Annotated in this window: 94 protein-coding genes, 1 tRNA gene and 2 pseudogenes; 45 read left to right on the top strand and 52 right to left on the bottom strand. The window is 61.9% G+C overall.

Annotation, left to right across the window (positions count from 1 at the left end):
* Positions 1–214 precede the first annotated feature (214 nt).
* Complete coding sequence (locus M0D67_RS19275; RefSeq protein ID WP_154562223.1) at positions 215–361, bottom strand: hypothetical protein; 147 nt, start codon at positions 359–361, stop codon at positions 215–217.
* Between the two features lie 389 nt (positions 362–750).
* Here M0D67_RS19275 and M0D67_RS19270 point away from each other — a divergent pair, with 389 nt between their 5' ends.
* From M0D67_RS19270 to M0D67_RS19260, 3 genes are all read left to right on the top strand, one after another.
* Positions 751–1,176, top strand: coding sequence for a CopG family transcriptional regulator (locus tag M0D67_RS19270; protein ID WP_154562221.1), 426 nt, complete (start codon positions 751–753; stop codon positions 1,174–1,176).
* Positions 1,177–1,282: 106 nt separating this feature from the next.
* A complete protein-coding gene (locus M0D67_RS19265) occupies positions 1,283–2,407 on the top strand; it encodes a PHB depolymerase family esterase (RefSeq protein WP_266239409.1) in 1,125 nt (374 codons plus the stop codon).
* A gap of 164 nt (positions 2,408–2,571) precedes the next feature.
* Positions 2,572–3,081: a phasin family protein gene (locus M0D67_RS19260; protein ID WP_266239408.1), complete on the top strand. Its 510-nt coding sequence runs from the start codon at positions 2,572–2,574 to the stop codon at positions 3,079–3,081.
* A gap of 151 nt (positions 3,082–3,232) precedes the next feature.
* Here M0D67_RS19260 and M0D67_RS19255 read toward each other — a convergent pair whose 3' ends face one another.
* Positions 3,233–4,942 (bottom strand): bifunctional diguanylate cyclase/phosphodiesterase, encoded by a 1,710-nt coding sequence (locus M0D67_RS19255; protein WP_266239407.1) that lies wholly within the window; start codon positions 4,940–4,942, stop codon positions 3,233–3,235.
* Between the two features lie 431 nt (positions 4,943–5,373).
* Between M0D67_RS19255 and M0D67_RS19250 the strand changes: the two genes are divergently transcribed.
* Positions 5,374–6,294 carry a LysR family transcriptional regulator gene (locus tag M0D67_RS19250; RefSeq protein ID WP_266239406.1) on the top strand — a complete coding sequence of 307 codons (921 nt, stop codon included), beginning with the start codon at positions 5,374–5,376 and terminating at the stop codon, positions 6,292–6,294.
* Positions 6,295–6,454: 160 nt separating this feature from the next.
* On the opposite strand, the gene M0D67_RS19245 is transcribed toward M0D67_RS19250, so the two are convergent.
* The 5 genes from M0D67_RS19245 to M0D67_RS19225 form a co-directional block, all read right to left on the bottom strand.
* On the bottom strand, positions 6,455–7,645 hold the full coding sequence (locus tag M0D67_RS19245) for an NAD(P)/FAD-dependent oxidoreductase (protein ID WP_266239405.1): 1,191 nt from the start codon (positions 7,643–7,645) through the stop codon (positions 6,455–6,457).
* Complete coding sequence (locus M0D67_RS19240; protein WP_093639504.1) at positions 7,642–7,809, bottom strand: rubredoxin; 168 nt, start codon at positions 7,807–7,809, stop codon at positions 7,642–7,644. Before M0D67_RS19240 ends, M0D67_RS19245 begins: the two co-directional genes overlap by 4 nt.
* A gap of 49 nt (positions 7,810–7,858) precedes the next feature.
* The gene (locus tag M0D67_RS19235) at positions 7,859–8,935 is read right to left on the bottom strand and encodes an aromatic ring-hydroxylating dioxygenase subunit alpha (protein ID WP_266239404.1); all 1,077 of its coding nucleotides are present in this window, start codon (positions 8,933–8,935) and stop codon (positions 7,859–7,861) included.
* Positions 8,936–9,107: 172 nt separating this feature from the next.
* Positions 9,108–9,608, bottom strand: coding sequence for a GAF domain-containing protein (locus M0D67_RS19230; protein ID WP_266239403.1), 501 nt, complete (start codon positions 9,606–9,608; stop codon positions 9,108–9,110).
* A gap of 177 nt (positions 9,609–9,785) precedes the next feature.
* Entirely contained in the window at positions 9,786–10,208 is a 423-nt protein-coding gene (locus M0D67_RS19225; RefSeq protein WP_266239402.1) for a molybdopterin-binding protein, read from the bottom strand.
* A 249-nt stretch (positions 10,209–10,457) separates the two neighbouring features.
* On the opposite strand from M0D67_RS19225, the gene M0D67_RS19220 reads away from it, so the two are divergent.
* The 3 genes from M0D67_RS19220 to M0D67_RS19210 all read left to right on the top strand — a co-directional run bounded on the left by M0D67_RS19220 (position 10,458) and on the right by M0D67_RS19210 (position 14,001).
* A complete protein-coding gene (locus tag M0D67_RS19220) occupies positions 10,458–12,110 on the top strand; it encodes an SH3 domain-containing C40 family peptidase (protein WP_266239401.1) in 1,653 nt (550 codons plus the stop codon).
* Positions 12,111–12,254: 144 nt separating this feature from the next.
* On the top strand, positions 12,255–12,731 hold the full coding sequence (locus tag M0D67_RS19215) for a VOC family protein (protein WP_266239400.1): 477 nt from the start codon (positions 12,255–12,257) through the stop codon (positions 12,729–12,731).
* 61 nt (positions 12,732–12,792) lie between these two features.
* The gene (locus tag M0D67_RS19210) at positions 12,793–14,001 is read left to right on the top strand and encodes an MFS transporter (protein WP_266239399.1); all 1,209 of its coding nucleotides are present in this window, start codon (positions 12,793–12,795) and stop codon (positions 13,999–14,001) included.
* Between the two features lie 86 nt (positions 14,002–14,087).
* Here M0D67_RS19210 and M0D67_RS19205 read toward each other — a convergent pair whose 3' ends face one another.
* The 5 genes from M0D67_RS19205 to M0D67_RS19185 form a co-directional block, all read right to left on the bottom strand.
* On the bottom strand, positions 14,088–14,891 hold the full coding sequence (locus M0D67_RS19205; protein WP_154562199.1) for a transglutaminase family protein: 804 nt from the start codon (positions 14,889–14,891) through the stop codon (positions 14,088–14,090).
* Between the two features lie 114 nt (positions 14,892–15,005).
* Positions 15,006–15,923, bottom strand: coding sequence for a transglutaminase family protein (locus M0D67_RS19200; protein WP_154562197.1), 918 nt, complete (start codon positions 15,921–15,923; stop codon positions 15,006–15,008).
* 368 nt (positions 15,924–16,291) lie between these two features.
* Positions 16,292–17,713, bottom strand: a complete 1,422-nt coding sequence (locus M0D67_RS19195) for an HdeD family acid-resistance protein (RefSeq protein WP_166618225.1) — start codon at positions 17,711–17,713, stop codon at positions 16,292–16,294.
* A 169-nt stretch (positions 17,714–17,882) separates the two neighbouring features.
* A complete protein-coding gene (locus M0D67_RS19190; protein ID WP_154562193.1) occupies positions 17,883–18,236 on the bottom strand; it encodes a hypothetical protein in 354 nt (117 codons plus the stop codon).
* Between the two features lie 238 nt (positions 18,237–18,474).
* Positions 18,475–19,398 (bottom strand): recombination-associated protein RdgC, encoded by a 924-nt coding sequence (locus M0D67_RS19185; protein WP_154562191.1) that lies wholly within the window; start codon positions 19,396–19,398, stop codon positions 18,475–18,477.
* 216 nt (positions 19,399–19,614) lie between these two features.
* On the opposite strand from M0D67_RS19185, the gene M0D67_RS19180 reads away from it, so the two are divergent.
* Together M0D67_RS19180 and M0D67_RS19175 are read left to right on the top strand one after the other, a co-directional pair.
* Positions 19,615–20,163: an ester cyclase gene (locus M0D67_RS19180; protein ID WP_154562189.1), complete on the top strand. Its 549-nt coding sequence runs from the start codon at positions 19,615–19,617 to the stop codon at positions 20,161–20,163.
* Between the two features lie 87 nt (positions 20,164–20,250).
* Positions 20,251–20,571: a hypothetical protein gene (locus tag M0D67_RS19175; RefSeq protein ID WP_154562187.1), complete on the top strand. Its 321-nt coding sequence runs from the start codon at positions 20,251–20,253 to the stop codon at positions 20,569–20,571.
* 14 nt (positions 20,572–20,585) lie between these two features.
* On the opposite strand, the gene M0D67_RS19170 is transcribed toward M0D67_RS19175, so the two are convergent.
* The 5 genes from M0D67_RS19170 to msbA form a co-directional block, all read right to left on the bottom strand.
* Complete coding sequence (locus tag M0D67_RS19170; protein ID WP_266239398.1) at positions 20,586–21,836, bottom strand: glycosyltransferase; 1,251 nt, start codon at positions 21,834–21,836, stop codon at positions 20,586–20,588.
* A gap of 5 nt (positions 21,837–21,841) precedes the next feature.
* Positions 21,842–23,188, bottom strand: coding sequence for an O-antigen ligase (locus M0D67_RS19165; RefSeq protein ID WP_154562183.1), 1,347 nt, complete (start codon positions 23,186–23,188; stop codon positions 21,842–21,844).
* Complete coding sequence (locus M0D67_RS19160) at positions 23,188–24,315, bottom strand: glycosyltransferase family 9 protein (RefSeq protein ID WP_266239397.1); 1,128 nt, start codon at positions 24,313–24,315, stop codon at positions 23,188–23,190. Before M0D67_RS19160 ends, M0D67_RS19165 begins: the two co-directional genes overlap by 1 nt.
* Before the next feature lie 349 nt (positions 24,316–24,664).
* The gene (locus M0D67_RS19155; protein WP_266239396.1) at positions 24,665–25,741 is read right to left on the bottom strand and encodes a glycosyltransferase family 4 protein; all 1,077 of its coding nucleotides are present in this window, start codon (positions 25,739–25,741) and stop codon (positions 24,665–24,667) included.
* Positions 25,742–25,859: 118 nt separating this feature from the next.
* On the bottom strand, positions 25,860–27,653 hold the full coding sequence (msbA, locus tag M0D67_RS19150; protein WP_154562177.1) for a lipid A export permease/ATP-binding protein MsbA: 1,794 nt from the start codon (positions 27,651–27,653) through the stop codon (positions 25,860–25,862).
* A 240-nt stretch (positions 27,654–27,893) separates the two neighbouring features.
* Here msbA and M0D67_RS19145 point away from each other — a divergent pair, with 240 nt between their 5' ends.
* The gene (locus M0D67_RS19145) at positions 27,894–28,655 is read left to right on the top strand and encodes a glycosyltransferase family 2 protein (RefSeq protein ID WP_154562175.1); all 762 of its coding nucleotides are present in this window, start codon (positions 27,894–27,896) and stop codon (positions 28,653–28,655) included.
* 59 nt (positions 28,656–28,714) lie between these two features.
* Here M0D67_RS19145 and dnaE read toward each other — a convergent pair whose 3' ends face one another.
* On the bottom strand, positions 28,715–32,296 hold the full coding sequence (dnaE, locus tag M0D67_RS19140) for a DNA polymerase III subunit alpha (protein WP_154562173.1): 3,582 nt from the start codon (positions 32,294–32,296) through the stop codon (positions 28,715–28,717).
* A gap of 272 nt (positions 32,297–32,568) precedes the next feature.
* On the opposite strand from dnaE, the gene M0D67_RS19135 reads away from it, so the two are divergent.
* The gene (locus tag M0D67_RS19135) at positions 32,569–33,432 is read left to right on the top strand and encodes a sulfurtransferase (protein ID WP_154562171.1); all 864 of its coding nucleotides are present in this window, start codon (positions 32,569–32,571) and stop codon (positions 33,430–33,432) included.
* A gap of 127 nt (positions 33,433–33,559) precedes the next feature.
* Positions 33,560–34,444: a tRNA glutamyl-Q(34) synthetase GluQRS gene (gene gluQRS, locus M0D67_RS19130; RefSeq protein ID WP_154562169.1), complete on the top strand. Its 885-nt coding sequence runs from the start codon at positions 33,560–33,562 to the stop codon at positions 34,442–34,444.
* 116 nt (positions 34,445–34,560) lie between these two features.
* Here gluQRS and M0D67_RS19125 read toward each other — a convergent pair whose 3' ends face one another.
* The 6 genes from M0D67_RS19125 to purT all read right to left on the bottom strand — a co-directional run bounded on the left by M0D67_RS19125 (position 34,561) and on the right by purT (position 42,034).
* Entirely contained in the window at positions 34,561–36,048 is a 1,488-nt protein-coding gene (locus M0D67_RS19125) for a DEAD/DEAH box helicase (RefSeq protein ID WP_097393560.1), read from the bottom strand.
* Between the two features lie 490 nt (positions 36,049–36,538).
* A complete protein-coding gene (locus M0D67_RS19120; protein ID WP_154562167.1) occupies positions 36,539–37,975 on the bottom strand; it encodes an aldehyde dehydrogenase family protein in 1,437 nt (478 codons plus the stop codon).
* Between the two features lie 84 nt (positions 37,976–38,059).
* Complete coding sequence (locus M0D67_RS19115; RefSeq protein ID WP_154562165.1) at positions 38,060–39,712, bottom strand: acetolactate synthase large subunit; 1,653 nt, start codon at positions 39,710–39,712, stop codon at positions 38,060–38,062.
* A 283-nt stretch (positions 39,713–39,995) separates the two neighbouring features.
* Positions 39,996–40,364 carry an MliC family protein gene (locus M0D67_RS19110; RefSeq protein WP_154562163.1) on the bottom strand — a complete coding sequence of 123 codons (369 nt, stop codon included), beginning with the start codon at positions 40,362–40,364 and terminating at the stop codon, positions 39,996–39,998.
* A gap of 111 nt (positions 40,365–40,475) precedes the next feature.
* Positions 40,476–40,688, bottom strand: coding sequence for a DUF6726 family protein (locus M0D67_RS19105; RefSeq protein ID WP_154562161.1), 213 nt, complete (start codon positions 40,686–40,688; stop codon positions 40,476–40,478).
* Positions 40,689–40,819: 131 nt separating this feature from the next.
* Positions 40,820–42,034 carry a formate-dependent phosphoribosylglycinamide formyltransferase gene (gene purT / locus M0D67_RS19100; RefSeq protein WP_154562159.1) on the bottom strand — a complete coding sequence of 405 codons (1,215 nt, stop codon included), beginning with the start codon at positions 42,032–42,034 and terminating at the stop codon, positions 40,820–40,822.
* A gap of 171 nt (positions 42,035–42,205) precedes the next feature.
* Here purT and M0D67_RS19095 point away from each other — a divergent pair, with 171 nt between their 5' ends.
* Positions 42,206–42,745: an META domain-containing protein gene (locus M0D67_RS19095; protein WP_266239395.1), complete on the top strand. Its 540-nt coding sequence runs from the start codon at positions 42,206–42,208 to the stop codon at positions 42,743–42,745.
* A gap of 122 nt (positions 42,746–42,867) precedes the next feature.
* Complete coding sequence (locus M0D67_RS19090; RefSeq protein ID WP_266239394.1) at positions 42,868–46,605, top strand: DNA translocase FtsK; 3,738 nt, start codon at positions 42,868–42,870, stop codon at positions 46,603–46,605.
* A gap of 106 nt (positions 46,606–46,711) precedes the next feature.
* On the opposite strand, the gene M0D67_RS19085 is transcribed toward M0D67_RS19090, so the two are convergent.
* Positions 46,712–48,007, bottom strand: coding sequence for a lactonase family protein (locus tag M0D67_RS19085; RefSeq protein WP_266239393.1), 1,296 nt, complete (start codon positions 48,005–48,007; stop codon positions 46,712–46,714).
* 271 nt (positions 48,008–48,278) lie between these two features.
* Between M0D67_RS19085 and M0D67_RS19080 the strand changes: the two genes are divergently transcribed.
* Positions 48,279–48,431 (top strand): DUF3096 domain-containing protein, encoded by a 153-nt coding sequence (locus tag M0D67_RS19080; RefSeq protein WP_154559008.1) that lies wholly within the window; start codon positions 48,279–48,281, stop codon positions 48,429–48,431.
* A 265-nt stretch (positions 48,432–48,696) separates the two neighbouring features.
* Here the strand turns inward: M0D67_RS19080 and M0D67_RS19075 are convergent, their stop codons facing one another.
* Positions 48,697–48,942, bottom strand: a complete 246-nt coding sequence (locus M0D67_RS19075; RefSeq protein WP_054035019.1) for a hypothetical protein — start codon at positions 48,940–48,942, stop codon at positions 48,697–48,699.
* A gap of 229 nt (positions 48,943–49,171) precedes the next feature.
* Here M0D67_RS19075 and M0D67_RS19070 point away from each other — a divergent pair, with 229 nt between their 5' ends.
* Both M0D67_RS19070 and M0D67_RS19065 read left to right on the top strand, forming a co-directional pair.
* Positions 49,172–51,052: a glycoside hydrolase family 15 protein gene (locus M0D67_RS19070; protein ID WP_154559007.1), complete on the top strand. Its 1,881-nt coding sequence runs from the start codon at positions 49,172–49,174 to the stop codon at positions 51,050–51,052.
* Between the two features lie 179 nt (positions 51,053–51,231).
* Positions 51,232–52,509, top strand: a complete 1,278-nt coding sequence (locus M0D67_RS19065) for a polyhydroxyalkanoate depolymerase (protein ID WP_154559006.1) — start codon at positions 51,232–51,234, stop codon at positions 52,507–52,509.
* A 119-nt stretch (positions 52,510–52,628) separates the two neighbouring features.
* On the opposite strand, the gene M0D67_RS19060 is transcribed toward M0D67_RS19065, so the two are convergent.
* Positions 52,629–53,261 carry a TetR/AcrR family transcriptional regulator gene (locus tag M0D67_RS19060; protein ID WP_154559005.1) on the bottom strand — a complete coding sequence of 211 codons (633 nt, stop codon included), beginning with the start codon at positions 53,259–53,261 and terminating at the stop codon, positions 52,629–52,631.
* A gap of 385 nt (positions 53,262–53,646) precedes the next feature.
* On the opposite strand from M0D67_RS19060, the gene rsxB reads away from it, so the two are divergent.
* The 3 genes from rsxB to M0D67_RS19045 all read left to right on the top strand — a co-directional run bounded on the left by rsxB (position 53,647) and on the right by M0D67_RS19045 (position 55,771).
* The gene (gene rsxB, locus M0D67_RS19055) at positions 53,647–54,471 is read left to right on the top strand and encodes an electron transport complex subunit RsxB (RefSeq protein ID WP_168435593.1); all 825 of its coding nucleotides are present in this window, start codon (positions 53,647–53,649) and stop codon (positions 54,469–54,471) included.
* A 20-nt stretch (positions 54,472–54,491) separates the two neighbouring features.
* A complete protein-coding gene (gene nth, locus M0D67_RS19050) occupies positions 54,492–55,136 on the top strand; it encodes an endonuclease III (protein WP_154559004.1) in 645 nt (214 codons plus the stop codon).
* Positions 55,137–55,336: 200 nt separating this feature from the next.
* Entirely contained in the window at positions 55,337–55,771 is a 435-nt protein-coding gene (locus M0D67_RS19045; protein WP_154559003.1) for a DUF1841 family protein, read from the top strand.
* Between the two features lie 136 nt (positions 55,772–55,907).
* On the opposite strand, the gene M0D67_RS19040 is transcribed toward M0D67_RS19045, so the two are convergent.
* Positions 55,908–56,291, bottom strand: coding sequence for a c-type cytochrome (locus M0D67_RS19040; protein ID WP_154559002.1), 384 nt, complete (start codon positions 56,289–56,291; stop codon positions 55,908–55,910).
* A gap of 59 nt (positions 56,292–56,350) precedes the next feature.
* A complete protein-coding gene (locus M0D67_RS19035) occupies positions 56,351–56,719 on the bottom strand; it encodes a c-type cytochrome (protein ID WP_154559001.1) in 369 nt (122 codons plus the stop codon).
* 423 nt (positions 56,720–57,142) lie between these two features.
* On the opposite strand from M0D67_RS19035, the gene M0D67_RS19030 reads away from it, so the two are divergent.
* The 5 genes from M0D67_RS19030 to M0D67_RS19010 all read left to right on the top strand — a co-directional run bounded on the left by M0D67_RS19030 (position 57,143) and on the right by M0D67_RS19010 (position 62,345).
* Positions 57,143–57,985 (top strand): MoxR family ATPase, encoded by an 843-nt coding sequence (locus tag M0D67_RS19030; RefSeq protein WP_054035023.1) that lies wholly within the window; start codon positions 57,143–57,145, stop codon positions 57,983–57,985.
* Between the two features lie 86 nt (positions 57,986–58,071).
* Positions 58,072–59,247 (top strand): VWA domain-containing protein, encoded by a 1,176-nt coding sequence (locus tag M0D67_RS19025; protein WP_266239392.1) that lies wholly within the window; start codon positions 58,072–58,074, stop codon positions 59,245–59,247.
* Positions 59,248–59,291: 44 nt separating this feature from the next.
* Complete coding sequence (locus M0D67_RS19020) at positions 59,292–60,512, top strand: benzoate/H(+) symporter BenE family transporter (RefSeq protein WP_266239391.1); 1,221 nt, start codon at positions 59,292–59,294, stop codon at positions 60,510–60,512.
* Positions 60,513–60,684: 172 nt separating this feature from the next.
* Positions 60,685–61,638: a transaldolase gene (tal, locus tag M0D67_RS19015; protein WP_154558998.1), complete on the top strand. Its 954-nt coding sequence runs from the start codon at positions 60,685–60,687 to the stop codon at positions 61,636–61,638.
* Positions 61,639–61,925: 287 nt separating this feature from the next.
* Positions 61,926–62,345, top strand: coding sequence for a VOC family protein (locus M0D67_RS19010; protein WP_266239390.1), 420 nt, complete (start codon positions 61,926–61,928; stop codon positions 62,343–62,345).
* A 139-nt stretch (positions 62,346–62,484) separates the two neighbouring features.
* On the opposite strand, the gene M0D67_RS19005 is transcribed toward M0D67_RS19010, so the two are convergent.
* From M0D67_RS19005 to M0D67_RS18980, 6 genes are all read right to left on the bottom strand, one after another.
* On the bottom strand, positions 62,485–63,609 hold the full coding sequence (locus M0D67_RS19005; RefSeq protein WP_266239389.1) for an FUSC family protein: 1,125 nt from the start codon (positions 63,607–63,609) through the stop codon (positions 62,485–62,487).
* Between the two features lie 124 nt (positions 63,610–63,733).
* Positions 63,734–65,284 carry a monocarboxylate uptake permease MctP gene (gene mctP, locus M0D67_RS19000; protein WP_154558996.1) on the bottom strand — a complete coding sequence of 517 codons (1,551 nt, stop codon included), beginning with the start codon at positions 65,282–65,284 and terminating at the stop codon, positions 63,734–63,736.
* Positions 65,281–65,523, bottom strand: coding sequence for a DUF3311 domain-containing protein (locus tag M0D67_RS18995; RefSeq protein ID WP_154558995.1), 243 nt, complete (start codon positions 65,521–65,523; stop codon positions 65,281–65,283). The genes mctP and M0D67_RS18995 overlap by 4 nt, the downstream gene beginning before the upstream one ends.
* 385 nt (positions 65,524–65,908) lie before the next feature.
* Positions 65,909–66,832: a spermidine synthase gene (locus tag M0D67_RS18990; RefSeq protein WP_266239388.1), complete on the bottom strand. Its 924-nt coding sequence runs from the start codon at positions 66,830–66,832 to the stop codon at positions 65,909–65,911.
* Positions 66,829–67,302: a DNA-deoxyinosine glycosylase gene (locus M0D67_RS18985; protein WP_266239387.1), complete on the bottom strand. Its 474-nt coding sequence runs from the start codon at positions 67,300–67,302 to the stop codon at positions 66,829–66,831. Before M0D67_RS18985 ends, M0D67_RS18990 begins: the two co-directional genes overlap by 4 nt.
* On the bottom strand, positions 67,302–68,060 hold the full coding sequence (locus M0D67_RS18980; protein ID WP_266239386.1) for a chorismate lyase: 759 nt from the start codon (positions 68,058–68,060) through the stop codon (positions 67,302–67,304). Before M0D67_RS18980 ends, M0D67_RS18985 begins: the two co-directional genes overlap by 1 nt.
* 242 nt (positions 68,061–68,302) lie before the next feature.
* On the opposite strand from M0D67_RS18980, the gene M0D67_RS18975 reads away from it, so the two are divergent.
* Positions 68,303–68,809 (top strand): OmpA family protein, encoded by a 507-nt coding sequence (locus M0D67_RS18975; RefSeq protein WP_266239385.1) that lies wholly within the window; start codon positions 68,303–68,305, stop codon positions 68,807–68,809.
* A 119-nt stretch (positions 68,810–68,928) separates the two neighbouring features.
* Here M0D67_RS18975 and M0D67_RS18970 read toward each other — a convergent pair whose 3' ends face one another.
* The 3 genes from M0D67_RS18970 to M0D67_RS18960 form a co-directional block, all read right to left on the bottom strand.
* Positions 68,929–70,737, bottom strand: coding sequence for a tetratricopeptide repeat protein (locus M0D67_RS18970; RefSeq protein ID WP_266239384.1), 1,809 nt, complete (start codon positions 70,735–70,737; stop codon positions 68,929–68,931).
* A 287-nt stretch (positions 70,738–71,024) separates the two neighbouring features.
* Positions 71,025–72,923, bottom strand: coding sequence for a molecular chaperone HtpG (htpG, locus tag M0D67_RS18965; protein ID WP_266239383.1), 1,899 nt, complete (start codon positions 72,921–72,923; stop codon positions 71,025–71,027).
* Positions 72,924–73,092: 169 nt separating this feature from the next.
* On the bottom strand, positions 73,093–74,547 hold the full coding sequence (locus tag M0D67_RS18960) for a PLP-dependent aminotransferase family protein (protein ID WP_154558988.1): 1,455 nt from the start codon (positions 74,545–74,547) through the stop codon (positions 73,093–73,095).
* 277 nt (positions 74,548–74,824) lie between these two features.
* On the opposite strand from M0D67_RS18960, the gene M0D67_RS18955 reads away from it, so the two are divergent.
* The 6 genes and pseudogenes from M0D67_RS18955 to M0D67_RS18930 all read left to right on the top strand — a co-directional run bounded on the left by M0D67_RS18955 (position 74,825) and on the right by M0D67_RS18930 (position 81,986).
* Entirely contained in the window at positions 74,825–75,514 is a 690-nt protein-coding gene (locus M0D67_RS18955; protein WP_154558987.1) for a VOC family protein, read from the top strand.
* Positions 75,515–75,589: 75 nt separating this feature from the next.
* Entirely contained in the window at positions 75,590–76,786 is a 1,197-nt protein-coding gene (locus tag M0D67_RS18950) for a PLP-dependent aminotransferase family protein (protein WP_154558986.1), read from the top strand.
* Positions 76,787–76,839: 53 nt separating this feature from the next.
* Positions 76,840–77,304: a RidA family protein gene (locus tag M0D67_RS18945; protein WP_154558985.1), complete on the top strand. Its 465-nt coding sequence runs from the start codon at positions 76,840–76,842 to the stop codon at positions 77,302–77,304.
* A gap of 262 nt (positions 77,305–77,566) precedes the next feature.
* Positions 77,567–77,713: pseudogene (locus M0D67_RS18940) on the top strand (PhzF family phenazine biosynthesis protein); the annotation flags it as partial.
* Positions 77,714–78,182: 469 nt separating this feature from the next.
* On the top strand, positions 78,183–80,555 hold the full coding sequence (locus M0D67_RS18935; protein ID WP_266239382.1) for an EAL domain-containing protein: 2,373 nt from the start codon (positions 78,183–78,185) through the stop codon (positions 80,553–80,555).
* A 222-nt stretch (positions 80,556–80,777) separates the two neighbouring features.
* Positions 80,778–81,986 (top strand): chromate transporter, encoded by a 1,209-nt coding sequence (locus M0D67_RS18930; protein ID WP_154558983.1) that lies wholly within the window; start codon positions 80,778–80,780, stop codon positions 81,984–81,986.
* Between the two features lie 9 nt (positions 81,987–81,995).
* Here the strand turns inward: M0D67_RS18930 and M0D67_RS18925 are convergent, their stop codons facing one another.
* From M0D67_RS18925 to M0D67_RS18905, 5 genes are all read right to left on the bottom strand, one after another.
* A complete protein-coding gene (locus M0D67_RS18925) occupies positions 81,996–82,454 on the bottom strand; it encodes a CopD family protein (protein WP_028196844.1) in 459 nt (152 codons plus the stop codon).
* A gap of 299 nt (positions 82,455–82,753) precedes the next feature.
* Positions 82,754–85,078, bottom strand: a complete 2,325-nt coding sequence (gene parC, locus M0D67_RS18920; RefSeq protein ID WP_154558982.1) for a DNA topoisomerase IV subunit A — start codon at positions 85,076–85,078, stop codon at positions 82,754–82,756.
* Positions 85,079–85,145: 67 nt separating this feature from the next.
* Positions 85,146–87,131 (bottom strand): DNA topoisomerase IV subunit B, encoded by a 1,986-nt coding sequence (locus M0D67_RS18915; protein ID WP_154558981.1) that lies wholly within the window; start codon positions 87,129–87,131, stop codon positions 85,146–85,148.
* 441 nt (positions 87,132–87,572) lie between these two features.
* The gene (locus M0D67_RS18910; RefSeq protein ID WP_154558979.1) at positions 87,573–89,501 is read right to left on the bottom strand and encodes an ATP-binding cassette domain-containing protein; all 1,929 of its coding nucleotides are present in this window, start codon (positions 89,499–89,501) and stop codon (positions 87,573–87,575) included.
* 238 nt (positions 89,502–89,739) lie between these two features.
* Positions 89,740–90,141: a DUF4399 domain-containing protein gene (locus tag M0D67_RS18905; protein WP_266239381.1), complete on the bottom strand. Its 402-nt coding sequence runs from the start codon at positions 90,139–90,141 to the stop codon at positions 89,740–89,742.
* 325 nt (positions 90,142–90,466) lie between these two features.
* Between M0D67_RS18905 and M0D67_RS18900 the strand changes: the two genes are divergently transcribed.
* Positions 90,467–90,658 carry a rubredoxin gene (locus M0D67_RS18900; protein ID WP_097391768.1) on the top strand — a complete coding sequence of 64 codons (192 nt, stop codon included), beginning with the start codon at positions 90,467–90,469 and terminating at the stop codon, positions 90,656–90,658.
* Positions 90,659–91,849: 1,191 nt separating this feature from the next.
* Here M0D67_RS18900 and M0D67_RS18895 read toward each other — a convergent pair.
* From M0D67_RS18895 to M0D67_RS18885, 3 genes are read right to left on the bottom strand one after another with little or no spacing between them, the layout of a single operon-like run.
* Positions 91,850–93,232 carry an MATE family efflux transporter gene (locus tag M0D67_RS18895; protein WP_266239380.1) on the bottom strand — a complete coding sequence of 461 codons (1,383 nt, stop codon included), beginning with the start codon at positions 93,230–93,232 and terminating at the stop codon, positions 91,850–91,852.
* A gap of 14 nt (positions 93,233–93,246) precedes the next feature.
* Positions 93,247–93,603, bottom strand: a complete 357-nt coding sequence (locus M0D67_RS18890; protein ID WP_266239379.1) for a YciI family protein — start codon at positions 93,601–93,603, stop codon at positions 93,247–93,249.
* Between the two features lie 25 nt (positions 93,604–93,628).
* The gene (locus tag M0D67_RS18885) at positions 93,629–94,534 is read right to left on the bottom strand and encodes an NAD(P)H-binding protein (protein ID WP_266239378.1); all 906 of its coding nucleotides are present in this window, start codon (positions 94,532–94,534) and stop codon (positions 93,629–93,631) included.
* Between M0D67_RS18885 and M0D67_RS18880 the strand changes: the two genes are divergently transcribed.
* On the top strand, positions 94,442–95,209 hold the full coding sequence (locus tag M0D67_RS18880) for a PadR family transcriptional regulator (RefSeq protein WP_266239377.1): 768 nt from the start codon (positions 94,442–94,444) through the stop codon (positions 95,207–95,209). The genes M0D67_RS18885 and M0D67_RS18880 overlap by 93 nt on opposite strands.
* 469 nt (positions 95,210–95,678) lie before the next feature.
* Here M0D67_RS18880 and M0D67_RS18875 read toward each other — a convergent pair whose 3' ends face one another.
* Together M0D67_RS18875 and M0D67_RS18870 are read right to left on the bottom strand one after the other, a co-directional pair.
* Entirely contained in the window at positions 95,679–95,924 is a 246-nt protein-coding gene (locus tag M0D67_RS18875; RefSeq protein WP_266239376.1) for a hypothetical protein, read from the bottom strand.
* A 20-nt stretch (positions 95,925–95,944) separates the two neighbouring features.
* Entirely contained in the window at positions 95,945–96,307 is a 363-nt protein-coding gene (locus tag M0D67_RS18870) for a hypothetical protein (RefSeq protein ID WP_266239375.1), read from the bottom strand.
* A gap of 355 nt (positions 96,308–96,662) precedes the next feature.
* On the opposite strand from M0D67_RS18870, the gene M0D67_RS18865 reads away from it, so the two are divergent.
* Positions 96,663–96,737 (top strand) — tRNA-Arg (locus tag M0D67_RS18865).
* Positions 96,738–97,030: 293 nt separating this feature from the next.
* On the opposite strand, the gene M0D67_RS18860 is transcribed toward M0D67_RS18865, so the two are convergent.
* Positions 97,031–97,900 carry a LysR family transcriptional regulator gene (locus tag M0D67_RS18860; protein WP_266239374.1) on the bottom strand — a complete coding sequence of 290 codons (870 nt, stop codon included), beginning with the start codon at positions 97,898–97,900 and terminating at the stop codon, positions 97,031–97,033.
* 93 nt (positions 97,901–97,993) lie between these two features.
* Here M0D67_RS18860 and M0D67_RS18855 point away from each other — a divergent pair, with 93 nt between their 5' ends.
* The 3 genes from M0D67_RS18855 to M0D67_RS18845 all read left to right on the top strand — a co-directional run bounded on the left by M0D67_RS18855 (position 97,994) and on the right by M0D67_RS18845 (position 99,819).
* On the top strand, positions 97,994–98,779 hold the full coding sequence (locus M0D67_RS18855) for an SDR family NAD(P)-dependent oxidoreductase (RefSeq protein ID WP_154558971.1): 786 nt from the start codon (positions 97,994–97,996) through the stop codon (positions 98,777–98,779).
* Between the two features lie 196 nt (positions 98,780–98,975).
* Positions 98,976–99,359, top strand: coding sequence for a VOC family protein (locus tag M0D67_RS18850; protein ID WP_266239373.1), 384 nt, complete (start codon positions 98,976–98,978; stop codon positions 99,357–99,359).
* A 250-nt stretch (positions 99,360–99,609) separates the two neighbouring features.
* Positions 99,610–99,819, top strand: a complete 210-nt coding sequence (locus M0D67_RS18845; RefSeq protein WP_154558969.1) for a hypothetical protein — start codon at positions 99,610–99,612, stop codon at positions 99,817–99,819.
* A 49-nt stretch (positions 99,820–99,868) separates the two neighbouring features.
* Here M0D67_RS18845 and M0D67_RS18840 read toward each other — a convergent pair whose 3' ends face one another.
* The 3 genes from M0D67_RS18840 to M0D67_RS18830 all read right to left on the bottom strand — a co-directional run bounded on the left by M0D67_RS18840 (position 99,869) and on the right by M0D67_RS18830 (position 101,447).
* A complete protein-coding gene (locus M0D67_RS18840; RefSeq protein ID WP_266239372.1) occupies positions 99,869–100,576 on the bottom strand; it encodes a glutathione binding-like protein in 708 nt (235 codons plus the stop codon).
* 230 nt (positions 100,577–100,806) lie between these two features.
* Positions 100,807–101,028: a hypothetical protein gene (locus M0D67_RS18835; protein WP_266239371.1), complete on the bottom strand. Its 222-nt coding sequence runs from the start codon at positions 101,026–101,028 to the stop codon at positions 100,807–100,809.
* 227 nt (positions 101,029–101,255) lie between these two features.
* Entirely contained in the window at positions 101,256–101,447 is a 192-nt protein-coding gene (locus tag M0D67_RS18830; protein ID WP_154558966.1) for a CsbD family protein, read from the bottom strand.
* A 177-nt stretch (positions 101,448–101,624) separates the two neighbouring features.
* On the opposite strand from M0D67_RS18830, the gene M0D67_RS18825 reads away from it, so the two are divergent.
* The 7 genes and pseudogenes from M0D67_RS18825 (at position 101,625) to M0D67_RS18795 (ending at position 115,221) form a co-directional block, all read left to right on the top strand.
* On the top strand, positions 101,625–101,948 hold the full coding sequence (locus M0D67_RS18825) for a hypothetical protein (RefSeq protein WP_266239370.1): 324 nt from the start codon (positions 101,625–101,627) through the stop codon (positions 101,946–101,948).
* A gap of 276 nt (positions 101,949–102,224) precedes the next feature.
* Entirely contained in the window at positions 102,225–103,403 is a 1,179-nt protein-coding gene (gene dcm, locus M0D67_RS18820; protein WP_302273498.1) for a DNA (cytosine-5-)-methyltransferase, read from the top strand.
* A gap of 283 nt (positions 103,404–103,686) precedes the next feature.
* Positions 103,687–104,953: pseudogene (dcm, locus tag M0D67_RS18815) on the top strand (DNA (cytosine-5-)-methyltransferase).
* A gap of 568 nt (positions 104,954–105,521) precedes the next feature.
* On the top strand, positions 105,522–106,382 hold the full coding sequence (locus M0D67_RS18810) for an HNH endonuclease (RefSeq protein WP_266239369.1): 861 nt from the start codon (positions 105,522–105,524) through the stop codon (positions 106,380–106,382).
* Between the two features lie 340 nt (positions 106,383–106,722).
* The gene (locus M0D67_RS18805; protein WP_266239368.1) at positions 106,723–109,587 is read left to right on the top strand and encodes a TrlF family AAA-like ATPase; all 2,865 of its coding nucleotides are present in this window, start codon (positions 106,723–106,725) and stop codon (positions 109,585–109,587) included.
* Positions 109,588–110,180: 593 nt separating this feature from the next.
* Entirely contained in the window at positions 110,181–111,683 is a 1,503-nt protein-coding gene (locus M0D67_RS18800; protein ID WP_266239367.1) for a lipopolysaccharide assembly protein LapB, read from the top strand.
* Positions 111,684–112,755: 1,072 nt separating this feature from the next.
* Entirely contained in the window at positions 112,756–115,221 is a 2,466-nt protein-coding gene (locus M0D67_RS18795; protein WP_266239366.1) for a hypothetical protein, read from the top strand.
* Positions 115,222–115,343: the final 122 nt, after the last annotated feature.

Here is a 115,343-nt window from a genome sequence, read left to right as displayed (position 1 = left end):
AATTCTCCTACATTGCAGGAACAGCCAACAGCGGTGACGGTCCGATTGTCACGAACAGCCGCGGCGGCCAGACATGACTCCGAGACTTCTGCCGTGACTTCTACCAACTATTGAATTCCCCGGTATCAATGCCGGTCACTCGCGTAAATGGCGAGTGCAACGTCAAGGCAAACGTTGCTGCAATGGCAGTGTCGAGCCATTCGACGAATCCGGTTCACCCCTGTCCGTCACCGTCCTTGAACGCGAATGACGCAGCAATCAGAATGAGCCCACTCCAAAGAAACACCTGGCCGAATATTCCGCTTGTTCCAAAACCGCCGCCGACCATCGCGGCGCTCACGTAGTAAAAGAGCGTGCTCATCTTGATTCCCTGGGGGAACCCCCGACACGTTTCGTTTCACCCACTATACCGCGCGGCGGCCAGATCAATGCCTCCAATCCGCCTCCAGGCGCTAGGCTCGTCGTCGTATAGCCCATCATGTGCGTCCATGACCGGCCTCGCGCCTCAGTGTCGAACCGGCTCAAGGCGCAGCTTCTTAGGCCAACGCAATCGATAGAACGCAGTTGCGCAAACGGTAATCGTCGCCGGGAGAGCCATAGGCATTGTCGTCAGCAATGTCATCGCTCCGCGAGCGTCTCCCGGCCCTCAATTTCCTCATTGACGCCGTTCGGACCAGGCGCGTATAACCATCCCATTGGATGTTATTTGGATGGCATATGGATGCCGAGCGAACGCCGAACGGAATAGAAATGGCCAACCTCAAACTCGTCGACACCTCCCGCCCCAAAGGCGGCGAGACCGAAAAGATCACCATCAATCTCGGCCCAATCGACCTGGGCCAGATCGACCTGCTCGTCGAAGAAGGCTTTTACTCGAACCGCACCGACCTGATCCGTACGGCGATTCGCAACCAGCTAGCCGTACACGCGCAGGTCGTCACGGAAACGGTGACCCGGCGCGCGCTGGTGCTCGGCCTGCAACACTTCTCGAAGCAGGACCTCGAAGCCGCTCAAGCCGCAAATGAACGACTGGACATTCACGTGCTCGGCCTCGCCAGCATCGCAGCCGATGTGCCGCCGGAACTCGCGGCGGCCACGATCGCATCGGTGGCGGTGCTCGGCGCATTTCACGCGTCGCCAGCGGTCAAGGCGGCGCTCGCCGGACGCATCAGGTAGGCGCGCCCGGCATGGCTGATTTTTGTTTGAAGCCATGCTGAAGGCCGTGAAACTCATCGCCTGACCCCGTCACGCGCAATGCAAGTCAACGCAGTAACTCACACTCATGAAAATGAATGAAGATTTCCTGAAGTCGATGAAAGAAGCCTTCGACCTGCTGCGCACCAAGGGGCCGAAGGAAGCGACCGCTGCAGTCCAGCGCGCACTCGCAGGCAGCAAGGCCAAAGCAGGCAATGCGCAAACGCCGCCCATGCCGCAGAGTGCCAACGAATGGGCACAAGCGTGGACACAGGCGCAATCTCACGCCAACACCACGCCGCACGCCCCTGCCGAGCGCACTTTCGACGCTGACACCCCCGGCACCTTCAGCACCCAAACCTTCAGCAATAGCGCGGGCCAACGCCAATACAAGCTCTACGTACCCGCCGTCTACAAGAGCAAACCGTTGCCGCTAATCGTGATGCTGCACGGCTGCACGCAAAACGCCGACGACTTCGCGGCCGGCACGCGCATGAACGAAATGGCCGAGCGTCATGGCTTCATCGTCGTGTATCCGAATCAATCGCAAGCAGCCAATCCTTCGACTTGCTGGAACTGGTTCAAGCCTGCCGACCAGCAGCGCGACCAGGGCGAACCATCGTTGATCGCCGGCATCACGCGTGAGGTGATGGCGCGTTATCGCGTCGATCCGGCGCGGGTGTATGTGGCGGGTCTGTCGGCAGGTGGCGCCATGGCGGACGTCATGCTGAAAACCTCGCCCGACCTGTACGCCGCGGCCTGCGTGCATTCCGGCCTCGCCCACGGAAGCGCGAAAGGTCTGCCTTCGGCGCTCGCCGCGATGAAAGGCGGCAAAGCGCATCGCAGCCACTCGCACGTCGAACCGCAACGCCCGCTCATCGTGTTTCATGGCGATGCGGACACGACAGTGCATCCCTCGAACGCCACTGCGCTCGTAGCGGGCTTCGACGCCGGCGTCACGACACTCAGCCCGCTGTCGCACACCGCAGGCACAGCGAGCGGTCAGCGCGGCTGCACGGTGCAACGACTCGTCGCGGCAAATGGTGTCGAAGCGGAGTACTGGTCGATCCATGGCGCGGGCCACGCATGGGCAGGCGGCAGTCAGCGCGGCACGTACACAGACCCATCCGGCCCCGATGCGACGGCCGAAATGCTGCGCTTCTTCCTCGCCCATCCGCGCGCGTCGGGCGCACATAAAGCTCCATTCAACTGACGAATCATTTTGACGAAAACGCTGTACATCCTGCCGCAAAGGTATAAAGTGGCTCATGTTGCAGCGCAGCAAAACCACTGTGCCGCGTCGACCTGCCGTCTCGCGTGAGACCTGGCCTCCGAAATCCTTTGGGCGCCTGCCCCGGGTCACTTTGGAGATCACTTATGCACAGCCCCGCGATCGAACATAGCGCCGCCTTCGGCCAACGCACTTTCAACATCTTCACCGACCTGCAGCTCGATGGGCTGGCATGTCTGCAAAAGCTCGGCGAGCTCAATCTCGCGGCACTGAAGGCATCCGTCACCGAAAGCAAGAGCGCATTGTCGGCCGGTCAGTTCAACGCCGCGCCGTTCGCCGGCGTGTCCGATTTGCAGCAGCAACTGGTTCAACGCACCTTGTCGTACGCGCAGCACGTCAAGGAAATTGACGCGCAATTCACCGCGGCGTTGACCAAGGCAGGCGAATCACTGCGCGAAGAGTTCGGCGCTAATGTGGCGCAACTCGGTTCGGGCTTCGGCCAAACCACGCCGTTCAGTTCGGATAGCGCATTCGGGGCAATGCAATCCGTGATGGCTTCGATGATTCATTCGAGCAATGTGGTCCAGGACAGCATCAAGCGTGCATCCGGTATGGCCGGCACGGCGATCACAACCGCAGACGACGCAGCAAAATAAGTCTCACGTCGTAACGCGAGCAGACGAAAAGGGGCCAATCGGCCCCTTTCTCTTGTCCGGGTAGCTTTGGCGACACGCGTCTTGCGCGAAGTACGACGCGCTGCGGCGCCTGCGGGATGGCGACTTCAAGTTGGCAGCGGAATTGCCGACGTCAACCCGTCCCCAACGGCTTCAGCAAATTGCCCAACGCCGCGATGGTGATGGGTCGCGAGAACCAGAATCCTTGTGCCTCGTCACAGCCGAGCGCTTCCAGTTGCGCGGCCTGTTCGGCCGTCTCCACACCTTCGGCCGTCACCCGCAGCTTCAACGCATGGGCCATGGCGATAATGGCGCCGACGAGCGCCGCGCACTGCGGATCGGTACTCATGCGCATCACAAACGAGCGATCGATTTTCAGGCGATTCAGCGGAAAGCGCGTGAGATAAGCGAGACTCGAATAGCCGGTGCCGAAGTCATCCACCGCGACTTCTACGCCCAATTCGCGCAACGCATGCAGCGTCTGCAATGCCTGTTCGGTGTCGCCCAGCAGCACGCCCTCGGTGATTTCCAATTCAAGGTACGAAGGGTCGAGCGCGGCATCTTCGAGCGCCTCGCGGATCGTCTCGAACAGATTGTGCCGCTGGAACTGCTGAGGGGACACGTTCACCGCAACCCGTGGCAAGGTGCCGGTGAGCCGCAGCAATTTGCCGGCGTCGCGGCACGCGGTGCGGATGACCCACTCGCCGATCTGCTCGATCAGGCCCGACTCTTCAGCGATCGGCACGAACTCGACCGGACTGATCAACCCACGCTGCGGATGATTCCAACGCAGCAGCGTCTCCACTTGCGCGATGCGGCCATTGGAAAGCGTCACCTGCGGCTGATACACGAGATGCAGTTGCTGACGCTCGAGCGCTTCGCGCAGCATCGTCTCCAGTTCGAAGCGGCGCGCCGCCTGGCCTTCGAGCGCGGTGGAAAAACGCCGCACCGCATTGCCGTTGACAGCCGATGCCGCCGACAACGCCACGCCCGCGCGACGCATCAGTGTCGGCGCATCGGCGCCGTCGGCAGGATAGGCGACGACGCCGATACTCGCCGTGATGTTCAGCGCGGTGCCCGCGTAGTCGATCGATTCGGCGATGCGGCCCAGTGCCTCAGCCGCGAAAGCATCGGCCGCCGCACCGGTTTCATTGATCAGCAGCGCGAATTGCGTGCCACCGATCGAGGCGATCGTACCGTCGTGGGGAAACAGACCGCGCAGCCGTTCGCCGACGATCTGCAACACCAGTTCGGCCGCATGCAAACCGAGCGCATCGCGCAGCTTGCGCAAATGATCGAGTTCGGCGATCAACACGGTAAAGCCACTGCCGCTGCGCTGACAGCGCGCGATCGTCAACTCAAGGCGTTCGGTGAAAAGTGTCTGATTGGGCAGACGGGTCACGCCGTCGTGATGCGAGACGTACCACAGGCGTGCCTCGGACTGCGCGTAGCGCGTCATGTCGATGGCAATGCCGACATAGCGGGCGGGCCCCGTGGTTACACCGCCAGGATGTGCCGGCTCGGCGGCGAGCGGCGCCAGCGCGAACACCACGCGAATTGGGGTGCCGTTGCGCCGCACGTAGGTCCATTCACCTTCATAGCGCGAGCCTAGCGCCGACAGCGGCGGCAATTCGGCGCGCCGCCTCGCGAGTTCGGCCGGGTCGTGCAAGGACTCAAAGGTGCGCCGGCCGATCAATTCTTCGGCGGTAAAGCCGGTCAGCTTCTCGAGAGCTGCGTTGACGGAGTCGAACGTGCCGTCGGCCGTGCAGATGAACATGCCGTAGGGCGCCGCCGCAAGCGCGGCGTCGCGTGTGCGCGCTTCGGCGTAGGGGTGAGCTTGCATCGCGCCGGCCTTTGATTTTCCTGGGTATTAAAAGCGAATGAGGAAAGCGGGTGAGCGTTCTTCCTGACGCGCACGGCGCAACCGGCAAGCCCGGCAGTTTCGATCCGATCCGCCGGGTAACGTTCGTATGATAGCGGCTTTCCTGGCCCGGTCCACCGCACCGGCCGCACGTTCCTCGCCGCAATCGTTTCCCTCGGTGTATTCCCCGATTCCGGCAGCGGCATGCCCGTCATCGCGTACATCATAAAGCGCTCGCTATAACCGGGATACCCCGCGTCCCATGACTCAACGTGCACCGGCCTTCGACGCCTTCGCACAGGGCTTCGCCGGATTGACGATCGTTATATCCGCCTATATATTTCGCTAGCGATCCTTAGATAAAAAACGCTGCCCCACTGCATGGATCCGCACGAAACAGGGTCCCGTTTTTCATGTCCAAGGAAATCATCGATTCGCACCTTCTCAAGGTGCTGCACACGCTTCTGACCGAATCGAGCGTGTCGCGCACCGCAACGTTGCTCGGACAATCGCAGCCGACCGTCAGCGTGGCGCTGCGCAAACTGCGCGACATGACCGGCGATCCGCTGCTGGTGCGCAGCGGCAGCCGGATGGTTCTCACCGCGCACGCGCTCACGCTGATCGAACCCACGGCGCAGGCGCTGAACAATATCGCGGCCATTCTGCATCCCACCACGTCGTTCAATCCGGCCACCACCAGCCAGACCTTTCGGATCGGCTCGCCGGATTATCTCGATGCGTTCTTCGTCCCCGCCGTGGTCGATGCGTTTCATCGCGAAGCGCCCGGTGCGAAGCTCGAGTTCAGGCATCTGATGATGGTGGACGGCGGCTACGAACACGGCCTGGAAAGCGGCTTTCTCGATCTGGTGATCGGCAACTGGCGCACGCCACCGGAGCATCTACATTTGCAGCCGCTGTGCAAGGACGAACTGGTGTGTCTGATGCGCAACGGTCACCCCGTCAAGCCGGGGCGGCTTAGCAAGCCCGTCTACGAAGAGGCGGAACATCTGGCGGTGATGACGTACAACACGACGTCGTGGGGCACGGTCGATGTCGAACTCGCGCGCAATGGCCTGTCGCGCACCGTCACTACGACGCTGCCCTACTTCGGCATGGCGCCCTACGTTTTAGCGCGTTCCAATCTGCTGTTCACCACCACGCGTGCGCTCGCCACGCACTACACCAAGATGCTGCCGCTGCGTATCGAGCCGATTCCCGGCGAGCCGCAGGCGCTCACCTACTATCAACTCTGGCACGACCGCACGCATCGCAGCGTCGCCGCGATCTGGCTGCGCAGGCTGATCGCCAACGTCGCGAAAGATCTGGTTTCCTAAGCGTTCGCCGTCGGCACGCACTTCTTTCAAGCAGATAAAAAAAACGCCGCAGGCAGAGCTTGCGGCGCGAATGCGATCATCGGATGTGTTGCAGGTGACAGGCCCTTAAAACACCGAGCGATCACAAAGTGAGGTCGGTCAGACGGAAGATTGTTATGGGTTAGCTAGTCGCTAATGGCCCCTCTGTCATGGCCTTGATCAAGGCGGCCTTGCCCTCGATCGCCGCGCCGAGCAAGGCGAAGCCCAACGGACGCTCGCTGGTGGCATGCCGGCACACGGCGCGCGCCGCGTGTTTCGCAGCGTCGCCGGCGGTTTCGATCGACCATGCGCCCTCGCCCTCGGGCGCCACGACGACGGCGGGACTCGCGGGCGTCTTCACGGTAATCGGCATCACCGGGAAGGCGACGCGGGTCGGCTGCCCGGCCAGGGTGCGAGCGAGCGCTCGTGCGGCGTGCATGATCGGCAGGACATACGGCTGCACTTTGCCGTCGATCGCGGCACAGTCGCCGAGTGCGTAGATATCCGGTGCACTGGTGCGGCACCACGCATCGGTTCGAATGCCCTGATCGATCTCAAGACCCGCAGCAGCGGCCAACGCCGTACGCGGCACGAGGCCGACCGCCGACACGACCAGATCCGCGACGATCGGCTCGCCTTCGGCGAACGTCAGCCGGTAACCGTCCGACAGGCGGTCGATCCGATCCACACTGCGGCCAGGATGAAAACGGATGCCGCCATCGTCAAGCGCGCGGGCGAAAATCTCGCCCACGTCTTGCGGGAGCAAGCGCGCCAGCGGCGTCGAAGCCGGATCGATCAGACTGACCGCATAACCGGCGGCTGCCAGATCGTTGGCAAACTCGCAGCCGATCAGACCCGCGCCCAGAATCGCCACCGAGCGGCAACGCGTGAGCGCCAACCTGAAGCGCGCGTAATCGCCGAGGTCGTTGATCGACATCACGTCGGCCGCACCATCACCCGCCACTTTCAGGCGCCGTGGGTCCGCGCCCGTGGCCAGCACCAGCTTGCTGTAGCCGAGCAACGCATTGTCGACCACCAGCGTGTGCTCGGCCGGCAAAATGCGCTCCACACGCTGATTGACACGAATCCACGCGCCCAACTGCGCCGCCATCGCCATGGCGTCGAAACTCGCCAACGCCTGCGGCTCTTTCTTCATCGCCAGCGCATTCGACAACATCGGCTTCGAATAAAAGCTGCCGTCGTCGCGGCTGATCATCACGATCGGCACCGTGCTATCGAGCTTGCGCAATTCACGCGCAACCGTATAGCCCGCCATGCCCGTGCCGACGATCACCACCGGCTGTCCTTTGTCCCCATGCTGAGCGGCCGTCATGCGATCACCTGCATTTCAAAGTCGTGCTTGCCGGTCGCGCAGTCCGGGCACAACCAGTCGTCCGGTACATCTTCCCAACGCGTGCCCGGCGCAATGCCCGCTTCCGGCAGACCCAGTGCTTCGTCATAGCGAAAGCCGCAGATCACGCATTCCCATACTTTCATGACTTCTCTCCCGAATCACCAATCACCCATCACGAACGCGCACCGCGAACTAGCGCACATAGGCCTGGCCGAGGCCGATCTCGGCCAACGCCCGACGGTAGGCACCCGACGAACGGTCGGCGAGAATCGGCGCTTCCGCCGCGCGGTCGATCGGCAGATCTTCCGGGCGCTGCTGTTCGACGATCGCACGGTCTTCTTCGAACACCTGACGGTTGAACGCGTAGATGTCCTCGAGCGGCAAATCCTTATCGAAGTTACGCACGATCGGCACGAACAGACGCGTCTTGCGCGCGGACACCGGGCTCGCGGCATTCAGGATCGACAGGCGGCCGTTTTCGGGAAAGTGCACGGTCAAGCGCGCAAAGAACGGCACGTCCACGTCGAAGAAGCGGTGCCACAGATACCCCTCAGGCGCGCGATGCTGCATCGACTTCGGGAAGTTGCTGACCGTGCTTACGTACTCCGCGTGCATGCCGCGCTCACGCCGTTCGACCGAATACTGCGGCACCACCGGGTTATGCCGGTCGGCAAAACTGTCATGGTGAATCCATGCGAAATGCGCGACGTCGATGAAGCCTTCGGTCTGACGTCCCGCCGAAGCGTTGATGTCGATCGAGGGCGGCAGGATCTGCTGGAAGTCGGGATCGTCCCAGTTGGGAAACGCGGGCAACGCTTCGGTGCCGCCACCCAGCGAGACCCACACGAGGCCGTAAGCTTCCTGCGTCGCATACGTGACGAGATGCAAGCGCTCGGGAATCGGGCCATCCGTTTGCGACGGAATGTGCTTGCACTTGCCGTCGTTGCCGTACGCGAGGCCGTGATACGGGCACACGATATTGCCGTTATCAACCCACCCCTGGCTGAGCGGCGCGCCGCGATGTGGACAGATATCGCGCGCGCTCACCAGTTGGCCGTTCGAGCGGAATACGACCAGAGGCTCGTCGAGCAGCGTCACGCTGATGGGTTTGTCGGTCACGTCGGCGGCGAACGCCACCGGATGCCAGTAGCGGCTGAGAATCTCCCAGTCGTGGCTATCGAAGGTGCAATGGCGGGGTAAAGCGGGGGAACGTTGGAATGTCAGCGGCCTGGTGGTGGCGGCGGTGGCAGTAGCGGTGGCGGAACTCATGCATGTCTCCAAAACCTGGTGGGGGTTCGTCGCGCTCATGTGTTTTCTTGAGCGCGTGGAGAGAACGATAGCGGGACGAGGTCCGCCGACCCATCCCCTGAAATGCATCTAGTCTATGTATGAAAAAGCATAGGGTGCCACCGCACCGCTGGATCAGCGCTGCCTGAAACGCCTAGGCTGCGCGCGGAAGCGCGGCTTCGATAAACACCGCGCACAGTGCTTCCATGCCCTTCGCGTCTTCTTCATCGAAGCGCGCGACGACCGGGCTGTCGACATCCCACACGCCGATCAGCGTGCCGTCCGGTGCCACCAGCGGCACGACGATTTCCGATTGCGACGCCGAATCGCAGGCGATATGACCGGGGAATTCATGCACGTCGCGCACCACTTGCGTCTGACGGGTTTGGGCTGCCGTACCGCACACGCCCTTGCCGAGCGCAATGCGCACGCAGGCGGGCTTGCCCTGGAAGGGCCCGACCACCAGTTCGCGGCCGTCGTGAAAGTAGAAACCGGCCCAGTTCAGATCGCTCAGGGAATGGAACACGAACGCGGAGAAATTCGCCGCGTTGGCGATCCAGTCGGTTTCGTCGGCGAGCAGCGCGCGCGCCTGGGCGACCAGTTCTTCGTATTGCGCGGCCTTGGGGAGATGCGAGGCGGAGGAGACTTCGAACATGACGGCGTCCGTAATGAAAGCGGAAAGAGGAACAGCGAGGCGTGCAGTTTAAATCAAGCCGCCGTTTCCTTCACGGCACGCCGCGCTGCGCATGCTGCCCTCTTTCCGTTCGATCTACGTGCGACCTGACAGCGTTGTCCAGACGCCAAGCCTGCGAACAACGCCATGCATCGATCGTTATTCGACGCCGATGATCACGCTCGATGCCTTGAAGATCGCCGTCGCCGCTTTGCCGCTCGCGAGGCCGAGGCGGTCGACGCTTTCATTGGTGATGATCGCAGCGATCTGCGCGCCGCCCGCGCTGATGGTCACTTCCGAATTCACCGCGCCCTTGGTCACCGCCGACACGGTACCGGCGATGCAATTGCGTGCCGACACCTGGCTCTTCGCGACGTCGACCATCACGATCACCGACGACGCCTTGACCAGCGCAAAGGCCTTCTTGCCGGCAGCGAGGCCGAGCGACGTCACGCTGCCGTGCGTGATGATCGCGACGATCTCAAGACCGTCCTGGGTGCGCAACGTGACTTCGTCGTTCACGGCACCGTGTTTGACTTCGGCGACTTCGCCGGCGAATTGATTGCGTGCGCTGGTTTGCATGTTGTTCTCCTGGTTGTGGAGCCTCGTGAAAGACGCTTCGAGGCGATGTGTCGAGTATAAAGAAACGCCCGGCCTGGACGGCCGCTTGCGCGTGAAGTGCGGTATGGCACAGGCGCTATTGACGATTCGAACCTCAATGAAACCACATAAACGTTGGGTAAATACACTCATGGCGCCGCAAACGCACAATGCCCCGCCCGTCGCGCGACACCGTATCATCGTGCCCTTGGACCATCACCGTCGAACTCCATGCCTGTCGCCGTCCTGCCCCGCTTTGCCGCACGCTTGGTCACTCGCGTGGCCGCCCGATTGCCGCACGCCCGCCGTGCCGCCACGCTATGCGCCGCCCTCGCAGCCGCCGCTACCTTCGCCGCCTGCAGCAATCCGTCGCCGACCCGCGACGCTCACGCGAGCGTCGACACGGTCGCACTGTTCCCGATCGCCAATTACGACCAGAACGTCGATCACTGGCTAGAACCGGACAGCCCCGGCTACGACCGGCCGTTCCTGAGTCCCGCAGATCAGCAGGCGCACTTCAGCGCCTTTTACGCACGCTATTTCGGCACCGGCACAACCGCGCAGTCGCCATGGAATTCCGCTTACGTGGCGATGCGCGTCTATCGCCAGCAAGGCGCGGACATTGTCGCGCTGCAGCAGCGCCGCATCGACAAGTTTGACAACACCGGCAAGAGCGGCGCGGCGCTCGGCTACGGCGAGAATTTCCGGCCGCACGACAAGGCGTGGATCGAAGCGATCGCTCAAAACATGGACGTTGGCCAGTTCACGCAGGAGGCGGTCTACAAACCCGAACGCCGCGCGATCGCAACCAGCAACCTGATGGTGCGCGAACTGCCGACCATGGACCCGTCGTTCTACGATCACCGCCTTGCCGGCGAAGGCTATCCGTTCGACAACCTGCAGATCTCCGCAATACGTCCAGGCACGCCGCTGTATGTGCTGGGCAGCAGCATCGACGGCGCGTGGCGCTATGTGCAGACGCCCGACGTGCAAGGCTGGGTGCGCAGCGAAGGCGTCGGCCTGACTGACGACACCTTCGTCGACACGTGGCGCGCCGCCACCGCGAAGTCGCTGGGCGCCGTAATAGTCGCTTCGGCGCCGGTGCGCGACAGCCGCGGCGTGTTCCGCTTCGACGCGCCCGCCGGCACGCTGCTGCCGCTCGCCCCGGACCACGCGACGCGGCCCGCACCACATGCAAATCAACCAGCGAGCGAAGCCACCGACGCCCCCGCCTCCCGCAAACTCTTCGTCCCGGCCCGCGATGTGGACGGCCACGCGGTCATCCGCACCGCCCAACTGAGCGATGCCCAGATTGCCCCGATGCCGCTCGCCGCCACCCCGCGGCATCTGGCGATGTTGATGAAAACGCTGATCGGTCGGCCGTACGGCTGGGGCAATAGCGGCCTCTACAACGACTGTTCGTCGGAGCTGCAAAGCATCTTCGCGGCGTTCGGCGTGTGGCTGCCGCGCCATTCGTCGACGCAGATGCGCGCCGGACGCATGATCGATCTGTCCGCGTCGACGCCGGCACAACGGCTCGACTACCTCGCTCAGCACGGTGAACCGTTGCGCACGCTGATCTACATTGGCGGCCATGTGATGCTGTACATCGGCAACACGACCCGCAACGGCAGCGCGGTGCCGGTGGTCTACCAGGATGTGTGGGGCTTGCGTCCGGCCGACAATAGCCGGCGCGCGGTGATCGGCGGCTCGGTGATCCTGCCGCTGTTCGAGCACATCCCGGAAGATGCGACCTTGCAATCGCTTGCGGCGACCCCGACGTTCCAGATCAGCATCCTCGGCGCGCCGGGCGGTGGCGCGGCGACGCCGGCGACACCTTCCACACCGGCCACGCCGCCGGACGACGACAATCCGGCCGGTTGACACGCCGCACCGCACGGGCGTGCTTAAAAAATATTTTTCCCGGAGTGTCGATTCAACGGTGCTGCGCTCGTCGTAACGTTGAAGGCCTGGCTTACACAGCCGGTCTTTCAACTCACGAACCTGTTACTTCAAGGAGTCGCCGTCATGTCCAGCCCCGCTGTCAAACCGATCCCGGACGGGATGCACTCGCTTACCCCGTATCTGATTTGCGCCAACGCCGCGGAAGCCATCGCGTTCTACACCACGGCTTTCAACGCCGTCGAGCAATACCGCCTGCCCGGGCCGGGCGGCAAAGTGTTGCACGCCAGCCTGAAGATCGGCGACTCCACGCTGATGCTGACCGACGAATGGCCCGACCACAACGCGCTGGGCCCGAACGCGCTGAAAGGCACGCCGGTCACGATTCATTACTACGTGGAAGACGTCGACGCCAGTTTCAAGCAGGCCGTCGAGGCCGGCGCGACCGTCGCCATGCCGCTTGCCGACATGTTCTGGGGCGACCGCTACGGCCAGTTGAAGGACCCGTTCGGCCACAGTTGGTCGCTCGCCACGCACAAGCGCGACCTGACCCCGGAACAGATTCAGGAAGGCATGCAAGGCGCGGGGTGCGGCGCGCAATAAGCCGCGGCCCTTCGATCTTTGATAGGATCGGTCTCGACCCATAAACGGCGGGACATGAACGGTGCGCGTCAACCATCAGGCTTTCTTCTGCTCGCTGTTTGTCGCCCGTCTCGCCGATCAGGTCCTGCTGTTCCTCGTTCCACTCGTCGTGTTTCAGACGACGCACCAGGTCTCGTGGTCAGGTCTCGCGTTTTTTATCGAAACCCTGCCGCGTTACCTGGTCTTTCCCTTCTTCGGCGCCTTGTGCGACCGGATCTCGCCGCTCAAGCTGATGCGCGTGAGCCAGACCGTGCGAGCACTGGTGTGTTTCGGCGGCGTGCTGGCGTATGTGCTGTTTGGCGGCATCGGCTGGTTGATCGCGCTGTCGGCATTGTGCGGTGTACTCACGAGCCAGGGGTTGGTCGCACGCGAAGTGATGCTGCCGCAAATCTTCTGCACGCAGCAATTCCAGCGTGTCCTTGCCTACTCGCAGTTGGCCGACCAGTTGGGTTTCGTACTCGGCCCGATGCTGGCCGCACTGCTGCTCGGCTTGTGGCGCTGGGAGTGGGTGGTCGGCGCAACGGGCGTGCTGTTTCTGCTTGCCGATGCGGCGCTGATGCTGTGGCAACACACCAGCGGTTTCCGCGCCGGTGATCCACCTCCCACTGCGCCGGGTCACTGGACGATGCCCCTGCGCATCGCGCTGCGCCATGTGCTGGTACTGCCCGGCCTGAAAAAAGTCGTGCTGCTCGCCGCAGCCGAAAATCTGGTGATCGGCGTGACGCTCGCGACATCCGCTGCGATGGTGACCGGCTTTCACGCGCAATCGAACCGCTACTATGCCGGCCTGCAAACCGCAGGCGCCGTGGCGACGGTGCTGATTCTCCTGACGATCGCGCGGAACACCTGGCCTGCGCAGACACTCGGCCGGGTCGCGTTCATTTCAATCTGTGCCGGCGGCGTGATCGCCGGCGCGAGTGCGGCGCCCTGGGGCTATGCACTCGGCTTCCTGCTGATTGTCGGCTTCGACAAGATGTTCAATGTCTACATCCGCAGCGCAAGGCAGAAAATCATTCCGCCCGAGGACTACGGCAAGACAACCGGCGCGGTGATCCTGTTGAACAACATGACGCAACCACTCGCCGGTTTGCTAGTCGGGGTGTTTTCGGCGCGCGCACAGACCGGCTTGCTGATCGTGGCGCTTTCGGTGGCGATGGGCTGCATCGGCGTGGCGGTGTCGCTCGGCTCGGCGCTGTTGCGACGCAAGCGCGCGCTCGCGCTTGGTGAATGAAGCCGCGCACGCCTGGTCGGCCGAAATTGCCCGTGCTTTGCGCACGGCGCCATCGGCACAAAACCGCCACGGGAGGCGAATGAATCCTATATTGCCTCACAGACAACATCGAACTTCATTAACTGCGTCGCCCCAAACGCATTGCTGATCGCGACGTCGGCGGCATCTCTCCCGCGCGCCATCAAAACCCGCCCCGTACGCGGCACATTGTTCCGCGGATCGAAGGTCTGCCAGCAGCCTCCCACATACGCTTCGAACCACGCGGCGAAATCCATCGTCGCATACGGCGGCGGCGTGCCGACATCGCTGATATAGCCCGTGCAATACCGTGCGGGGATATTCATCGCCCGACATAGCGTCACGGCCAGATGCGCGAAATCCCGGCACACGCCCTTCCTCTCCTGCCACGCCTGCCACGCGGTCTTGGTCGGCCGCGCGAAATCGTAGCCAAACACAATGTGCTCGTGCACGTAGTTGCAGATCGCATCCACGCGCCCGCGCCCGAGCGGCATCTTGCCGAACGTCTGCCACGCAAATTCGGATAGCAAATCAGTTTCGCAATACCGGCTGCCCAGCAGAAACACCAGCGTATCGTCAGGCAACGCCTCTACCGGATGCTGCTCGGTCAGCGGCGGCCGCCGCTCAGGCTCGGACGACACCTCGAGCACCGCGCTTGTCGAAAACGCAATCAGTCCCTGTGGCGCCACGATCCGGCTGCACAGATTGCCGAAGCCGTCGCGATACTGGCTGATCGGCACCGGCGGATTGACCGCCAGCAAATCCGGACTCAGCACGTCCTTCGCGTGCGAATAGTGCGTGTTCAACATCAGCATCATCGGCGTCGGTTGCACGCACTCATAGACCAGCTCGTAGCCAACGCGCAATTTCATCGCGACGCCCTCTTCCAGTTGAAACATTCAGTTGACGCGCCCGGTGAGCAACCTGAGTTGACACTCCCAGCTAACACGTTCGATTTGTGCAAGCCCAGTCATCCGGCTCGCCCCTCACTTTCCTTCGGTCACGCTCACATCGACCTGCAAACCGCGAAACGAATGCGGCGCGCCATGCCATGTGCCCCACAACGGCAACGCCTGGTAGTAGTTCCACGCCACCGCCACCCGAATCAGATGGCGATTGCCGACGATGCTATTGGTCGGATCGAAATCGACCCAGCCGGCGCCCGGCAGATAGATTTGCAGCCACGCATGCGTCGCACCGCCGCCTTGCACCGCGTCGTGCTCGGGCACGTCGGGCACGAACAGATAGCCACTCACAAAGCGCGCCGCGAGGCCGAGCGAGCGCACCGCATCCATCATCAGCACGGCGAAATCGCGGCAACTGCCGCTGCGGTTGCGCAAGGTGTCGCCAGGACGGTGCACGCCCTTCTCCGTGCGGCGCACATAGAAAAACGTGCTTTTTATGTCGAGTGTCATCGCGCGCAGCAACGCCATCGTGCCGCCGGTGCCGCTCTTGCCGCTCGCGCCGCTCACCCCGCCGCTGCCCGGCACGGGAACGAAGCGCCGTGCCCATTCGTCGACGTCGCGGTCGGGATACTGGCGGCTGCGTGCGTTCACGAGATCGGACGCTTCCTCGTTGGTGTACGCGAACGGCCAGTTCACCGCGTACGGCTCGAGCGCGTAGTCAGGCATGGGCGTTTCGAAGTGTTCGAGCGTCGCTTCGCTGTCGAAGCGCAATTCGCTCGCCTTGCCCGTGAAACTCGCGACCGCCACGGAATTGTCGAACACGTCGTGCAGCCAGTGCAGCCGCGACGGCGTCGGCGTAATCACCAAGCGGCTCGTGACGAGGCGCAAGTCGTGGCTGGCGCGCGGGCGGAACATCATCCGGTGTTCGCCGAACCGCACGGGTTCCGAGTAACGGTAGACGCTGACATGACGCACCGTGAAACGCTGTGGCTCAGTCATCTGACAGGCCGATGGATGCAACTGGATTCGTCCTGAGCATCACGTTCACGCTGGTAAAACCGCTGCCGCAGCAGGCGCTGGGCGCCCGGCACGGTTTGATCCTGAAAGAGCCACGACTAGGGTTCGGCGTGGTGAGGTGCTGTCATCGACAAGCTTTCGCTTTGAGCATACACCCGCCATATTGGTTGAAATCACTCATTTGGCCGGAGGTGGCGCGCTCGCGGAAGTTATCAACAGAATCTGTTCGCAAATCTGTGCATAACTACCCGGCAAAATCGGCAAGCGCTTGATACGCCTACTGTTTCTACAGTGACGTCGAAGTCGGGCAGGCCCCGTGCGGCGCGCCAGCATCGAGCGCATCAAGCGCCTCAATCGCGCACAGTACTGGCGGCGCGGCTGGGCCCGGCTTCCTGCGCGGCCGGCGCGCCACGCTCTTCCTCGCGCCACTCCTGCCGCGAACGCACCATTCTGCGCACGGCGAGGCGCGCCATCTTCACCCAACCCGACGGACGCGGGTCGGCGAGCATGCTGAGCGCGCGGGCATAGTCGAGCGTGAGGCCCGGTGTCCACGCCATCGTCGCGGCGCGTTTGCGCAGTTGCGCAGCCACCCACAACTCCGGCGTCGTCATCACCCGCAGAAACGGCCGCCATCCGCCGAGGTTGCCCCATACCCGCGCCGACGCGCCTTCGATCGCCGCTTCCAGCGCGCGCGATACGCTGCTCGAGCAATTGCGGTGTGTCAGGTTGTAGGTCGTGTCCTGACGATAGGTGTCCCAGAAACGGCGCAGACGCGCGGGATCGTAATTGCGTATGCGCACCTGAACCGTGGACGGACACCACGCTTTCGATTCGGTCGGGTAGTCGGGCTGAAAAACACCGGGCACGTCGTTCTCGCGCGTCGCGCGCAGAAGCCGCGCGAAATCGTCGGGTGAACGATCGATCTCGACGCCCGGATATAAGCTGATGTAGATGCCTTCAGGCGATTCGAGCGCGGCATGCCCGGTCGATATCACGCCGTTACGATCCACCGCCGCAATATAACGATCGACGATCAACTGCCGCCGCGCCTCGCCCTTGGCCGAGCCGACCGGCGTCCACACGTGCACGGTCAACGCATCTTCATCGGCGCTGGGCGGGCCGTCCCATTCCACCGCGCTCAACCGACCGGGCGCGACCGCACTCGCCGCAGAGTTGGCCGCATCCGCGCTTGCATCATCCGACGCCACTGCGGGATTCGAGGCGAGACGCCGCACGCGTGTACTCAGCAGAATCAGGTTCCAGCCGCCGAATATCAGACCGAGGCCGAGACAGTACGGCACGGTGCCCACATAGTGCGTCGGATAAGGCTGATAGAAGAAAACCGCCAGCGCGATTTCAACACCCCCACCTATCATCGCGAGCCGCCAGGTGCGATAACGAACGACCTTCGCGGAAACGATCTGCAGCAGACCGTCGGCGAGAAAGAGCGTGCCGAAGATCATCGACAGAATGAAGTTGCCGTGATGATGGCCGGCGAGAATCAGCGCCGCCGCAAAGCAGAATGCGATGCCCTTCACATAGCGCAGCGTGCGTTGCCCGCCCATGCCAGTCCACGCGACGGTCAGCGTAGCGAGCCCTTCGAGCAACAGCAACAGCGCAAACGGCGTAATCGGGAAATAGAGCGCGCTATCGAGCGCGTCGATGAACACCACCACACCGAGCACGAGGCTCACCCAGCCGATCAACTGCAACGAGCGCCAGCGCGCGCGTAGGTAATCGACACCCAGCAGGATCATAACCAGTCGAACCATTGCAAGCCCTCCGTGATCGATGCGCCTTTCTGAACGCAATCTTAACCATATTCACGGCGCTGGCGCGAACGGGTTCGGTGTAGCGGTGGTCTGCGCGTGATGACGCTTTCACGCAGCGCCGCTTCGCGAATGCATCGTGCATCGACACCGCACGATCGCAGCAAGATCCTCAGACGTACTTGTGGCGCTCATGCCGATGCGCCTTCGACGGACGTGCGCCGCGCTTGCTCGCACTCGCGGCCGCATGCGGTTCATCATCGTGCGGCGAGATGCGCGGGGTGGCATAAGGACCGTTCGGCAACACGGCGGGGCTTTGCGGGGTTGCCGCGCTTTGTGGCGCAGTCGATGAAGTCTGTGCAGCGGGCAACGGCCCCGTTGCGGCGTCGATCACCTTCTGCAATTCGTCCTGCGCGTACGCTGGCAGCGGCGCGGGAGGATACGTCGCGTTGGCAGCCATGGCAGTGGAGGTGGCAGAGACGGCACAGGCAAGGCCGAGGGCGATCATCAAGTGGGCGATTTTCATGTCGAGTCCTGGTCAGGATGACGCGACTCGCATGATGGAAAGCGTGGCGCGCGTCAATGGATCGGAAGGTTCCTGACGGCTTGAACCGTCAGCACAAACAGTGTGACGGCCGGGACATGAAGGGTAAATTTTATTAAGCCGGATTCAGATAACCATAATCTGGCTTAATAAGCGCCGGCGCGAAGCATTCTCGACGCGCCGGCCTGCAACGGACAAACGCAGTTCCGGCGAATGTCACTCAGGCAGCCGCGGCTTGCGGCATTTCCATGCCCTGCTCTCCACCCAATGCGTCGAGCAGATCGCACAGCATGCGATCGAGTTCGGCGGTCATCAGCGTGACGTCGGAATCGAAGCGCTCGTCGTCGTTCTGCGCGGTGGGGTCGCTTGCTTCCTTGAGGACATCGAGCGGCGCGATGCGCTTGATTATCAACGAAGGCGTCAGCACGAACGACACGCGATCGTTCCACGTCATCGCGAGACGCATGCATTGCTTGCCGGCTTCGATATGACGGCGCATATCTTCGGCATCCAAAGTATGTCCGACGTAGCGCACCGTCGCGTTGCCTTCCGTCGGCGAGCGCAATTCGGTGTCCTGGTCGAGCGTGAAGCCCGCGGGACCCTCGCCGGAAAGCAGCCATCCGGTCATCGCCGCCACCGGAGATTGCGTGACGCGCACGGTGCCGAGCGGCAGTTGATCGATCGACTTCACCAGCAGGCCGCGCACTTCGTCGGCGACCGCTTGCGAGCCCGCGTCGATCACGAGCCAGCCGTTCCTGGTATCGATCCACACGCGCGTATCGCGACGAATGCTGAAGGCGCGCGGTAGCAGTTCGTCGGTCACCTGCTCCTTGAGTTCGCGCATCTGCTTGCGGCCAGGTTTGAAGCCCTGCTGCTCTTCGAGTTCGAGCGCACGCGCCTTGGTCACTTGCGTGACGACCGAAGCCGGCAGCAGTTTCTTTTCGGCGCGAAACACCAGCAGCATCTGGCCATTGAGCGAATACACCAGCGAGTCGTTGTCGCGCGGCGACGCCCAGCCGTGGCTTTGCATCTCGACGCTGTTGCCGGGCGCGAACGCGTGCGGCGCGAGCCATTTCTCCATTTGTTCAGGGGTGACGGACCACGGAGCGGGAAGACGGTGCAACTGAAGGTTTTTGAACCACATTGGCGGGGTCTTGTATGGGCAAAGCGCGTCATTCTATATGACTCGGAGAAGATGACGTGGTCGGGCGCGTGCCCGCACGCTCGGTGCCGACGCGACGCCACCGCAACGATGATTTTCAAATAAAACTCGAAAATCCTTTAAGCAACAGACCGATTATCAAACACAGCCGTTAGCCAGAGAATGCGTTTCATCAAATCAACTTCTCCGGAGCGTGTCATGTCCCCAACCTTCATTTACAGATTTGCCAGTCACGCGCTGCTCGCAGCGGGCCTCGCCGGCGCCGTGAGCGCACACGCAGCGAGCGCTGACACCTTGCCAGTGCCCCATCACATTGCCGTCGACTCCGCTTCGGCGAAGAGCGCCGCGATCGTGCGGACCGCGCGTCGCTACGCCGCGTTCTGGAATACTGGCGACGAGGCCTACGCGAAACTCGCACTGTCACCGGCGTTCGTCGACCGCACCTTGCCGGACGGCAGGCAGCAAGGTCCGAGCGGCCCGTTGCAGGCATCGAAGGGATTTCGCGCGGCGGTGCCTGACCTGCACGCCGAAATCGACGACCTCGTGGTGGCGGGCGACCGCGCCTCGGTTCATCTGCATTTCTATGGGCACTTCACCGGGCAGTTCCAGAACCTCAAAGGCAACGGCCAGACCGTCGACTTCCAGGCTTTCGATCTTTATCGCGTGGAGGGCGGCCGCATCGTCGAAAACTGGCACCTCGAAGACAATCTGACCCTGCTCAAACAGCTCGGGGCGATCAAACCATAGTGGTTTAGCCGCATCAGTCTTGAGGCGCGCTTTACGTTCAAATCAGCTAGACTTTTTGAGAAGCGCACGACAAAGACGGAGGCGGCCATGGCCGATGAAACCGCACCTTGGCAGATGGTGGAGTACGAGGGTTTCGAAATTCACGTGGCGCCCTTCCCGAAAAATCCGCCCGACGAAACGAAGCCGTCGGCCGCGCCTGATAACCGCTACACGTATGTCGGTTACGTGTGCCATCCGGGCGCCGATCCGGCCATCCCAGGGCATGCAGTGCCGTTCCATCCGGATGGCGAAGAGAGCTTCGCCGGCATGGAAGACGCGCTCTACGAGGGTGTGCATGTGGGTCGCAGTATCGTCGACGGCACGCACCCCGATTTGACGGTGCTGCCGCTGGTGACGGGCGGGGTGTGAACCTCGCTTGCGGTTCAGCGAGGCGTTTGCACGCTCAGCGCGTCCTGCTTCGTCAAAAGACGTAGCGCGAGGTCCAGCATCCGCTGGTTGGCGCTTGCGGGCGTGAACGTCTCGACTTTTCGCAGTGCCGCCTGCACGAGACTCTGGCGTAGCTCGGTGTCCTTGAGTAGCCGCTCGATTGCGTGCGCCATCGCGTCCACGTCGCCCGGCGGCACTAGCAGGCCGGCCTTGCCGCCCTCCAGCAAATCCCGCGGACCGGTTGGGCAATCCGCCGAAAGCACCGGTGTGCCGAGCGCCATAGCCTCGCCGAGCACCATGCCGAAACCCTCGTAGCGGCTACTCAATACGAGCAATTTCGCCTGACGGATATAGGGCGGCGGATTGGCACAGAAACCCAGAAAATGCACCGAAGCGCCGATGCCCAATTCGTCGGCGAGTTGCTCGAGCTCGCGCCGGTCCCGCCCCTCACCGATCAGGACGAGCACCGCTTCGCAGCGGCCGCCCTTGCGTACCTGAGCGTAGGCTCGCAACAGCGTCTTGTGGTCCTTCTGACCTTCGTCCAGACGCGCCACCGAAACGATGAACGACTCCGCCGGACGTTCGATCTCCGCGCGCGCCGCGCGCCGCAGTGCGTCGACGTCGATCACATTCGGCAATTCGACAATGTAGAGGCCGGTTGCCGAAAAGAGTTCTTGCGCCTCGTTCAGCATGGCGGGGGTCAGCACGGCGATCGCCGAGTAACGCGAATAATGCCTCACGCGACGGGCGACGTAGCGCTCGCTCTTGCTGCCGAGCCGCGCCGCGAGGCTGAAATGGCTCACGCCGAACCAGGGCACGTCGCAACCGCCCGCCAGATGGCGCAGCGAAAAATCGAAATCGCAGATCAGATCGTGCTGCTTTGCGAGACGCCGCATACGAAACGCCGCCAGCGGCCGGATGGCGCCGTAGGTCAACAGCTTGTGCAATAACTTCACGCCGACACCGAGTCTGCGCCGACGAGCCGCCTGATGAAGCGCGTACATCCATTTCGACGAGGCAAGGACGTGCACAGGCACATCGGCGGGTATCGACTGCGCGCGCCAGAACGACAGGTCGTCGGTCGGATAGGCCACCGACAGGCTCGGCGCGAACAGCCGCCGGTCGAGCGTCTTCAGCCAGGACAGCAGCGCGGTCTCGGTGCCGCCTTTTCCGAAATCGTTGATATGAAAGAGGATGCGCAGCGGCGGGCGGTCAGCTTCAGTAGCGTGAGGGTTCGCGTTCGTCATCCTGGTTATTCGCCCAACTCTGCCGTCGGCGCTTCGCGCCGCTGTTCGCTGCCTATCACCGTGGATTTCCTCCGTGCGGTTTCGGGCGCCATCCCACCCGAAGCGTCGACTTGCTCCGCGCAACCCAGCAGCAGCCCCGCAAAAGCCCAGAACGCGAGCATAGTGGTCTGCCACATGAAATCATCGGTGGTATTTTTCGCGATCATGCCGGCCACGAGCGCCACGCCCGCAGCACACAACCAGGGTTCAACCCGCCGCAGCCGCCAGAAACGCGCGATGAGGCACAGCAACAGCGTGCTCTGGAGCACGACTCCAATGACTCCCGTCTGCAACCACGTGTTGATGAACAGGTTGTGCGCGTGCGTCAGCGCTTGCGGTTCGACCGTCAGCAAACTGGCTGGCACCTCGCTGCGATAGACGATACCTGGCAGCGGCTTGCCGAAGCCAACCCCGACCCACGCATGACGCTCGGCTTCACCGATATAAAACGCCCACAGCTTCGGGCGCGTGTCGGCCGATACCGTGTCGCCGATTGCGGACAGCGAGCCCGGCACGTAGACCTGATGACCGTCGATCACGACATCGCGCGCCTGCGTGACAGCGGGCACGGCGCCGGCCGTCCGCAGACGGGCGCTGAACTCGAGCGTGCCGACGCTGACCGCGCCCACCACGGCAATGACCAGCACCGACAGCAGCAGACGGCGCCGGTATAGCGGGAACAGCGCGATCAGAAGCGTGACGGCGGCGGCCGGCCAGAAGAACCGGTTGAGCGTTGCCAGTCCGATGAAAAGGCACAGCACAATACCGCTTGCGCCGATCACACGCCAACGCAGCCGCATCATGAAGCCCGCGAAGAGCGGCATGGCAAATACCGCGAGTGTGCTCGTGTGACCGACACGATTGTAGAAATGCAGCGGGAAGGTGTTGGCGGTGGGCGGTTGCAGATGCCCCCAGTTGAACGCGCTGATGGCGCCGAGCGCCACGCAGGCGACCCAGTTGACGAGCACCACGGGCGCCGGCCGCCTCAGTTGCGTGCCGAACAGCCAGAAGCCCCAGAACGACACCAGCGGATAAAGCACCTCGTCGCACCACGCGTGCAGACTGACCATTGGATACATGGACCACGCGACCGACGCCAGACTCCAGCCGGCCCAACCCGCAATGGGCAGCACCAGCGGCCAGTGCAACACCGACGGCCGGTTCGGCGAGCAGGCCGCCGCCAGGACGCCGAGCGCCATCAGAGCGAGCGCATTGAAGACGATCGCCGTCATGTGGCCGAACATCACCACAAACAGAATGACTGGACACGCAACCCAGAACACGCGCTCCACTCGCGCAGCAGCGTGAGTCATTACACTTTCACCAGAACAGTTTGCAAAGCGTTGTATACCGACTCGACCGACAGCCGGCCCATACAGTCGGCATGGTCGCCGCGCCACGCGACGCAGGTCGTCTCGTTGCGATCACAGCGCCGCACCCATGCTACCTCGCGGCGAAAAATAAAAGGCTGATCGCGGCACGGCATATCGGCGATCGTAATCGGCACGAACGGCACCTCGCACCAAAAGCGGCCCGCACCGTGAATCAACGCGTTGCCCGGCCCGAACAGCGCGAGCGTCGGCACCCCAATCAGACGCCCCAGATGCGCCACGCCGGTATCGGGACAAACCACGGCTTGCGCACCGGCAAACAGATGCCACAACTCGCCGAGACCGAGCCGCGCCGCCAGGTTCGGATGGCTTGGGTCCGGGTCGATCGCGCGAATCAGTTCCGCTTCGCCGGGCCCGCCGGTCCATACCGGCAGATAGCCGAGAGCTTCCACCCGTTGCGCAAGCTCACGCCAGCGCGCGTTGGGCCAGCGTTTGACGCTGCTGCTCGCGCCCGGATGGAGCACGACGTAAGGCTTCGCCAGTTGCGCCGGCTCGGGTAGCGCTACGTGTTGCGGCGCGCTCCAGTCGGTAGGCCGGTAGGCGCGCGGTGGCGGCCCGTCGATCAGTTCTGTGGCGAGGTCGGCCCAGGCCGCCGGCGCGGCGGGATACGGCACGCTCCGGTTGAGCGGCCAGTTCTTCCAGGCCGGTTCATCGCCCGCGTGTCCGATGATCCAGCGGCAACCCGCGCCCAACGCGAGCCAGCTATGACGATTGTCGCCGAGCACTATGCCGAGGTCGTAAGGTCCGGAAAGCAAAACGTCCCGCACCGACTTCGAATCACGCGGATCGAACGGCAAGGCTGTGACGCCGAAAGGCCGCCCCGCATACAGCGGCAAGATCGCCTTCGGACAGTTGAGAACGATCTGCGCTTGCGGATATTGCGCCCGCAGCTTGGCGAGCAGCGGAGTGAGCAGCAGCGTGTCGCCTAGCAATAGATGGTGCGCAATCAGGATACGGCGCACGTGCCGCGGCTCGCGGCGCAAAGGCTTGATCAGGAGTCGCGGGATGGCCCGCGCAAAGATACGAAGACGCCCGGCAAGCCGACTCATGGGCTCATCGGCGCGTTGGTTCCCGCCGCGATCTTGCTGTACGCCGATACCCGGCGCGAGGTCGCGTTCGCCATACACAATCTCCAACGGTATTCTTCAAGAAGGCCTCCAGTGCGGCGGCTACGGCCCCGTCACAGCGGGCTGGCGCGGTTCGGGACGGCGCCTCTAGCCCGCCGCCTGTCCAGGCCGGCATGGAAAGCTCGATGAAATATAGGGGTGTTCGGCTCGAATTGAGTTTGAGTTCGAGCCTCGATATCTGAAAATTATAACATGTGCCCCTGCCGCGGAACGATGCGAAGCCGCGCCAGGAGGCCCGCCCGCCTCTTCTGCGGCAACGCTGCGGCGGCCCTTAACACGCGGCGTCGATCTGCCTCGCCAGCGTCAACAGCGCGCCAGCGTGAGCGGCAACGCCCGGGTCGTAAAGCACCGCGTCGCGGGCGAGTTCCGGCGGCGCGCGACGCGTGCCGTCGCGATACTCCCGCACCGCTCGCTCGAGTGTCACGCGCAGGTCGGCGAGGTCGGCCGGTGCGAAAACGAATTTCGCATGCGGGGCGATCGCATCGCAGCAACCGATACTCGACGGGAAAATAACCGGCGTGCCGCACATCACCGATTCGATGCCCACTAAGCCGAACGGCTCATAGGTCGATGCGAGGATCGTGAAGTCCGCGGCTTGATAACACTCCGCGAGCTCTTTCACGTAGCCGATATAGCGTAGCCGTTCGGACGGGCGCGCGGGAGGCCGCCCGGCCACGGCCACCACCACGGGCAGCGCCGTGTCGCGCAGCGCGGCTTCGATGAGCGGCAAACCCTTGCGCTCGTGGCTGCTCGACGGAAACAGCAGGACGATCTCGTCATCGGCGAAACCGTATTTCTGACGCAAGGCGGCGCGCGTCGCGGCATCGGTCGGCGCGAAGCGCGTGCCGTCCACGGGTGGAAACAACACGCGGATCTTCGCCTCGTCGACACCGTACAGTTCGCGCAACTCGTCGTGCATCAGTTTCGAATGCGCCACCACGACCTTCGAGCGCTCGTATTGGCGGCGCTCGAGCGCAATTTGCCAGCGGTCCGAACGCTTCTGCGCGCGTCCCGTCGCCCGCAAGAAACCGAGATGCGTACCGCCGCAGATCGCTACGTCAGACGAGTCGACACGGTTACAGCCGATCAGCACGTCGACGTGCGCCGCGCGGCGCGCGGCGCGCAGCCGCCACGAAAACCAGTGGTCGCGCAGCTTACCCGGCAGGAACGAGACGTTGATGCGGTGGGGCTCGACCAACTTGCATTCCGGCAGCGACGTGTCGAAACGACGCGCGAAAAAGGCCGGTTCGACGCCGAGCGCGGCAAGGCCGCGCACGAGATCCATTGCGTAGCGCTCGAAACCGCCGCTGTGCTGTAAGGCGTTACTGGAGAGTCCAAGTTTCTTCATTCAGACAGCGCGCGCCAGCGCCTCGTCAATTGTTACGGGGGTAAGTCATGCGCGGTCCGGGCTAGCGGACCGCATGAATGGAGATCCGCATGGCCGATGACGTGTCGTGTCGTGCGCTTTACGCTGCGTCCTGCTGGAACTGGATGCGATGCAAATGCGCGTACAGACCATTTTGCGCGAGCAGTTCGCGATGACTGCCGCTCTCGACGATCCGCCCCGTTTCCATCACCAGAATCCGGTTGGCGCGCTCAATGGTCGACAGGCGGTGCGCGATGACCAGCGTGGTTCGGCCCTTCATCAAGGTTTCCAGCGCCGCCTGCACGTGGCGCTCGGATTCCGAATCCAGCGCCGAGGTGGCTTCGTCGAGAATCAGGATCGGCGCGTCCTTGTAGATCGCGCGCGCAATCGCCAGACGCTGGCGTTGACCGCCCGAGAGCATCATGCCGTTGTCGCCGACCAGCGTATCGATGCCATTGGGCATCGCCTCGACGGTGTCCCACAGGTTCGCCGCACGCAGCGCCGCCCTGACCTTGTCCGGATCGGCCGGCTGGCCATAAGCGACATTGTTCGCCACCGTATCGTTGAACAGCACCACGTCCTGGCTCACCATCGCGATCTGGCTGCGCAGCGCGTGCAGCCCGTATTCAGGCAACGCGACGCCGTCGACCAGAATCTCGCCACCGGTCGGATCGAAAAAGCGCGGCAGCAGATTCACCAGCGTGGTCTTGCCGCTGCCCGACGGCCCCGCGAGCGCCACCATTTCGCCCGGCGCCACCTTGAACGACACCTGATCGAGCGTGTGGCGGCCATGCGTGGCGTTGCTGCCGTAGGTGAACGACACGTCGCGGAATTCCACTTCGCCACGGGCACGCTCGAGCGGCTTGCCGCCGCCTTCCGGTTCGGAGGGTTCGTCGATCAGACCGAAAATCAGCTCGCACGCCGTCATGCCGCGCTGCAGCGGCTGGTTCACGTCCATCAGGTGCTTCAGCGGCGAGATGATCAGCAGCATCGAAGTGACGAACGCCACAAAGCCCCCGACTGTGGTTTGATCCGACGACGACTGCACCACAGCAATCGTAATCACCACGGCGAGCGCAATCGACGCGAGGAACTGCGTCAACGGTTGCGCGAGGCCGCCGGACACGGTCATGCGCATGGCGTAGCCGCGCAGACGCTTGCTCATCGCCGTGAAGCGGTCCGTCTCGTACTGCTCGCCGTTGTGCACCTTGACGACCTTGTAGCCGCCCACCGTCTCTTCGACGATGTACGACAGTTCGTTGGTCAGCAGTTGATGCTCGCGGTTCAGGCGCCGCAAGCGGCGGTTGATCTTGCCCACCAGCCAGCCGATCCCGGGCAGCAGCACCGCGACGATCAGCGTCAGGCGCCAGTTCAGATAAAACAGGTAGCCGAGCAGGAAGAGGACTGTCAGCGAATCGCGCACCAGTGTGACCAACACGCTCAACAGCACGTTGAGAATCTGGTTCACCTCGAAGACGATCGCGTTGATCACGGTGCTCGCGGTTTCGCGCTGGAAGAACGCCACGCTCGTGTGGATCATGCGGTCGAACATCTTCAGGCGCAGATCGAGCAGGATCTTGTTCGATACGTAGGCGAGCAGATAACCCGAAGCGTATTGCGACACGCCGCGAATCAGCGCGAGGCCGATCACGGCGGCCGGTACGAACCACTTGGCGTTGTCGTTGGCATGCGCGCCGAAACCTTTGTCCAGCAGCGGTTTGAGCAAGGCGGGAATCGCCGCGTCGGTGCCGGCGCTCGCCGCCATTGCGACAATCGCGCCGATCACCACCCACAACAGCGGCTTGATATATGGCCACAAGCGCCGGAAGACGACGGCAGGCGACGATGCCTCACCTGAACCGATGGGTTTGCTTAACGTAGGCTTCGCGCTCAAGGAATCCTCTGGGAATGCGGGACAGCATCCGTGCTGCGGGCGGAATGCCCGCAGCACGTAAAATTAAATACGGCATTGTAAACGGTTGCGGATTGCCCGGCCGGTAGTGATGAATTGGCCAGATTCGGCCGGATTCGCAGGCCGATAGCGGCCGGCGGACGTGTCCGGCCACGGCCACCGCGCGCTGTGTATACTTGCGCGACTCATTCCGTCACCCTGCGCCCTCCACGCAATTCAGGTATGCAAGAAACCACCCTCGGCGTCGCCATCATCACCAAAAACGCGGCGGCGCGACTGGCCGAATGCCTGCAGGCCGTGGCCTTCGCCGATCAGATCGTCGTGATCGACGGCGGCAGCACCGACGGTACCGCCGACATCGCCCGGGCACATGGAGCGCGCGTGCTCGAGCAAACCGACTGGCCGGGCTTCGGCCCGCAAAAAAACCGCGCCGTGGAGGCGCTGACCACCAGTTGGATTCTCTCGCTCGACGCCGACGAAATCGTCACGCCGGAACTGGCTGCGGCGATCCGTGCGGCGCTGGCCGCACCTACCGCCGATGTCTACGCGGTGGACAGGTTGTCGAGCTTTTGCGGCCACTGGATTCATCACAGTGGCTGGTATCCGGACTGGATTCCGCGCCTGTTCAAACGTGGCGCCGCGCGTTTCTCCGACGACCTCGTGCACGAGCGCCTGGTGTTCGACACGCCGTCGCAGCGACTGACCGGCAAGCTGATGCACTACTCCTATGAGGACTTCGAAGGCGTATTGCGCAAACTCGACGCGTATTCGACGGCGGGTGCGCAGCAACGTCACGCAGCGGGCAAGCGCGGCAGTTTTGGCAAGGCGCTCGGGCGCGGCGCGTGGGCGTTCGTGCGGACCTATGTGCTTCGACGTGGATTTCTCGACGGCCGCGCGGGTTTTATGATCGCGGTGTTCAATGCCGAAACGGTGTACTACCGGTTTCTGAAGCTGGCGCGGATGGGGGAGCAGACGCGGCGCTAGGGGCCACGGCTCGCCAACGGTTGGCCCACACCCACGCAACCGCGCGGGCCAACCAGACATCAATAAACAATTTCGATCGAGCTTCCGGCAAACTCACCGCGCAATGCCGCGAGCAGTTCGTCAGTCGGCTTCACGCGCCACGCATCGCCCAGACGCATTTCGCCTTGCGCGTTTTCGCTGCGATAGACCACCTGCACCGCGAGGCCGTTCGGAATCTGCACAGCCTGGCGCTGGCCACCGCCGCCATAACCGCCGCCGTTGCGGCCACCACCACCCCCGCCTCCATTGCCACCACGCGATGACGCCGCCGGCGCCGGCGTAGCTTGCGGCTCGTCCTTACCCGCGCTATGCGCTTCGAGCACACGCCGCAACGCCAACGCGTCCGCATTGCCGTTCATCTGCACCTTCACGGCTTCCGCATAACGGCAACGCGCGCGGCCGAGATCCATCACCGTGTCGACCGTGAAACGGATGCCGCCGGTGAACGCGTCGTTACGCGCCTGGCCCTGCACCACCAGTAATTCGTCTTCCTTGAATAGCTGTTTGTGCGCTTCAAAGGTCTCGTTGAAGACGGTCACTTCGCATTGACCGGTGCCGTCGTCGAGCAGCGCGATCAGCATCTTGCCGCGCTGGGTCATCTGCGTACGCAGCGACGCGATCACACCCGCGACCAGCTTGTCGCGCCCTTCCTTCAATTCGCCGATCTTCTGGCGCACGAAACGGCGCACTTCATTCTTGTAGGCATCGAACAGATGGCCCGACAGGTAGAAGCCGAGCGCGGCCTTCTCTTCCTGCAGCTTCTTCTTTTCCGGCCATTCCGGCTCGTCGACCAGTTCGTGACCTTGCGAGGGCGCGTCGCCCATATCGAACAGGCCCGCCTGCATCGCATTGGCGCTTGCCTGCTCGGCGGCTTCCATGGCCAGCGAGACGGAGGCGATCAACTGTGCGCGATTCGCATGCAGCGTGTCGAACGCACCGGCGCGGATCAATGCTTCCACCGTCCGGCGATTGACGATCCGGCGGTCGACCCGGTTGCAGAAGTCGAAGATGTCGATGAACGGACCTTCTTCGCGTGCACGCAGGATTTCTTCGATCGCGTTCTGGCCGCTGCCCTTGATCGCGCCGAGACCGTAGCGGATCGTTTTCGAGCGCTTGCCGTCCGCTTCCGCGACCGGCTCGAACCGGTACGCCGACAGATTGACGTCCGGCGGCAGCACGGCCATCTTGTTCGTGAGGCAGTCCTCGAACAGGATCTTGACCTTGTCCGTGTCGTCCATGGCGAGCGACATATTCGCCGCCATGAATTCGGCCGGATGGTGTGCCTTCAGCCATGCGGTGTAGTACGCAAGCAGCGCATACGCCGCCGCGTGCGACTTGTTGAAGCCGTAGCCCGCGAACTTCTCCATCAAGTCGAAAATTTCGTCGGCCTTCTCGCCGGCCAGCCCGTTCTTCGCGGCGCCCTGGCGGAACAGCTCGCGATGCTCGGCCATTTCCTCGGCCTTCTTCTTACCCATCGCGCGACGCAGCAAGTCGGCGCCGCCCAGCGAGTAGCCGCCGATGATCTGCGCCATCTGCATCACCTGCTCCTGGTAGACCATGATGCCGTAGGTCTCTTTCAGAACAGATTCAACACGCGGATCCGGATACTCCACCACTTCGCGGCCGTGCTTACGCGCACAGAAGCTCGGAATCAGGTCCATTGGGCCCGGACGGTACAACGCCACCAGCGCGATGATGTCCTCGAAGCGGTCAGGCTGCGCGTCTTTCAGCATGCCTTGCATGCCGCGGCTTTCCAGCTGGAACACGGCAACCGTGTTCGCTTTCTTTAGGATCGAGAACGACGCCGCATCGTCGAGCGGCACCTGCGCGAGCGACCAGTCTTTCTTCGACGGATCGAGACGGCGGATATAGCGCTCGGCCCAATCCAGAATGGTCAGCGTGGTGAGGCCCAAAAAGTCGAACTTCACGAGGCCGACGGCTTCGACGTCGTCCTTGTCGTACTGGCTCACGACGCCGCTTTCGTCGCCCTGCGTATAGAGCGGGCAGAAATCGGTCAGCTTGCCGGGCGCGATCAGCACGCCGCCGGCGTGCATACCGACGTTACGCGTGAGGCCTTCCACGCGCTGCGCGAGTTCAAGCAGCTGATGCACTTCGTCTTCGTTATCGAAGCGCTCCTGCAGGAGCGGCTCTTCCTTCATCGCGTCGGCGATGGTGACGTGCTTGCCCGGCTTGAACGGAATCAGCTTGGCGATGCCGTCCGTAAACATATAGCCGAGATCGAGCACGCGGCCGATGTCGCGCACCGCCGCTTTCGCCGCCATCGTGCCGAAGGTGGCGATCTGCGACACGGCGTCCGCGCCGTACTTGTCCTTCACGTACTGAATCACACGGTCGCGGCCGTGCTGGCAGAAGTCGATGTCGAAGTCGGGCATCGAGACCCGTTCCGGATTCAGGAAACGCTCGAACAGCAGGTTGTAGCGCAGCGGATCGAGGTCGGTCACGCCGAGCGCATACGCGACCAGCGAACCTGCGCCCGAACCCCGGCCCGGACCGACCGGCACGCCGTTGTTCTTGGCCCAGTTGATAAAGTCCGCAACGATCAGGAAGTAGCCCGGAAAGCCCATCTTGATGATCGTGCCGCACTCGAATTCGAGGCGCTGGTAATACGTCCCGCGCTGCGCCTCGCGCTCGGCCGCATCCGGGTACAACTGTTCGAGACGCTTTTCGAGGCCCTCTTTTGACAATTGCACGAGGTAGTCGTCGAGCGACATGCCGTCGGGTGTCGGAAAGAGCGGCAGCTTGGGCTTGCCGAGTTCGAGCGTCAGGTTGCAGCGCTTGGCGATTTCGACACTATTGGCAAGCGCCGACGGAAGGTCCGCGAACAGCCCCGCCATTTCTTCCTGCGTACGGAAATACTGCTCGGACGTAAAGCGTTTCGAGCGGCGCGGATTCGCCAGGATGTCGCCTTCGGAAATACACACGCGCGCTTCGTGCGCGGTGAAATCGTCCGGCGTCATGAACTGCATGGGGTGAGTGGCCACCACCGGCAATTTCAGCGACGCCGCGAGCGCGACCGCCTGCTGCACGTACTGCTCGCCGCCCGGCTGACCACACCGTTGCAGTTCGATATAGAAGCCGCCAGGAAACACCTTCGCCCAATGCAATGCATTGCGTTTGGCCGCTTCTTCGTTACCGGCGGCGAGCGCGAGGGCAATGTCGCCCTGTTGCGCGCCCGACAACGCGAGCAGGCCTTCACCCAGACCGGATTCGAGCCAGCCGGCTTCGATTTCCGCACGGCCGCGATACTGGTTGGTGAGCGATGCCTTGCTGAGCAACTCGCACAGATTCAAATAGCCGCGCCGGTTCTTGACCAGCAGCAGCAAGCGGGAAGGCTTCTCGCGGTCGTCGGGATTGGTAATCCAGACGTCGCAGCCGGCAATGGGTTTGACCCCTTTGCCGCGGGCTTCCTTGTAGAAGCGGACGAGGCCGAACGCGTTGCCGAGGTCGGTGAGGGCGAGCGCACCCTGACCGTCTTTGGCAGCGGCCTTGACGATGTCGTCAAGACGCACGATGCCATCGGCAATCGAGAATTCGGAGTGGACGCGAAGATGAACGAAGCGGGGATCTGACATGGGCGACATTGTAACTCCACCCTTCCGGAGTTTTCAGGGCAAAACCGCGCGTTAGCCGTTCGGCTTAGGACAGAAACGCGAGCGCGCCGCACACCGGTGTTGTGCAGGCGATTTGCGCTGCCGCAAAGGGTTGGCCATTCGGCCGAGTCGGCCAAAGCGCCGGCTTGAGGGATAATACGGGTTTCGCCCTTTTCGACGTGGCCGCGCCGCATGGAGTTTGAATGCGGGCGTTTTAAATGCGCCCCGTTTTCCGCGCGGCCACTTCTTACCGCTGGACACACATGAGTATCGTCAATCTCGCCGCGTATCATTTCGCGACCATCGAAGACACCGCCGCATGGCGCCCGTTCGTTACGGAGCGCTGTAATGCGCTCGGCTTGCGCGGCACCATCCTGCTGGCGCCGGAAGGCATCAACCTGTTCGTCGCCGGCACGCGCGAAGCCACAAACGCGTTCATCGACTACATCCGTCACGACGCGCTGTTCGAAGGCAAGTTCGTCAATCTGCAGTTCAAGGAAAGCCTGTCGGACAAACAGCCGTTCACCCGCATGCTGGTCAAGCTCAAGCGCGAGATCATCACGATGAAAAAGCCGGCGATCCGGCCGGAGCTTGGCCGCGCGCCGTTCGTCGACGCCCCCACGCTGAAAACCTGGCTCGACCGCGGCCATGACGACGAAGGTCGCCCCGTCGTCATGCTGGACACACGCAATGCGTTCGAAGTGGACGTCGGCACGTTCGATGACGCGCTCGACTACCGCATTACGAAATTCAGCGAATTTCCCGAAGTCATCGAACAAAACCGCGCCGATCTCGAAGGCAAGACGGTGGTGTCGTTCTGCACAGGCGGGATTCGTTGCGAGAAGGCGGCGATCCACATGAAGGAAGTCGGCATCGAGAACGTGTACCAGCTCGAAGGCGGCATCCTGAAGTATTTCGAGGAAGTCGGCGGCGCGCACTATCACGGCGACTGCTTCGTATTCGACTACCGCACCGCGCTGAATCCGCAACTGGAGCCGACCGCGACCGTGCAATGCTTCGGCTGCCGCGCGGTGGTGCCGCCGGAAGCGCAGCAATCGCCAATGTACGTGGCGGGCAAGACGTGTCCGGAATGCCATCCGGACAGCAAGGCGGCGCACGCCGCCTGATGCGGGCGGTTGCAGCGGGCGGGCACCTTCACGTTGCGGCCCGCCGCCCCCATACGGATTCTTGGCTGAGCGGCATGGGTCCCTCAGTTGTTCATCGTATTTGCGCATCAACACACCGATCGAACCCATGACCTATCGTGGACGCTTCGCGCCGTCGCCTACCGGGCCCTTGCATTTCGGCTCACTGGTGAGCGCGCTCGCAAGCTGGCTGGACGCGCGCGCGCATCGCGGCGCGTGGCTGGTGCGCGTCGAAGACATCGACGGGCCTCGCACCGTCCCAGGCGCGGCCGAGGAGATTCTGTCCACTCTCGAACGCTTCGGCATGCACGCTGACGAGCCGCCCGTCTGGCAAAGCCATCGTATTGCGCGCTATCAGGAAGCATTCGAGCAATTGAAAGTTGGCGGCCTGGTCTATCCATGCGGCTGCACGCGCAAGGAGATTGCCGACTCGCTGCTGCATGCGCACGCGCGCAACACCACGCTCGCCTACCCTGGCACCTGCCGCAGCGGCCTGCATGGCAAACCGGCGCGCGCATGGCGCCTGCGCGTACCCGACGGCGATGCCGCGGTGATCACATTCGAGGACCGCTGGCAGGGCAAACAGACGCAGAACCTGGCCACCGAGGTCGGCGACTTCGTCCTGAGACGCGCTGACGATCAGTGGGCATACCAACTGGCGGTGGTGGTCGACGATGCGGACGCGGGGATTACGCATATCGTGCGCGGCGCGGACTTGATGGATTCAACAGCGCGGCAGATCTACCTGCAGCGTTGCCTGGGCGTGCCGACGCCGGAGTATTTGCACGTACCGGTGGTCACGAACGATGAGGGCGAAAAGCTCAGCAAGCAAAACGGCGCAACTGCGCTGGACAATGACAAACCGTTTGAAGCGCTGAGCGCAGCCGCTCGTCATCTGGGGCTTGGATTAGACGGGACTGCGCATACTACGCTAGAGGGTTTTTATGCAGCCGCGACGGCAGCATGGGCGCAGCGCACGGGCGTGCGAGTGTGATGGCAGCGAGGCGTAGCGGCCGCCCCGAACAGAGGCAGCGCCAGTGAACCGCGCAGAAAGGAAGCGCTCAGAAAAGAAACACTAAAAACAACAAGACCAAGGCAAAAAGCCGGGCATCAGGTAGACGACGGCGACTTCCTCGGCATCCCAAACCCACCGAGCAACGCAGCCAACGGCTGCTTGGAAGTCGACTTCTGCGGAGCAGCAGCAGACGAGGCAGCCGCCTCTTCAACCTTCCTCACAGACGCTGCCGAAGGCTCATAAGGCTTGAGGAAGAAATCATCCACAGGCTGCGCACGATGATGATGCGGCCGATCGAACGAACCCGAGGACGAAGCCCCCGAACGCCGGCGACCGCCCCGCTCGTCGCGGCCCTCTGCACGGCCATCCACGCGCTCGCGCCGCGGCGGACGCTCTTCATGGTGATGCCGCACCGGCGTATCGACAGTCAGGTGTTGCACTTCCAAAGGCCGCTTGATCAGCTTCTCGATGTCGGCAAGCTGCTTGCGCTCATTCGGGCTGCACAGCGACAACGCATCGCCGGAAGCCCCAGCACGCCCGGTACGGCCAATCCGGTGCACATAATCTTCCGCATTGAACGGCAGATCGAAATTGATCACGGCGGGCAGCTCGGCAATGTCCAAACCGCGCGCAGCGACGTCGGTCGCCACCAAAGCCTCGATCTCGCCACGCTTGAACGCATCCAGAGCCTGCATCCGTTCATTCTGGGTCCGGTCACCGTGAATCGCCGTAGCGATCACACCGTCGCGCTCCAGGCTGCGCGCCAGCCGGCTCGCGCCGATCTTGCTGTTACAGAATACGATTACCTGCTTGAGGCCGCGGTCGCGAATCAGCTTAACGACAGCGCCGGTCTTGTCGCCCTCGGCCACTTCATAAACGATCTGCGTCACATTGGTCGCAGTCGAATTGCTGCGCGCGACTTCGATGGTCTGCGGGTCGCGCAGATACGTGGCGGCCAGTTTCTTGATTTCGCCCGAGAACGTAGCCGAAAACAGCAGCGTCTGACGTTCCTTCGGCAGCAGGTTCAGGATGCGCTGCAAATCCGGCAGGAAGCCCATGTCGAGCATCCGGTCGGCTTCGTCGAGCACGAGGATCTGCACCTGGCCGAGATTGGCGGTTTTCTGTTGCACGTGATCGAGCAGACGGCCTGGCGTCGCGATCAGAATTTCGACGCCGCGGCGCAGTTGCTCGGACTGCGGATTCATATCGACACCGCCGAACACCACGGCGCTGCGCAGCGCCGTGTGCTTCGCGTACGACTGCACGTTCGCCGCCACCTGGTCGGCCAGTTCGCGGGTCGGCGTGAGGATCAGCGCGCGCACCGGATGGCGGGCGGGCGATGCGCTCGTGCTGGCCTGCGGCAGCAAGCGCTGGATGATCGGCAGCGAGAAGCTCGCGGTCTTGCCGGTGCCGGTTTGCGCGGCACCCATCATGTCCCGGCCGGCCAGCACGACGGGAATCGCCTGCTCCTGGATCGGCGTAGGGATGGTGTAGCCCGATTCTTTGACGGCTTTCAGGATGTCGGGCGCGAGACCGAATTGATCAAAAGTCGCAGTACTGGGCGTGACGGCTGTGTCGGACATGGTGGCTTTCGCTAAAAATGCGCTTGGCGCGGTGCGCGCGGCAGCGGTCGGAACCGCAGAGGGCATCAGGATGAAGGCGGAGCCACGGCGTTCCGCACGGGACCCGTCAGTATTACGGGAAAAATGCGGCCGGCTCCGGCCGGCGGAAACACCCGCCGGAAAGGCCGGTATTGTAGCACTTCAGCAAAAACACTCATGGCGCATCTGCCGGCTTTCTGCTTACGTCGACGAAAGCCGGACGGCGAGCCGCTCACCAGACCGTCGGTGCCGGCTCCGAAAGGCGGCCTGCGAGGGTCGGACCGCCTCGCTGGCAGCGTAGTGCGCGCGTGCGACAGATGCATGACAGTCCGGCTCAACCCGACCCTGCCACAGGATGCCCGAACGAGGGGGCACGGACCACCGCACACCACGACGGGGCCCGAATCCCTGTAGATGAAGCACAGCCCCGGCAGGCGCCCGCATCATCGTCGTGCGCCGCCGCACCGCCCCGTCACCACGTCTCGCGCATCACCATCAAACGCATCTCGGTCATATCCTCGATCGCGTAGCGCACGCCTTCGCGCCCGAGCCCGGAATCTTTCACGCCGCCATACGGCATGTTGTCGACCCGGAACGACGGCACGTCGTTGATCACCACGCCGCCCACGTCGAGCAGATCCCACGCGCGGTGCGCATGGGCGAGCGAATCGGTGAACACGCCGGCTTGCAGGCCGAAGTCGCTGTCGTTGACAGTAGCGAGCGCCGCGTCGAAATCATCGAAACGCTCCAGAATCGCGACCGGGCCGAAGGCTTCCTTGCGGTAGAGGTCAGTGTCGCGCTTCACGCCTTCGAGCAGCGTGGCCTCGAACATCGCGCCCTCCACCCTGCCACCGGCGACGATCTTCGCGCCCGCCTGCACCGCGCTTTCCATCCAGCCGGCGAGACGATTGGACTCCGATTCGGAGATCATCGGCCCGACAAAGGTCTTCTCGTCCTTCGGATCGCCCATGATCAGCGACTTCGTCTTCGCGATCAGCTTCTCGCGCAGGGCATCGTAAATCTTCGCGTGCACCAGAATCCGCTGCACGCCGATGCAACTCTGCCCCGACTGATAGAACGCGCCGAACGCCAGCCGATCGACCACATAGTCGAGCTTGCCGCCCTGATCGCCGTCGACGATCGCCGCCGCGTTGCCGCCCAGTTCCAGAATCACTTTCTTCTTGCCGGCCTTTTTCTTCAGTTCCCAGCCCACCGCGGGCGAGCCGGTAAAGGACAGCAGCTTGAAACGTTCATCGGTGGTGAACAGATCGGCACCGTCGCGATGCGCGGGAAGAATCGAGAATGCGCCTTTCGGCAGGTCGGTTTCCGCCAGAATCTCGCCCATGATGAGCGCGCCGACCGGGGTGCGGCTCGCCGGTTTCAACACGAACGGCACGCCTGCCGCGATCGCCGGCGCGACCTTGTGCGCGGTCAGATTCAGCGGAAAATTGAACGGCGAGATAAACGAACACGGACCGATCGGCACACGCTTCACGTAGCCGTGGTAGCCCTTCGCCCGCGGCGAAATCTCCAGATTGATGATCTCGCCGTCGATGCGCACCGACTCTTCAGCCGCCACCTTGAACGTGTCGATCAGACGCGTGACCTCGCCCTTCGAGTCGTTGATCGGCTTGCCCGCTTCGATACATAGCGCGAGCGCCAATTCGTCGTAACGCTCGCGAAACCGCTTCACGCAATGTTCGAGCACGGCCTGACGCTTGAACGGTGGAAACGCGCGCATTGCCGGCATCGCTTCGACGGCATAGCCGATCGCTTTGTCGATCGCCGCCGCGTCCGCCATCGCCACGCGGGTCGCCACTTCGCCGCTGAATTTATCCGTGACTTCGAGATCCGTGTTGGCCGCCACCGCAATGTTGGCGAGGTAGTACGGGTAAGTCTTGTTCAACATGACGCGTTCTCCTTGATCCAATGCCTGACATCAGCCATGCAGCCGGCAAGTGCTATGTCTCGTTGCCGCACATGGCCGCACCATTCATAGTTGGGCGCTCAGCCGCTTGATCTCGCGATTCAGCACACGCTCGTTGTCCGAGTAGTCGATCGGCAGATCGATCACATGCACACCGGGCGTCGCGAAACATTCGCGCAGCAGCGGCGCGAATTCCGCGGCCGATTCAATGCGATGCCCCTTCGCGCCGTAACTCTGCGCATACGCGACGAAATCCGGGTTGCGCAGCGTCATGCCGTAGTCCGGAAAGTTCATGTTTTCCTGCTTCCAGCGGATCATGCCGAACGCGTCGTCGCGCAAAATCAGGACCACCAGATCGAGCTTCAGACGCACTGCCGTTTCCAGCTCCTGCGAATTCATCATGAAGCCGCCGTCACCGCACACCGCCATGACCTTGCGGTCGGGGTGCACGATCTTGGTCGCGATCGCCGACGGCAAGCCGGCGCCCATCGACGCCAACGCGTTATCGAGCAGCAGCGAATTCGGTTCATGCGCGCGGTAGTAGCGCGCGAACCAGATCTTGTACATGCCATTGTCCAGACACACGATGCCGTCCACCGGCGTGGTCTCGTAGACGTCGTTGACGATCCGCACCGGGTACATCGGGAAACGGTCGTCGTGCTGGCCTTTGACCAGATGCTCCTCGAAGTGCTGCTTGATCTCCTTGAAACGCGTGAAATCCCAGTGTTCCTGACGCTCCTTGAGGCTTTCCTTGAGCTGCCACACCGCGTTGGCGATATCGCCGACCACCTCGATCTGCGGGAAATACACCGTATCGACTTCCGCGCCGAGAAAGTTGACGTGAATCACCGTCTTCTCGCCGGCGTCGCCACTGCGCATGAAAAACGGCGGCTTCTCGATCACGTCGTGGCCGACATTGATGATGCAATCCGCGTGGTCGATTGCGCGGTGCACGAAGTCACCGTCGGACAAGGTGGCGTTGCCGAGCCACATGGGATGCGATTCGTCGATCACGCCCTTGCCCATCTGCGTCGTAAAAAACGGAATGCCGATCTGGTCGACGAATTCGCGCAACATCTTGGTGGTGGTCTTGCGGTTGCCGCCCGCGCCGATCATCAGCAAGGGATGCTTCGCTTTTGTGATCGCCTCGACCGCGCGCGCCACGGCCTTTTCCTCGGCAACGGGGCGGCGGCTGAAGCTCTTCGGAATCGGATGGCCGTCGCCCTCTTCGTGCGCAACGTCTTCAGGCAATTCGAGGTGCGTGGCGCCCGGCCGTTCTTCCTCCGCCTGACGGACCGCTTCGCGCACCGCGGCCGGAATGTTGGCGATCGACACGATCTGCCGCGTGTACTTGGTGAGCGGCTCCATCATCCGCACCACGTCGACGATCTGAAAATGCCCCTGCTTGCTCGATTTGATCGGTTTTTGCCCGGTCACCATCAGCATCGGCATGCCGCCCAACTGCGCGTACGCGGCAGCGGTCACGAAGTTGGTCGCGCCCGGTCCGAGGGTGGCCAGACACACGCCGGTGCGACCGGTGAGGCGTCCATACGTGGCGGCCATGAACCCGGCCGCCTGCTCGTGACGCGTGAGAATCAGACGAATTTTCGAGCGGCGCAGCGATTCGAGGAGATCGAGATTTTCTTCACCCGGGATGCCGAACACGTACTCGACACCTTCGGCTTCCAGCGATTTGACGAACAGGTCCGATGCTTTCATGGAGGGTCTCGCTTGATGAAACGGACGCGGGCCATGAGCCCGCCCGTTGAAGTCCAATATCGGACGATCGAAGACGACGACAACCGCGCGAGCCAAGCGCCGCCTGACATAACGGCGATAGCGACGACACGGGCGACAGCAATGGCAGCGGACACAGCGGATGCCATGCCGGACAGCTTACTACTCGAACGGAAAGGATGCGCGCAGGCGGGCAGCGCCGCAAGGCAGAGACAAACGTAAGGCGAGGCAGGCGGCGTGTTGGAAGAAAGCCGCCGCATCATGCTCAGCGATTGATGGTGACGCAGTCGGACAGCATCGGCGGGGCGTTTTCGCCGTCCGTCGCGTCGTAGAGATCGGCGCGCGGACCCTTGGTCCACCAGGTGTAGCTGCCGGCCTGATACTTCGCGCCGGAAGCCGAGATCGTGTTGACGAACAGCAGTTGCTGGCCCTTGACAGGCACGAGCGCGAAGCTCTGGCCGTTCGCCGTGTTCCAGTAGGTCACTTGCAGAATCTTGCCGGTCGCGCAGGTGTATTTATGCGTCTGGCGATTCTTCGCCTGAATATCGGCGAGGTTCGATGGCGCGGCCCATGCATTGCCGTACAGCGCCGCAAGACCCGCTGCCGCGGTGACTGCAACAAGCCATTTCTTCATTCGATGCCTCGATTGTTGTTGCACATCAAGCGTGGGCGGCGCGCCTTGCGTTGCGGCTGTGTTGCACGCCCGGACCGCTCATGACCCCATCGCGAACCGGTCGTGGATTGCTTATGGATCGATCACCTCGGCGCAAGCGTCGGTCGGCGCGGCGGCGACGTGCCCGACCAGCGGCACGATCTTCAGTCCAGCCGACGCCACCCGGCACGGCGCAGCGGCGAGGCCGCACCCTGTCATCCCCGCACACAGCGCAAGTATCACACCCAGTGCGCCGAGACGGCCGAAGCTTCCAGACCGCATGTTCTTGCGGGATTCCAGGGGCATACGTACCTCTACTTCAACAAACTTCAATGAGTCGGGTTTCGCGCGCGGCGGGTTTGCGCGGCGCGCGGGTACTTCACACTTCACGGCACATCGACACGCTGCAGCGCCGCAAGGCAGCGCTTTGACGCGCCTTACTTCGTGGAAACCGGCCGCACCGCCGCCGCGGCCTGCTTCGCGCGCGAGCGTGCTTCTTCGGTCGTCTCGCCAGTGGCCAGCGCCACGCCCATGCGGCGCTTGACGAAGCTCTCCGGCTTGCCGAAAAGCCGCAGATCCGCATTCGGCACGGCCAACGCCGCCGCGACACCTTCGAAAGCGATCGCCGTTTCGTCCAGTCCGCCGTAAATCACCGCCGACGCGCCCGGCGCCCGCAGCGACGTATCCACCGGCAAACCGAGAATCGCGCGCGCATGCAGTTCGAACTCCGAGAAGCGTTGCGAGCACAGCGTGACCAGACCGGTATCGTGCGGACGCGGACTCACTTCCGAGAACCATACGTCATCGCCACGCACGAAAAGTTCCACACCGAACAGGCCCCTGCCGCCCAATGCCGCTGTGACCTTGTGCGCCACTTCGCGCGAACGTTCCAGCGCGAGCGGGCTCATCGGCTGCGGCTGCCACGATTCGACGTAGTCGCCCGCCACCTGCACGTGCCCGATCGGGTCGCAGAAATACGTGCTGACTTCGCCGCTCGCCGGATCGATCGCGCGCACGGTGAGTTGCGTGATTTCGTATTCGAAGTCGATAAAACCTTCGACGATCACCCGGCCGTGATTCACGCGGCCACCCGCCATCGCATATTGCCAGGCGGGTTCGACGTCCGCGTCGCTCTTCAGCACCGACTGCCCCTTGCCCGACGATGACATCACCGGCTTCACGACGCACGGATAGCCGACTTTGGCGATGCCCGCGCGCAGTTCCTCGAGCGAATCGGCGAACGCGTACGGCGAGGTCGGCAGGCCGAGTTCTTCAGCGGCCAGACGGCGGATGCCTTCGCGGTTCATCGTGAGTTGCGTGGCGCGCGCGGTGGGGATCACTTCGGCGAGGCCGTCGGTTTCGATGGCGGCGAGTGCATCGGTCGCGATGGCTTCGATCTCGGGGACGATCAGGTGCGGACGTTCCTGTTCGACGAGCGCGCGCAAGGCGGCGCGGTCGGTCATGTCGATCACGTGCGAGCGATGTGCGACCTGATGACCCGGCGCGTTCGGATAACGGTCGACGGCGATCACTTCGACGCCCAGCCGTTGCAGCGCGATGATCACTTCCTTGCCGAGCTCGCCGGCGCCGAGCAGCATGACGCGCGTGGCGGATTCAGAAAGGGGCGTGCCGATCCGTTGGCCGATCTGCATGGGGTCTCCAGATAAAAGTCGGATGAGGGTGGGATTAGGTGGAACACGATGTTAACATGCGCACCCCGATGCGCACCCCGCACCGCACCCGATACGTCGACGTCGCGCTCGCGTGCGGCGTGCCGAGTGCGTTACCCTTACGCCTTCGCCAGTTTGAAGAGGACCGACGCCATGCTCCAAAGCTCCTCCGCGCGAGGTGTTGCGCGCTTCATCCCGTATGCGCGCACGGCCATCGCCGCGTTGAGCGTCGCCGCGCTATGCAGCGCGTGCGCCATCCCGAAGCACCCCGACTCGGAAGCCGCACCGCCCGATCCGTTCAACCCGGCCGCCACCCAGTTGCTCGACGACACCAGTTGGGTACTCACCGGCTGGAAACAGGCCGACGGCACGGCCCGCGCGATTCCGTCCGCGGATCAGGGCGCGCCGATCACGCTCGTGCTCTCCACCGACAAAGGCCAGCGCCACGCCAGCGGCTTTTCCGGCTGCAATCGCTACATGGGCTCGTATGCGCTGAAAGACGGCAAGCTAAACTTCGGCACCCTGGGCGGCACGCGCATGGCGTGCGCGACGCCGGGCGGCCAGATCGAAGGCTCGTATCTCGACGCGCTGAACCACATCGACCGCACTGGCGTGCAGATGCGCGCGCCGCAGCAGATGCAACTGGTGCTCGACAACGGCGACACGCTCACATTCGACCGCAGCGCCAAGTGATCGGTACGCGGTTCGTTCCATTTGGCGCAGGCATACTTGCGTCTGCCTTCGAAGCATCGGGCTTCGCCGGTTAAACTCGACGGATTGCGTTCTTGCGCGTCCGTCATACGTTGATGTCTAGTATGCACACGGTAGTTTTCGGCTGGTTCGGCGGGTCGGCCGTCTGGTTCATTCCTCTTTTCTGGCGCCTCGTGAAGTCGGTGCTGCCGGGCGGCGCAGGTCTGCGCGGCCCCGGCACGATCCGCCTTTGGCTCGGCTTCGTCTGCGTCCTGGTGGCAAGCTGCGCGCTGGAGGCGTCGTTGATCGGCGTGGCCGGCGTGAATGGCTTCGGCCATGCGCTGGCGGCGGGCTTCGGTCATCTGCTCGGACACATCGGCACGCCGCTCGCGGCGCTTGCCCTGCTCCTGATCAGCCTGCCCTGGCTGATCGACTTCCGCTGGCGCGACGTCGCCGTGTGGGCCGACGGTGCATTCGGCCTCGGCTTGTCCCGCGGCCTCGCGAAACGCGACGAGGAAGCGCGCCGCCATCGCAGTGTCGATGACGGTTTGCCGTCGCATATGTCGCCGTCCAGCAACACCATGGCGCCCAAAAGCAATGGACGTTATGCGCGCCCGACCGTCTGGCGGCCGCCGGCGAACGGCCGCAATGCGGCTGCGGCTGCCGGTGCGGCAGGTGCCGCCGCGGCCAGGGACGCAGCGGCGCGTGGCGCTGGAGCGAACTGGCGTGCCGGCGCAGTGAAGCCGCGCAGCCAGCACGCGCAAGCGGAGCCTGTGCTGCGTACGTCCGCCGCGACACCACCGCGCCAGGCGCCACGGCAAGTGCCGACGCAGACGACGACGCCGACACACTTGCAGAACGCGGACAGGACCGTATGGATGCCGGCCGAACCAGTCGCGCCGGCCGGATGGTTGCGTGATTCGGCAACGGCGCCGCGTGCGCCCGCATCTGCAGCCGGTTCGCCAGCGGGATCAGGAACGACAGCGACTCCGGCTCGCGATGGCGCATTGCAGGTTGGTCGGCGCTCTGCTGGAGAGCAACGTCCGGTGGGATCGTCGGGCTCGGGCGTGGCGGGTGTGGCGGGTTTCGGGGGCGCAGTCGCTGCGCCGGCTGCTGCAGGGCAAGCGGCGCACGCCTTCGCGGCAACGCGGATGGTGTCAGGCTCGGTAGCCGGTTCGGCGGCGAACGCCTCGGCTGACGCAGGCCGTCCGTCGACGGCGCCGGGTTCAGCCGCCAGTGCAGGATCTTCGGGAAGTCGCTCGACGGCTGCCCAGCAGCCGTTCTCGCCCGCTCCGCGCGCGAACCCCAACAACACGCCAGCGCAGACAACGCGGCATCCGGCTTCGTTCAGCGCACCGGCACCGAGCTATACACGGCCGATGGCCACCGCGCAGAAGGTCACGCCGCCCGCCAGCGTCCAGGAGACGCTTCGCAGCATCGCCGAAAACGCCGCGCGCTGGACCGACATCGCCGGCGTCAGCCTCGCGCGCAGCAGCGGCGCGGAAAACGCGATGGTCACGACGACTCTGGACGCTCTGACGGGTACCGAGCCACCGGTCGAGGCTGGGCAATCGGACGTAGCTTCGTCTTCACATGCGAACGAAGTCGAAATGGCCGCGGTGCCGGATGTAAGCGCGCCTTTGCAGGACGTAGTCGAGGCTGCGCCGGACCACCATGCAGCGACGCAATCGCCCGTCGAAACGCCGCGAATCGAAGACGCCTCTGAAGCGCCGGTCGAGGACGATACCGAGCCTGTCGTGCAATGGCCGATTGAACCGCCGGTTATCCAGGCGCCGTTGGTTGCGACACACACGCCAGCCACGCAGTATGCAGCGCCGGTGCCAACGCCAACGCCATTTCAAATCTTCGCAGCCCAACTGGAAGCCAGTGACGCGCAAACGGACGTGCCGCCGTTCGTCAAAGACGAACCGACGCAAGCGCACAGCGCGACGTCCGTGCCGGTTGCCGAAGTCGTCATCGAAAAACCGCTCGCGCCCTGGGAAACCAGCATCGATGCTGTCGCGCCAGTCGACGCGGCAATGACGAACGCCCCTGCCCTATCCGATGTATCGGACGTATTGGAAACAGTGGACGTAGCCGACGATTTGAACTCGTCGGCCGCCTCGGACGCTTCGGCCATCGTTGCCGCAGTAGAACCGCAAAGCGCCGTATCGCACGCGTCGAACGTGGTTCGTTTCCCTGGCTTCGCAGTTCAGGCAGCACCAGCGACCTCGGCCACCATCGTCGACGAACCCTCGACCGAGCGCACCGACCCTGCGGAGCCCGCTGAGCCTGTAGAACCCACCGAACCCACAATCCAGCGCACACCGCTGCGCGGCCACGCCCCCGCCAACGGCTTCGAATTCCGCGCGCCCGCGGCATCGATGGTCGAGTTGCCGACGCTCGATCTGCTCGCGCGCGCCGACACCGACGTCGAACCCGTGTCAGAAGAAAAGCTCATCGAAACCGGCCTGCTGATCGAGCAGCGTCTGCAGGAATTCAAGGTGCCGGTCACCGTGGTCGGCCATTCGGCCGGCCCAGTCATCACGCGCTTCGAAGTCGAGCCGGCGCTCGGCGTGCGCGGCAGTCAGATCGTCGGCCTGATGAAGGACTTGTCGCGCGGCCTCGGTCTCACGTCGATTCGCGTGGTCGAAACGATTCCCGGCAAGACCTGCATGGGCCTCGAGTTGCCGAATGCCAAGCGGCAGACGATCCGCCTGTCCGAAATCCTCGAAGCCAGCGTCTACCAGAACTCGCATTCGCAGTTGACGCTGGCGATGGGTAAGGACATCACCGGCCATCCGGTGGTCGCCGATCTGGCGAAGGCGCCGCACATGCTGGTTGCGGGCACAACGGGTTCGGGCAAATCGGTGGCGATCAACGCGATGATCTGCTCGCTGCTTTACAAGGCGACGCCCGAAGAAGTGCGGCTCATCATGATCGATCCGAAGATGCTGGAACTGTCGGTGTACGAAGGCATTCCGCATCTGCTCGCGCCGGTCGTCACCGACATGAAGCTGGCAGCCAACGCGCTGAACTGGTGTGTCGGCGAAATGGAAAAGCGCTACCGTCTGATGTCCGCGGTCGGCGTGCGCAACCTGGCCGGCTTCAATCAGAAGATCCGCGATACGGAAGCCAAGGGCAAGAAGCTCGGCAACCCGTTCTCGCTGACCCCGGACGCACCCGAGCCGCTCGCGCCGCTGCCGCTGATTGTGGTGGTGATCGACGAGTTGGCCGACCTGATGATGGTCGCCGGCAAGAAGATCGAAGAACTGATCGCGCGTCTCGCGCAGAAAGCGCGCGCCGCCGGCATTCACCTGATTCTGGCGACGCAGCGTCCGTCGGTGGACGTGATCACCGGCCTCATCAAGGCGAACATTCCGACGCGCGTGGCGTTCCAGGTGTCGTCGAAGATCGACTCGCGCACGATTCTCGATCAGATGGGCGCCGAATCGCTGCTCGGCCAGGGCGACATGCTGTTCCTGCCGCCGGGCACGGGCTACCCGCAGCGCGTGCACGGCGCGTTCGTCGCCGACGAGGAAGTGCACCGGATCGTCGAGTATCTGAAGCAGTTCGGCGAACCGCAATACGAGGAAGGCATTCTCGACGGCCCGGCCAGTGAAGGTGCGTCGCCCGATCTGTTCGGCGACACGCCGGATGCCGAAGCCGATCCGCTTTACGACGAAGCCGTCGCCTTCGTGGTGCGCACGCGGCGCGCGTCGATCTCGTCGGTGCAGCGGCAATTGCGCATCGGCTATAACCGCGCGGCGCGCCTCGTCGAGCAGATGGAGACGGCGGGCCTGGTGTCCGCGATGGGCATCAACGGCAGCCGTGAGGTGCTTGCACCGGGACCGGCGGAATAAACGGGACGGGCCGGTAGCCGCCAACCAAAGCCAGACAAAAAAACGGGTCGCTCGAAGCGACCCGTTTTTTATTCAACGCGTGGATTCAGATCGTCAGCAACCCACCTCACGACGGCGACACCAGCTTGAAGTCCACCGGCGAATCGATCTCGATACGTTTCGGATTCGCTTCGAGCAACCCACTCTGTTGATCGCGCTTGAACACATACACGGTGCCGCTGTTCTGATTGCCGACGATCAGCCAGTTGCCGGTCGGGTCGATCGCGAATTCGCGCGGCGACTTGCCGAGGCTCGACTGGTGCCCGATCTTCTTCAGATGGCCGTTGGCCGGATCAACCGAGAAGATCACGATCTCGTTCGCATCGCCGCGATTGGTGGCGTAAAGGAAGCGTCCGTCCGGCGACAGATGAATGGCCGCGGCGCCTACTGCGCCCTTGAAGCCGGGCTCGATCAGCGAACTCGTTTGCACCTGCGTGAGCTTGCCGTCGGCGTAATTGAAGGTGCTGACCGTAGCAGCCAGTTCGCTAGTCAGATAGGCATGCTTGCCGTCCGCGCCGAACTCCAGGTGACGCGGGCCCGTGCCTGCTTTTTCCTGGGTGTAGCGCCAATCGGTCGGGCCGAGCAGGCCGCGGCTGCCGTCCGGCGTGTAGCGGTACGAATACAGCTTGTCGGCGCCAAGGTCCTGCGCGAACAGGTAGTGACCGTCCGGCGAGAACACGGTTGAGTGAACGTGCGAGTTGTCTTGACGTCCCTTCACAGGACCGCCGCCTTCATGATGCACCGTGAGCACCGACGCGCCCACCTGGCCGTCCGCCTGCAATGGGAACACCGCGAAGCTGCCGCCCGGGTCGGCCGCCACCGAGTAGTTCGCGGTCAGCAGATATTTGCCGTCCGGCGACAGGCTCAGATAGCACGGGTCATTGCCGTCCGACGAGACCTTGTTGAGAAAGCTCAGTTGGCCGCTCGCGGCATCGAAGCGAAACGCGCTGATGCCACCGCGCTGCGTGGCCGGGCCGTTGTCGCCGGGCAATTCGTTGACCGCATAGACGAAGCGCCGGTCACGGCTCACCACCAGATACGACGGATTGACCGTCTGCGCGGCCGACACGCGGGTCGCTTCGCCTGTCTTCGTGTCGAAGCGATAGACGTACAGCCCTTCGCTCTTGCCAGCCGTGTAAGTGCCGACCAGCATGTCATAGACGCCATCGGCGGGAGCCGGGCCGGAATCTTGCGCAAACGCATGCGAAGCAACAATCGAGACCATGAGCACGAAACCTTTTATTATCGAGCGGGCGGAGCGCAGAGGAGCTGGCTGGCCGCCGCGCCATGAGGTGGATTGAGCAGCAGAAGGCAAAGGAGAGCTTGAGACAGCACGCATTGCAGCACGGTGACTACGAAGCATATGACCTCCTCTTCATCGGTTATTCGGTTGTAATGGTGTCTCTGGTCTGCCGCGCAATCGGTCGAATTGTTTTGTCGAGGCAAGTATAAAAGCGTTGCGTCGGATCATGCAGCGAATCCGGCGGGCCGCGTAGGCCGGGCCGCGTAGGCCGGGCCGCGTAGGCCGGGCCGCGTTCGGCTGGCCGGCCTGCCGGTTCATGCTTAGCAATTGTCCCGCCTGACGGGGCGTTTTTTTCAACCGCGTCTCACCCATCTCACACTACGGAGTTTTCATGAACGTCACACTCAGCCTGGGCCCGCTGGTTTCGTTGATCGCCGGCATTCTGATTCTCGTCATGCCGCGCCTGTTGAACTACATCGTCGCGCTCTATCTGATCATCATCGGCATCATTGGGATCTTCGGCATGGGGTCGTCGCACTTCTAGGCGGCGGCAGTCAGCCATGGAAGCTGCAAGAAGGGACGCACGACCGGGCGCAGTGCCGGCCCGGAAATGTCTCGCACGAACGGGGGGCCGGTGCGGGATATGGCGCGCGTACTGATAGCGGCTGTGGCAATGCAACACGTGGCACAGCGAAGCGGTACGGGCGCGACAGATTCGCATCGGACGCAATGCGCCAGATGCGAGACAACTGCGGACAGCCGCATTGCGCGAGCCCGCGCAATGGAGAAAGGCAGAAACGGAGAAACGGTCAGCCGTTCGAAAGCTGATCCAGCCGCAAACGGCCCTGCAACGACAATCCGCCGACGGCATAATGGCCGTCACCTTCCTGATGACGGCGGAAGCAGGCCCGTTCGATCAGAAAGGCCGCCGCAGCCAGCATTCCGTTGCGGCTCAGGCCCAGCCGGCCATGTTCGAGCGGCAACATCGAATCGTCAGCCAGTTCGCTGGCGGCGGAGAGAATTGTGATGCAATCGGATTTCGACGGGTTCAGCATTGCTTGGGTCCTCGAAAACGGCTTTTGCATGCGCCATGGGCAAGGCCGACGCATGATCCGGCGAACTCCGAGCATCGGCATGAAAATTGATTGTAGGCAGTGATTTGACAATTACCAACCCGCGTTTTGCCGCATTGCGCGCTGAACCAAAACGCATCGCGCGGGTCCGGTAACACAATGACCCCCAGCGCGGCGGCCTTCGCCTCGCCTAAAACAGACACGCTCCCCCATGCCCGCACTCATCGAAGACTATGCGCTCATCGGCGACGGCCACACTGCCGCGCTCGTCTCCCGCGAGGGTTCGGTCGACTGGCTCTGCTGGCCGCGCTTCGACTCCGGCGCGTGCTTCGCCGCCCTGCTCGGCACGCCCGACAACGGCCGCTGGCTGATTTCGCCAGTCTCCGATACGCCACCCACGATCACGCGCCGTTATCGCGGCGAGACGCTGGTTCTGGAAACCGATTTCGAAACGCCCGAAGGCGCAGTCACGCTGATCGACTTCATGCCGCCGGGCAACGGCTGGTCGGAGATGGTGCGGATCGTGGTCGGCAAACGCGGTACGGTGCGCATGCAGATGGAACTGGTGCTGCGCTTCGACTACGGTTTTTCGATTCCGTGGGTGGATCGCCTGAAGCACGACAGCGGCATCAAGGCGATCGTCGGCCCGGACACGGCCGTGCTGCGCACACCGGTCGAGTTGCACGGCGAAAACATGAAAACCATCGCGACGTTCACGGTGAGCGAAGGCGAGCGCGTGCCGTTTTCGCTGGCCTATGCGGCTTCGCATCTGCGCATTCCGCCAGGACGCGATCCGCACACGTCGCTTGCCCGCACCGAGAACCATTGGCTCGAATGGTCGGCGCGCAGCACGGTCGAAGGCAAATGGGCCGCGCAGATCCGCCGCTCGCTGATTACGCTGAAGGCGCTGGCGTACGAGCCGACCGGCGGCATCGTCGCCGCGCCCACCACGTCGCTGCCGGAACAGTTGGGCGGCACGCGCAACTGGGACTACCGCTATTGCTGGCTGCGCGACGCCACCATCACGCTGCTCGCGATGATGCGCGGCGGCTATTACGACGAAGCGCGCGCATGGCGCAGCTGGCTGGGCCGCGTAATGGCCGGCGCGCCGGATCAATTGCAGATCATGTACGGGATCGCCGGCGAGCGGCGCCTGCCCGAATTCGAAATCGACTGGCTGCCGGGTTATCAGGGTGCCAAACCCGTGCGGATCGGCAACAACGCGGTCGGACAGCGCCAGCTCGACGTCTACGGCGAAGTGATGAACGCGCTGCATCTTGCGCGCGTCGGCGGCCTGCAGGCGGACGACACTGCATGGAACGTGCAGCGCGCGTTGCTCAGCCATCTCGACACGATCTGGAAAGAGCCGGACGAAGGCATCTGGGAAACCCGTGGCGGCCGCCAGCACTTCACCTTCTCCAAGGTGATGGCGTGGGTCGCCTACGACCGCGCCATCCGGTCCGCCGAAATGTTCAAGCTGGAAGGCCCACTCGATGAATGGCGCGCAACCCGCGCGACAATCCACGCGGAAGTCTGCGCGAAGGCGTGGAATCCGGCGCTTAATGCGTTCTCCCAGTCCTACGGCAGCGATCAGCTCGATGCGAGCGTACTGCTGATGCCGTTGGTCGGCTTCCTCCCGCCGACGGATCCGCGCGTCAAGGGCACGGTGGCGGCGATCGAAAAGGACTTGATGCACGACGGCTTCGTGATGCGCTACCGCACCACTGAATACGACGACGGTCTGCCGCCTGGCGAAGGCACCTTCCTCGCGTGCTCGTTCTGGATGGTGGACAACCTGGCGCTGCAAGGCCGCATCGATGAAGCCGTCGCGATGTACGAACGGCTGCTCCGCCTCTGCAACGACGTCGGTCTGCTGGCGGAAGAGTACGATCCGACCGCGAAACGCCTGGTCGGTAATTTCCCGCAAGCGTTTTCGCATGTGGCGCTGGTGCACACCGGCCTGAACCTGATGAAGCACGAACAGGCGATGGCCCAGGCGACCGGGCAGCCACCGCATAACGGCACCATGACAGAGGAACTTGAGGCTGCGGCAACCCCGGATAGCGGCGCGGCGGCATCGTCAGTACCATGATTTAATGACAGTTTGCGCGCAGCCCGCGCGTAAATTGCTGCATTGCACAAGTACGCTTTGTTCAGTATGATCCAGCAGACTGTCGGCCGAAAATCAATGTGCCTACAACCAATACGGCCTGCCGCAACGCCACACGCGTGTTTGCCAAGCCCCATGCGAACCGCTTAAACGGAGCACCCATGCTCTACCAACTGCACGAATTCCAACGGGCGATGTTGAGCCCCCTTACCGCCTGGGCCCAGGCTGCGTCGAAATCGTTCGCGAATCCCGCCAGCCCGTTAGCCTATGTGCCCGGTGCCACACGCCTCTCAGCCGGTTACGAACTGCTCTACCGGCTTGGCAAAGATTACGAAAAGCCTGAGTTCAACCTTCATCAAATTGTCAAGGACGGTCACAACATTCCGATCATCGAACAAACGATCATCGAAAAACCGTTTTGCCGCCTGATGCGCTTCAAGCGTTTCGCGGACGACAGTGACGCTGTTACCCAATTGAAAGATGAGCCGGTCGTGCTGGTGTGCGCACCGTTGTCAGGGCACCACGCCACGCTCCTGCGCGATACCGTGCGCACGTTGCTGCAAGACCACAAGGTCTACCTGACCGACTGGATCGATGCACGCATGGTGCCGCTCGAAGAAGGCGAGTTTCACCTCGACGATTACATCGCTTACATCCAGGAATTCATCCGCCACATCGGCGCGAAGAATCTGCATGTGATCTCGGTATGCCAGCCCACCGTCCCGGTGCTCGCCGCCATTTCGCTGATGGCGAGCCGCGGCGAAGACACGCCGCGCACCATGACCATGATGGGCGGCCCGATCGACGCGCGTAAGAGCCCGACCTCGGTCAACTCGCTCGCCACGCAGCACTCGTACGAATGGTTCGAAAACAACGTGATCTTCACGGTGCCGCCGAGCTACCCGGGCGTGGGTCGCAAGGTTTACCCGGGCTTCCTGCAGCACACCGGCTTCGTGGCCATGAATCCTGAGCGCCACGCAGCTTCGCACTGGGACTTCTACCAGAGCCTGCTGCGCGGCGACGAAGACGACGCGGAAGCGCATCGCCGCTTCTACGACGAGTACAACGCCGTACTCGACATGGACGCGGACTATTACCTCGACACGATCCGCGTGGTGTTCCAGGACTTCAGCCTGGCCGAAGGCACGTGGGACGTCGCCGGCGAGCGTGTACGCCCGCAGGACATCACGAAGACCGCGCTCTTCACGATCGAAGGCGAGCTGGACGATATCTCCGGGGACGGTCAGACGTTCGCTGCGCAAGAGTTGTGCAGCGGCATTCCGGAGAAGAACAAGCGTCACTTCACCGCGGAAAAATGCGGCCACTACGGCATTTTCTCGGGCCGCCGCTGGCGCACCATCATCTATCCGCAGTTGCGCGACTTCATCCTCGAGCACAACAAGGCGCCGAAGGTAGCGAAGGAAAAAGTCGAAGCCTGAGCACCCCGCGCGCAGAGATAAACAACGGCCTCTTCTTCAGAGGCCGTTGTCGTTTCTGACGCCTGTTTTGCCGCTTTTTCGTCGCTTCTTATGCGGTCGATGCGCGATCGCGCTGCAGCTTACTTCCGCAACAGATACGCAAGCAGCAACTCGGTGTTCATCTGAATGAGTTCGCTGCGTTCGCCCGCACTGCTGAAATCGCGGCCGAGTGTCGCCTCGAGCGTGAAGCGGTTCGACACGATGTAGTAGCCCATGCCGGACAGCGTCACGTAAAAGCGCAGCGGATCGACGTTGGTGCGAAACAGCCCCGCGCGTTGACCCCGCTCAAGAATGCCGCCGAGCGTGGCGACAATCGGCGAAATCATTTCGCGGATGCGCGTGGACTTCTGCATGTAGCGTGCCTCATGCAGGTTCTCGTTATTGACGAGACGCAGTAACTCGGGATGATCGCGGTAGTAATCCCAAACAAAATGCGCGAGACGTGTCACCGCCTCGACCGGTGCGACACCGTTCAGTTCGAGCGTTCGTTCCGCTTCATTGAGCGCGCTGAATGCGTGCTCGAGTACAGCAGTGAAAAGCTGCTCCTTGCTACCGAAGTAGTAATAGAGCATGCGTTCATTAGTTTCCGCGCGGCGGGCAATCTGATCGACGCGTGCGCCGAACAACCCTCCATTTGCAAACTCTTCGGCCGCCGCAAGCAGAATGCGGCGCCGCGTGCCTTCAGGATCTCTTTTGATTTTCGGCTGATTCATGGTGGCATCGTCTTCGTGAGCCGCGTTATCCGGATCGCGCCGCCGGCCTCTCCTCGGGCCTTGCACCGACAGCACTGAACGGGCTGGTTGGGGGAACACCCTTATGCGGTCTTTCGAAAAAGCGCTTCGATTATGGCACATGGATTGCGGATGGCAATTGGGGAAATCGGCGATAATGTGCTATTTAGTTCAAGCCCAGCGCTTGCGCTTAGTTGCAGCCTCAGTTGCACAAATTCGCGCCTCTATTCGTGTCTGTATTTGCCTATATTGGCGCGTGTTTGCGCGCTTTCGCAGCGCTTTTGTGTTGCCCCGGCCTGCCGCGTGTTTTCCCTAATCCGCGCACGGCACGCCGTGCGGCCACGAGGCAAGCCCCAACGTCGTGACCGTGACCGATTCCAGAACACTCGCAGACCGCATCGAAGATCTGCTGCCCCAAACGCAATGCACGAAGTGCGGCTATCCCGCCTGCCGCCCGTATGCCGAAGCCGTCGCCCATGGCGAAGCCAACTACAACCAGTGCCCGCCGGGTGGTGCCGAAGGCATCGCGCGCCTTGCCGCACTGCTCGGCAAGCCGGTGATCCCGCTCAATTCCGCCAACGGCGTCGAACGGCCGCGCCCGTTGGCGGTTATCGACGAACAAGTTTGCATCGGCTGCACGCTGTGCATGCAGGCCTGTCCGGTCGATGCAATAGTTGGTGCACCGAAACAGATGCACACGGTGATCGCCGAGCTCTGTACCGGTTGTGACCTGTGCGTGCCCCCCTGCCCGGTCGACTGCATTGCGATGCCGCCGGTCACGGGCGAAGCAACGGGCTGGGACGCATGGAGCCAGAGCCAGGCCGACGCTGCGCGCGAGCGCCACAACCGGCGTGAAGCCCGTCTCGCACGCGAACGCGAAGCTGCGGAGGCGCGTGCTGCAGCGCGGCGAGCGGTCAGCAGCGCGCCCGCTCAGGTGATGGAAACCGGTGCCGCAGCAGCACCCGCCGCGCCTGCAGCGGACTCCGCCGAAGCGAAGAAACGCGCGATCATCCAGGCCGCGCTCGAGCGTGCACGCCAGAAGAAAGAAGAGTTGGCCGCCAAGGGCCAAGGTCCGCAGAACACCGAGCGCGTCAGCGCCGACGTGCAGGCGCAGATCGATGCCGCCGAAGCACGCCGCCGCCGTCTCGGACTCGCTGCGGACAACACCGACACTCCGCCAAAGAAGCGCTAACCCTTAACTCTACGCTGCGCATGAACGCGAACAAACGCCGCGCCATCTACGAGACGCTTCAGAGTCTCAACCCGCATCCCACGACCGAGCTCGAGTACACCACACCGTTCGAACTGCTGATTGCCGTGCTGCTGTCCGCGCAAGCCACCGACGTGTCGGTGAACAAGGCAATGCGCAAGATGTTCCCGGTCGCGAACACACCGCAGAAGGTCTTCGACCTTGGCGAGGAAGGGGTTGCCGGCTACATCAAGACAATTGGCCTCTATCGGACCAAGGCGAAGAATGTGATCGCAACCTGCCGCATTCTGCTCGACCAGTACGGCGGCGAAGTACCGGAGGATCGTGAGGCGCTCGAAAGCTTGCCGGGGGTCGGCCGTAAAACGGCGAACGTGATCCTGAACACGGCGTTCGGTCATCCGACCATCGCTGTCGATACGCATATCTTTCGGGTTGCGAATCGAACCGGGCTCGCGCCTGGCAAAGACGTGCGCGCGGTCGAAGCGGCGCTGGAGAAATTCACGCCCACCGAGTTCAAGCAGGATGCCCACCATTGGCTAATTCTGCATGGCCGCTATGTATGCAAAGCGCGCCGTCCGGAATGCTGGCACTGCGTGATCGAGCCGCTATGCGAATTCCGGCCCAAGACGCCGCCGCCGGATCTTTGAGGGCGATACCGTTCGGCGAGCGCACGAGCAGACGCCGCATCGCCGTGGCGCGTTGGTCCGGCGCGTACGCGGCACGCACTCAGTGCGTCCGCGGCCGCCGCCGCGCTTCGGTCCGTTGACGCGCCGCCAGCAAGCCGCCCTGCGTCGGCGTAAAATCACCCCCTTCCAACCCGCCTCACACCCAACGCACCGTTCCCACGATGTTCAATCCCAGCCGCGACGAAGTCCGCCAATTTTTCACCGACACCTGGCGCAAGCAGCGTCAAGGCGAGATTCTGACACCGCTCGAAGCGATCGCTGCCGACTGGATCGTCGAGCATCCGGAATATCACGCCGATCTCACCAGCACGGAAACCGCCCAGGCGCAGGACTACTCGCCCGAACGCGGCCAGACCAACCCGTTCCTGCATCTGTCGATGCATCTGGCGATCACCGAACAGTTGTCGATCGACCAGCCGCCGGGCATTCGCGCGGCGCACGAGCGGCTTGCTGCCCGGCTCGGCTCGACCCATGAGGCACAGCACGCGATCATGGATTGCCTCGGCGAAACCATCTGGGAGGCGCAACGCACCGGCACCCCGCCGGACACGGACGCGTATTTGCAGCGCATCGAGCGGCGCGCCACGCGGGACTGAGGCAATCCGGTCGACTATGGCGGCCAGCGGTTGCCAGCACGCCCGCGGAACTTGGCCCGGCACCAAACCCCAGCCCCAAAAGCACGACACCCCGCCGAAGCGGGGTGTCGTTCATTCTGAAAACAGCGCAGTGCGATTACTTCTTCTGCACCAGCGCACCGTCCAGCGATTCGATGTAGGCGGCGATGTCTTTCATGTCGCTTTGCGACAGGCTTTGTACCTGCGCCTGCATGATCGCGTTGTTGCGACCGAGGTGCGGGTTGCCGTTGCCCATCTGATACTGGCGCAGCGCCCAGTAGACATAGTCTGAGTGCTGACCGGCGAGCTTCGGATATTCCGGGCTCACCGGCTTGTTCAGGTTGACGCCGTGGCAAGCCGCGCAGTTGTGGCTGTCTGCCAGCACCTTGCCGTTGCCGGCGTCTGCGGCGTGCGCGACGTTCGCTGCAACCAGACCGATGACTGCCGCCGACGCGCATGCAGCCTTGAACACCGTGTGGAGTGCCTGTTGGGGCTTATTCATGAATTCTCCTATCCCGCGAATATAAATAGCCGAGTGACCGGTTGGATGACCGCAGCCGATCACTTGTCGGGATTGCTCTTCGAAGAGGAATTTTGCGCTGCGTAGTAGGCAGCGATGTCGGCGATGTCCTGATCCGACAGCGACGCGGTGATTGCGCGCATCGTTTCGAAGTGGCGGTCGCCCTTCTTGTAGCCGTGCATGGCGTTCTCGAGGTATGCCTGATTCTGGCCGCCGAGCATGGGCACGCGGTAGACCTCAGGGTATGCCGTGCGGTATTCAGGAATGCCGTGGCAGCCAATACACATCGCGACCTTGCCTTGGCCCGCCTTCGCGTTGCCGACGACATCCGCTGCCTGCGCACTGGCCGCATAGCCCGCGAGCACCGACAGCGCTGCGATCACGACGTGTTTGCCGACGAATTTATTCATAGCATGTAACCTGGCTTGAGGGGAAACGGGCGCCCGAAAAGGCAACGGCCCGCGCCGTTATTCTTATAGGGTAGCCACGCAGGCCAAAAAAATCGGGCTAATTGTACCGCGACGCCGCGCCGAACGTCCACCGCGCGGGGCGAGAGGCGTATCCGGCCGCCGCAAAACCACGGCTGGCGCCATTTTGCTCCGCCACGCCGGTTCCGCATGGCTTCGTGCCGCCCGCTACGCACCGCCCGCCCGGCCCACGACGCCCTGCGCGCCCGCCCACCGGGCACGCAGGGCGAACGGACTGCTCGCGAACGCCGCATAGGCACGTGAACCGGCGTCCAGCACCGCGGGTGACACCTTACGCCAGGCTGATTCAGCCCAACAGGCCTTCTGACTTATACTGGGTTTTTTCCCAAAAAAGAGCATCTCGCCATGCGTTTTGAAGGCTCATCGCAATACGTCGCCACCGACGACCTCAAGCTCGCGGTCAACGCCGCGATGACGCTGAAGCGCCCGTTGCTGATCAAGGGCGAACCCGGCACCGGCAAAACCATGCTCGCCGAAGAGGTCGCCGCCGCGCTCGGCATGCCGCTATTGCAGTGGCATATCAAGTCCACCACCAAGGCCCAGCAAGGCCTGTACGAGTACGACGCGGTGTCGCGCCTGCGCGATTCGCAGCTCGGCGACGAGCGTGTCAAGGACATCCGCAACTACATCGTCAAGGGTGTGTTGTGGCAGGCGTTCGAGTCGGAGGAGCAGACGGTGCTCCTGATCGACGAGATCGACAAGGCCGACATCGAATTCCCGAACGACCTGCTGCGCGAACTCGACCGCATGGAGTTCTACGTGTACGAGACCCACGAGCTGATCCGCGCCAAAAAGCGCCCGCTCGTGATCATCACGTCGAACAACGAGAAGGAACTGCCGGACGCGTTTCTGCGCCGCTGCTTTTTCCACTACATCAAATTCCCCGACCCGGTGACCATGCAGCAGATCGTCGAGGTGCACTACCCCGGCATCAAGAAGGAACTGCTTGCCGCGGCGATGCAGAGCTTCTTCGAGTTGCGCAACGTCGCCGGTCTGAAGAAGAAACCGTCCACGTCGGAACTGCTCGACTGGCTGAAGCTGCTGCTCGCCGAGGACATTCCGCCCGAAGCGCTGCGCTCGTCCGACCAGAAGCAGATCATCCCGCCGCTGCACGGCGCGCTCCTGAAGAACGAGCAGGACGTGAGCCTGTTCGAGCGGCTGATCTTCATGAACCGCAACAACCGTTGATGAACCGTTAACGAACCGTTGATTGATCGCGAATACCCGTTGATGAGCGCGGCGCATCGCCCACTCACCGCCGCCGAGGACACAGCATGCTGATCGACTTCTTCTACTCGCTGCGCGCGGCCAAACTGCCGGTGTCGGTGAAGGAATACCTGACGCTGCTCGAAGCGCTCAAAGCCAATGTGATCGCGCCGTCGCTCGACGAGTTCTACTATCTCGCACGCATCACGCTGGTCAAGGACGAGCAGTATTTCGACAAGTTCGACCAGGCGTTCGGCGCGTATTTCAACGGCGTCGCGCAAGTCTCGGAGCTCGCCTTCGACGTCCCGCTCGACTGGCTCAAGAAGAAGCTGCAACGCGACCTGTCGCCCGAAGAAAAAGCGCAGATCGAAGCGATGGGCGGCCTCGACAAGCTGATGGAGCGCCTGAAGGAGCTGTTCGACGAACAGAAAGAGCGCCACGAAGGCGGCAACAAATGGATCGGCACGGGCGGCACCTCGCCGTTCGGCAACGGCGGCTATAACCCTGAGGGCGTGCGCATCGGCGGCGACGCGGCGGGCAACCGCACCGCGGTGAAGGTGTGGGAAGCGCGCGCCTATCGCGACTACGACGACCAGGTCGAAATCGGCACACGCAACATCAAGATCGCCCTGCGCCGCCTGCGCCGTTTCGCACGCGAGGGCGCGGCCGAAGAGCTCGATCTGCCCGACACGATCCGCAGCACCGCCGCGAACGCCGGCTGGCTCGACCTGAAGATGGTGCCGGAGCGGCACAACAAGGTGAAAGTGCTGATGCTGCTCGACGTGGGCGGCTCGATGGACGATCACATCAAGCGTACCGAAGAGCTCTTTTCCGCCGCCAAGGCCGAATTCAAGCATCTCGAGTTCTATTACTTCCACAACTGTGTGTACGACTTCCTGTGGAAGAACAATCGCCGCCGTCACGCCGAACGCATGCCGACGTGGGACCTGCTGCACAAGTTCACGCCCGACTACAAGCTGATCTTCGTCGGCGACGCGACCATGAGCCCCTATGAAGTGCTGCAACCGGGCGGCTCGGTCGAATACAACAACGCCGAAGCCGGCGCCGTGTGGCTGCGCCGCCTCGCCGATCATTTCCCGCATTACGCGTGGCTCAATCCGGAGCCGGAAGGTTTGTGGGCGTACCGGCAGTCGGTCAGCGCGATCCGGGAAGTGCTCGGTCATCGCATGTATCCGCTCACCCTCGCCGGACTCGAAACGGCGATGCGCATGTTGAGCAAGTAATCAGGTCGGTTCACGTTTTTCTCCAACTATAAGAAAGTTTCTGCATGAGTCAGTCTTCATCGCCCGTTTTGTCCCCTGCCGACGTACACCCCGGGCCGCTCAGACCGTTTGCCGATACGTCCTTGTCCGCCCTCGTCGCCGGCTTCGTCGCGATGATGACGGGCTACACCAGTTCGCTCGTGCTGATGTTCCAGGCCGGCCAGGCCGCCCATCTCACCGATGCGCAGATTTCGTCGTGGATCTGGGCATTGTCGATCGGCATGGCCGTCTGCACGATCGGCCTTTCACTGCGCTTTCGCGCACCGATCGTGATTGCCTGGTCGACGCCCGGCGCGGCGCTGCTGGTGTCGTCGCTGCCGCATGTGACCTACCCTGAGGCGATCGGCGCGTTCATCGTCTGCGCGGTGTTGCTGACCCTGGTCGGCCTGACCGGCTGGTTCGACACGCTGATGAAGAAAATCCCGGCAGGCATCGCTTCGGCTTTGCTGGCGGGCATTCTGTTCGAGATCGGCATTGAAATTTTCCGCGCGGCGCAGTTCCAGACCGCGCTCGTGCTGGCGATGTTCTTCACCTATTTGATCGTCAAACGCCTCGCGCCGCGCTATGCGATCGTGACGACGCTGGTCGTCGGCACGGCGCTCGCCGGTGGGCTCGGGCTGCTCGACTTCAGCCGCTTTCACGTCGCGCTCGCCCACCCGGTGTTCACGATGCCGGTGTTTTCGGTCGCGGCGGGCATCAGCATCGGCATTCCGCTTTTCGTCGTCGCGATGGCCTCGCAAAACGTGCCGGGGATCGCCGTGCTGCGCGCAGACGGCTACACCGCGCCTTCCGCGCCGCTGATTTCGACGACCGGCATCGCCTCGCTGCTGCTCGCGCCGTTCGGCTCGCACGGCATCAATCTTGCGGCGATCACGGCGGCGATCTGTACCGGCCCCGAAGCGCACGAAAACCGCGACAAGCGTTACACCGCAGCAGTCTGGTGCGGTATTTTCTATCTGATTGCCGGGATTTTCGGCGCGACCATCGCCGCACTGTTCGCCGCCTTGCCGAAGGCGCTGGTGGTCTCCGTTGCGGCGTTGGCGCTGTTCGGCTCGATCATGAGCGGCCTCGCCAACGCCATGCAGGACCTGAAGCAACGCGAGGCGGCGCTGGTGACATTCATGGTGACGGCTTCCGGCCTCACCCTGCTGTCGATCGGCTCGGCGTTCTGGGGGCTGGTGGCGGGCGTACTGACGCAACTGGTGCTGAACGCCCGGCGCGCCTGAATCCGCCATAGAATAGAAGCATCCGGCAGCGCTTTCCGTCAAAATTCCTCGGCAACATGACGGGCAAACGCTGCAGCGTGACCCGCGGCCACCGGAACGGTTTGTCTTTTCCCTCCGGTGGCGATCTCATTTCTCCTGAACCACGGCGCACGCGCGCCATGAAGGCTCGAACATGACAACCGCACTCGACCAACTCAAGCAATACACCACCGTCGTGGCCGATACCGGCGACTTCCAGCAGCTTGCCCAGTACAAGCCGCAGGACGCGACCACCAATCCGTCGCTGATTCTGAAAGCCGTCCAGAAAGACGACTACAAGCCGCTGCTCGAAAAGACCGTGAAGGCGCATGCGTCGAAGCCGGTCGGTGCAATCATCGACCAGTTGCTGATCGCATTCGGCACCGAAATTCTCAAGATCATCCCGGGTCGTGTGTCGACCGAAGTGGATGCACGCCTGTCGTTCGACACCGAAGCGTCGATCGCCAAGGGCCGCGAGCTGATCGCCCTGTACAAAGAACACGGCATCGGCCGCGAGCGCGTGTTGATCAAGCTGGCCTCCACGTGGGAAGGCATTCGCGCCGCCGAAGTGCTGCAAAAGGAAGGCATCCACTGCAACATGACGCTGTTGTTCTCGCTCGCGCAGGCCGCTGCCTGTGCAGAAGCCGGCGCGCAACTGATTTCGCCGTTCGTCGGCCGTATCTACGACTGGTACAAGAAGAACGCCGGCAGCGCGTGGGACGAAGCGAAAGACGGCGGTGCTAACGATCCGGGCGTCAAATCGGTGCGCCGCATTTACGCGTACTACAAGAAGTTCGGCTACAAGACCGAGGTGATGGGCGCGAGCTTCCGCACCCCGGGCCAGATTCTGGAACTGGCCGGCTGCGATCTGCTGACCATCAGCCCGGATCTGCTGCAAAAGCTGCAGGAGAGCACCGAGCCGGTCGAGCGCAAGCTGTCGCCTGAAATGGGCAAAGGCGTGGACATCGAACGCGTGCCGGTCGACGAATCGTCGTTCCGTTTCCTCGTCAACGACGAAGCGATGGCGACCGAAAAGCTCGCTGAAGGCATCCGCGCGTTCGCGGCAGACGCCGTCAAGCTGGAAAAAATGATCGAAGCGCTGCGTTAGGCTTCGGCTTAGTCTTGGCCGCTTGAGTACGCGGCTGCACACGCGGTCGCGCACTTATTGGCGAGCCTGGTTGCGCATCCGGTTGAATACGCGGCCCTGAGCCATCCGGTTCAGGGCCGCGTGCCGTTTACAACCGCACATCCGATACCTGTCCGCGCCACTGCTTCTTACGAAATAAAGTCACAATTGCTGCCCCAACGGACGACTACAATCGTCTGCACGCCCGCCCCTCGATACCATTTGCCGAAGGAGCGCGGCGCCGCTGATCCATATCCCGGGAGACGATCATGTACGTTCAGCCTTACGTATTTTTCAACGGACGCTGTGAAGAAGCGCTCAAGTACTACACCGAGAAGCTCGGCGCCGAGGTATTGCTACTGATGCGCTACAAGGACGCGCCGCCCAGCGCCGACCCGGAGAACCAGCCGCGCCCCGGTCTGGAAGAAAAGATCATGCACGCCACGATCAAGCTCGGCTCGACCAACTGGATGGCCTCCGACGGCCACTGCGACCCGCAGGCCACGTTCAGCGGCTTCAGCCTCTCGCTGACGGCTGACGACGCCGCCTCGGGCGAAAAATATTTCAACGCGCTGGCCGACGGCGGTTCGGTGACGATGCCGTGGCAAGCCACCTTCTGGAGCAAAGGCTTCGGGATGGTGGTGGACCGCTTCGGTCTCGCATGGATGGTGACGCTGCCGGATGCCTGAGTGAGTCATGCACGGCTGCTTCGTCGGTTGCGGCTGCGGCGGTGTGCCGACGCGATCGCCGTAACCATGCAGCCGCCGTACTGTATGTAGCCGCAGCCTGTCAGGCCGCCACACCGGCTCACCCGGACAACGTGAAAAGCTAAGCCTTCTGCAAAACGGGCGAACGCCGCTCGATGTCCCAGTTCGGCTCGGTCTCCAGCAACAAGGCGCGCAACCGCTCCACCTGTTCGGCTAAGCGCTGCCCGAGCCAATACGGCCCCTGCAAGTCGGGCGGCAATTCTAGCGCCGCGTCGCCATGCGCCTGAGCAAGCGGCGACGCGGCCGGAATGCCGAAGTGCGTCGCGCGGCCAAAGCGCAGGCCGCGCGCCATTGCCAGCAGGATGCCGCGCACGGCAAGCACCTCAACGTCGCACGCCCGCACATACGCAGCGCGCGCCGCGGCATCGGCGCGCATCAGCGGGCCGATCGCCAGCAATTCCAGCGAACTGAGCACCGAACGGTGCAGCCGCTGGATCTCCTCGAGCCGGGCCTGCGGCACATCGATCTCCTTCGCCACCGAAGGCATCAGCGAGCGCAGCTGAACCAACCGCTTGTTGATCGCGAGGAAGTGTTTGACCTGTTCGTCCTCGTTGATCGTGTCCCCTTCCAGCAGACGGGTGTAAATCTGCGCGCAGGCCCGCAGATTGTCGGCGATCCCGTAACGCCACGAATAAGTCGCGTGCAGCGGCAACACGAACGAAAACGCCAGCGCGATTACAATGCCGATCAGCACGTTCAGCGTGCGCCATAGACCGACGTCGATCAGATTGTCGCCATGGCCCGCGACGATGCACATCGTGATCGCCGTCAAGAGACCGATATACCCCGACGAACCGATCGCGAACCATGCGCAGATCCCCGCGACGATCGACATCAGCACATAGGTGAGCGGCAGCGACCCGGTCAGATTCTGCGTCAGGATGAGCAGAAGCCCGATCACCGCGCCGAGCAGCGTTCCCGCCGCCCGGTCGGCAGCCTTCTTGCGGATATTGCCGTGATGTTGCAAGCCGCCGATCACCACCAGCAGGGTCACCGACGACCAGATGCCGTGAGGAATGTTGATACCGGTGGTCGCGAGAATCGACACCAGCATCGCGACGCCGACGCGCAGGCTATGCAGCACCTTCGCGTGGCGATAGCGGTAGTACGGCGACGTGATCGTGCGCACCATGCGGCTAATGGCCGAGCGGCGGACAACTACACGGGGGGAATCGGCAGAAGCCATGGCTCGCGCGACGGACGCTTTGAAGGACGGTTCCGCTATCGTGCCCTGGAGTGCCCCGGAAAGACAAACGCCCGCAAACTTTTGTCTGCGGGCGTTGCTTTTCCGGCGAGATGGAACGGCTGACTTAGCCTTCGACCACGTCCAGATAATCTTCCGGACGGGTACGGTCCTCGGCGCGCTGCATGCCGAACATGCGCACCAGCAGGCTCACCACGACCGACACCACCAGGTTGACGATCAGCGACCACACCGCCGCGTAGCCCGGAATCGCCATGCCGAACAGGTGAATCGTGAAGATCGAACTCGCCAGCTTCAGCGAAATCGCCATCCACGTGCCGGTTGCGATGCCGACCGCCCAGCCGATCAGGAGGCCGCGGTAGTCGAGCACACGCGTGTAGAGACCCAGCACGATCGCCGGCAGTGTCTGGATGATCCAGATGCCGCCCAGCAGTTGCAGCTGAATCGCGTACGTGAGCGGCAGACCGAGAATGAACGCGACGGCGCCGACCTTGACGATCAGCGACACCAACTTCGCGACGTTGGTCTCCTGCTCATGCGACATATTGCGGTTCACGAACTCCTTGTGGATGTTGCGCGTGTACAGGTTCGCTGCCGCAATCGACATGATTGCCGCCGGCACCAGCGCGCCGATACCGATCGCCGCGAAGGCCACGCCGACGAACCACGACGGGAAGAAGTGCAGGAACAGCGCCGGCACCGCGAAGTTCGGGCCGAACGCCTTGAAGTACGGCGCGAATTCCGGCATGTCCTTCACGCCCGAAGCCAGAGCCATGAAGCCCAGCAGCGCGAGCAGACCGAGCACCAGCGAGTAGGCCGGCAGCATCGCCATGTTGCGGCGGATCGTGTTACCCGACTTCGACGACAGCACCGCGGTGATCGAGTGCGGATACAGGAACAGCGCGAGCGCCGAGCCCACCGCAAGCGTCGCGTACGCGCTGTAGCCGTTCAGGCTCGACACGTCCGGTGCCTTCAGCAGCAGCTTGGCCGGCGGCACCACGCTGAAGATATGACCGAAGCCGCCCAGTTGCGGCGGAATCACGATGACCGCGGCAAAGATCACGACATAGATCAGCACGTCCTTGACGACCGCGATCATGGCCGGCGCGCGCAGGCCCGACGTGTACGTGTAAGCCGCCAGAATCGCGAACGCGATGATCAGCGGCAGATCGCCGACGAAGCCCTTGGTGTCGAAACCCAGCGCGCCGATCACCACTTCGATACCGACCAGTTGCAGCGCGATGTACGGCATCGTCGCGACAATGCCGGTCACGGCGATCGCCAGTGCCAACATGCGGCTGCCATAGCGAGCCGAGACGAAGTCGGCCGATGTCACATAACCCTGACGTTTGGCGATGCTCCACAGTTTCGGGAACACGACGAACGCGAACGGATAGATCAGGATCGTGTACGGCAGCGCGAAGAAACCCGTTGCGCCCGCACCGAACACCAGGGCCGGCACGGCGATGAAGGTGTAAGCGGTGTACAGGTCGCCGCCCAGCAGGAACCACGTGACGATGGTGCCGAAGCGCCGGCCGCCGAGGCCCCACTCTTCCAGATGGGCCAGGTCGCCCTTGCGCCAGTGGGCCGCGACAAAGCCGAGAATGGTGACGCCAATAAAAAACAGGACGAAGACGAAAGTTGCGGTGGCGTTCATTGTTGTGCGCCCCCTTGCGAGCTGCCCGTCGAGCGGGTCTTGGTCTTGAAGTACACGAGCGCCGTGATGATCGCGCTGATCAACACCCACAGCAGTTGGTACCAGTAGAAGAACGGAAAATCGAACAGTTGCGGTTCGACCTTGTTATATGACGGCACCCAGATCATTGCGATCCAGGGCAACAGCAGCAACCAGAGCCAGTGCTTGCTGGCCTTGTTCGCGTCGGCGTCGTGAGCCATGACGTCTCCTCTTCCCTATTATTGAAATGTTGGCCCGTGTGTGGACGGGTGGTGGATGTCCCGTCGCAGGTAGGCCACGGGTACCCCGAAAGCTTCGAAAGAGTATAGGAGCCGAGAACGTCCGGTCAAGCAGGGACGACCCGAGGCGCAAATGTGCCGCTGGGACGCGCCGGGCGGCGGTTTAGCAGAGATGAGGGGTGGGCGCGAGGCGGCTTGACGCGGGGGCTGGGTCGCCGATCGTCGACATGCGTGCTGGGTATCCACGGAATCGAACCGGCCGTGCAATGTACTGGAGAAGCGGTTGGGAAACCGTCGTACCAGCGCAACGGGAAGCCTGGGTCGAACCAGCCTCAAGCGGCCTCAAGCGGCCCGACCCATTCTCACATCAGATCGAGAACGAACTGCCGTTCTGTCCGGTCGATTCCTGCAGACCCTTGATCCACTTGCGCGCCGGCAAGCCGAGTTCCGCTTCGATCAGCTTCGCACGCGCTTGCAGCGTCGTGAACGGCACGTCGAGCGCCGGGCCCGAGAACGCGATGGCGATGCGGTTGCCGTCATGCACTTCCGGCAGCGCGACCACGCGGCCGTCGAAAGCTTCGTTCAGGCGCTTCATGTTGCGCACGAAGCTCGGATGGTCCCCAAACAGGTTCACCGTCACCACGCCCGCCTCGGTCAGGCACGCGCGCACCGCGCGGTAGAAGCCGACGCTGTCGAGCACCGGGCCACGCGCGGTGGCATCGTAGACGTCGATCTGCAACGCGCCGATCGTGCCGTGGTTGGCGCGGTCGTTGACGAAGTCCCACGCGTCCATTTCGTGCACGGTCAGACGGACGTCGTCGTGCGGCAGTTCGAACATCGTGCGCGCGGCCACGACCACGGCCGGGTTCAATTCGACCGCTTCGACTTTGGCGCGCTTCAGAAACCGGTGGGCAAATTTGGTCAGTGCGGCGGCGCCGAGACCGAGCTGGACGATTCGCTTGGGCGTTTCGATGAACAGCAACCAGGCCATCATCTGCTGCGCGTATTCGAGTTCGATGTGATCCGGCTTACGCAGACGCATTGCGCCTTGCACCCATTCCGTGCCGAAGTGCAGGAAGCGCACGCCGCCCTCTTCCGAGAACGTAACCGGTGCGAAACGCGGCTTGCGCGGCGCTTCGATTTGCGGCGCGTCGTGCAGGTCATCGTCATGCAGCGCGCGCTTTTTATTGCGCACTGCTTTCTGTTTGTTCAGCGTGGTGTCGCCTGCGTCAGCGTCTTTGTTGCGGAAAGCACGGGCTTCAGCCGAGGCGCGCCTGATCAATTTCGTCATGTAAGGATGTCGCGCCAGAGACGCAATTTTTGGTCGAACGAGAGCATAGCATTCGCCGGACTCGACGAAGGCAATACGAGGGTGGCGTAGCCCGCTTCGCCGATCACCGGCGCAAAGCGGCCCGCCGTCTTGCCGTTGAAGCAGACTTTCTTCAACAACGGCGCGTGGGCGCGGAGCGTTGCAAAATCGTTGGGGTTGGCATTGCGGATCGCGGCGTCGAGACTGCCTTCGCGCTCGCAGGCGGCGAGCACGTCCCACACGCCGATGCCGTGCGATAGCAAACGCGGTAGCCGTTCTTCATAGGCGAGTTCGGGAAGCGGTTCGTCGAGCACCGTGCCGAGCAAACGCCAGAACTGGTTGCGCGGATGCGCGTAATACTGTGTAGCGGCCAGCGACGCTTCGCCAGGAAAGCTGCCGAGAATCAGCGTGTGTGTATCCGCCGCAACGACGGGAGGAAAGCCGCGGAGCATCAGCGCTTTTCCTTACGGTCCGATGTCGGCGCGTGCCCGGATTCATTTGCATCCCGTTCGGAAAGGTGTTCTTGCTCCGCACGCGGCGCACCATGAGCGCGCGACGCCGTATGCTCGAGCGGCCGGCCATGTTCACGCACATGAGTACGCTGCGGCGCGTGAACGTGGGGGGAGGCTGAATACGCAGACGGTGTGCTGGCCGAAGACGCCAGACGCGCCCATAGCGCCGGCAACATGCACTCGGTGACCATCAAGGGCGCGCCGTGGCGCTCGAACACCGAGCGACGCGCAACCAGCGTATGCGGCCTCACGCCACCGATCTCAATCGCGGCCAACCGGTACAACGGATGACGCGCCGTCAGCCTGCGGCTCACCAGCGACGATCGCGCGACACTGCTATCGCTGTACAGCAACTCGGCGAGCGGCCGCGTGCGCAAGCTTCGCGTGGCCTGCCATACGCCGACGCTCGCGGCCAGCGGCGCGACGCTATGCGCCGCGACAAACGGCACGCCGTCGACCGACAACACCACCTCCCGAACCCACACCGGCGCACGCGGCGCGAGGCCGAGCGCGGCGTGCTCGTCGGCCCACGGCAGCGCGACGGCTTCGCGCGTCACGCGCACCGCAACCGCGCCGAGCGTGCGCAGATGCGCGGTCAGCGATCCACCGCGGGTCAACCAGTCTTTCTGGGCGGCGCTAAAACCGGGTAAGGGCGCGACGCGCCAGTGGGCGTCGGCGGCATCGAAACGGATAGGCATGGTGTCGGATTATAACGGCGCAGTTGTCAGAGGATCGTGAGTCCCTCACCTGCCGTCCTGTCGGGAATGTCAGTCGATCACCATGCCCGGCAGAACCGCCTCAATCAGCGTATCGATTTCAGACAGTTCCGATTCTCCTGGTCCAGCGACGCGCGATACAACCTTCGTGCTTTAACAAGTCGACGGTCCGCCCGCGATCGAAGGGCGTGCCATGTGATCGGATATTGAAGGAGATAAGAAACATGAAAACGTTCCTGGGCGCTTCTGCATGCGCAATGTCTGTCGTGCTGATGGCGGGTTGCGCCGCGCCGCTGAACCGCGACAAGGAAACATCGTTGAATAAGGCTGTCGGCATCGAGGTGACGCCGGTTGCCAATGGTGTCTCAGTCAAGCTGCCCGAAGCCGCGCTGTTCGAGTTCGGTAAATCAGAGGTGCGTGGTGATGCAGCGGCGGTCATCAATCGTTCAGCCGTTCTGCTCAAGCGCAGCAAGAAGCCGATACTGGTCGAGGGTTACACCGACAATGTCGGCACGCTCGACTATAACCAGCAGCTTTCCGAATCGCGCGCCACTGCGGTAGGTTATGCACTCGTGGCGCGCGGCGTGGTACTGGACCGGATCAGGACGAAGGGCTACGCGTACAACAACCCAGTCGCCAGCAACGATACAGTCGAAGGGCGCGCGCTGAACCGGCGCACCGAGATCGTGGTGCGCGGCGAAACGATGGATACGCTGATGGGGCAGAAGTAGGTGTTCGTCATCTGATGTGAGGTTCGAAAAAAACGCCCGCGTCATGCGGGCGTTTCTACGTGTGCGCTCTTGTTCTTTCGGACGCGGTTTTCCAGGTTCCGCGCGATTCGCGCGAACAACTACTGCGCGCTTAACATTGCCCGCAATTGGGCCGCCACGCGCTCGACCACCGGCTCCCACGCGCCCGGCCGCGGTTGGCGAAACAGATCAACAGAGTCGTACCACGGTTGCGTCTCTTCATTGCCCCAACACCAGTGCGACACGTGATCGAGCATCGCCAGCACCGGGCGCCCCAGCGCACCGCCCAGATGCAAAGGTGCACTGTCGATGGTAAGCACGGCATCGAGCGCGCTCACGTGCGCGGCCACGTCGTCGAAACCGGCCTGATAGTGCGCAGTCAGATCGCAAACGCGATAGCCCTCTCCGCTCAGCGTCGCCACATCGGCGTCACGGGCCGGCGTCAGCGGATGGAACACGATATTGGGTAGCGCGAGCACGGGAGCCAGCGTCGCAAGCGGAATCGACCGCTTCGCGTCGCGGCGATGCGTCGGGCTGCCCGACCAAACGAGGCCGATATGCAATCGCGCCGCCTCCCCACTCCACGCGCTGATCCGCTCGCGCCATGCCGCCACGCGACTTGCATCGGCAGTTAGATAGGCACCGCCGCGCACATGGTCAGGCTGCAACTCAAGCACCGACGGCACGCTCATGATCGGCAGCCCGAAGTCCGGCTTGCCGAGCGGCCCGTCCTCGATAGACACCCAATCCGCGTAAAAGCGCGCAAACAGCGGCTGTAACGCCCGGCGCACTGCGAGCACCAGCCGACCGCCCTCGTCGTGTACGCGCGCCGCCAGTTCGTGCACAAAGCGCACCATCTGAATATCGTCGCCGTTGCCCTGTTCGCTGTGCACGATCAAGGTCTTGCCGCCCAGCGATTGACCCTGCCAGCGCGGACACAGCCGTTCCATCACCGTCACGACGTTGTTCGACTCTCGATCGTCGCGTGTCAGACGCGCCGCGAAGTGTGGCCATGCGCTCGACCAGTCGCCGCGCCGCAACTTCAGATCGGCCAGATCGACGGCCGCCTGCGATGCCGACGGGTCGAGCGTGAGCGCTGCGTGCAACGCCGTTTCGCTTTCTGCAAAACGCGCCTGCTCGGCCAGATACATACCGATCGCGCCCAGCACGTGGGCATTGTCGGGGGCGGCGGCATCGACGGCCCGCATGGTTGCCTCGGCCGCGGCGGCGTCGTTGCACTGCCATTGCGCATGGCTCAGTTGCCAGGCGATTTCTGCATCCGCAGGATGGCGTGTCAGCACCTCACGACAAACACGTTCCACCGTGGGCCAATCGCGGATCTCGCGGAAAGCCAGCACGAGCTGCAACGGCAACGCGGGGTGGATCGCCGGATCGAGCACATAGGCCCGCAACAGCGCCGCGCGACGCTCGGCTCGCGCGCTTGCATCCGGCGACGTCGCAAGCGCAATCGCCAACCACCAAGGGGCGCGGGCATCCTGTGGTTCGTGTTGCTCGTACGCGCGCAACATGTGTGCCGCCGCCGAATGCGCGCCACAGCGATCGATCAACCAGACGATCCATTCGAGCGTCGCTGCCGACGGCTGGGCGCTTACCGCCAACTCGCTGTTGCGCTGCGCGGCGTCAGCGCGGCCGAGTGCGTCGGCGAACAGGGCTAACCGGGCGTAACGCGCGCCGTTCGTTGCCGACTGCATCTGCGGTTGCGATGCACTGTGGTACGCCGCTTCAAAACGCCCTGCGCTCGCGCACAGGTCCGCGTGCAATTGCGGCGTGACACCCTCTGCAATGAGTTCGAGGGCCCGTCGCTCAGCAGCGTCGAAACCTTGCTCGCGCAAGATCGACCACAGGAGATGCACGGGATCGGCGGGGGTTGGTAGTGCGGAATCGGACATGGGAATACAGAAAGTTATCGCGGCGCGTCAATGCGCAATTGCAGAAATGAGATCGGATGCGTGAACGGCCGGGAGACTGCAAATAGTCCCTTAAGCATCCAAATTTCGATCGCGCAAGCATAAGACAGAACCACGTTTTCACATCTCACAAATCAATCTCGATTTAGCGCGTTGAATGGGTTTGATTGGTTAAAGGAGGGCAAAAAAAATGCGCTGCCAAGGCAGCGCATTTTTCGATCACAAGCGTCAAAACGACGCCGGTCCAGACTCAATTCAAACTCGAAAACTCAACCAGCACGCGCCAGCAACAACGCGTTGGTACGCTTCACGAAGCTGGCAGGATCTTCCAGCGCACCGCCTTCAGCAAGCAGCGCCTGATCGAACAACAGATGACACCAGTCGTCGAAATTCGCGCTGTCCGCATGCAAGCCCTTCACCAGTGCATGCTCCGGATTCACTTCGAGAATCGGGTGGAACGACGGCGCTTCCTGACCCGCCGCCTTCAGCATACGTTGCAGATAGCCGCTCATTTCGCCATCGTCGGCCACGAGGCAGGACGGCGAATCGGTCAGACGGAACGTCAAACGCACGTCCTTGGCCTTGTCCTTCAACGCTTCTTTCATCTTGTCGACGAGCGGCTTGAACTCTTCGCCGACCTTCTCCTGCGCCTGCTTTTCTTCGTCATTCAGCGCGCCCAGATCGAGATCGCCGCGCGCGACGCTTTGCAGCGGCTTGCCGTCGAATTCATTCAGGAACGACAGCATCCATTCATCGACGCGATCGGTCAGCAGCAGCACTTCCACGCCCTTCTTGCGGAACACTTCGAGATGCGGGCTGTGGGTCGCGGCCTGCCAGGTGTCGGCGGTCACGTAGTAGATCTTCGTTTGCTCGGGCTTCATCCGCGCGACGTAATCGGCGAGCGAGACATTTTGTTCCGGCGATTCCGTATGCGTCGACGCGAAACGCACCAGCTTCGCAATACGCTCGCGATTGGCGAAATCTTCGCCGATGCCTTCCTTCAGCACCTGACCGAATTCCTTCCAGAAGCCGGCGTACTTTTCCTTATCAGCGTCGTTTTCGGCGTTCGCCAATTCTTCGAGCATCGACAGCGAACGCTTGGTCACGCCTTCGCGGATCGCCTTCACGTCGCGGCTTTCCTGCAGAATTTCGCGCGACACGTTCAACGGCAGATCAGCCGAATCGACCACGCCCTTCACGAAACGCAGATAGCCCGGCAGCAGTTGTTCTGCGTCGTCCATGATGAATACACGTTTCACGTACAGCTTCAGACCGGCGCGATGATCACGGTTGAACATGTCGAACGGTGCATGCGTCGGCACGTACAGCAGTTGCGTGTATTCGCTGCGGCCTTCAACGCGATTATGCGTCCACGTCAGCGGATCCTGATGATCGTGCGAGAGATGCTGGTAAAACTGCTTGTACTGTTCTTCCGTGATGTCGTTCTTCGAACGGGTCCACAGCGCGCTCGCCTGGTTGACGGTCTCGTCTTCGTCCTTCGTGACCATCTCGCTCTTTTCAGCGTCCCACTCTTCCTTCGCCATCACGATGGGCAGCGCGACGTGGTCCGAGTACTTCTGGATGATCGACTTCAGACGATGCAACGACAGCAGCTCGTCTTCATCGGCGCGCAGATGCAGCGTGATGGTCGTGCCGCGCGCGGCGCGTTCGATCTGCTCGACCGCGAAATCGCCCTCGCCTGCGCTTTCCCAGCGCACGCCTTCCGAGGCCGGCAAACCGGCACGGCGCGTTTCGACCGTGATCTTGTCCGCGACGATGAAGCCCGAGTAAAAGCCCACGCCAAACTGGCCGATCAGCGCCGCATCTTTCTGCTGGTCGCCGGAGAGCTTGCCGAAGAATTCCTTGGTGCCCGAGCGCGCGATCGTGCCGAGATGCGAGATCGTCTCGTCGCGGCTCATCCCGATGCCGTTGTCGTCGATGGTGACGGTGCGTGCGGTCTTGTCGTACGAGACGCGAATCCGCAGATTCGGATCGTTTTCGTACAGTCCGCTATTTTCGATCGCTTCAAAGCGCAGCTTGTCGGCCGCGTCGGACGCGTTCGAAATCAGCTCGCGCAGAAAGATTTCCTTGTTGCTGTACAGCGAATGGATCATCAGGTGCAGAAGTTGTTTAACTTCTGCCTGAAAGCTCATGGTTTCTTGTGCCATGGTCGGACTTCCTCTCTGTTACGAATGGGGTTCTAGTCAGGCGTGGCGCACGGCCGCGAGCCGCTTGGGGCCCGCTTGGGCCTCTCTTTGGCCGCCGGGACCGTGCCGCCGGATGGCCGGATGGCCGGATCGCCGTGTCGCCGCTAAGTTGGGGCAAGCCGGCGCGGTTTCAAGAGGCGCGCCGGGCGATGCTGTCGAGATAGCGGCACAGGAACGTCGACAGCTCCGGATCGCCGCAGTTGGCGATATTGAAGCGCATCCACGTGGTGGGCGATTGCTGCGGAGAAAACAGGCTACCCGGCGTCAGCAGAAAGCCTTCTTCGTGGCCGGCGGCCGCGAGCGCGCTCGCATCGACGCCCGTGTCGGCCCACAGGAACATGCCCGCCGCGGGCGTCAGAAACAGCTTCATACCGGTCTTCTCGAGCATCCGCACGGATTTTTCGCGCACGCCGTCGAGCCGCGCGCGCAGCCGCTCGACGTGCCGGCGGTAATGGCCCTCAGTGAGAATCTTGTAGAGCACGCGCTCGTTCAGTTCGGGGCTCGTCATGCCGACCAGCATTTTCTGATCGCTGACGGCCGTGGCCACTTCGGGCGCGCAGGCGATAAAACCCACGCGCAGATTGGGCGCGAGCGTCTTCGAAAAGCTGCCCAGGTAGATCACGCGCTTCAACTGGTCGAGGCTTGCGAGACGCGTGCCAGGATAGCTCGGCGGGCACAGATCACCATAAATATCGTCTTCGACGACGATGAAATCGTACGCTTCGGCCAGACGCAGAATGCGGAATGCCTGCGCGGCCGTGAGCGAGGTGCCGGTGGGGTTCTGCAGCACCGAATTGATCACCAGCATTTTCGGCCGCCAGGTCTCGACCAGCGACTCGAGCGCGTCGAGGTCCGGCCCATCGGGCGTGTACGGCATGCCGACCAGCCGCGCGCCCTGCGACGCGAAGCGCCCGAACATCTGAAACCAGGCCGGATCGCCGACGATCACCGCATCGCCCGGCTTCACGTAAATCCGCGAAATCAGGTCGATCGCCTGGGTGATGCCGGAGACCATCACGATCTGATCCGGCGAAGCACCGATTTCCAGCTCCTCCAGCCGCGTCTGCAACTGCTGGCGGAGCGGCAAAAAGCCCTGTGGCGTACCGATGCCGAGCATCTGCGCGCCGCTTTGCCGGCCTAGCGTGCGCAGCGCGTTGGTAATCAGATCGCCGTCGAGCCAGCGGCCCGGCAAGTAGCCGAGGCCTGGACTGCGCTCGGGACGTGCGCCGGTATGCAGCATGTTGCGCAGCAGCCAGACGACATCGATCGTGGCCGGCGCGGGCGCCGCTGCGGCGATCGTGCGGATCTCGGCCGTCGGCGTAGCGCCCAATCGTTCGCGCACAAAGAAGCCAGAACCGCGCCGCGACTCCAGGTAGCCCTGCGCCACCAGCCGCTCATACGCCTCGACCACGGTGAAGCGCGATACGCCCTTGTCCAGCGCCAGCTTGCGGATCGACGGCATGCGCATGCCGGGACGAAACACGCGCTCCTCGATGCGGCGGCGCGCCCACTGGACGAGTTGCTCGACCAGCGTCAGCGACGTCGTATCGTGAGGCGTGGGAATCTGGGTAAGCGGGACGGACATGACGGGCTCCAACTGTACCGAACGGTATCGAGTCGATTGTACCGTTACTGTGCCGGTCGCCGCCGCTACATTCAAGGCTACATTTAAGATAAGCATCGGATGATGAGGCGGCCCGGGTTGCATTCCGCCGCTCACGAGCGAGTTCGGGCACCCCGCCCAAACGCCATCCGCCTGGCCCGCCGCCCCGGCAAACGGTTATGCTTACGACCCCGGCAACGCTGCTGCCGCACCCGGCGCGCGTTCCGGCTTACCGCAGAAACCGTTTTCCTGATCCGCCATGACTGCCCATTCGCTCCGTCTCGATCACCTCGTGATTTCCGCCCGTACCCTCGACGAGGGCACGCAGTACGTTGCCGACACGCTCGGCGTCGCTCCGGCCGGCGGTGGCGCGCATCCGCTGATGCGCACGCACAATCGTCTGCTGAATCTGTGGGGCGGCGTGTATCTGGAAGTGATTGCGGTCGACCCGCAGGCGGCAGAACCAGCGGATGGCGCCGCGCCTCGTGCCCGCCTGTTCGCCCTCGACGACCCGGCGACGCAAGCGCGGCTCGAAAAGGGCCCGTACCTGTCGCACTGGGTTGCCCGAGTCGACCGGCCAAAGCAACTCGCGGCATGGCAAACGCAGTATCCCCAGCGCATTGCACCGATCGTACCGATGACGCGCGGCGATTTCACCTGGGGTCTGTCGGTGCCTGACGATGGCGCCTTCCCCGCGTGGCAAGGCGCCGGCGACGGGGTATTGCCGTCGCTGATCCAGTGGGACACGCCGCGGCACCCGTCGGCGGTCCTGCCGGAAACGGACATCGCGCTGAAAGCTTTGAAAGCAGCCCATCCGCAGGCCGACACGATCGCTGCGCAATTGCACTGGCTGGGTGCGGCGCACCTGATCGCACTCGAGCCCACGGAAGGCGCGCCGGCACTTGTCGCCGAGTTTGAAACACCCGAGGGTCTACGGACCCTTAAATAAGCAGCGCGCGCGGGTCGTCAACTCGCGCGATAATCGAAGTTTTGACCGGTTCCAGAGATACCAGCAGAGGAGACCATGGACCAAAGCGACTTGAAAGCCCCCACGTGGCAACTGTCCGAACGCGCACGCAAGCTCACGAGCTCGGCGATCCGCGAGATCCTGAAGGTCACGGAACGGCCCGAAGTCATTTCGTTCGCGGGCGGCCTGCCCTCGCCGGCGACCTTCCCGGCCGAGCGCATGCGCGAAGCATCCGACCGCATTCTGCGCGACGCGCCCGCCGCGGCGTTGCAGTACAGCGCGACCGAAGGCTATCTGCCGCTGCGTGAATGGATCGCGCAGCGCTATTCGGTGAACGGCGCGCAGATTCGTCCTTCGCAGGTACTGATCACGACCGGCTCGCAGCAAGCGCTCGACCTGCTCGGCAAAGTGCTGGTGTGCCCGGACAGCCCCGTGCTGGTCGAAACGCCGACTTACCTCGGCGCGCTGCAATCCTTCTCGATGTACGAGCCGCGCTACGTGCAGGTGCCGACCGACGAGCAAGGCCTGATTCCCGAAGCGCTCACATCCGAGCTGACGGCCGGCGCACGCCTCCTGTACGCACAACCCAACTTCCAGAATCCGACGGGCCGCCGCCTGCCGGTCGAACGCCGTCGTGCATTGGCCGCGTTCGCGAAGACCGCACCGTTCCCGGTAATCGAAGACGATCCCTACGGCGCGCTCGACTACGCGGGTGAACCGCTGCCCACCATGCTGTCGATGGCGCCGGATCACATCGTCCATCTCGGCTCGTTCTCGAAAGTGCTGGCGCCGGGCCTGCGGGTCGGCTACATCATTGCGCCCGAAGAGTTGATCTTCAAGCTCGTGCAGGCCAAGCAAGCCACCGATCTGCACACGCCGAGCTTCACGCAACGCATCGTGTACGAAGTAATCAAGGACGGCTTCCTCGACACGCACGTGCCGACCATTCGCGAACTGTATCGCGATCAATGCGCGGCGATGCTCGCCTCGCTCGAACGCTACATGCCGGAAGGCGTAAGCTGGAACCGTCCGGAAGGCGGCATGTTCGTGTGGGTGAATCTGCCCGCGCAGATCGACAGCATGAAGCTGCTCGAAGAAGCCGTCGCGCAGAATGTCGCGTTCGTGCCGGGCGGTCCGTTCTTTGCGAGCGAAGCGCAGCACAATACGCTGCGCCTGTCGTTCGTCACGGTGCCGCCGGCCAAGATCGACGAAGGCGTGTCGCGTCTCGCGGCGCTGATCCGCGCGAAGGTCTAAGCCGTCTCGACCAACCCGCGCCACCGAACTCAACTACTGACTAAGGACACACCATGGCTCAATCAAATGTGTACGACAAGCTTAAGGAACTGGGCATCGAACTGCCGAGCGCAGGCGCTCCGGCAGCCGCCTATGTGATGAGCGCGCAAAGCGGCAACACGGTGTACCTGTCGGGTCACATCGCGAAGAAAGACGGCAAGGTGTGGGCCGGCAAGCTCGGCGCCACCCTCACCACCGAAGAAGGCAAGGCCGCCGCGCGGTCCATCGCGATCGACCTGCTCGCCACGCTGCATACGCATGTGGGCGACCTGAACCGCGTCACGCGCATCGTCAAGCTGATGAGCCTCGTCAACTCGACGCTCGAGTTTACCGAGCAGCATCTGGTGACCAACGGCGCCTCCGAACTGATCGCGGACGTGTTCGGCGAGCGCGGTAAACATGCGCGTTCGGCGTTCGGCGTGGCGCAGATTCCGCTCGGCGCATGCGTCGAGATCGAGATGATCGCCGAAGTCGAATAACAATCGCCAACAGGTTCGGCCGCCGGTTCGCCCGGCCGGTCGTTCCAAGCGTACTGAACGCGTCGCGAGGTGTCTGTCACCTGCGGCGCGTTTTGCATTTGTGGTGAGGTAGATCGTTCCTTTGCCACCAGGTAGAATCCGCGAAGCCCATCAATCTGCTGGATTCGCCGGACTGCGCCCGATGACCGCCCACACCGTTCGTTTCAAACAAGTCGACGTGTTCACGTCGGTGCCGTTCAAAGGCAATCCGCTTGCAGAGTTGCGGCCCGGCTCGCACTACACGGCCCGCCAGGGCACCGTGCTGGGCCGTGCCGGCAACGTTTCGGTGCACTACGACGATGCAGCCGGTAAAACGTGGATCGGTGGGCCGTCGGTGACGATCGTCGACGGCACGTTCCGGTTGCCATGAACGGCGCAGCGCTCGATTGCAGGTTGACGCGCGCCGGCCTGCCGCTGAACGCCGGCCGTGTTTCGCCGCTTCAGGCCACGCTTAACAACAGAATGCCGCACCGTTTGCGCGATTAATGCGCCATGCATGACGAGAGGCTTGGCACACCTGAATTCCATATCCCGATGAAATATTCGAAAACAAGTGCCAGGCCGCAGCCCCAAGGCTGGCTGCGCCGGCTGCGAATTCAGCCGGCCAAGACGGCCTGTTGCGCCCGCGTATACCCGATGCGCGGACCCTTCCTTAATCCAGTGGCATTAAGTAATATCGAAACGTACCCGATGACCTGCGGATGGTCAGGCACGACGCCACGCTCCCTTCCCCTGCGCAGCAGTCCCGGCACCTTGGTCACCATGCAGCCACCCATGAAATTAGCGCAGTCAATGCTCGCGCAGTTGCAACCGGCCGGCACCAGGGAACGGGCCGCCCGATGAGCCAGTTCCGCTTCTCCGACCAGCGCGAAGCCAAACCCCGCCGCGACCCTGCTGTGTCGCGCCGCCGTGCCTTGCTCGCCATTCCGGCGCTCGGCGTGCTGGTGCTGATCCTGCTTTGGGCCGTGATCTTCGCGCGCCTGTCGGTTGAGAAAGAAGCCACGAATCGCGAGGCGATGGCCTCTGCCGCGATTCTCTCCGCGGCGCTGGAGCAGCACACGGTCAAGGCGATTCACCAGGTCGACCAGATCACCCGCTTCGTCAAATACGAGTTCGAAAAAACGCCGAATCATTTTGATCTCGCCAGCACGGTGGAAAAAGGCGTGGTGCAAAGCGAGACGCTGGTGCAGGTGTCGCTGATCGACGAGCACGGCACGCTGATCGCCAACACGGCCGAACCCAATCCCAAACGCATCGATCTGTCGGACCGCGAACACTTCAAGGTCCACGAACACGAAAACGACGACCAGTTGTATATCAGCAAGCCGGTGCTCGGCCGCGTATCCCGCCACTGGACCTTGCAGATGACGCGGCGTCTGAATCATCCCGACGGCTCGTTCGCGGGCGTCGTGGTGGTCTCCGAAGATCCGAGCTATTTCACCAGCGACTTCTACAACAACGCGGCCATTGGCCGCGAAGGCGTGATCGCGGTGATCTCGGACAACGGCACGGTGTTGGCGCGCCGCACCGGTAGCGTCGACACCGCCAGCGGCTCATTCTCGGCGAGCGGCTCGTACCCGACCTCGGAGCATGTGTCAGGCACCTACGTCGATTCCATCGACAACATCACGCGTATCGTCTCGTACCGGCATATCGACGGCTATCCGCTCGGCGTGCTGGTGGGCCTGTCGCAAGCCGAGGAATTCACCGATTACAACCACACGCGCAACGTCTACCTCCTGATGGCGGGCTTCATCTCGCTCGCGATGCTGAGCTTCTTCGCAGTGGCCACCGGTTTGATCGGCAAGCTGCTCGGGCGCGAGCGCGAGATGACGCATCTGGTCGAGTACGATCTGCTGACCGGTTTGCGCAATCGCTATGCGACGCTGCAAACATTGCGGCACGACATGGCGCAGCATTCCAATCTCGGGCGCCTCGCGATTCTCTTCATCGACCTGGACAACTTCAAGACCGTCAACGACACGCTAGGCCACAACGCCGGCGACATCGTGCTGCAAATGACGGCCTCGCGCCTCGCCACCGCGGTCGGCGACGGCGGCGCCTTGAGTCGCATCGGCGGTGACGAGTTCGTCGTGGTGATCAAGGGCGACGACGTCGAGAAGCGCGCCGTCACACTCGCCGAAGCGGCAGCCGAAGCGTTCGCCAAACCTTTCGAAGTGCGCGGCAGTTCGTTCGTGCTGCACGCGAGCATCGGCATCGCGCTCTACTCGGTCGCCAACGAGAGCGAGATCGACCTTCTGAAAAAAGCCGACCTCGCGATGTACAGCGCGAAGGACGCGGGCAAGAACTGCTATCAGTTCTATTCGCCGCAGTTGTCGCATCGCGCGGACCATTTGATGAAGTGGGAACAGCAGTTGCGCGTCGCGCTCACCGAAGGCCAGTTGTTCCTCGCCTATCAGCCGAAGATCGATCTGACGCGCCGCTGTATCACCGGTTTCGAAGCACTGGTGCGCTGGAACCATCCGCAACACGGTTTGATTCCGGCCAACGAATTCATTCCGGTCGCCGAATCGACCGGGTTGATCGTGCCCATCGGCGACTTCGTGATCGAGACCGCGTGCCGTCAACTGGCGTTGTGGCAGCAACAGGGCTACGACACGCTCTCGCTCGCGGTGAACATCTCCGCGGTGCAGTTCTGGCGCGGCGATCTGTACGAAACCATCTCGCACGCGATCGAGGAAAGCGGCATCTCCGCGCGCCGCCTCGAACTCGAAATCACCGAGACGGCGATGATGGAATATCCCGAACTCGTGTCGGAGAAAATCTTCGCGTTGAAGCGCCTCGGCGTGCGCATCGCGCTCGACGACTTCGGCACAGGCTATTCGTCGCTGTCCTACCTGAACCGCTTCTCGGTCGACACGCTGAAGGTGGACCGTTCGTTCGTCCAGGCGATTCCCGGTGACCGTAGTGTCTGCGTGATGGTCACCGCGATCGTCAATCTGGCGCGTTCGCTCGGACTCACGGTGGTGGTCGAAGGCACTGAGACCGAAGAGCAGATTGCGTGGCTCGCCGCGCTCGGCCATATCGAGGCGCAGGGTTTCCTGTTCTCGCGTCCGGTGCCGGTCGAAGCGATTCCGGCGCTGCTCGAACGCTTCGGCGTATGCGGCATGAAGGGTCACCGCGCTGTGCATGATGTCGACAGCACTCGCAGCGTGTCCAGCACCAGCACGAGCACGAGCACCAATAGCTGAATGCTGCCCGGCGGTGGCGCGCGTGTCACGCACAAGCGCGCCGTATGCAGCCTATAAGCGTAGGTGCGGCACCTCCCGCGCTTATCCAACCGCTGCATCGCAAAACCGGCTACATTCACGCTGTACTGCGTCACAGCGCGATGCTGTCTGCTGGCCGCGCCAATACACACAAAACGATGATCTCAGAGGGCGGGCCGCCCGCGTGCGGGGGCCCGCGTCGCCATGCAGTCGATCACGAGCCAGAATGCCGCCAGGCGAGGAAAACGGGAACCGCTATGGACGCTGTTCCGGGTCGTGTTCGGCCTGTCGGCGCTGTCGTGGGGCGGTCTCGCGCTGATGGCGCAACTCGAAAACCACTACGTGGAACGCGAGGGTCGGCTCTCGCGCGTGGCGTTTTCCGATCTGATCGCGCTCGCCTGGATGGTGCCTGGGCCGGTGGGCTGCAATGTCGCCGTGCAACTGGGACATGCGCTGCGGGGACGCGCCGGCGCCTGGGTGGCGGGCGTTGCAAGCGTGCTGCCCTTTTTCGTGCTGATGACGCTATTCGCGATCTTCTATCGCACGCCGCTCGTGCACGCCGCCGCTTCCCAAACCTTGCTCAATCACTTCAGCGTGGTGCTGGCCACGCTGATCGCGATCACCTGGTACAAACAGACGCGCGCGCTGGTGCGCGGCAAACTCGAATGGATCGCGGCGGGGATCGGTTGCGTGGCGCTCTTCTATGCACGCAGTCCCGCGGCCTATGTGGTGATGCTCGGCGCAGCCTTCGGCACCGGTTGGCTGGTCAGCCCGGTTCGCAATTCTCGCATCGTGGTGTCGATCGGTCGAGGCGACTGGCACATGCTGGCCGCATTGAGCGTGTTGCTGGTGTTGTTCGCCCTGCCGTTGCCGCATCGCTATGAACTGGCACTGCTATGGCCGCGGCTGGCCGGTGCGGGCATGACCTTGTTCGGTGGCGGCTTCTCGGCGTTGCCGGTACTTAAGACATTGTTCGTCACGCCGGCGATCGGCGTGTCGGATAACGACTTCACCTTGGCGTTTTCGCTCTCCCCGTTGTCGCCCGGACCGCTGTTGAATGTGGTGCCGTTCTTCGGATATCTGGTGGATGGCTGGGTGGGCGCGCTGATTGCTACGCTCGCGCTTTTTGTGCCATCGGGCTGCCTCGTCGTGCTGGCGCAACGGCATCTGCATCAGTTGAAGGCCAATCCGCGTTTCGAGCACGGCATGCGGATCTTGCGCGCGGTCACCACCGCGTTTCTGGCGGTGGCCGTGCTGCGCATCGCAGTGCATGTGCCGTTCCAACCCGTGTATCTGGTGACGGCGCTGTTCTCCGGCATGTGCTTCGCAAAGCTCAAGGTGCCGGTGTATGTGGTGTACGGGACCGTGGCGGTCGTGTTTGGGTTGTGGCTTGCCTACGGCGCCATGCAGTAGGCGGGCGCGTCAGAACCCGCGCGACAACACCGCCACACCGATCGTCACCACACCCAGCACGATGTTCACCAGCACGAGACGCCGGATCGTACCGACCGCCTGCGCGCCATCCGGCCACTTCTGCGCCTGCACCGCACGGCGAATGCGCGGGAACACGGCAAAACGAATGTGCCCGAAGATCAGCATCATCACGATGCCGAGGCCAGCCATGGCATGCAACGGCCACGTGGCGTGACCACCGCCGAATTGCATCAGCAGGAAGCCGCCAGTGAGGAGAATCACCAGCACGGCTGCGGCGACCCAGTTGAAGAAGCGGCCGAACACCGATTCCCACAAAGGCAAGCGCAGTTGCGGCGAAAGATCGGCAATGGCCGGGCGCAGACAGAAATGCGCGAACACCATCCCACCCACCCACACGGCGACTGCGAGCAGATGCAAAAAGAGTGCGAGTTCGACAGCCTTGTTCATTTTGTTTTCCTCTCCCGATGACGCCACACCGCTTATGACGAGTGATATTGGTAGCGGCTATTGAGCGCATTCGACCGCGCGCTATGCGTGCAGTTCCATGTACTGGCAGCGTCTTAACATTCTTTGTAGTTGTTATTGCAGCACGTCCGATACCGCGACGGCGCTGCACCCCGGATTTTTGCTGCGCGCGGCGTGTGCTTCAAGGTGCGCGTTGTTGCTGTTTGCGCTTTAAAGCACACGCCTCGTTCATGCCTTGCTCTACCTACTTCTATCTACCACCTGCCAACTACTAGCTACGATTACGCAGCGAGTACCGGACGCATACCGTCGAGCTTCATCTTGCTCTCAGGCGTGCGCCCCTTGCGCGCCCGCTTGCCGATATGCGGCGTGAGCGTGGCGCCGCTCAGCTTCTCTTCGTCGACACGGCCACCGCGACGCGTGCCGATCAACACCACGCCCGCCTTGTTGATGGACAGCGCCTGCACCAGCGTTTCGTTGTCGTCGAGCGCCATCAGCGTAACACCGCGTCCGCCACCCGAGAGTGTCTTCATTTCGTCGAGGCCGAACACCAGCAGGCGTCCACCCGAAGACAGACATGCGATGTGCGTCGCATCCGGCAACATCGGCATCGGCGCGAGCGGCGCGGCACCCGCGTCGATCGTCATGAACGACTTGCCCGCCTTCACGCGGCTCACCATATCGCCGACCTTGGCGACAAAGCCGAAGCCGTTGCTCGACGCAAGCAGCAATGCCTGATCCGCGGACGCCGCGTAGTAATGCATCAGGTGGCTGCCCGATTCGAGTTCGATCAGCGACGTGACCGGCACGCCATCGCCCCGCCCGCCCGGCAGCATCGCAACCGCCACCGAATAGACGCGGCCATTGCTGCCCCACGCAACCAGCGTATCCGGCGTGCGGCACTGGAACGCCGCGTAGAGCCCGTCGCCAGCCTTGAACGTAAAGCCGGCCACATCCAGGCCGTAGCCCTTCAGCGCGCGGACCCAGCCCTTCTGCGACACCACCACGGTCACCGGCTCGTCGACCACGCGCGCTTCGAACGTCGCGCGCTTTTCCTGCTGGATCAGCGTGCGGCGCTCGTCGCCGTATTGCTTCGCGTCGCCTTCGATTTCCTTGATGAGCAAACGCTTCATCGCGGATTCGCTGCCGAGCAGTTCTTCGAGCTTGGCCTTCTCGTCGCGCAGTTCGGACAGTTCCTTCTCGATCTTGATCTTCTCGAGCCGTGCCAACTGACGCAAGCGGATTTCGAGAATATCTTCGGTCTGCCGGTCCGACAAGCCGAATGCGGCCATCAACGCGACCTTCGGCTCATCCGATTCGCGGATGATGCGGATGACTTCGTCGATATTCAAAAAGACGATCATCCGGCCTTCGAGAATATGAATCCGGTCGTCGACCTTGCTCAAACGATGACGCGTGCGGCGCGTGACCGTCGCGAAGCGGAACGCGATCCACTCATGGATGATTTCGCTCAAGCCCTTCTGACGCGGCCGGCCATCGCCACCCACCATCACCATATTGAGCGACGCGTTCGACTCGAGGCTCGTATGCGCGAGCAGCGAATTGACGAACTCGGTTTGATCAATGCGGCTCGACTTCGGCTCGAACACGAGACGCACCGGCGAGTCCCGGCCCGACTCGTCGCGCACGGCGTCGAGCAGCGCGAGCATGGTCTGCTTGGTTTGCAACTGTTCAGGCGTGAGCGCCTTCTTGCCGAGCTTGATCTTCGGGTTGGTCTGCTCTTCGATTTCTTCGAGCACCTTCTGCGCGGCCGTGTTCGGCGGCAATTCGGTGATCACGAGCTGCCACTGGCCGCGCGCGAGCTCCTCGATCTTCCAGCGGGCGCGCACCTTCAGGCTGCCGCGGCCACTTTCGTAGGCCGCGGAAATCTCGGCGTCGCTCGAAATGATCTGGCCGCCGCCCGGGAAGTCCGGCCCGGCGATGTGTTGCATCAACTCGGCGTGCTCGATCTTCGGATTACGGATCATCGCCACCGCCGCCGCTGCGACTTCGCGCAGATTGTGCGATGGGATTTCCGTGGCGAGACCCACCGCAATGCCGGATGCCCCGTTCAGCAACACGAACGGCAAGCGCGCGGGCAACAGCCTCGGCTCTTCGAATTCGCCGTCGTAGTTCTTCATGAAGTCGACCGTGCCCTGGTCGATCTCGTCGAGCAACAGCTTCGCGATCGGCGTCAGGCGCGCTTCGGTGTAGCGCATGGCCGCTGCGCCGTCGCCGTCGCGCGAACCGAAGTTGCCCTGGCCGTCGATCAGCGGGTAGCGCATCGAAAAGTCTTGCGCGAGACGCACCAGTGCGTCGTACGCCGACTGGTCGCCGTGCGGGTGGTACTTACCCAGCACGTCGCCGACCACGCGCGCCGACTTGACGGGCTTCGCGTTGTCGCCGAGGCCCATGTCGTTCATGGCGAACAGGATGCGGCGCTGCACCGGTTTCTGGCCGTCGCATACGTCAGGCAGCGCGCGCCCCTTGACCACGCTCACCGCGTAGTCGAGGTACTGGCGTTCCGCGTAGTTGCCGAGCGTCAGGAAGTCGCCTTCCGGGGGCGGCGGCTCCGTGAAAAGGTCGAGAGTGTTATCGTCGTCCATCTAGATTCCGTATCCGTGTTTGGCGTGAAGTTTTGTGCGAAGGCAGGGCGTTGTTAAGAACGCTCGCTCAGATATCCGCTTCTACTTCGTTGCCCTTTTCTTCCAGCCAACTGCGCCGCGACGCCGCTTCGCCCTTGCCCATCAGCATCGTCATACGCGCGACCGTCGCGTCATAGTCGAGTTCGCCGAGTGCCACCGGCGTCAGGCGCCGCGTGTCGGGGTTCATCGTGGTATCCCACAACTGCTCCGCGCTCATTTCGCCCAAGCCTTTGAAACGGCTGATGGACCACTGCGTGTCGCGTACGCCGTCTTTGCGCAGCTTGTCGAGGATCGCTTCGAGTTCGCCTTCGTCGAGTGCATAGAGCTTCTGCGCCGGCTTCTTGCCGCGCGCGGGGGCATCGACCCGGAACAGCGGCGGACGCGCCACGCACACATGCCCGCGTTCGATCAGTTGCGGGAAATGCTTGAAGAACAGCGTGAGCAGCAACACCTGGATGTGCGAACCGTCGACGTCAGCGTCCGACAAGATGCAGATCTTGCCGTAACGCAGATTCGACAGATCGACCTTGTCGTCCGGGCTATGCGGATCGACGCCAATCGCCACCGAAATGTCGTGCACTTCGTTGTTGGCGAACAGGCGGTCGCGCTCGGTTTCCCACGTGTTCAGCACCTTGCCGCGCAGCGGCAGGATCGCCTGGTATTCCTTGTCGCGGCCCATCTTCGCCGAGCCACCCGCCGAGTCACCCTCCACGAGGAACAGTTCGTTGCGGCCGATTTCCGTCGATTCGCAATCGGTCAGCTTGCCCGGCAGCACGGCCACGCCCGAGCTCTTGCGCTTCTCGACCTTCTGGCCGGCACGCGTACGCGCCTGGGCCTGTTTGATGACGAGGTCCGCGAGCTTCTTGCCGAGCTCGACGTGCTGGTTCAGCCACAGCTCCAAAGCCGGCCGCGAGAACGACGACACCAGCTTCACCGCATCACGGCTATTCAGGCGCTCCTTGATCTGCCCTTGGAATTGCGGATCGAGCACCTTTGCCGACAGCACGAACGACACGCGCGCAAACACGTCTTCCGCCAGCAGCTTCACGCCCTTCGGCTGCAGGTTATGCAACTCGACAAAGCTCTTCACCGCCTGGAACAGACCGTCACGCAAACCGGATTCGTGCGTGCCGCCCGCAGGCGTCGGAATCAGATTGACGTACGACTCGCGCATCAGCGTGCCTTCTTCGCTCCACGCGACGACCCACGCCGCGCCCTCACCTTCGGCAAACGTCTCTTCGCTCGCACGCGAGTTTTCGACATAGCGCTCGCCTTCGAACAGCGGGATCAGCAGATCGCTGCCGTTCATGCCTTCGAGCAGATAGCCGCGCAGACCGTCTTCGTATTTCCAGGTTTGCGTTTCGCCGGTCTTCTCGTTGATGAGCGTAACTTCGACGCCCGGCAACAGCACCGCTTTCGAGCGCAGTAGACGCTGCAATTCGCCGAGCGGCAGGTTCGGCGAATCGAAGTACTTCGGATTGGCCCATGCGGTAACGCGCGTGCCGGACTTCTTGTCTGCCTTTGTTGCAGGTCGCACTTCGAGTTGCTTCGCAACGTCGCCATTGGCAAAGCCCAATTCGGCGATTTTGCCGTCGCGCCACACGGTGACGTCGAGGCGGGTGGACAGCGCGTTGGTGACCGACACGCCGACGCCGTGCAGGCCGCCCGAGAACGTGTAGGCGCCGCCGGCGGCTTTATCGAACTTGCCGCCCGCGTGCAGGCGCGTGAAAACGATTTCGACTACCGGCACGCCTTCTTCCGGATGCAGGCCGAACGGAATGCCACGGCCGTCGTCTTCGACCGAGACCGAATGGTCCGTATGCAGCGTGACCGTGATTTGCCGGCCGTGGCCGCCAAGGGCCTCGTCCGACGCGTTGTCGATAACTTCCTGAATGATGTGCAGCGGATTTTCGGTGCGGGTGTACATCCCGGGCCGTTGCTTGACCGGCTCCAGGCCCTTCAACACCTTGATCGACGCTTCGCTATACGCGGCGTTTGGCTTTTTCGTAGACATGGTTGACTCGGGTGCGTCGGTTCATCGTTGTCCACAGGTCCTGTGGGCAGGTCCGTGGACAATGCGTTGAGTTTTCAAAAAAAGCGAAACGAAACAACGGGGTTAGGTGGGGTGCCCGCAGTGCGGGCAACGTGTTTTATCGCGTGGCTTCCCATGGGCGCGCTCGACGGCGGCTCGATGCGGGCTCCACAGCCCGGCAACGGCCAGCCGGTGCGAACGCCGGGGGAAGCCTGTTCGCGGGGTATTTTACTGATTTCGATACGGGCGGCAATTCACGTGGTGCTGGATTGGCCGTTTGGATAAGGGGCGACGCACGGCTTCGGCCAACTATGCGACCGCGATGAGACCACTACGGGACCGTGAAAATTACGATGGGCCCGCTGCGCAGCCACGCCCCCCGCATGAATTCGGCGCAACCTCGGATCACGCCGTCCCCGCACATCACTTCCGCTTGTTTTCCAGCTCGTCCCAGCGTTCCAGTGCAATCAGCAGTTCCTCGTCGATCGCGGCGTAGCGCTCGGTCAGGCGCGTGCCTTCCTGAGCGTCTTTCGCGAAGACCGAACCGTCTTCGAGTTGGGCGCCGATGGTTTTCTGCTCCGCTTCCAGTGCAGCGATCTGCGCCGGCAGCGCTTCGAGCTCGCGCTGTTCCTTGAACGACATCTTCGCGGCGCGCTGCGTATTGCGGCCAGCCGGCACGCCAGCGTCCTTCGACGCCACTTCCTTGGCTGCCTCTTTCTGCGCTTCCTGCGCCATCTGCTGCGAGCGGTCGCGCTGAATCTGCCAGTCGGTAAAGCCGCCGACGTACTCGCGCCACTTGCCAGCGCCTTCCGAAGCGATCACCGAAGTCGCGACGTTATCCAGAAACGCGCGATCGTGGCTGACCAGCAGCACGGTGCCGTCGTATTCGGTGAGTAGCTCTTCGAGCAGTTCGAGCGTCGGGATGTCGAGGTCGTTGGTCGGTTCGTCGAGCACCAGCACGTTGGCCGGCCGCGCGAACAGACGCGCCAGCAGCAGGCGATTGCGCTCGCCGCCCGACAGCGACTTGACCGGCGACCGCGCGCGTTCCGGCGCGAACAGGAAGTCACCGAGATAGCTCATCACGTGCTTCTTCTGGCCGTTGACTTCGACCCACTCGCTACCCGGGCTGATCGTATCGGCCAGGCTCTTGTCCAGATCGAGCTGCGCGCGCATCTGGTCGAAGTACGCGACCTGCAGATTGGTGCCGATGCGCACCGTGCCTTCGTCCGGCGGCAACTCGCCGAGGATCATCTTCAGCAACGTGGTCTTGCCCGCACCGTTCGGACCGACGAAGCCGATCTTGTCGCCGCGCATGACCGTGGCCGTGAAGGTATCGACCACCGTACGCGAACCGTAGCGTTTGGTGACGTCGGTCAGTTCGGCAACGATCTTGCCGGACTTCTCACCTTGGCCCACGTCGAGCTTGACGTTGCCCTGCACGTTGCGGCGCTCGGCGCGTTCATTGCGCATCTGCACAAGTCGCGCGATCCGGCCGACGCTGCGCGTACGGCGCGCTTCCACGCCCTTGCGAATCCACACTTCTTCCTGGGCAAGCAGCTTGTCGAACTTGGCCGCTTCCACTTGCTCGACTTCAAGCTGCTGCGCCTTCCTGGTCTGATAGGCGCTGAAATTGCCCGGATACGACAGCAGACGCCCGCGATCCAGTTCGACGATGCGCGTGGCGACACGATCGAGAAACGCGCGATCGTGAGTAATGAAGAGCAGGCCCGCGCGCAACGAGACCAGCAGTTCCTCGAGCCAGCGGATGCCGTCAAAGTCGAGGTGGTTGGTCGGCTCATCGAGCAGCAACACGTCCGGCTGCACAACCAGCGCGCGCGCCAGCGCGACGCGCTTTTGCATCCCGCCCGACAGCGAACCGACTCGCGCCTCGCCATTCAGACCGATCTGCTGCAGCGTGGTGGCCACGCGCGTGCTCCAGTTCCAGGCGTCCGAATGGTCAAGCGCCGACTGCAGCGTGTTCATGCGCGACATCAGCGCGTCGTGCTCCGGGCCTTCCGGCTCGTCTGCGAGCTGATTGGCGACCGCGTCGTATTGATCCAGCAACTCGCGGGCGTGGGTCAGGCCGGCGGCGACCGCTTCGAACACCGTGTCGTCCGTATCGAACTCCGGCTCTTGCGGCACATAGACCGACGTCAGGCCCTGTTGGCGCGTGACGAGGCCGTCGTCCGGCTTGGTCAGATCGGCGACGATTTTCAGCAGCGACGACTTGCCCGCGCCGTTACGGCCGATCAGCCCAACGCGCTCGCCCGCTTCGAGAGAGAAATCCGCGTGATCGAGCAACGCGACGTGACCGAACGCCAGTTGGGCCCCGGTAATGGTGTAAAGCGACATGGAGAATTGGAGAAGACAGCGATGAGTCGGAACTGCTCATTGTACCGGGCGCGCGGGCAGGTGCCTGTATGCCGGAAGAGATAGGCCGAATGACCGGCTTGCAAAATGGGGAGGAATCGTACGCAAGCCCTATGCAGACCGGATCCGACTGCGTTCAAGCCCTGCGCAAGCCAGGAGATAAAACAGAAAAATACGGCCGGACGGCGCTCGCGCTCGTCCAACCGCCTCACCTGTCACGTTACTTCACGTGCACCGTGATGGTTTTGCTCATCTCCGGCCCATACGAACGATGCGCGCCGTCGCCGAATTGCAGCGTCAGCGTATGGTCGCCCGGCGGCAGCGTCAGATCGGTTTCGGTCTGGCCTTTGCCGAAGTGGAGCGATTTGTCGGTGGCGGGAATCACTTCGCCCTTGGGAAGCGGCTTGCCGTCGACCAGCAGATGATGATGGCCCGTGCCTTCCGTCATCGTGCCGGCTGGCGCGATCTTCATGCCGTCGACACCGAACACCACGTGCACCGGATTGGTGACGGTCGCGCCGTCCGCCGGTTGCACGAAAGACACGCCTGCGGCCTGCGCCGCGCCCGATACCGCGAGCAACCCGGCCAGCATCGTTCCGGCCAACCATTTGTTTTTGAACATCGTTTTTCTCCTTTTTGGGAAACAAGAGTCATGCACGGGCCATGCAGGCGTCGATCGTGGCGCGAGTCGCCTGAGGCCGATCGTCGCAATGCATGCCAGGCGCCCGGCGCGCCTGTCCAAACGACTAGCTGCGGATCAAAGCATACACGCTGTGTATGACGGGTCCGTCACGCGGGCCCGGACACGTCTCAGGCGCTTTGCGGCGATGCCGCATGGGTAAATAACTGTCCAATTGACAAATTCCGGTAATATTGCGAGTCGCCGCCATGCCCAAAAAAGGGGCAGACTGGGCGGATCAATGCACCGAACCAAAGAAGAGTACGTCGTGAGCGAAGTAATTGAACTGATTGAATATAAGAGCTGGGTCTGCCTGATTTGCGGCTGGATCTACAACGAAGAAGAAGGCCTTCCCGAAGAAGGCATCGCCCCGGGCACGCGCTTCGCCGCGATTCCGGACGACTGGCGCTGCCCGCTGTGCGATGTAGGCAAGGCGGAGTTTGCGGTGGTGGAATTCTGAGCGAGCTCGATTGAGCCGGGGGCGTGCTGCTTGATGTAGTGCGCCGGGCGGTTCGCGCGGCCCAGTGGGTGATGCCCGCTGGGCCGTTTGCTTTGTGGGACGGGCTTTGCAGCCCTCCTCGTGGATAGGCGTGTTTGATATCCTCCGCGCTCGCTGGCGAATTTGGACTCGCCTGGCCCCTGCCCGGATTGTTCGTCGGCGGGATCGCAGCGATTATTTTGGTTCGGTCCTCTGCCCGTAGTTGAGCGGGTGGAATGACAGGCGCAACGCCTGTCAGATAGGGATTGCTACCATTGCTGTAGCAAAATCTGTGGCACGCGAAACTTCCCCTCCTAGCCCATTGCGCTGACTATCGCGCAGTCCCTGCTCGCGCGTTCATCCGACGACAATCGGCCACACGTCGCCATTCGCCCGTACCGGCCGCCGGACGTTCAGAGGTCTGCTCCACTCTGCAAGCAGTCGTCGGACTTCAGAAGGTGAGGGTTGCGCGATCTCCGCTAACGATCGGTGCCGCCGGGGTCGCGACCTCAACATCGTCGGCTTCCCGCAAGCACTTGGGCTGTGCGGCGGATTGCCCAGGTCGCCGCCTGCACGTGAGGATTAGCTGGCACAAGACGCGCATTCTTTTCTTGCCGCACCGTGCCGGGCTTCAATGGCCTTGATACTGTCTGCAAAGACTTTTTCCAGAACGTGTCTGACGATGGTTCCGAGCACGGACCTGAGCACCCGTCCCTTGATGTTCTTGCCTTCGCGAACAACGACCGCGTCCAGCGCAGTCGTCCCGTAGGGCAGACGCGTAAATGTGTAGGTATGGCCCGACCTCCCCACACGTTGGAGTCGGTTGTCTTCATTACGACACAGTCGGGGTCGGACCAGTCGTAGTGCAGGCGTTCCCAGATACCGCCCGAGCCCTCTGTGACGTCGGCCTCAAAGGGGCCACGCCGATGAACCTTGGGGTATTCATCGGCGCTATTGCCAAAGAGCTTCGAGCGATCAGGCCCGAAGTCCGTGAGGCCGGCGACAAACTGCTCGGGCTTCAAAACAGTCTTGTAGCAGAAGTGGATCGTCGACGTGATGAGTTTCTTCGTTTGAATAAGCAGACAGCAAGCCGATGTGTTCGGCTTACCTACCGGGTATATTTGTAGAAGCCACGCGCGTGAGAGTTGAGGCGTCGCAGACTCCAACTGATGCCTAACGATCCCAGCGGGTCCGCAGGAATCCAAGCAGGCTAATGGTCGCCGCCACGACGATGCTGACTGCCACTATCACGAAAGCTGTGTGCAGGCTCGCGTAACCCTGCAGGACCAGCACCATCGCGGCCAGCGCAAATACGAAACGCACCACGCTTGCGGTCATCGGCCAGAAAATGCGGCGTGCCCCCTGACCTGCGAAGTAGAGTTCGAAAATCACGCCGATCACCGCATAGAAAGGCGCGACCACATGCAGATACCGTGCGCCGACCGCCATAGCGGCGCTATCGCTGGTAAAGAGGCCCATCCAGGGCAGCGGAAAGAGCGAGACAACGAGTCCGACCAGGCCAACCACGCTGGCAACGAACAGTACGTTCACGATCGCCGCGCGTCGCGCACGCGCCACGTTGCCTGCGCCCAGGTTCGTGCCCACCAGCGTGATCGCGGCAGTGCCGAATCCGAACATCACCGGTATCAGCAGCATGTCGAGGCGGGATGCAATGCCGTAACCGGCGATGGCGGCAACGCTCACGGCACCGGCCGCAGCGGTCAGCGCGGTGACTGACATGGCCGACATGACGGCATTGATCGCCGATAGCAAGCCGACGCCGAGAATCGCACTGAAATGCTTGCGCTGCAGTCGATAGCGGCGCAGGCGCAACGTCGACGAGGGCGAACGCATGTAGACGACCACCACACCCAGCGCGGCAATATTGCACAGGACCTGGGCGACGCCGGCGCCTGCCACACCCATGCGCGGCGCACCCAGCCAGCCGTTGATCAGCATCGGTGACAGTATCAGGCCGGCGACCGCGCCGCCCAGTATGATCATCGCCGGCACCTTGACGTTGCCGGCGCCGCGCAGCGATGCCTGCAGCAGCAACAATATCCAGAACGGGATCGCGCCTCCGAACAGGATGTTCGAGTAGAGCACGGCCTGGTTCAACGATGGCCCGCTGCCGCCAAGGCTGCGGTACAGCACCGGGCCGGCCAGCAGCAGCACAAGGGCGAACAGTCCGCCTGCTACGACGGCGATGACCACCGCATGCCAGGCCAGGCTTTCCGCCTCGTCCTGGCGGCGGGCGCCGGTGGCTCGGGCAATAGCCGACGACACGCCGCCGCCGATGCCGGCACTCGCTACCGTGGTCATCATTATCATGACGGGAACCACCAGCGATGTTGCGGCGATCGCTTTCAGGCCCAGTGAGCTGACAAAATAGGTCTCGGCAACACCTAGCAAGGTCGTCATGAACAGCACGGCGACTGTCGGCAAGGCAAGGCGGATCAAGTTTGACAACAGCGGACCATGGAGCAGTTCGTTGGCCGGCAGGTTGGCAGGCTGAGAAGAAATCTTCTCAGCCTGATTGGCAAGAGTAGCGGGCATGATCTTATCGGCACCTAGGCGCGGGCGATCGGCAGGACCGGGATCACTTCCGTGAATCCGGCCGATGAGCTGGGGCTAAGTTCGGCCCAATTCAAAGCCTCTGCCAGCGTCTCGACATTGATCACCACAAAACCGCCAAACAGTGCGTGCGCGTCCGGGGATGGGCCATCCTGGACCTGGCGCTGGCCGTCCCGCATCCGCACCGTGCTGGCGTTACGCGGATCGAGTTGCGTGCCGGCCCGCATGACGCCGGCGGCCGCGAGGGCGCCCATGTACTGTTTCCACGCGAGCGAGACTTGCTGCGCTTTGAGCAGATCGGCGTAGGTTTCATAGACGTTTGGCGGCTGTTGAAAAGCGAGAACGAATTCCATCGTTGTTTCCCGTTAGAAAGGGGGATCAGTCGGCGGTGAACGCGGCCGCGTGGCGGCGAGCGAATTCGGCGGCGGAAATCGGCGCGCGGCCGACCAACTGCTGGAAGTTGTCGGTCATGCGGTCGTAGCGGTTGTTGCGATGCAGCTGGGCCATGATGACCAGGTGTGCGACCAGATGCGCCGGCTGTTGGAGCTCCCGCAGCTTCGCTTCCCAGATCTGCGGCGGCACATTGACGTATTGGATTGTGCGGCCCAGAGCGCTGCTGAATTCCTGTGCGAGCTCAGTCATCGTCAGCGACTGGGGGCCGGTCAATTCGTAGACCTTGCCGATATGCGGCTGTGGGTTGGCCAGCACAGCAGCGGCGGCAGCCCCCACGTCGGCGGCGGCGATCGGCGAGGTCCTGCCGTCAGCGAACGGCAGGCGGATGGCGTTGTCGTCGCGGATGCCCTTGGCCGCCGGCAGGAACAAGCCTTCGAAGAAAGCAGTTGGACGCAGGTAGACCACCGGCAGGCCGGACCAACGCAGCATCTGCTCTGCGAGCCAGTGCTGCTTCTGTTGCGGGCTGCCGGTGGTCTCTGTCTCGCTCATCTGCGACAGCGTCATCTGCGACAGATTGACGAAGGCCTTCACACCCAAGCTTTTGGCTGTGACCGCGACGGTGGCGGCTGCTTCCAGGTATTCGGGCGAAACCGACATCGTGAAATACACCACTGAGCAGCCTTGCATGGCTGCGCGCACGGCGACGATGTCGAGCATGTCGGCGACCACGACCTCGGCACCCATATCACGCAGGCTGTCGGCCCGCGCGTCCAGCTTGCGCACCATCGCGCGTACGCGATGGCCTTGTTCCAGCAGGTTGGCGATGGCCGCGCGCGCGGTCGAACCGACGCTGCCGGCGGCGCCGGTGACGAGAATAGTTTCTTGAGACATGGCCTTCCTGATAACATCAAGTATGTAGGAAAATACATAGTGACACGTCGTTTTTACTATGTCAAAAAAAACATAGTCATTCCGTGTGCGCGTTGGCGCAATCCAGGAGCAATGCGAGTGAGTGATCTGAAGGAAACCGCGGCAGGCAAGGAAAAGCCGCTGAAATACGTTCTTCTTGCCGGTATCTATAACGAGCCGCGTTCCGGCTATGAACTGACCAAATGGCTGCAGATGGTGGGCCAGCATTGCTGGTCGGTTGAGCACAGCTCGGTTTACCCCGCTTTGCGCGAACTGGAAAAGGATGAACTCATCCAGTCGGAGCGCCTGCCGGGAACGCGCGGGCCGGACCGCTCGATCTACAGCATGACCGCTGCTGGGCTCGACAAGCTGAGGGCGTGGGTGGCTAACGGTTCGCCGCGCCCCGCCATCAAGGACGAACAGATACTGCGGGTGTTGTGCTTCGATTTGCTGCCGCGCGACACAGCGTTGCAGCAAATCCGCGAGGTGCGTGCGGACCACCAGGTCCAACTTGAATTCTTTCTCGCAAGACAGGCCATGCTGACCGAGCGTCAGCTTGGACCGCTGCTGGTGGCGCGCCGCGGGGTGCTGGCGGAACAGGCCTATATCGCGTGGTGTGACGAAGTGGCGGACATGATTGCTCGCAGGCCAGCCTGATGTACGGCCAAATTCGGGCCGGGCGCGCGGCTTGAATTTATCCAATAGAGGTACCGCGCGAGGTACCGAGCGGAGTAGGCACCGCAATCACCAACGCCGAGATGACCGCTGCGTAACCGGTCTGCAACTTCAAAGCGCCTCCGGCGTACCTATCTTCGGTTAGATACGCCCCCAACCCGGACGCGGTCAAGTTCAAGGCCGATGCGCGGCGTCGACGCGGGCAGCGGGAGTAGATTGCACGCACACGGACTGATCCACGGACGTTTCGGCCTATCTGTTTCTGATGGGCCATTTTTTTGTTGATCCATTCCGCCAATACTTTGTCCTGCGCCGCAACCTGTTTCCTGCAGACTTTCTGTAGCCCTATATTCACGTCACCTCGGACTATTTGAGGGCGAGTTTGTGGCGAACTCACATTCCCTTAAAAAGTCTTTCAGCCTGCCGGCTGGTCCGCTGGCGGGCTTCTTTTTCACTTCTTCAAACCCACGCACGCGACCACCAGCGCCTCAAGCTGACCCTCCCATTGCTTGCGCGGCAGATGATCCCGCCAGAGCCGGTCGACGGCCGAACCGTTTGGCGCGGCCAGCAATTCCGCATCGGACAGGAACACAGGCGTCGGCGGAACGGAATCGATGCACGGCACAGGCACCTGCACCTTCGCCTCAACGGTCTCCGTGTGGACGACAGCGGCACTTCGCAAGCTGATCCGAGACAAGATTGTCTCGTCGACGCTCGCTATTGACGAGATTCGCACGGACGGTGGCGATAAGGCGCTTGAGCGGCTTCAGATCCCTTGGCATCACAGGCCTGCTTGAAGTACTTGCTCGCGGTGCCCTTGTCGAACCGGAAAATGTAGTCGTTCCTGTGCGGCGGCGTCTTCGGATCTGCCTTGCGCTTTTCGGTGTATTCCGGCGGCACCGGGTAACGCGGTTGCCGCATGATGACTTCGAACGCGTCGCCGATCAGCGGAATCCACTCGTTGTTGCCGATCTTCTGCCGGGGATGCTTGCGATCGCGCATCAGCGCGAGGTAATGCGCGGGCTCTGCGATATTTCCTGACGAGCTCGCCGACCTTGACGGTGGCGGCGTCGACCGCATTCTGGCCGTTCTCGATCTCTACTTCTTTCTCCCGCGCCCGGGCTTCGGCGGCGCCTTTCGTTTTGAACGTTTTTGCTATACTCTGCCCTCGCTTGCGCACCTGGGCACCTGGGCACGCCAGCGACTGCCGACTGGCAGGATTGAAGCCATGTTTTACCCCGCTCGGAAACTGTAGCAGTGCCAGATCTCTTTTCAGCGCTACAGGGTCAATTTGTAGCAGAGGCTGCTATAAACTGGGGTTCACAGGCTGTCACGGCGCTTCATTTAGGAAGAAGCAGAAAGGCCGGAAACGCCCACGGGACAAGGCTCAAGCCAATAGCAGCAAGGCGCCAGTCGTCCCATTGAAAACATCTATCTCCCCGTAGTTCAATGGATAGAACAAGTGCCTCCTAAGCGCTAGATACAGGTTCGATTCCTGTCGGGGGGACCAATCAGCAACATCCAGACACCTCAAAAAGCCCTGCCCGGCATTGCCTGGTGGGACTTTTTTTTGCCACCTTCATTTCCCACGTCCGCAGAATACAGAACGGCCGAAGCCAAATCTCCCTCTGCCTTTCGCACCGACCGGACCCACCTGATCGTATCCGCGAAATTCTCCTCCGAGACGCGTTAGGGTGCTCGCCGGAATTGCAAGGATAGGACCTTCGTCGCAAGGACAAGCGCCTCTGTTGAAGCGGTAATTGCAAAGGTCCAACGATAAAAATTGGCCGTGCAACTACTGAGCTACCAATTTCGTGCTGCATCGAGAAGAAGTTGACGACCCACATCGACCCGGTCGACTCCGGCGCTCCCTTTACCGCGAGCTATGTAGAGGGATATTCGAGCCTTGGTTCTGGCATTTCGACCGATCAACTGACCCGTTTGCAGCATGTCGCTGCACAAGCACTCGGGAACGACTGACAGTCCGGTTCCTGCAGCGGCAGCGTCGAGCGCTGCCTGATAGTCCGGGACGGTGACCGAGGGGAGGTCCGGATTCCGCCCGAATGCCACGCGCCAGTAGTTGGCCAGCGCAGGTAGCGGACCTTGGACTTCGATGAGCGGCACCCCACCTGGCGCACCTGTCCGGAGCAATCGCTCGCGCCAGCGTGGCGCACAAACCAGTATTAAGGAGCCTTCGTACAGGAGATCGTATTCGACTGCCTTGTGAGGAATTCGTGCCGGTGTCACGGCAAGATCCAGTTCCCCGTCGACCAGAGCCTTCATCAGGACAGGGGGCGGTGCCGCGCGCAAGTCGAGACGGATTCCATACTGCGGCAGGGTCGCGAGGCCAGAGAAGATCAGTTTTGCGAAGCCGCTGGTTGATCCTGCATGAATGATGCCCTCCAGCGATGCATTCTTACTGCCTGCTGAATCTACGACTCTTTGCAACGCGTCCAGGTGGGATCCCACTTGGCGCTCCAGTTCGGTGGCAGCCGGTGTCGACGCCAGGCCGCGCGGCAGGCGCTCGAACAGCTTGCACTGCAGATGATTTTCCAGAACCTTGATGTGTCGCGACACAGCGGGTTGAGTCAGATGGAGTGCGTCGGCAGCTTTCGAAATCGAGTTGTGCCGGTAGACGCTGAGAAAGCTTCGAAGGTAAAGCAGTTGAGACATAAAAATATTTATGTATAGACCGAAAACACATGATTTGTTTTTAGTCTACATCCGCTTTAGAGTCCGATCAACGCTACCAGGAGGCATGCCACCATGGCCACACCACCGTCAGTCATCCCCACGTTTCCCGATCTTCAGGGAAAGGTTGCTGTCGTCACCGGCGGCTCACGTGGAATCGGAGCCGCAACGTGCCTGGCACTTGCGAAGAACGGCGTGAAAGTTGCCGTCAACGGTCGCGACGAAACGGCGATTCTGTCGACCGTGCACGCCGTGCGCGCCGCGGGAGGGAAAGCGATTGCTGCGCCCGCGAACTGTGCCCAACTGTCTTCGGTTGAGGAGATGCGGGTACGCGTCGACGCTGAACTTGGCGCACCTGATTTCGTCGTGGCATTCGCCGGCGGCGGCACCGGTCGGCCGGTGCCGTTTGAGCAGATCACAGAGCAAGACTGGCGCTCAAGTATTGACAACAATCTGACGTCTACATTTTTCACTTTGAAATGCTTCTTGCCCGCAATGATTGCGCGCGGTTCCGGATGCATTGTCAACATGGCGTCTGCAGGTGGCAGGATTGCCGCCGGCGCACCCGCCGGCTATGGCGCCGCCAAGGCCGGGGTCATCATGCTCACACGTCATCTGGCGCATGAGGTCGGCCGGCACGGCATCCGGGTCAACTGCGTTTCGCCATCGGCGGTCCTCACGGAGCGAACCCGGCAGGCCATCACGGACGAACACGAGCGACAGATGATCCCCGCTTTCCCGCTGGGTCGGCTGGGTGATCCAGAAGATGTCGTCGCTGCGACTCTTTTCCTACTGTCCATGGCCTCATCCTGGATCACCGGCGTGACCCTGGATGTAGCAGGCGGGCGCGTCATGTCGTGAATGATCACGCGGAGGACGGCCGGCGGCCTGGCGTCCACTCCGGAAGTTCGTCGAGGTACAGGTCCGGCCGTCACGCCGGTCGTAGTTGGATTTCACTTGAATGCTATCGGGCTTCGGCTATGTTGCATCCATAGCGAGACAAGAGTCCTTTCCTGGCCAGAACGGACATTCGGTCGCAACCAGTGAGGGTCGCAAAATGAGCGTACAGCTAAACCATACTATCGTCTGGTGCCGCGACAAGCGGAAATCGACACGGTTCCTCATGGACATCCTGCAGGTGCCGAGCCCTATCGAGTTTGGGCAGATGCTGGTCGTTCAGCTCGCAAATGACGTCTCGCTCGACTTCTTCGAAAGCGACAGCGAGATTTCCAGTCAGCACTACGCATTTCTGATCAGTGAAGAGGAATTCGACGAGGTCTTCTCTCGTATTCGTGACCGAGGTCTTCAGTACTGGGCAGACCCCGGCAAACGACGTGTCGGCGAAACCTATCAGCACAACGGTGGCCGGGGAGTGTATTTCGACGATCTTGACGGTCATTTGCTTGAAGTCATGACCCGCCCTTATCAAATTGGTGCCTAGCAGATCGGCGTTCGACTGGATGGCACCCGCACTTCGTGGCAGGTGTCGGCACTGGTGGGCCGAGCGCGCTCCACGTTGAATGGCTGATTTCTGGCCGCTCCGGGCAATATCGATGGTCCCTTGTGGGTCGACTTCAGCCGGTCGGTGACAACCGGACTCGCCTGATCGTACCCACGGAATCGATGCAACATATAAAAAAGCATCGAACTCCAACACCTAAAGTATTCCCAGCGGACGCCGAAAATCAGGCATGGAAAACGACGACCGCCTCCGCCCTGGCCACCCTCTATATGAAGAAGCGATGGCCCTCGAATTGACCGTGCGCACACTGCGCCACGCACAGGGCAAGAAGAATCCCGAAGACGTCCTCTATGCCTCACCCGAGTGGGACGTTGTCAGCGAGGAGTTCGTGCGCGACCTGTACCGAGCGATGGGTGGCAACCCGGCCGAGCTGCCTTGATCGACCTTGGGTCAGTGTAGTCATCGCAGCACAAACCGCTCTCACCCCATCACGCAGGCCGCTTCGGAATATCCAATCCCCTTGCCACCGCCGGACGCGCAACGAACGCCGCCAGCACCCGCTTCACATTCGAAAAGTCGTCAATCCCGACCAGATCCCCGGCTTCGTAGAACCCGATCAGATTACGCACCCACGGGAAAGTCGCGATATCGGCGATCGAGTACTTATCGCCCAGGATCCAGTCGCGCCCTTCGAGCTGCTGATCCAGCACCGCTAGCAGCCGCTTCGACTCGGCGATATAACGATCGCGCGGACGTTTGTCTTCGTATTCCTTGCCGGCGAACTTGTGGAAGAAACCCACCTGGCCAAACATCGGGCCGATGCCGCCCATCTGGAACATCACCCACTGGATCGCTTCATAACGGCCAGTGGCATCCTGCGGAATCAATTTGCCTGCCTTGTCCGCCAGGTAGATCAGAATCGCGCCGGATTCGAACAGCGGCAGCGGCTTGCCGTCGGGGCCGTTCGGATCGATGATCGCCGGAATCTTGTTGTTCGGATTCAACGACAGAAACGCCGCCGACATCTGGTCGTTCGTATCGAAGCGCACGAGGTGCGGTTCATAGGCCAGACCAGTCTCTTCGAGCATGATCGACACCTTCACGCCATTGGGCGTCGGCAGCGAATATAGCTGAATCCGGTCCGGATGCTCGGCAGGCCATTTCTTCGTGATCGGGAAGGTGGAGAGATCGGTCATGGTGATGGTGTAACCCTTGTGCGAGAGCTGCGGCTGAAAATGGGACCCGGGATTCAGCGATCGACCAGAAGACCGAAAGGAGAGACCCGAACACGCGACCGCCAAATATAAACCGACTCGGCACAACGCGTGCGTGAGCGCCTCAATGCATGTCGCCTCGAATCACTCCAACGCGAACATTGCCACGCGACGCTTTTCCCCACCGCCCAACCGCACGAAGGCACTCAGACTCACCACAAATCCTTGGTGGCCGTACCGGCGCGCAGGTCATACCCTTCGCGCCACAAGGCCGCGCCGACCGTCAACAACAGCGTCTTCTGCTCGCCATCATGTTGGTCCCACGTCGCTGCCAGCCAGGTGGCGAAACTCGCACAGGTGGTTTCGAGGTCGACGGGTGCTTTGCCCTCCAGGTACTGCCGCTCGAACATCGCAAGCACTTTTTCGGGTGTCATAAGCGCCTCCTCCGTGTTGGATGCGCCAAGTCTAAAGGCGGCGCACAGCGCGCGGAGCGTCCGCGGCGCCGAACCCGGGTTACTCCCAGGCGAAAACGGCGTCGCGCCTCGCGCCCGGCGGCCAAGCCCTGGCGTCCGACAGCCACAGCCCGGCACCCACCCACGCCTCATCAAAACAAAAAAGGCGCCGAAGCGCCTTTTCCCGTCAAACGACACCGCAAGCCGAATTACGGCGCGTTGCGCTTTGCATTGTCCTTGGCGTCTTCCTTAGCGTCGCCATAGGCCTTTTGCACCTTGCCGGCGCCTTGTTGAAGGTCGCCTTTAAGCTCCTTACCCGGGTTGTTGGTGGCCTTGCCGACGACTTCGTTAACCTTGCCCTTGATCTGCTCACCTACACCCTTTACCTGGTCCTTGTTCATGTTTGGCTCCGATATCTAGAATGCCGGCGCGTCATTACGCCAGTATTCCGATTCAGCAACGGGTGTGCCCGCGCCCGCCGCCAGCCCGTTTTGGTCGATGGAGCCAGCCGTGAAAAATATTTCAAAAAAGCCCTAAAGTCCGGCTGGGGCCGGCCGTAAAGGTGCCATGGAGGGGATATGGAACGCACACTCACTACGCTGACGGGGTCATCCCACGCGGCGCTGGTCGACCAGGATGTCGCGCATATTGGGCGCGTGATGCGGCCGTCTTTACAAGGCGATCTGGGTGGACCGATTCTGCCGGTTACCTACTGGCGCAAGCGTCTGTACCATTTGCTCGACACCGGCAATCTGTCCCACGCGCAACTGTGCGCGGTCGATAGCCTCCTGCTGCAATTGGACCAGTTCGAAACCGAACCCCCGCCAGTATGGATTGCGCCGGCCGCGGCAATCGCCGCCCCGTTCCAGCCGCTACAAGTCGCCGCCGGCCGTCGTATCTGATCTGACGCGCTGCAAGTCTTGATGGCCGGTCTTCCGCGCCGGCCAGCCCTACTCTTCCCCGTTAAAAAAAGGCCGCGAACCCTGTCGCGGCCTGAACACGTCGCAACGCGGGGATTTCGCGTCACGCTGTAAGCCTACACGTCCAACCGTGACATTCGCATTTAGGCAAAAAAGGTCTTTGCACTACCGGAAATTTTCTGCTCACACTTAGTGAAAATAGGAAAAAGGGACGACCTTAGGTCATAATGTCCGCAAAAATTCCCAGCAAGGACCTCCGTGACCCTCGCCGCACCGCTCGACCTGCTCAGACAGGCGCGCGCCCGCTTCACTCAACGCGAAATCGCCGCGCACGTCGGTAAGGACATCAAGACGGTACGTCGCTGGGAAAAAGGCGAAACACCGTGCCCGTCGATGCTCGAACCGGCCTTGCGCGATCTGCTGCACAGTAGCGGCCGGACAAAGGCCGGCGCGGGCACCGGCGACGCCCAATTCCGCTTCATCGATCTGTTTGCCGGCATCGGCGGCATTCGCATGGGTTTCGAGGCGCACGGCGGCGACTGTGTCTTCACGAGCGAGTGGAACGATTTCTCCAACAAGACCTATCGCGAGAACTACCCTGCCGGCGGCGACCACGCGCTGATCGGCGACATCGTCTCCTTTCCCGCCGAAGAAGTGCCGAGCCATGACGTGCTGCTCGGCGGCTTTCCGTGCCAGCCGTTCTCGATTGCCGGCGTCAGCAAGAAAAACGCGCTGGGCCGCCCGCACGGCTTCGAATGTACGACGCAGGGCACGCTGTTTTTCGACGTCGCGCGGATCATCGCGGCAAAGCGCCCCGCCGCATTCCTGCTGGAGAACGTGAAGAATCTGCTCTCGCACGACAAAGGCCGCACCTTCGACGTGATCCTGCAGACCCTGCGCGACGAGCTCGGTTACGAAGTGCACTACCGCGTGGTGGACGGTCAGCATTTCACGCCGCAGCATCGGGAGCGCATCATCATCGTCGGCTTTCGCGGCAAGACGTCGTTTTCCTGGGACGATCTGCGTTTGCCGGAAAGCGGGCCGCGCCTCGGCTCGATCTTGCATCGCACGGACGGCAGCGAACCCGTGCTGCCGTGGGACCACGATCGTTTCTTCGACCACGCGAGCAAACGCGTGCAACCGAAGTACACGCTCACCCCGAATCTCTGGACCTATCTGCAAAACTACGCGGCGAAGCATCGCGCGGCGGGCAATGGCTTCGGCTTCGGCATGGCTTATCCCGACAGCGTCACGCGCACACTCTCCGCGCGTTATCACAAGGACGGTAGCGCACCCACAAGCAATACCCGATGGACACGAACTTTTCGCTGGAAAATCAAGCCACTAAAAAATATCGCACGAGTCCATCAACCAATCGTGAAAATGGACTGCTCTGAGGAGCGAAGCTCAGCCGGTGGTGGAAGCATTGAGCCCTGAAAGGCACGCCAGAGCAAATCGCGGCAGGCCCATAGGACTGGCGCTCACGCTATATCCGCTACATCGCTGACCTCAGGCGCCCCGCAGCTACTGCAATACCTTAGGGGCGCCGTCCTCGATAACGGGCAATACCGATGCGCCCTCTTGGAGCGCAGCTTTCGTCGACACCGGGTGCGCGAACAGCGAGATGCCGCGACACGTCATGTCGCGCCCAATAAAACCTGGACATGAGGAAGGCGACCGGCCAAAATGTCCGCCAAAATACCCAGCGAGAACGAGCAACATGAGATCGGCCAATTCGCACGACCTGCTCACGCAGACGTTGCAGTTCTATAACCAAGGCGAAATCGCCGCCCACTGCGGGAAAAACGTCAGAACTATCCGTCGCTGGGAGGCTAATAGAAGTTGCCCAGTGATCGCCGAAGCAACCCTGCGCGAGATGCTCGAAGCCAAGACCCGCAAGGCGCCCATCGAGGGTGAACCCGAGTTCCGCCTGGTCGACCTCTTTGCCGGGATCGGAGGTATTCGCCGCGGCTTCGAAGCTCATGGTGGGCGGTGCGTCTTCACGAGCGAATGGAACAAGTTCTCGAAGAAGACCTATCAAGAAAATTATCGCGATTGCGACAACAGCCACCAGTTCATCGGCGACATCGTGTCCTTTGCCGTAGATACCGTTCCATCACACGACGTGCTGCTAGCAGGGTTTCCCTGTCAACCCTTCAGCATCGCAGGCGTGAGCAAGAAAAATTCGCTCGGCCGCCCGCACGGCTTTGAATGCACGACACAAGGCACACTCTTCTATGACGTTGCCCGAATTATCGCTGCGAAACGACCAGCTGCGTTCGTGCTTGAGAACGTAAAGAACCTGCTGTCGCATGATAAAGGTAACACCTTCAAGACGATCCTCGCCGTGCTGCGCCACGAACTCAAATACGAGGTACATCACAAGGTCATCGACGGCCAGCACTTTACGCCGCAACACCGTGAGCGAATCGTCATTGTCGGCTTCCGCCAGAAGACTGAATTTACGTTCGACGATCTGCACCTGCCAGCCAAAGGGCCACGCCTTGCGTCAATTCTGCACAAGGTCGACGGGACTGAGCCGATACTGGAGCATGACGACGATCGTTTCTTCGACCACGCGTCCCGCAAAGTGCAACCCAAGTACACCCTCACTCCGAATCTATGGGCGTACCCCCCCCCCCCCCCCCCCCCCCCCCCCCCCCCCCCCCCCCCCCCCCCCCCCCCCGCCTGACAGCGTGACGCGCACACTATCTGCAAGATATTTTAAAGATGGGAGTGAGATCTTAATTTCGCAAGGCACGGGCAAACGACCGCGCCGCTTAACGCCGCGAGAGTGCGCCCGACTGATGGGTTTTCCGGATGACTTCGTGATCCCTGTGAGTGATACTCAAGCGTATCGCCAGTTCGGCAATAGTGTGGTTGTTCCCGTCATGCAGGAAGTGGCACGCATCGTGACCCCGCACGTGAAAAAACTGCTCGCACGGGAGAGTGGCGCTTCGCGTCGAAGGTTATCCCTGGTTGCCTAGTGGTTGAGTTGTTTTCAGACTGACCCACAGCCGGACTATGTCCGGCATCCGGTGGCTAAATACGCGACTGAGTCGCCTGATTCAAAGCCTGAAAAAGACACCGGTCGGCAGACCAAGTGCATGACGGAACTGAACAATTTCGCGAGAGCTATACGCCTCACGATCGAGAGTCCCTTCGTGGCCGCACTTTACCTGTCGCGAACGGCGACGGTCGGCACTGGTCGTACATCAGAGCTGGTTTCCGGGCCCCCGCATTGCCTGCCGAACTTGAATGTGGCACGCTTCGATTCAATAAAAAACGGGGCATTTAGACCATGACATTCACTTTTGCCTGTCAAGTTAGCGACCTGAAGCATTTCCCTTGTTGTTCTATGCACCCATCGGACAGCAGTGTCAGTTACTGCCGGGGGGCATAGTGGCAAGTCCGCGTGCATGGTCACTACTCACAATCAACGGGATGCGGCAATACGGTGGAAACGCCGGATATGAGGACGACCCGTCAGCAGTCTACCGATACGACAGTAACGTCTCAAATTATCGGCAGGTGTCAGAGGGAGACGTGATTGTCTTGCGTTCTCGGATCAAGATTCTGGGTATCGCGAGAATTGAGAAGATCCTGACAGGTGAGGGTGAAAAGCAGCGGTTGCGCTGTCCGGTCTGCGGTATCAGCCAAATCAAGGAAAGGGTCACGATGCAGCCACGTTGGGCCTGCCGGGACCATCATGCGTTCGACGCGCCCAAGCGAGAAACGGTCAGCGTCAAGACGTTCGAGGCGCACTACGGCGGGACCTTTCGTCCGGCACCTCGCGCGTTAACGCTGCAGCAGTTGAATGACGCAGTCATGCGGCCGAGCGACCAGATGTCGATCAAAGAACTCGATCTCGCAAAGTTCGAGGAAGTACTATTGGACGATATCGGTTGCCACCGGCTTGTCGTTGAGTATGCGGATGCTATCGACCCCGACACTGCTGCGCAGATTGATACCGACGTTGAGATGCCGCGATCGATTATTGAGGCACGGCGACGGGTGCTGCGTGAAGTAAATCTCAGGCGTGGGCAGCCGCAATTCCGGAATCGGCTCATCTTGCGCTACGGAAACGCCTGCCAGATAAGCCGGTGTGCCTTTCCTGGCCTCGTGGAGGCGGCCCACATCGCTCCGTATGCTAGGACCGGCGAAAACGGTGTTCACAATGGACTCTTGTTGCGAAGCGATCTGCACACGCTGTTCGACCTGGGACTGCTGGCCATCAATCCCACCACGATGACTATTTCATTGCACCCCGCGCTGCTGGGGATGGGATACGGTTCTTTCGAGGGCGCGCCGCTGTTTACGAACGGCACCAGTGGACCGGACCACTCCGCACTCGCCGAGCGGTGGGAGTTCTTCAACAGTCGTCTCTCTCATGCCGAAGAAGAGGTTGCTGTGTAGGTAGCGTACCGCCCCGCGCGGTCAGCCGTAGTCGACCCTTTTTAGGCGTTCACGGTGCCGCAAAATGGACGTTCCGACGTTGATCTTGTTCCGGCCGAGGTATCGTTTCGCGTCAGCGTTCTCGGCATGCGCCACATGAAGTACAAAAGTTCGTACTGGACGTGCGAAGTGCCTTGGCTGTCATGTACCTACTCGACCAAACCCTCCGCTACTGAGAAGTGCATGACCACGGGCTTGCCACCAAATCCGATTGCGAGCAGTCAAATAGATCAGCGTGCGATATTATTCCGTGGGGACCTGCAGTACGGAAAGATGTTCAAGCGGAACGACGAGAAAATCAATGGACCAGTCTCGCTGGTGGAAATGTGATCTACAGGTTGCCACGCCGTCGTGGGAGTTCAAGCTTCCCGGCGGATCCGCATTCGATTTCAAAGACTTAACCCAGCGTGCGGCGTTCCTCGATCTCTATATGGGCAAGCTGAGGGACCGGGGCATTGAAGTCATTGCACTTGCCGACCACAACTCCAGCGAATGGATAGATGACGTTGTGGCTGCGGGCAAAAGACACTCGATAGTTGTATTCCCCGGCTGCGAAATAACCTCTCATACTGGCCTCGATGGAGTTCATCTCATAGTCATCGGGGATACCCACCGCACATCCCAAGATTTTGACCGTCTCATCCATGGTCAACTCGGATTTGACTCCCACGACCACTGCCCCTTTCGTGAACAAGGTGGCAAATGGCTGCCGGGCACGTCGAGGAAGTCTGTTATCCAGATTCTGGACGACCTACCGGACGGATACCTCGTCATCGCCCCGCACGCTCTCAGCGAAAACGGCATCGTATCTGGCAAGACGGTTCAGGGTGACATTCGATGGAAGTCTCTTCATCACCCCCGACTTTCAGCCGTCGACCCGGGTGACTGCTCCGTTACAGAAAAGGAGTCGTTTGGATCAAACTTTAGGGGACGAAGGCTGAGCAACTTTCCACGCCTCAAGTCAATTGCGTTTGTTTCCACTTCCGACGCTTACGACCTTGACAGTCTTGGCACGCGCTACTGCTGGATCCGAATGGGGGAACCATCCGTCGAAGCCCTGCGCCAGGCGTTTCTGGATCATGAGTCGCGCGTACTTTGTGACTGGTCGCCGAAACTTACGGAATTTCCTGAGGGAAATCCAAATCGCATACGACATGGCTGGCTCAAGGACGTCGAACTAGGAGGGACGCTGGGCAACTCCAAGGCGCCCCTTCGCTTACCTTTGCACCACGGCCTCAATGTCATCATCGGTGGCCGCGGTAGCGGTAAGTCCACCATCGTAGCGGCTATCAGACAACTCTTCTCGACTACCGAGAGTCTGCCAATTAGGCTGCGCGAGGACGCAAAGGCGTTCGTTGACACCGTCTTTCCAAGGGCAAAATTGCAGGCTCGATATGCGCTCCCTCAGTCTCAGGAGACAATGCAGGCCATCTGGGAAGCTGGAGATGGCAGCACAACAACAGTTCGATCTGAAATGCTTCGGACCGACTTCCCCGTCACCGTCATCAGCCAAAAAGAACTATTTGAACGGGCTTCAGGCGATAAAGAAGACCCATTCCTTCCTTCGCGCAGTTTGCTTGCCTTGCTTGATGAGCATATCGGACTCGGCGCCGCTGAAAGTGAAAAAGTCGGCAGTTGGCATCGTAGAACAGAGGATGCCCGCTCGGACTGGGCTCAAGCCACACGGGCGTTCCTGGAACTGGCAAAAGACGTCGGGCAGTTGAAGCAGCTAAGGGAACAAGTCACCACCGTTCAAACACAGGTCAACGCCTTTGCAGCACCCGAAGTCAAAGCTCGCCTGGCACGAATCGATGCTCGGCGGGCAGAAGCGCTCACGCTCCGCGAAATGGAAGGCAGGCTTACAAAGCTAGTCGATACGCTACGAGCCGCCGTCCCCGATATTGATCCCCTTGGGGAACCCGCCCTGACGCGGCCCGTAATTCCAAGCACGCTCGGCGACCTCGGCCCGGCCTTCTTGCATCTGTCCGACTCCTTGCAGGCTATTGAGGCTTCACTGCTTGACAGCGTTCGCAGCGCAATCGAAAGCGCAACGAACGCGAAAGCTGAATGGGATATTTCAAAGCCCGAATCCCTTTGGATGATAGACGTCGCAGCGGCCGAGAAAGACCTCCAAGCATACACGGACGAGCTTAAGGGAAAGGGACTGTCACCGGCCGAATTTGGGAAGCTCCAGGACAAACTTCGATCCACCAGAGAAATCATCAAGGCTCTTGAGGCCAAGGAAAAGCTCATTCCTGACGCAAAGCAGCGCGTTGCCAGCGCAACGGAGCAGCTCAAGTTACTTTTCGAGGAGCGCCGCAGGCGTCGATCCGCGGTTCTTGACGTGATACACGAGCGTAGCGGTCGACTGAAATTTTCCATTTCGCCATTTGCCGACACCACACGCTGGCAGGATACGATGCGGACGCTTTGCGGATTCCGTATCGACGCGTTTCACGCCGATGTGATTGAACTGGCAACCAAGCTATGGTCTTCTAACGATGCGACGCGCGATGAGCGCTGGACTCGGTGGCGTGGCGCTTTAGCTACGGGCGACTTTTCCAAGTGGCAGGAAGAATACAAGGGCCGGCAAGCGTTCATCCAGAAACTGGCATCGCTTGAGGAAACAATCAGACACCGACTCGCTACGGAGACTCCTGATGACGTTGTAACTATGTATTTTCTGCGTGACGACGGCAGACCTGACGTCGACACTGACTGGCAGCCGATCACTGAAGGTTCTCCCGGGCAGCGCACGGCGGCAATGCTGGCCTTCGTCCTCCACCACGGCAACGAACCCCTGGTCCTGGATCAACCCGAGGACGACCTCGACTCCGAGTGGATTTCGAAGCTGGTCGTACGAGAATTACGCGACAGCAGATGGCGCAGACAGCTCGTTGTTGTGTCTCACAACGCCAACATACCCGTACTCGGCGATGCTGACCAGATTCTCACACTCGAAAACCGGGGAGGTTCCCTGGCCCTACGTGAGTCAACGTTATCGTCCACTGGCGAACCCGTTCCCCATATCGGGCCGGTTGAATACAACTTCGTTCGAAACGATATTCAAAACATCATGGAAGGTGGCGTCACGGCATTCGTTCAGCGTGAACAGAAATATCACAGTGAAACGAATTCATTGAAGGCTGATAGTGGACGTAGCTAAGCGTTCCACGGCTCCCGAGTTTGCCTAGTTTCCATGTCAGACTCCAATTGGTTGATCGGAGTCTGATATTGTGCTCATCGAGGAAGGCCGCTTTCCGTCAGTGCGCAGGTCGGACGCGTGCAGTCAGCCATCTCCTGCCGTTCATGTGGATTCTTAGGCTGACACTCGAGTGTCGGTTCCACTCAGCGACCGGACCCCCGACCTTGCAACGTGGCTATTCCGTCACATAGAAGTCTGCCAGACATACTCTGCCTAGCCTGTCGGTCTCCAAGTCATGCCATTAACCGCTTATATAGTTCGCGTTGGCTATAAGCCAGCAATCCAAGCCCTTCTAGTGAGCTACTATAGTCATGCCATGGATTATCCTAGTTTCAACTGTTGTCGGTATTGAATGATTGCTTTATGGTGGCTCAGCATGGCGTGGTGCGTGCCGGAGTACGAGGCGAACTTACAAGCACATTAAAAACTGTCGCTCGACAGGACTACATTCGAGCTATACCGCGCCACGAACAGCAGTTAATTTACCTCCCGTTACCGAGCATGCGAAAGCACAGTTGATGCGAACTTAACGGTGCACAACACGAGGCATTGAGATGAATGGGCCTTTGGAACGCTGGAGGAAAGGTGAACTCGATCTAGTTCTGGCATCGCTGCAGCTCAGTTGTTTTGCTGCTGCCTTCACATTACTCATTATCTTCGCGCTGATATATCGCTACTCGACAGACGCAGCACTCACGCCGCTTTGGGATTTTTTGTCTTCCTTAAAAATTGCCATCCCACCAGTTATCGTGCTGGGGCTATCTTATTTATATGCATTTCTAACCGGTGACTCTGTCTCCGATGCGCCAAAAAATATGTGGGCTTTGCTTCGCGATCATACGCTACAGGAAAAGCGGACAATGATCATATTTTTGATTCTTGCACTCTTATCGTCTTTGGCTGCAACATGGATGCTTTGCACCAATAGCCCTCCCAGTTACGTTAAACTAGTCGCCACGCTACTAGGCGGGGAAAATGATGATCAGCAAATTATTATTGACTCAATCAAGAATTTAAAGGACAAAAATCCGACGTTTGCAGAGCAGCTCGAGATAGTAAGGCGAGTTTTCGACGAACGGCGCCAGTGGAATCACGAAAATAAACAGGTTAATTCGACGCTTCCACGCATTTTTATAAGGTCGCTAGAGGCAAATATTGATGATGATACGTGGCTGAACCATCCTCTACGTCTGCATGCAGACGCGGAGGCGCACTCAATGCTAGCCCAGGCTTTGTCTGTGGAGCATGATAAGGCAGCCTTAGATTTGGCCAAGCAAAATAGAGACGCTGCGATCCGTCTGTATAGCGAGGTAATAAATAATAAAAGCATATGGACCACGCCGCTCCTTCGTCGTAGTGCTGAACAAAACATTGGAAATGTGTATCTCTATGCGGGTGATTATGATAAAGCAATTTACGCGTATAGCAAATTGTCAGAAAAATCAAGAAGCATAGCCACGGACGGCAATAAGGTTGCCGCACTAGCCAATGCAGGACGCACCGCCGAAGCAGCTCGCTTTGGCGATAAGGCGATCAATGAAAGCAAAGGCAGCCCTGAGTTACTGACCGAGCTTCGGAGTTACGTTTCATTAGTGACAAACACGGGATTTGCGAAGCTGATTCTTCAGGACGGCCTAGGCGCTCGCAACCTGATGCAGGAGGCATTTGACCTGCTACCCGACGCGCTAGCAAGGCAAAATTTGGCGCTTGCATTGAATATGGCTAACGAACCAGAGGCCGCAGTGGATCTACTCGCGGAAGACTCTGACGCGCCGATCGTGACTTCCGATAGCGAATTTGATGTGGTGGCAAAGCGCGGGGGAGGAAACTGCACATACCTAATACGAGCTACGGCGTTATCACATTTGAAAAGAGACCGCGCCGAAATTGCAGCGAATCTGGCCGCATATGCCCGCCAAGCGCAGCCTAAAGATTTGCTGGTCGAAAATTATGGTGATTGGCAACAACTCGGTTTGAAAACTCTGAAGGCTGAGGTCCGTCCGTGTGGTGGGCTCATACTTTTACAAAACGTTAGGGACACTCTGGGGGAGAAATAGAAAATATTTCGAGTTAACAACAGATGGCAAAATCTTTGTTAATCGACGACAGGCATTCAAATTCTTCGACTCGCTTGCGTCAGTAAGCGCGAGTTTGCCAGCGTCGTCGGTCCCGTCTTGCGCGGAGCGACGCCCCCAGAGGGCGGGCGTAGACGAGTTCGTGCGGTCCGTCCCCTAACCGCAATGCCAACGCGTTCTTGCGGACGTTCGCGATCTGTTCCGGAGCGGCATTAGTGAACGTTTGCTATTGAGATACGCAGATCGCCGTTTTTGAGCGCGAGTCTGTACGTAACAGCACACAAATCTCCAAATTCTGTTCTTTGATTGTTCATAAGAGAACCTAGACTGGCTTCATCTAGTCTCGTGAATCATTGAGGCTCGGAAAAGCAATCAGCGCATTCAGGTTTGTTAGCGGCTCGCAGTCTATTGGTGTCCTATTTTGCTTGTCGTGAATGTCGAGGCTCAACAACAGTCGCCCCGCGACCGTGTTCGTCGCCACCTCTGCGGCGCGCATATATAGTAGGTCGCAACAGTACACCTTGTACTTCGGAAGAACGCCATGGACGTTGTTCAGCCGTCGGTCAAACTAGGCCCTTCATCGCGTCTATCGTGTTTATGTACTAGTAGCTGACCGGGACGCTTTGCGCTAGGGGTTCAACCACTTGCTCCCTCAACAACGTCCGGTTTTAGAGATAGAAGCAGCTCAACGGGATGTACAAAAACCCTCAATCGCGCGTGATGTAAGCACGCCTTGCACGAGGATTCGAGATGCTGACCAGCCTATTCGCCGTCGAAGAACGTGAAGCAAAGTCGTCCGGGATTGGCGATCCGTTGGATTCCCTGAACGGGCATGTGGACTTCGAGGCTGTGGCGATACTGTTGAGCGATCAGTGTCCGTTGCTAGTTCTTCAAACACGATTGACAACTTCCGTAGCGCCAAGGTTTATGTACATCAACAAATAGGGGATAGGTACGATGGCCGGCCGCCAAAGTGGCGGTGCGCGCGGCTTCCATCCTTCTCCAGTTAAAGCGTCTCGTTCTAGCGGAATTGTGTTGGTCAAGGAGGTGGAGCATGCCGAGCGCCTATCGAGGTGATTTTATTCACGCCGCCAGCCACGGGTTGCACAATGGTGGCCACAACTTGTTGGCGACCGTCGCCGCAGCGCTTCAACGTCTGGCACCGCTAGGCTGGTCAGAGCTGCTCGCTTATCACGGCCTGAATGTCTGCGCAGCGGATCTCGCCGGTGAGCTCACGAAGCGGCTCCCAGATATCGATCGCAGCGTACCCGGGTTTGAGGACTTCTCCCTTGAGGGCGTACAAGCGATAGAACCTGGCTGGCCAGCTCGAAGCCTCCTCTACCACGCCTTTGCTTCGCCCTCGGTCACCAAACGGAACAAGGCTGGCGAACCACTACATGGCTATCCAGCGCTGGCTGAGATCGAAGCAGTCGAAAACTATGTGTACGCATTGGATCCGCCATCGATCGAAGACCTTCGCGTGCGTGCCGGCGAAGCCCGTCTTGCTATCGTTGTCTTTGCATTGGAATATCGGAATGCCGTCGGCACCGTTCATCAACGACATGCCGACCTAGTGTTCTCGCGAACAGGGGTAGCTAGAGTAGGCACGTCCCCAGCAAAGTATCTTGATTCGGCACGGGGATTCTTGCCCTTTGTCGATGGGGACGGTACGCAGATTCGCACGCTTCCCTGTCGCTATGCCGCATTCATCGCCGCACTGGTACCCGGTTCCAAAGATACATACGGACCGTTGCGATTTCTTTCGCCGACCGAAAATCAACCAACTACGCCCGCCAACGCCCAGTTTGATGGCGGCCTTGCGGTGAGCTTTTCCGTGCTGCTCGGCAGTGACCCCGGTGATGAAAACCGGATGTTCTGGATTCCGCTGCATAAGCTCTACTCTGGAGATAGCTGCATACGCGCCCGCGATATCGAGGTAAGGCTTTCTGCGTCGCACACCAACGAGAAGATCCGCCGTGCACATCTGCGGTTCCTGTCTGGCGGACACAATGGTGGTTGGATGGAGCCATCGCTCAGCATGCCCCCGTTCGTCTTCCATGACGGCATCGCGGAGTTTTCCACCTCGGCCGACGACGGCGGTTGGCTGCTGTGCCCGGTCCCTCACGACCTTCTCGCCGAGCCGGCCGAGTTCGACGGCAAACAACTGACATACATAGTCCCGCCTGCCGCCGACGGCAATGGACTTTGGGGCGTCTATCAGTCCAGCCTCAACCTGATTGAACGTCCCAATGGGGCACGGACAGCACCGGAGTATCTACATGCGCGCCACAAGATTGACGACAACGGAGAGTTCGTCGACCTCAACAAGTCACCCGACCTCATCAAATTGATCCAGCAAGGGGGTTACAGGGCTCGCCATTACGTTGACTATACCGGCGACGGGTGGATTGACGTCGAGTGCAGCCAGATCGCGCTAGACCTCCCGAATCGCCTGCCTGCCTACTCGCTCGTGGCCACACCCCACTTCTTCCCTTTTGTCGATCAGACGGCCTTGATGCAGTGGACTGCCCAATGTGTCCTCCCCTCAGTCCTCCACCTGCTGTGGGATTCTTCTGGTTCTGGCCTGCCCCAAGCTTTGTCGGATCAACGGATCGCCGCGAATCTGCAGCTGTCCGGCGCGGGGTTTGATCCTCACGACGACACGATGACCGCTATTGTTGGCGCATTTGGATCCGGCAAGGCGTGCGCGACCAGGATCGTCTCTGCCGACCTGCGGACTGCGTCCATGCTCCCTGACTCCGCCGCTGGGGTATTTGCTCCTGGCTGGGACATTTCGTTTGATCGCAGTTCGGAAGCGTCTTCGGACGACACCGGCTCCCTTATCGAGCCGGGCGTGAGCTTCCTCGCGAACTACGGTCTTGGTTCACCCTTCATGGAGGACAGCAAGCTGTGCGCCGCTCTCAGCGCGTTTTGGCCCGCCGCGGCGCCAGATATCACGCGTACTTTTTCCCCCGGGCGGAACTACGTGACATCTACCCCACTGACCGACGAGGTCATAGGGCTTGGAACCGCACCACCCTGGGACGGCGTAAAAGGCCCCACTCTCCATAAAGCCGACAAGTTTGTCGACTACATGGCACTGGCTTACGGGGACTACGTGGAGACAGCCCTGAATCGGGGCTTCGATATCTCGGTTATCGGCCAGACGACCATGGAGGACTACGTCGCCAGAACGCTCACCATGGCCATGGTCTACAGTGCCCTAGGCGTCACGAAGCACGAGGAAAAACTGATCTGGTCCGTTCTCTCCTTCCAGTTAGCCGACATTACTGATAGCGATCTCTTAGAGGCGCTTAAGGCCACCGGGCGAAGGATGGATCCACGATATACCTATCGGTATGTGATGATCGACCATGCTGACCGGGGGGCGACTGACCCCGAGGACTTCAAGAAGGTTCGCGTCAAGTTTGGTTCCTTGCACCTGATGTTCGCCGACCCGATCCTGGTACTCGCCCGGGACGACTCCGGTACTTGGACTGCCCATGATTTCCGCCACTGACGTCGTGATAGTTGGAGGTGGGCCGGCAGGCACGTCTGCCGCCATCTGGGCTGCGCTGTCCGGCAGATGTTAGCGGCGGTGTAAAAGCGTCATTAGATGGCGGCGCAAAGTTGAGTAGAAGC

This window comes from Paraburkholderia sp. SECH4 (assembly GCF_030511745.1).
Classification (GTDB): Bacteria; Pseudomonadota; Gammaproteobacteria; order Burkholderiales; family Burkholderiaceae; genus Paraburkholderia; species Paraburkholderia madseniana.
Note: the sequence above shows the minus strand (reverse complement) of the source record. Positions and strands in the feature narration are given on the sequence as shown.

Excerpts from the sequence above, each read along its gene's own strand:
- M0D67_RS19185 (WP_154562191.1), bottom strand. The coding sequence starts at position 19,398 with ATGTGGTTCAAAAACCTTCAGTTGCACCGTCTTCCCGCTCCGTGGTCC.
- M0D67_RS19030 (WP_054035023.1), top strand. The coding sequence starts at position 57,143 with ATGCGTTTTGAAGGCTCATCGCAATACGTCGCCACCGACGACCTCAAG.
- M0D67_RS18990 (WP_266239388.1), bottom strand. The coding sequence starts at position 66,832 with ATGACGAAATTGATCAGGCGCGCCTCGGCTGAAGCCCGTGCTTTCCGC.
- M0D67_RS18860 (WP_266239374.1), bottom strand. The coding sequence starts at position 97,900 with ATGTCTCAACTGCTTTACCTTCGAAGCTTTCTCAGCGTCTACCGGCAC.
- M0D67_RS19080 (WP_154559008.1), top strand. The coding sequence starts at position 48,279 with ATGAACGTCACACTCAGCCTGGGCCCGCTGGTTTCGTTGATCGCCGGC.
- M0D67_RS18830 (WP_154558966.1), bottom strand. The coding sequence starts at position 101,447 with ATGAACAAGGACCAGGTAAAGGGTGTAGGTGAGCAGATCAAGGGCAAG.
- M0D67_RS19110 (WP_154562163.1), bottom strand. The coding sequence starts at position 40,364 with ATGAAGAAATGGCTTGTTGCAGTCACCGCGGCAGCGGGTCTTGCGGCG.
- htpG (WP_266239383.1), bottom strand. The coding sequence starts at position 72,923 with ATGGCACAAGAAACCATGAGCTTTCAGGCAGAAGTTAAACAACTTCTG.
- M0D67_RS19195 (WP_166618225.1), bottom strand. The coding sequence starts at position 17,713 with ATGGTTCGACTGGTTATGATCCTGCTGGGTGTCGATTACCTACGCGCG.
- M0D67_RS19010 (WP_266239390.1), top strand. The coding sequence starts at position 61,926 with ATGTACGTTCAGCCTTACGTATTTTTCAACGGACGCTGTGAAGAAGCG.
- M0D67_RS19065 (WP_154559006.1), top strand. The coding sequence starts at position 51,232 with ATGCTCTACCAACTGCACGAATTCCAACGGGCGATGTTGAGCCCCCTT.
- M0D67_RS18960 (WP_154558988.1), bottom strand. The coding sequence starts at position 74,547 with ATGTCCGTCCCGCTTACCCAGATTCCCACGCCTCACGATACGACGTCG.
- M0D67_RS18925 (WP_028196844.1), bottom strand. The coding sequence starts at position 82,454 with ATGAACAAGGCTGTCGAACTCGCACTCTTTTTGCATCTGCTCGCAGTC.
- M0D67_RS19120 (WP_154562167.1), bottom strand. The coding sequence starts at position 37,975 with ATGTTGAACAAGACTTACCCGTACTACCTCGCCAACATTGCGGTGGCG.
- M0D67_RS18845 (WP_154558969.1), top strand. The coding sequence starts at position 99,610 with ATGGAAAACGACGACCGCCTCCGCCCTGGCCACCCTCTATATGAAGAA.
- M0D67_RS19095 (WP_266239395.1), top strand. The coding sequence starts at position 42,206 with ATGCTCCAAAGCTCCTCCGCGCGAGGTGTTGCGCGCTTCATCCCGTAT.
- M0D67_RS19105 (WP_154562161.1), bottom strand. The coding sequence starts at position 40,688 with ATGCCCCTGGAATCCCGCAAGAACATGCGGTCTGGAAGCTTCGGCCGT.
- M0D67_RS19040 (WP_154559002.1), bottom strand. The coding sequence starts at position 56,291 with ATGAATAAGCCCCAACAGGCACTCCACACGGTGTTCAAGGCTGCATGC.
- M0D67_RS19270 (WP_154562221.1), top strand. The coding sequence starts at position 751 with ATGGCCAACCTCAAACTCGTCGACACCTCCCGCCCCAAAGGCGGCGAG.
- M0D67_RS18800 (WP_266239367.1), top strand. The coding sequence starts at position 110,181 with ATGAATGGGCCTTTGGAACGCTGGAGGAAAGGTGAACTCGATCTAGTT.
- M0D67_RS19035 (WP_154559001.1), bottom strand. The coding sequence starts at position 56,719 with ATGAATAAATTCGTCGGCAAACACGTCGTGATCGCAGCGCTGTCGGTG.
- M0D67_RS18980 (WP_266239386.1), bottom strand. The coding sequence starts at position 68,060 with ATGCCTATCCGTTTCGATGCCGCCGACGCCCACTGGCGCGTCGCGCCC.
- purT (WP_154562159.1), bottom strand. The coding sequence starts at position 42,034 with ATGCAGATCGGCCAACGGATCGGCACGCCCCTTTCTGAATCCGCCACG.
- M0D67_RS19060 (WP_154559005.1), bottom strand. The coding sequence starts at position 53,261 with ATGAATCAGCCGAAAATCAAAAGAGATCCTGAAGGCACGCGGCGCCGC.
- M0D67_RS18910 (WP_154558979.1), bottom strand. The coding sequence starts at position 89,501 with ATGTCGCTTTACACCATTACCGGGGCCCAACTGGCGTTCGGTCACGTC.
- M0D67_RS18895 (WP_266239380.1), bottom strand. The coding sequence starts at position 93,232 with ATGCCCGCTACTCTTGCCAATCAGGCTGAGAAGATTTCTTCTCAGCCT.
- M0D67_RS18985 (WP_266239387.1), bottom strand. The coding sequence starts at position 67,302 with ATGCTCCGCGGCTTTCCTCCCGTCGTTGCGGCGGATACACACACGCTG.
- M0D67_RS18945 (WP_154558985.1), top strand. The coding sequence starts at position 76,840 with ATGGCTCAATCAAATGTGTACGACAAGCTTAAGGAACTGGGCATCGAA.
- M0D67_RS19135 (WP_154562171.1), top strand. The coding sequence starts at position 32,569 with ATGAGTATCGTCAATCTCGCCGCGTATCATTTCGCGACCATCGAAGAC.
- M0D67_RS19215 (WP_266239400.1), top strand. The coding sequence starts at position 12,255 with ATGTCCAGCCCCGCTGTCAAACCGATCCCGGACGGGATGCACTCGCTT.
- M0D67_RS19250 (WP_266239406.1), top strand. The coding sequence starts at position 5,374 with ATGTCCAAGGAAATCATCGATTCGCACCTTCTCAAGGTGCTGCACACG.
- M0D67_RS19005 (WP_266239389.1), bottom strand. The coding sequence starts at position 63,609 with ATGGCTTCTGCCGATTCCCCCCGTGTAGTTGTCCGCCGCTCGGCCATT.
- M0D67_RS19145 (WP_154562175.1), top strand. The coding sequence starts at position 27,894 with ATGCAAGAAACCACCCTCGGCGTCGCCATCATCACCAAAAACGCGGCG.
- M0D67_RS19170 (WP_266239398.1), bottom strand. The coding sequence starts at position 21,836 with ATGACGAACGCGAACCCTCACGCTACTGAAGCTGACCGCCCGCCGCTG.
- M0D67_RS19225 (WP_266239402.1), bottom strand. The coding sequence starts at position 10,208 with ATGCAAACCAGCGCACGCAATCAATTCGCCGGCGAAGTCGCCGAAGTC.
- M0D67_RS18905 (WP_266239381.1), bottom strand. The coding sequence starts at position 90,141 with ATGTTCAAAAACAAATGGTTGGCCGGAACGATGCTGGCCGGGTTGCTC.
- M0D67_RS19160 (WP_266239397.1), bottom strand. The coding sequence starts at position 24,315 with ATGAGTCGGCTTGCCGGGCGTCTTCGTATCTTTGCGCGGGCCATCCCG.
- M0D67_RS18795 (WP_266239366.1), top strand. The coding sequence starts at position 112,756 with ATGCCGAGCGCCTATCGAGGTGATTTTATTCACGCCGCCAGCCACGGG.
- M0D67_RS19255 (WP_266239407.1), bottom strand. The coding sequence starts at position 4,942 with ATGCAAGCTCACCCCTACGCCGAAGCGCGCACACGCGACGCCGCGCTT.
- nth (WP_154559004.1), top strand. The coding sequence starts at position 54,492 with ATGAACGCGAACAAACGCCGCGCCATCTACGAGACGCTTCAGAGTCTC.
- M0D67_RS19245 (WP_266239405.1), bottom strand. The coding sequence starts at position 7,645 with ATGACGGCCGCTCAGCATGGGGACAAAGGACAGCCGGTGGTGATCGTC.
- M0D67_RS19180 (WP_154562189.1), top strand. The coding sequence starts at position 19,615 with ATGTCCCCAACCTTCATTTACAGATTTGCCAGTCACGCGCTGCTCGCA.
- M0D67_RS18890 (WP_266239379.1), bottom strand. The coding sequence starts at position 93,603 with ATGGAATTCGTTCTCGCTTTTCAACAGCCGCCAAACGTCTATGAAACC.
- M0D67_RS18870 (WP_266239375.1), bottom strand. The coding sequence starts at position 96,307 with ATGCGGTCGACGCCGCCACCGTCAAGGTCGGCGAGCTCGTCAGGAAAT.
- M0D67_RS19020 (WP_266239391.1), top strand. The coding sequence starts at position 59,292 with ATGAGTCAGTCTTCATCGCCCGTTTTGTCCCCTGCCGACGTACACCCC.
- M0D67_RS19045 (WP_154559003.1), top strand. The coding sequence starts at position 55,337 with ATGTTCAATCCCAGCCGCGACGAAGTCCGCCAATTTTTCACCGACACC.
- M0D67_RS18855 (WP_154558971.1), top strand. The coding sequence starts at position 97,994 with ATGGCCACACCACCGTCAGTCATCCCCACGTTTCCCGATCTTCAGGGA.
- M0D67_RS18805 (WP_266239368.1), top strand. The coding sequence starts at position 106,723 with ATGGACCAGTCTCGCTGGTGGAAATGTGATCTACAGGTTGCCACGCCG.
- mctP (WP_154558996.1), bottom strand. The coding sequence starts at position 65,284 with ATGAACGCCACCGCAACTTTCGTCTTCGTCCTGTTTTTTATTGGCGTC.
- M0D67_RS19090 (WP_266239394.1), top strand. The coding sequence starts at position 42,868 with ATGCACACGGTAGTTTTCGGCTGGTTCGGCGGGTCGGCCGTCTGGTTC.
- M0D67_RS18975 (WP_266239385.1), top strand. The coding sequence starts at position 68,303 with ATGAAAACGTTCCTGGGCGCTTCTGCATGCGCAATGTCTGTCGTGCTG.
- M0D67_RS18930 (WP_154558983.1), top strand. The coding sequence starts at position 80,778 with ATGCAGTCGATCACGAGCCAGAATGCCGCCAGGCGAGGAAAACGGGAA.
- M0D67_RS18885 (WP_266239378.1), bottom strand. The coding sequence starts at position 94,534 with ATGTCTCAAGAAACTATTCTCGTCACCGGCGCCGCCGGCAGCGTCGGT.
- M0D67_RS19085 (WP_266239393.1), bottom strand. The coding sequence starts at position 48,007 with ATGCTTCGTAGTCACCGTGCTGCAATGCGTGCTGTCTCAAGCTCTCCT.
- gluQRS (WP_154562169.1), top strand. The coding sequence starts at position 33,560 with ATGACCTATCGTGGACGCTTCGCGCCGTCGCCTACCGGGCCCTTGCAT.
- M0D67_RS19175 (WP_154562187.1), top strand. The coding sequence starts at position 20,251 with ATGGCCGATGAAACCGCACCTTGGCAGATGGTGGAGTACGAGGGTTTC.
- M0D67_RS18955 (WP_154558987.1), top strand. The coding sequence starts at position 74,825 with ATGACTGCCCATTCGCTCCGTCTCGATCACCTCGTGATTTCCGCCCGT.
- M0D67_RS19275 (WP_154562223.1), bottom strand. The coding sequence starts at position 361 with ATGAGCACGCTCTTTTACTACGTGAGCGCCGCGATGGTCGGCGGCGGT.
- M0D67_RS18915 (WP_154558981.1), bottom strand. The coding sequence starts at position 87,131 with ATGTCTACGAAAAAGCCAAACGCCGCGTATAGCGAAGCGTCGATCAAG.
- M0D67_RS19235 (WP_266239404.1), bottom strand. The coding sequence starts at position 8,935 with ATGAGTTCCGCCACCGCTACTGCCACCGCCGCCACCACCAGGCCGCTG.
- M0D67_RS19265 (WP_266239409.1), top strand. The coding sequence starts at position 1,283 with ATGAAAATGAATGAAGATTTCCTGAAGTCGATGAAAGAAGCCTTCGAC.
- M0D67_RS19200 (WP_154562197.1), bottom strand. The coding sequence starts at position 15,923 with ATGACTGAGCCACAGCGTTTCACGGTGCGTCATGTCAGCGTCTACCGT.
- M0D67_RS18970 (WP_266239384.1), bottom strand. The coding sequence starts at position 70,737 with ATGTCCGATTCCGCACTACCAACCCCCGCCGATCCCGTGCATCTCCTG.
- M0D67_RS18935 (WP_266239382.1), top strand. The coding sequence starts at position 78,183 with ATGAGCCAGTTCCGCTTCTCCGACCAGCGCGAAGCCAAACCCCGCCGC.
- M0D67_RS19230 (WP_266239403.1), bottom strand. The coding sequence starts at position 9,608 with ATGTTCGAAGTCTCCTCCGCCTCGCATCTCCCCAAGGCCGCGCAATAC.
- M0D67_RS19205 (WP_154562199.1), bottom strand. The coding sequence starts at position 14,891 with ATGAAATTGCGCGTTGGCTACGAGCTGGTCTATGAGTGCGTGCAACCG.
- M0D67_RS19025 (WP_266239392.1), top strand. The coding sequence starts at position 58,072 with ATGCTGATCGACTTCTTCTACTCGCTGCGCGCGGCCAAACTGCCGGTG.
- tal (WP_154558998.1), top strand. The coding sequence starts at position 60,685 with ATGACAACCGCACTCGACCAACTCAAGCAATACACCACCGTCGTGGCC.
- M0D67_RS19190 (WP_154562193.1), bottom strand. The coding sequence starts at position 18,236 with ATGAAAATCGCCCACTTGATGATCGCCCTCGGCCTTGCCTGTGCCGTC.
- M0D67_RS18995 (WP_154558995.1), bottom strand. The coding sequence starts at position 65,523 with ATGGCTCACGACGCCGACGCGAACAAGGCCAGCAAGCACTGGCTCTGG.
- parC (WP_154558982.1), bottom strand. The coding sequence starts at position 85,078 with ATGGACGACGATAACACTCTCGACCTTTTCACGGAGCCGCCGCCCCCG.
- M0D67_RS19240 (WP_093639504.1), bottom strand. The coding sequence starts at position 7,809 with ATGAAAGTATGGGAATGCGTGATCTGCGGCTTTCGCTATGACGAAGCA.
- M0D67_RS18950 (WP_154558986.1), top strand. The coding sequence starts at position 75,590 with ATGGACCAAAGCGACTTGAAAGCCCCCACGTGGCAACTGTCCGAACGC.
- M0D67_RS19125 (WP_097393560.1), bottom strand. The coding sequence starts at position 36,048 with ATGTCCGACACAGCCGTCACGCCCAGTACTGCGACTTTTGATCAATTC.
- M0D67_RS19075 (WP_054035019.1), bottom strand. The coding sequence starts at position 48,942 with ATGCTGAACCCGTCGAAATCCGATTGCATCACAATTCTCTCCGCCGCC.
- M0D67_RS18880 (WP_266239377.1), top strand. The coding sequence starts at position 94,442 with ATGGCCTTGTTCCAGCAGGTTGGCGATGGCCGCGCGCGCGGTCGAACC.
- M0D67_RS18840 (WP_266239372.1), bottom strand. The coding sequence starts at position 100,576 with ATGACCGATCTCTCCACCTTCCCGATCACGAAGAAATGGCCTGCCGAG.
- M0D67_RS19220 (WP_266239401.1), top strand. The coding sequence starts at position 10,458 with ATGCCTGTCGCCGTCCTGCCCCGCTTTGCCGCACGCTTGGTCACTCGC.
- M0D67_RS19070 (WP_154559007.1), top strand. The coding sequence starts at position 49,172 with ATGCCCGCACTCATCGAAGACTATGCGCTCATCGGCGACGGCCACACT.
- M0D67_RS19155 (WP_266239396.1), bottom strand. The coding sequence starts at position 25,741 with ATGAAGAAACTTGGACTCTCCAGTAACGCCTTACAGCACAGCGGCGGT.
- M0D67_RS18825 (WP_266239370.1), top strand. The coding sequence starts at position 101,625 with ATGGAACGCACACTCACTACGCTGACGGGGTCATCCCACGCGGCGCTG.
- M0D67_RS19260 (WP_266239408.1), top strand. The coding sequence starts at position 2,572 with ATGCACAGCCCCGCGATCGAACATAGCGCCGCCTTCGGCCAACGCACT.
- M0D67_RS19115 (WP_154562165.1), bottom strand. The coding sequence starts at position 39,712 with ATGAAAGCATCGGACCTGTTCGTCAAATCGCTGGAAGCCGAAGGTGTC.
- M0D67_RS18835 (WP_266239371.1), bottom strand. The coding sequence starts at position 101,028 with ATGACACCCGAAAAAGTGCTTGCGATGTTCGAGCGGCAGTACCTGGAG.
- M0D67_RS19165 (WP_154562183.1), bottom strand. The coding sequence starts at position 23,188 with ATGACTCACGCTGCTGCGCGAGTGGAGCGCGTGTTCTGGGTTGCGTGT.
- M0D67_RS18850 (WP_266239373.1), top strand. The coding sequence starts at position 98,976 with ATGAGCGTACAGCTAAACCATACTATCGTCTGGTGCCGCGACAAGCGG.
- dnaE (WP_154562173.1), bottom strand. The coding sequence starts at position 32,296 with ATGTCGCCCATGTCAGATCCCCGCTTCGTTCATCTTCGCGTCCACTCC.